The 102,500-nt window shown below is 40.0% G+C and carries 90 protein-coding genes, 3 tRNA genes, 3 rRNA genes, 1 pseudogene and 1 riboswitch (1 of these 98 running past the window's edge); of the genes and pseudogenes, 50 read left to right on the top strand and 47 right to left on the bottom strand.

The genetic code is table 11. The features are described 5' to 3' along the window. The 5 genes from MKL36_RS06165 to rrf form a co-directional block, all read left to right on the top strand. A 16S ribosomal RNA gene (locus MKL36_RS06165) occupies positions 1 to 132 on the top strand (it extends 1,405 nt beyond the left edge of the window). A gap of 59 nt (positions 133 to 191) precedes the next feature. Then, positions 192 to 268, top strand: a tRNA-Ile gene (locus MKL36_RS06160). A 55-nt stretch (positions 269 to 323) separates the two neighbouring features. Next, positions 324 to 399: transfer RNA gene (locus MKL36_RS06155), tRNA-Ala, on the top strand. 340 nt (positions 400 to 739) lie between these two features. Then, positions 740 to 3,632, top strand: a 23S ribosomal RNA gene (locus MKL36_RS06150). A 184-nt stretch (positions 3,633 to 3,816) separates the two neighbouring features. Then, positions 3,817 to 3,931 (top strand): 5S ribosomal RNA (rrf, locus tag MKL36_RS06145). The 16S, 23S and 5S rRNA genes sit together here with 2 tRNA genes alongside, the layout of an rRNA operon. Positions 3,932 to 4,133: 202 nt before the next feature. Here rrf and MKL36_RS06140 read toward each other — a convergent pair. The 3 genes from MKL36_RS06140 to MKL36_RS06130 all read right to left on the bottom strand — a co-directional run bounded on the left by MKL36_RS06140 (position 4,134) and on the right by MKL36_RS06130 (position 7,480). Beyond that, positions 4,134 to 5,507 (bottom strand): dihydrolipoyl dehydrogenase, encoded by a 1,374-nt coding sequence (locus MKL36_RS06140; protein ID WP_021511260.1) that lies wholly within the window; start codon positions 5,505 to 5,507, stop codon positions 4,134 to 4,136. 86 nt (positions 5,508 to 5,593) lie between these two features. Beyond that, entirely contained in the window at positions 5,594 to 6,787 is a 1,194-nt protein-coding gene (locus tag MKL36_RS06135; protein WP_000779312.1) for a hypothetical protein, read from the bottom strand. Between the two features lie 357 nt (positions 6,788 to 7,144). Continuing rightward, a complete protein-coding gene (locus tag MKL36_RS06130) occupies positions 7,145 to 7,480 on the bottom strand; it encodes a TIGR01244 family sulfur transferase (RefSeq protein ID WP_001293924.1) in 336 nt (111 codons plus the stop codon). 192 nt (positions 7,481 to 7,672) lie between these two features. On the opposite strand from MKL36_RS06130, the pseudogene MKL36_RS06125 reads away from it, so the two are divergent. The 3 genes and pseudogenes from MKL36_RS06125 to MKL36_RS06115 all read left to right on the top strand — a co-directional run bounded on the left by MKL36_RS06125 (position 7,673) and on the right by MKL36_RS06115 (position 9,431). Continuing rightward, positions 7,673 to 8,569 (top strand): annotated as a pseudogene (locus MKL36_RS06125) (alpha/beta hydrolase). Beyond that, a complete protein-coding gene (trxC, locus tag MKL36_RS06120) occupies positions 8,570 to 9,007 on the top strand; it encodes a thioredoxin TrxC (protein ID WP_021511262.1) in 438 nt (145 codons plus the stop codon). 1 nt (position 9,008) lies between these two features. Continuing rightward, positions 9,009 to 9,431, top strand: a complete 423-nt coding sequence (locus MKL36_RS06115) for an acyl-CoA thioesterase (protein WP_001287657.1) — start codon at positions 9,009 to 9,011, stop codon at positions 9,429 to 9,431. Positions 9,432 to 9,470: 39 nt separating this feature from the next. On the opposite strand, the gene MKL36_RS06110 is transcribed toward MKL36_RS06115, so the two are convergent. After that, entirely contained in the window at positions 9,471 to 9,965 is a 495-nt protein-coding gene (locus tag MKL36_RS06110) for a DUF4442 domain-containing protein (protein WP_000083577.1), read from the bottom strand. A gap of 35 nt (positions 9,966 to 10,000) precedes the next feature. Further along, positions 10,001 to 10,489: a YajQ family cyclic di-GMP-binding protein gene (locus MKL36_RS06105; RefSeq protein WP_001138893.1), complete on the bottom strand. Its 489-nt coding sequence runs from the start codon at positions 10,487 to 10,489 to the stop codon at positions 10,001 to 10,003. A gap of 91 nt (positions 10,490 to 10,580) precedes the next feature. Between MKL36_RS06105 and MKL36_RS06100 the strand changes: the two genes are divergently transcribed. Then, entirely contained in the window at positions 10,581 to 10,895 is a 315-nt protein-coding gene (locus MKL36_RS06100; RefSeq protein WP_021511263.1) for a rhodanese-like domain-containing protein, read from the top strand. A gap of 51 nt (positions 10,896 to 10,946) precedes the next feature. Here MKL36_RS06100 and mnmC read toward each other — a convergent pair whose 3' ends face one another. The 4 genes from mnmC to MKL36_RS06080 are packed head-to-tail and all read right to left on the bottom strand — an operon-like array spanning position 10,947 to position 14,232. After that, complete coding sequence (gene mnmC, locus MKL36_RS06095) at positions 10,947 to 12,818, bottom strand: FAD-dependent 5-carboxymethylaminomethyl-2-thiouridine(34) oxidoreductase MnmC (protein ID WP_021511264.1); 1,872 nt, start codon at positions 12,816 to 12,818, stop codon at positions 10,947 to 10,949. A gap of 23 nt (positions 12,819 to 12,841) precedes the next feature. Beyond that, on the bottom strand, positions 12,842 to 13,276 hold the full coding sequence (locus MKL36_RS06090; RefSeq protein ID WP_021511265.1) for a hypothetical protein: 435 nt from the start codon (positions 13,274 to 13,276) through the stop codon (positions 12,842 to 12,844). 4 nt (positions 13,277 to 13,280) lie between these two features. Continuing rightward, entirely contained in the window at positions 13,281 to 13,583 is a 303-nt protein-coding gene (locus tag MKL36_RS06085; protein ID WP_001115787.1) for a YciI family protein, read from the bottom strand. 34 nt (positions 13,584 to 13,617) lie between these two features. Continuing rightward, on the bottom strand, positions 13,618 to 14,232 hold the full coding sequence (locus tag MKL36_RS06080; RefSeq protein ID WP_000645707.1) for a septation protein IspZ: 615 nt from the start codon (positions 14,230 to 14,232) through the stop codon (positions 13,618 to 13,620). 44 nt (positions 14,233 to 14,276) lie between these two features. On the opposite strand from MKL36_RS06080, the gene MKL36_RS06075 reads away from it, so the two are divergent. Further along, positions 14,277 to 15,128 (top strand): PHP domain-containing protein, encoded by an 852-nt coding sequence (locus MKL36_RS06075; protein WP_021511266.1) that lies wholly within the window; start codon positions 14,277 to 14,279, stop codon positions 15,126 to 15,128. A 7-nt stretch (positions 15,129 to 15,135) separates the two neighbouring features. On the opposite strand, the gene MKL36_RS06070 is transcribed toward MKL36_RS06075, so the two are convergent. Together MKL36_RS06070 and radC are read right to left on the bottom strand one after the other, a co-directional pair. Further along, positions 15,136 to 16,047, bottom strand: a complete 912-nt coding sequence (locus MKL36_RS06070) for a bestrophin family protein (protein ID WP_000637023.1) — start codon at positions 16,045 to 16,047, stop codon at positions 15,136 to 15,138. Positions 16,048 to 16,108: 61 nt separating this feature from the next. Further along, positions 16,109 to 16,828 carry a RadC family protein gene (gene radC, locus MKL36_RS06065; protein ID WP_085920667.1) on the bottom strand — a complete coding sequence of 240 codons (720 nt, stop codon included), beginning with the start codon at positions 16,826 to 16,828 and terminating at the stop codon, positions 16,109 to 16,111. Positions 16,829 to 16,928: 100 nt separating this feature from the next. Between radC and coaBC the strand changes: the two genes are divergently transcribed. Beyond that, complete coding sequence (coaBC, locus tag MKL36_RS06060) at positions 16,929 to 18,182, top strand: bifunctional phosphopantothenoylcysteine decarboxylase/phosphopantothenate--cysteine ligase CoaBC (RefSeq protein ID WP_000006958.1); 1,254 nt, start codon at positions 16,929 to 16,931, stop codon at positions 18,180 to 18,182. 62 nt (positions 18,183 to 18,244) lie between these two features. Here the strand turns inward: coaBC and secF are convergent, their stop codons facing one another. The 7 genes from secF to queA form a co-directional block, all read right to left on the bottom strand. After that, a complete protein-coding gene (secF, locus tag MKL36_RS06055; RefSeq protein WP_001984787.1) occupies positions 18,245 to 19,210 on the bottom strand; it encodes a protein translocase subunit SecF in 966 nt (321 codons plus the stop codon). Positions 19,211 to 19,218: 8 nt separating this feature from the next. Continuing rightward, positions 19,219 to 21,120, bottom strand: coding sequence for a protein translocase subunit SecD (gene secD / locus MKL36_RS06050; protein ID WP_001270222.1), 1,902 nt, complete (start codon positions 21,118 to 21,120; stop codon positions 19,219 to 19,221). Between the two features lie 51 nt (positions 21,121 to 21,171). Continuing rightward, positions 21,172 to 21,501, bottom strand: coding sequence for a preprotein translocase subunit YajC (gene yajC / locus MKL36_RS06045; protein WP_000051669.1), 330 nt, complete (start codon positions 21,499 to 21,501; stop codon positions 21,172 to 21,174). 98 nt (positions 21,502 to 21,599) lie between these two features. Continuing rightward, positions 21,600 to 22,733 (bottom strand): tRNA guanosine(34) transglycosylase Tgt, encoded by a 1,134-nt coding sequence (tgt, locus tag MKL36_RS06040; protein ID WP_000667229.1) that lies wholly within the window; start codon positions 22,731 to 22,733, stop codon positions 21,600 to 21,602. Positions 22,734 to 22,908: 175 nt separating this feature from the next. Further along, entirely contained in the window at positions 22,909 to 23,478 is a 570-nt protein-coding gene (locus MKL36_RS06035; RefSeq protein ID WP_000147151.1) for a LemA family protein, read from the bottom strand. Between the two features lie 85 nt (positions 23,479 to 23,563). Continuing rightward, positions 23,564 to 24,592 (bottom strand): hypothetical protein, encoded by a 1,029-nt coding sequence (locus MKL36_RS06030; protein ID WP_021511267.1) that lies wholly within the window; start codon positions 24,590 to 24,592, stop codon positions 23,564 to 23,566. Positions 24,593 to 24,745: 153 nt separating this feature from the next. Continuing rightward, positions 24,746 to 25,783 (bottom strand): tRNA preQ1(34) S-adenosylmethionine ribosyltransferase-isomerase QueA, encoded by a 1,038-nt coding sequence (gene queA / locus MKL36_RS06025; RefSeq protein ID WP_001177136.1) that lies wholly within the window; start codon positions 25,781 to 25,783, stop codon positions 24,746 to 24,748. Positions 25,784 to 25,965: 182 nt separating this feature from the next. Between queA and MKL36_RS06020 the strand changes: the two genes are divergently transcribed. The 12 genes from MKL36_RS06020 (at position 25,966) to rfbC (ending at position 38,971) form a co-directional block, all read left to right on the top strand. After that, positions 25,966 to 26,052, top strand: a tRNA-Leu gene (locus MKL36_RS06020). A 534-nt stretch (positions 26,053 to 26,586) separates the two neighbouring features. Next, positions 26,587 to 27,855, top strand: coding sequence for a sensor histidine kinase (locus MKL36_RS06015; RefSeq protein WP_000194110.1), 1,269 nt, complete (start codon positions 26,587 to 26,589; stop codon positions 27,853 to 27,855). A 68-nt stretch (positions 27,856 to 27,923) separates the two neighbouring features. After that, positions 27,924 to 30,674 (top strand): bifunctional [glutamate--ammonia ligase]-adenylyl-L-tyrosine phosphorylase/[glutamate--ammonia-ligase] adenylyltransferase, encoded by a 2,751-nt coding sequence (gene glnE / locus MKL36_RS06010; RefSeq protein WP_000990834.1) that lies wholly within the window; start codon positions 27,924 to 27,926, stop codon positions 30,672 to 30,674. 24 nt (positions 30,675 to 30,698) lie between these two features. Further along, positions 30,699 to 31,625: a branched-chain amino acid transaminase gene (locus MKL36_RS06005; RefSeq protein ID WP_001046506.1), complete on the top strand. Its 927-nt coding sequence runs from the start codon at positions 30,699 to 30,701 to the stop codon at positions 31,623 to 31,625. Positions 31,626 to 31,691: 66 nt separating this feature from the next. Next, a complete protein-coding gene (locus tag MKL36_RS06000; protein WP_000548415.1) occupies positions 31,692 to 32,579 on the top strand; it encodes a mitochondrial fission ELM1 family protein in 888 nt (295 codons plus the stop codon). A 13-nt stretch (positions 32,580 to 32,592) separates the two neighbouring features. Continuing rightward, positions 32,593 to 33,402, top strand: a complete 810-nt coding sequence (locus MKL36_RS05995; protein WP_000639362.1) for a polysaccharide deacetylase family protein — start codon at positions 32,593 to 32,595, stop codon at positions 33,400 to 33,402. A gap of 2 nt (positions 33,403 to 33,404) precedes the next feature. Beyond that, entirely contained in the window at positions 33,405 to 34,388 is a 984-nt protein-coding gene (locus MKL36_RS05990) for a glycosyltransferase (RefSeq protein ID WP_000705223.1), read from the top strand. Positions 34,389 to 34,400: 12 nt separating this feature from the next. Next, positions 34,401 to 35,444 carry an ELM1/GtrOC1 family putative glycosyltransferase gene (locus tag MKL36_RS05985; RefSeq protein ID WP_000193719.1) on the top strand — a complete coding sequence of 348 codons (1,044 nt, stop codon included), beginning with the start codon at positions 34,401 to 34,403 and terminating at the stop codon, positions 35,442 to 35,444. A 135-nt stretch (positions 35,445 to 35,579) separates the two neighbouring features. Further along, positions 35,580 to 36,647 (top strand): dTDP-glucose 4,6-dehydratase, encoded by a 1,068-nt coding sequence (gene rfbB / locus MKL36_RS05980; RefSeq protein WP_000670932.1) that lies wholly within the window; start codon positions 35,580 to 35,582, stop codon positions 36,645 to 36,647. 2 nt (positions 36,648 to 36,649) lie between these two features. Continuing rightward, positions 36,650 to 37,543, top strand: coding sequence for a dTDP-4-dehydrorhamnose reductase (rfbD, locus tag MKL36_RS05975; protein ID WP_000698332.1), 894 nt, complete (start codon positions 36,650 to 36,652; stop codon positions 37,541 to 37,543). Next, on the top strand, positions 37,540 to 38,430 hold the full coding sequence (rfbA, locus tag MKL36_RS05970) for a glucose-1-phosphate thymidylyltransferase RfbA (protein WP_000054001.1): 891 nt from the start codon (positions 37,540 to 37,542) through the stop codon (positions 38,428 to 38,430). The genes rfbD and rfbA overlap by 4 nt, the downstream gene beginning before the upstream one ends. Continuing rightward, the gene (gene rfbC, locus MKL36_RS05965; RefSeq protein ID WP_001195721.1) at positions 38,420 to 38,971 is read left to right on the top strand and encodes a dTDP-4-dehydrorhamnose 3,5-epimerase; all 552 of its coding nucleotides are present in this window, start codon (positions 38,420 to 38,422) and stop codon (positions 38,969 to 38,971) included. The genes rfbA and rfbC overlap by 11 nt, the downstream gene beginning before the upstream one ends. 27 nt (positions 38,972 to 38,998) lie before the next feature. Here the strand turns inward: rfbC and MKL36_RS05960 are convergent, their stop codons facing one another. The 5 genes from MKL36_RS05960 to MKL36_RS05940 form a co-directional block, all read right to left on the bottom strand. Beyond that, positions 38,999 to 40,018: a glycosyltransferase family 2 protein gene (locus MKL36_RS05960; RefSeq protein WP_000498151.1), complete on the bottom strand. Its 1,020-nt coding sequence runs from the start codon at positions 40,016 to 40,018 to the stop codon at positions 38,999 to 39,001. Positions 40,019 to 40,055: 37 nt separating this feature from the next. Next, the gene (locus tag MKL36_RS05955; protein ID WP_001170031.1) at positions 40,056 to 40,994 is read right to left on the bottom strand and encodes a CgeB family protein; all 939 of its coding nucleotides are present in this window, start codon (positions 40,992 to 40,994) and stop codon (positions 40,056 to 40,058) included. After that, positions 40,994 to 41,212 carry a hypothetical protein gene (locus MKL36_RS05950; protein WP_001251491.1) on the bottom strand — a complete coding sequence of 73 codons (219 nt, stop codon included), beginning with the start codon at positions 41,210 to 41,212 and terminating at the stop codon, positions 40,994 to 40,996. The genes MKL36_RS05955 and MKL36_RS05950 overlap by 1 nt, the downstream gene beginning before the upstream one ends. 138 nt (positions 41,213 to 41,350) lie before the next feature. Beyond that, the gene (gene aspS, locus MKL36_RS05945; RefSeq protein WP_000986448.1) at positions 41,351 to 43,129 is read right to left on the bottom strand and encodes an aspartate--tRNA ligase; all 1,779 of its coding nucleotides are present in this window, start codon (positions 43,127 to 43,129) and stop codon (positions 41,351 to 41,353) included. 170 nt (positions 43,130 to 43,299) lie between these two features. After that, positions 43,300 to 44,064: a DUF4184 family protein gene (locus MKL36_RS05940; RefSeq protein WP_001116952.1), complete on the bottom strand. Its 765-nt coding sequence runs from the start codon at positions 44,062 to 44,064 to the stop codon at positions 43,300 to 43,302. Between the two features lie 135 nt (positions 44,065 to 44,199). Between MKL36_RS05940 and znuD the strand changes: the two genes are divergently transcribed. The 3 genes from znuD (at position 44,200) to MKL36_RS05925 (ending at position 49,216) form a co-directional block, all read left to right on the top strand. Further along, positions 44,200 to 46,275 carry a zinc piracy TonB-dependent receptor ZnuD gene (gene znuD, locus MKL36_RS05935; protein ID WP_086374074.1) on the top strand — a complete coding sequence of 692 codons (2,076 nt, stop codon included), beginning with the start codon at positions 44,200 to 44,202 and terminating at the stop codon, positions 46,273 to 46,275. Between the two features lie 75 nt (positions 46,276 to 46,350). Beyond that, on the top strand, positions 46,351 to 47,814 hold the full coding sequence (locus MKL36_RS05930) for a phospholipase D family protein (RefSeq protein WP_021511276.1): 1,464 nt from the start codon (positions 46,351 to 46,353) through the stop codon (positions 47,812 to 47,814). A 37-nt stretch (positions 47,815 to 47,851) separates the two neighbouring features. After that, positions 47,852 to 49,216 (top strand): hypothetical protein, encoded by a 1,365-nt coding sequence (locus MKL36_RS05925; protein WP_021511277.1) that lies wholly within the window; start codon positions 47,852 to 47,854, stop codon positions 49,214 to 49,216. A 65-nt stretch (positions 49,217 to 49,281) separates the two neighbouring features. Here the strand turns inward: MKL36_RS05925 and MKL36_RS05920 are convergent, their stop codons facing one another. Continuing rightward, positions 49,282 to 49,728, bottom strand: coding sequence for a hypothetical protein (locus MKL36_RS05920; RefSeq protein WP_001290061.1), 447 nt, complete (start codon positions 49,726 to 49,728; stop codon positions 49,282 to 49,284). A 164-nt stretch (positions 49,729 to 49,892) separates the two neighbouring features. Between MKL36_RS05920 and MKL36_RS05915 the strand changes: the two genes are divergently transcribed. Beyond that, positions 49,893 to 50,276, top strand: a complete 384-nt coding sequence (locus tag MKL36_RS05915) for an RcnB family protein (protein ID WP_000743009.1) — start codon at positions 49,893 to 49,895, stop codon at positions 50,274 to 50,276. Positions 50,277 to 50,313: 37 nt separating this feature from the next. Here the strand turns inward: MKL36_RS05915 and MKL36_RS05910 are convergent, their stop codons facing one another. The 4 genes from MKL36_RS05910 to MKL36_RS05895 form a co-directional block, all read right to left on the bottom strand. Continuing rightward, a complete protein-coding gene (locus tag MKL36_RS05910) occupies positions 50,314 to 50,796 on the bottom strand; it encodes a phosphate-starvation-inducible protein PsiE (protein ID WP_001113297.1) in 483 nt (160 codons plus the stop codon). A 119-nt stretch (positions 50,797 to 50,915) separates the two neighbouring features. Beyond that, positions 50,916 to 52,697, bottom strand: a complete 1,782-nt coding sequence (locus MKL36_RS05905; protein WP_021511278.1) for an acyl-CoA dehydrogenase C-terminal domain-containing protein — start codon at positions 52,695 to 52,697, stop codon at positions 50,916 to 50,918. A 167-nt stretch (positions 52,698 to 52,864) separates the two neighbouring features. Further along, a complete protein-coding gene (locus MKL36_RS05900; protein WP_001136747.1) occupies positions 52,865 to 54,667 on the bottom strand; it encodes an acyl-CoA dehydrogenase C-terminal domain-containing protein in 1,803 nt (600 codons plus the stop codon). Positions 54,668 to 54,956: 289 nt separating this feature from the next. Next, positions 54,957 to 55,337: a hypothetical protein gene (locus tag MKL36_RS05895; protein ID WP_021511279.1), complete on the bottom strand. Its 381-nt coding sequence runs from the start codon at positions 55,335 to 55,337 to the stop codon at positions 54,957 to 54,959. A gap of 131 nt (positions 55,338 to 55,468) precedes the next feature. Between MKL36_RS05895 and baeS the strand changes: the two genes are divergently transcribed. Further along, positions 55,469 to 57,127, top strand: a complete 1,659-nt coding sequence (gene baeS / locus MKL36_RS05890; protein ID WP_005119692.1) for a sensor histidine kinase efflux regulator BaeS — start codon at positions 55,469 to 55,471, stop codon at positions 57,125 to 57,127. A 19-nt stretch (positions 57,128 to 57,146) separates the two neighbouring features. Further along, positions 57,147 to 57,833, top strand: coding sequence for a response regulator (locus MKL36_RS05885; RefSeq protein ID WP_000680577.1), 687 nt, complete (start codon positions 57,147 to 57,149; stop codon positions 57,831 to 57,833). Between the two features lie 63 nt (positions 57,834 to 57,896). Here the strand turns inward: MKL36_RS05885 and MKL36_RS05880 are convergent, their stop codons facing one another. Both MKL36_RS05880 and MKL36_RS05875 read right to left on the bottom strand, forming a co-directional pair. Then, positions 57,897 to 59,339 carry a protein adenylyltransferase SelO gene (locus MKL36_RS05880; RefSeq protein WP_001160208.1) on the bottom strand — a complete coding sequence of 481 codons (1,443 nt, stop codon included), beginning with the start codon at positions 59,337 to 59,339 and terminating at the stop codon, positions 57,897 to 57,899. A 113-nt stretch (positions 59,340 to 59,452) separates the two neighbouring features. Further along, complete coding sequence (locus MKL36_RS05875; protein WP_000199593.1) at positions 59,453 to 60,625, bottom strand: acyl-CoA desaturase; 1,173 nt, start codon at positions 60,623 to 60,625, stop codon at positions 59,453 to 59,455. Positions 60,626 to 60,833: 208 nt separating this feature from the next. On the opposite strand from MKL36_RS05875, the gene MKL36_RS05870 reads away from it, so the two are divergent. Continuing rightward, positions 60,834 to 61,364, top strand: a complete 531-nt coding sequence (locus MKL36_RS05870) for an META domain-containing protein (protein WP_021511280.1) — start codon at positions 60,834 to 60,836, stop codon at positions 61,362 to 61,364. 28 nt (positions 61,365 to 61,392) lie between these two features. Here the strand turns inward: MKL36_RS05870 and MKL36_RS05865 are convergent, their stop codons facing one another. The 3 genes from MKL36_RS05865 to MKL36_RS05855 form a co-directional block, all read right to left on the bottom strand. Beyond that, a complete protein-coding gene (locus MKL36_RS05865; RefSeq protein WP_021511281.1) occupies positions 61,393 to 62,106 on the bottom strand; it encodes a glycerophosphodiester phosphodiesterase in 714 nt (237 codons plus the stop codon). Positions 62,107 to 62,178: 72 nt separating this feature from the next. Continuing rightward, entirely contained in the window at positions 62,179 to 62,757 is a 579-nt protein-coding gene (locus MKL36_RS05860; protein WP_000509974.1) for a cob(I)yrinic acid a,c-diamide adenosyltransferase, read from the bottom strand. A 95-nt stretch (positions 62,758 to 62,852) separates the two neighbouring features. Beyond that, positions 62,853 to 64,703, bottom strand: a complete 1,851-nt coding sequence (locus MKL36_RS05855) for a TonB-dependent receptor plug domain-containing protein (RefSeq protein ID WP_079747766.1) — start codon at positions 64,701 to 64,703, stop codon at positions 62,853 to 62,855. 24 nt (positions 64,704 to 64,727) lie between these two features. Further along, a riboswitch (cobalamin riboswitch) is annotated at positions 64,728 to 64,934 on the bottom strand. Between the two features lie 126 nt (positions 64,935 to 65,060). On the opposite strand from MKL36_RS05855, the gene MKL36_RS05850 reads away from it, so the two are divergent. From MKL36_RS05850 to MKL36_RS05835, 4 genes are read left to right on the top strand one after another with little or no spacing between them, the layout of a single operon-like run. Beyond that, positions 65,061 to 65,720 carry a phosphoribosylanthranilate isomerase gene (locus tag MKL36_RS05850; RefSeq protein WP_000083554.1) on the top strand — a complete coding sequence of 220 codons (660 nt, stop codon included), beginning with the start codon at positions 65,061 to 65,063 and terminating at the stop codon, positions 65,718 to 65,720. Further along, a complete protein-coding gene (gene trpB, locus MKL36_RS05845) occupies positions 65,704 to 66,933 on the top strand; it encodes a tryptophan synthase subunit beta (RefSeq protein ID WP_000372737.1) in 1,230 nt (409 codons plus the stop codon). The genes MKL36_RS05850 and trpB overlap by 17 nt, the downstream gene beginning before the upstream one ends. A 9-nt stretch (positions 66,934 to 66,942) precedes the next feature. Then, positions 66,943 to 67,455: a DUF1543 domain-containing protein gene (locus MKL36_RS05840; RefSeq protein WP_001139544.1), complete on the top strand. Its 513-nt coding sequence runs from the start codon at positions 66,943 to 66,945 to the stop codon at positions 67,453 to 67,455. A 37-nt stretch (positions 67,456 to 67,492) separates the two neighbouring features. After that, positions 67,493 to 68,488, top strand: coding sequence for a DUF2804 domain-containing protein (locus MKL36_RS05835; RefSeq protein WP_021511283.1), 996 nt, complete (start codon positions 67,493 to 67,495; stop codon positions 68,486 to 68,488). A gap of 8 nt (positions 68,489 to 68,496) precedes the next feature. Here MKL36_RS05835 and MKL36_RS05830 read toward each other — a convergent pair whose 3' ends face one another. Then, positions 68,497 to 69,372 carry a metal-dependent hydrolase gene (locus tag MKL36_RS05830; RefSeq protein ID WP_021511284.1) on the bottom strand — a complete coding sequence of 292 codons (876 nt, stop codon included), beginning with the start codon at positions 69,370 to 69,372 and terminating at the stop codon, positions 68,497 to 68,499. Positions 69,373 to 69,492: 120 nt separating this feature from the next. Here MKL36_RS05830 and MKL36_RS05825 point away from each other — a divergent pair, with 120 nt between their 5' ends. From MKL36_RS05825 to MKL36_RS05805, 5 genes are all read left to right on the top strand, one after another. Then, entirely contained in the window at positions 69,493 to 70,542 is a 1,050-nt protein-coding gene (locus MKL36_RS05825) for an AraC family transcriptional regulator (RefSeq protein WP_021511285.1), read from the top strand. A 244-nt stretch (positions 70,543 to 70,786) separates the two neighbouring features. Further along, positions 70,787 to 71,590: a tryptophan synthase subunit alpha gene (trpA, locus tag MKL36_RS05820; RefSeq protein ID WP_000088559.1), complete on the top strand. Its 804-nt coding sequence runs from the start codon at positions 70,787 to 70,789 to the stop codon at positions 71,588 to 71,590. Next, on the top strand, positions 71,587 to 72,483 hold the full coding sequence (gene accD / locus MKL36_RS05815) for an acetyl-CoA carboxylase, carboxyltransferase subunit beta (protein ID WP_001071168.1): 897 nt from the start codon (positions 71,587 to 71,589) through the stop codon (positions 72,481 to 72,483). The genes trpA and accD overlap by 4 nt, the downstream gene beginning before the upstream one ends. After that, a complete protein-coding gene (folC, locus tag MKL36_RS05810; protein ID WP_000813093.1) occupies positions 72,480 to 73,766 on the top strand; it encodes a bifunctional tetrahydrofolate synthase/dihydrofolate synthase in 1,287 nt (428 codons plus the stop codon). Before accD ends, folC begins: the two co-directional genes overlap by 4 nt. Beyond that, the gene (locus tag MKL36_RS05805; RefSeq protein WP_021511286.1) at positions 73,757 to 74,827 is read left to right on the top strand and encodes an SPOR domain-containing protein; all 1,071 of its coding nucleotides are present in this window, start codon (positions 73,757 to 73,759) and stop codon (positions 74,825 to 74,827) included. Before folC ends, MKL36_RS05805 begins: the two co-directional genes overlap by 10 nt. Positions 74,828 to 74,846: 19 nt before the next feature. Here MKL36_RS05805 and MKL36_RS05800 read toward each other — a convergent pair whose 3' ends face one another. From MKL36_RS05800 to MKL36_RS05790, 3 genes are all read right to left on the bottom strand, one after another. After that, a complete protein-coding gene (locus MKL36_RS05800; protein ID WP_000714606.1) occupies positions 74,847 to 75,425 on the bottom strand; it encodes a dual specificity protein phosphatase family protein in 579 nt (192 codons plus the stop codon). Further along, positions 75,422 to 76,234, bottom strand: coding sequence for an MBL fold metallo-hydrolase (locus MKL36_RS05795; protein ID WP_199942043.1), 813 nt, complete (start codon positions 76,232 to 76,234; stop codon positions 75,422 to 75,424). Before MKL36_RS05795 ends, MKL36_RS05800 begins: the two co-directional genes overlap by 4 nt. 259 nt (positions 76,235 to 76,493) lie before the next feature. After that, complete coding sequence (locus MKL36_RS05790) at positions 76,494 to 77,135, bottom strand: peroxiredoxin (RefSeq protein WP_000175334.1); 642 nt, start codon at positions 77,133 to 77,135, stop codon at positions 76,494 to 76,496. A 407-nt stretch (positions 77,136 to 77,542) separates the two neighbouring features. On the opposite strand from MKL36_RS05790, the gene secA reads away from it, so the two are divergent. Beyond that, a complete protein-coding gene (secA, locus tag MKL36_RS05785) occupies positions 77,543 to 80,266 on the top strand; it encodes a preprotein translocase subunit SecA (RefSeq protein WP_000881347.1) in 2,724 nt (907 codons plus the stop codon). 131 nt (positions 80,267 to 80,397) lie between these two features. Next, positions 80,398 to 80,841 carry a hypothetical protein gene (locus MKL36_RS05780; protein WP_000757175.1) on the top strand — a complete coding sequence of 148 codons (444 nt, stop codon included), beginning with the start codon at positions 80,398 to 80,400 and terminating at the stop codon, positions 80,839 to 80,841. A 66-nt stretch (positions 80,842 to 80,907) separates the two neighbouring features. Here MKL36_RS05780 and MKL36_RS05775 read toward each other — a convergent pair whose 3' ends face one another. Both MKL36_RS05775 and trhA read right to left on the bottom strand, forming a co-directional pair. Then, positions 80,908 to 82,218: an MFS transporter gene (locus MKL36_RS05775; protein ID WP_000446412.1), complete on the bottom strand. Its 1,311-nt coding sequence runs from the start codon at positions 82,216 to 82,218 to the stop codon at positions 80,908 to 80,910. A 134-nt stretch (positions 82,219 to 82,352) separates the two neighbouring features. Continuing rightward, on the bottom strand, positions 82,353 to 82,994 hold the full coding sequence (trhA, locus tag MKL36_RS05770; RefSeq protein ID WP_001984806.1) for a PAQR family membrane homeostasis protein TrhA: 642 nt from the start codon (positions 82,992 to 82,994) through the stop codon (positions 82,353 to 82,355). 127 nt (positions 82,995 to 83,121) lie between these two features. Between trhA and MKL36_RS05765 the strand changes: the two genes are divergently transcribed. Continuing rightward, a complete protein-coding gene (locus MKL36_RS05765) occupies positions 83,122 to 84,333 on the top strand; it encodes a class I SAM-dependent methyltransferase (RefSeq protein ID WP_021511289.1) in 1,212 nt (403 codons plus the stop codon). A 12-nt stretch (positions 84,334 to 84,345) separates the two neighbouring features. Next, positions 84,346 to 84,765 carry a GNAT family N-acetyltransferase gene (locus MKL36_RS05760; RefSeq protein ID WP_000278733.1) on the top strand — a complete coding sequence of 140 codons (420 nt, stop codon included), beginning with the start codon at positions 84,346 to 84,348 and terminating at the stop codon, positions 84,763 to 84,765. A 29-nt stretch (positions 84,766 to 84,794) separates the two neighbouring features. Here MKL36_RS05760 and MKL36_RS05755 read toward each other — a convergent pair whose 3' ends face one another. From MKL36_RS05755 to MKL36_RS05735, 5 genes are all read right to left on the bottom strand, one after another. Continuing rightward, positions 84,795 to 85,655, bottom strand: coding sequence for a patatin-like phospholipase family protein (locus MKL36_RS05755; protein WP_021511290.1), 861 nt, complete (start codon positions 85,653 to 85,655; stop codon positions 84,795 to 84,797). A 15-nt stretch (positions 85,656 to 85,670) separates the two neighbouring features. Continuing rightward, complete coding sequence (locus tag MKL36_RS05750; RefSeq protein WP_001280986.1) at positions 85,671 to 85,925, bottom strand: hypothetical protein; 255 nt, start codon at positions 85,923 to 85,925, stop codon at positions 85,671 to 85,673. Between the two features lie 164 nt (positions 85,926 to 86,089). Then, positions 86,090 to 88,225, bottom strand: a complete 2,136-nt coding sequence (locus tag MKL36_RS05745; protein ID WP_021511291.1) for a 3-hydroxyacyl-CoA dehydrogenase NAD-binding domain-containing protein — start codon at positions 88,223 to 88,225, stop codon at positions 86,090 to 86,092. Positions 88,226 to 88,245: 20 nt separating this feature from the next. Beyond that, positions 88,246 to 89,451 carry an acetyl-CoA C-acetyltransferase gene (locus MKL36_RS05740; RefSeq protein ID WP_001287646.1) on the bottom strand — a complete coding sequence of 402 codons (1,206 nt, stop codon included), beginning with the start codon at positions 89,449 to 89,451 and terminating at the stop codon, positions 88,246 to 88,248. A 170-nt stretch (positions 89,452 to 89,621) separates the two neighbouring features. Continuing rightward, on the bottom strand, positions 89,622 to 90,632 hold the full coding sequence (locus MKL36_RS05735) for an AraC family transcriptional regulator (protein WP_000085721.1): 1,011 nt from the start codon (positions 90,630 to 90,632) through the stop codon (positions 89,622 to 89,624). 210 nt (positions 90,633 to 90,842) lie between these two features. Here MKL36_RS05735 and MKL36_RS05730 point away from each other — a divergent pair, with 210 nt between their 5' ends. The 6 genes from MKL36_RS05730 to MKL36_RS05705 all read left to right on the top strand — a co-directional run bounded on the left by MKL36_RS05730 (position 90,843) and on the right by MKL36_RS05705 (position 98,651). Beyond that, the gene (locus MKL36_RS05730; RefSeq protein ID WP_000205324.1) at positions 90,843 to 91,961 is read left to right on the top strand and encodes a CaiB/BaiF CoA transferase family protein; all 1,119 of its coding nucleotides are present in this window, start codon (positions 90,843 to 90,845) and stop codon (positions 91,959 to 91,961) included. A gap of 155 nt (positions 91,962 to 92,116) precedes the next feature. Then, entirely contained in the window at positions 92,117 to 93,349 is a 1,233-nt protein-coding gene (locus tag MKL36_RS05725; RefSeq protein WP_079377343.1) for a carbohydrate porin, read from the top strand. A gap of 173 nt (positions 93,350 to 93,522) precedes the next feature. Continuing rightward, on the top strand, positions 93,523 to 95,928 hold the full coding sequence (locus MKL36_RS05720) for a glucose/quinate/shikimate family membrane-bound PQQ-dependent dehydrogenase (RefSeq protein WP_001075596.1): 2,406 nt from the start codon (positions 93,523 to 93,525) through the stop codon (positions 95,926 to 95,928). Between the two features lie 166 nt (positions 95,929 to 96,094). Continuing rightward, positions 96,095 to 97,738 (top strand): nitrite/sulfite reductase, encoded by a 1,644-nt coding sequence (locus MKL36_RS05715; RefSeq protein ID WP_000281766.1) that lies wholly within the window; start codon positions 96,095 to 96,097, stop codon positions 97,736 to 97,738. After that, on the top strand, positions 97,731 to 98,216 hold the full coding sequence (locus MKL36_RS05710) for a DUF934 domain-containing protein (protein ID WP_000935252.1): 486 nt from the start codon (positions 97,731 to 97,733) through the stop codon (positions 98,214 to 98,216). The genes MKL36_RS05715 and MKL36_RS05710 overlap by 8 nt, the downstream gene beginning before the upstream one ends. A gap of 81 nt (positions 98,217 to 98,297) precedes the next feature. Beyond that, a complete protein-coding gene (locus MKL36_RS05705) occupies positions 98,298 to 98,651 on the top strand; it encodes a DMT family transporter (RefSeq protein ID WP_000457779.1) in 354 nt (117 codons plus the stop codon). A gap of 42 nt (positions 98,652 to 98,693) precedes the next feature. Here MKL36_RS05705 and MKL36_RS05700 read toward each other — a convergent pair whose 3' ends face one another. The 3 genes from MKL36_RS05700 to MKL36_RS05690 form a co-directional block, all read right to left on the bottom strand. Then, positions 98,694 to 99,137, bottom strand: a complete 444-nt coding sequence (locus tag MKL36_RS05700; RefSeq protein WP_001176580.1) for a VOC family protein — start codon at positions 99,135 to 99,137, stop codon at positions 98,694 to 98,696. Positions 99,138 to 99,262: 125 nt separating this feature from the next. After that, positions 99,263 to 100,438 carry a thiolase family protein gene (locus tag MKL36_RS05695; protein ID WP_000129968.1) on the bottom strand — a complete coding sequence of 392 codons (1,176 nt, stop codon included), beginning with the start codon at positions 100,436 to 100,438 and terminating at the stop codon, positions 99,263 to 99,265. A gap of 108 nt (positions 100,439 to 100,546) precedes the next feature. Then, positions 100,547 to 101,062, bottom strand: a complete 516-nt coding sequence (locus MKL36_RS05690; RefSeq protein ID WP_000477151.1) for a GspH/FimT family pseudopilin — start codon at positions 101,060 to 101,062, stop codon at positions 100,547 to 100,549. Between the two features lie 380 nt (positions 101,063 to 101,442). Here MKL36_RS05690 and omp38 point away from each other — a divergent pair, with 380 nt between their 5' ends. After that, on the top strand, positions 101,443 to 102,471 hold the full coding sequence (gene omp38 / locus MKL36_RS05685; RefSeq protein ID WP_000777889.1) for an outer membrane protein Omp38: 1,029 nt from the start codon (positions 101,443 to 101,445) through the stop codon (positions 102,469 to 102,471). The last annotated feature ends 29 nt before the right edge of the window (positions 102,472 to 102,500 follow it).

Here is a 102,500-nt window from a genome sequence, read left to right as displayed (position 1 = left end):
CCATGGGAGTTTGTTGCACCAGAAGTAGCTAGCCTAACTGCAAAGAGGGCGGTTACCACGGTGTGGCCGATGACTGGGGTGAAGTCGTAACAAGGTAGCCGTAGGGGAACCTGCGGCTGGATCACCTCCTTAACGAAAGATTGACGATTGGTAAGAATCCACAACAAGTTGTTCTTCATAGATGTATCTGAGGGTCTGTAGCTCAGTTGGTTAGAGCACACGCTTGATAAGCGTGGGGTCACAAGTTCAAGTCTTGTCAGACCCACCATGACTTTGACTGGTTGAAGTTATAGATAAAAGATACATGATTGATGATGTAAGCTGGGGACTTAGCTTAGTTGGTAGAGCGCCTGCTTTGCACGCAGGAGGTCAGGAGTTCGACTCTCCTAGTCTCCACCAGAACTTAAGATAAGTTCGGATTACAGAAATTAGTAAATAAAGATTGAGATCTTGGTTTATTAACTTCTGTGATTTCATTATCACGGTAATTAGTGTGATCTGACGAAGACACATTAACTCATTAACAGATTGGCAAAATTGAGTCTGAAATAAATTGTTCACTCAAGAGTTTAGGTTAAGCAATTAATCTAGATGAATTGAGAACTAGCAAATTAACTGAATCAAGCGTTTTGGTATGTGAATTTAGATTGAAGCTGTACGGTGCTTAAGTGCACAGTGCTCTAAACTGAAATGTTGAAGTTACTAACTTGTAGGTAACATCGACTGTTTGGGGTTGTATAGTCAAGTAATTAAGTGCATGTGGTGGATGCCTTGGCAGTCAGAGGCGATGAAAGACGTGATAGCCTGCGAAAAGCTCCGGGGAGGCGGCAAATATCCTTTGATCCGGAGATGTCTGAATGGGGGAACCCACCTACTTTAAGGTAGGTATTGCAACATGAATACATAGTGTTGCAAGGCGAACGAGGGGAAGTGAAACATCTCAGTACCCTTAGGAAAAGAAATCAATTGAGATTCCCTCAGTAGCGGCGAGCGAACGGGGATCAGCCCATTAAGTTATGTGTGTTTTAGTGGAACGCTCTGGGAAGTGCGAACGTAGAGGGTGATATTCCCGTACACGAAAGGGCACACATAATGATGACGAGTAGGGCGAGGCACGTGAAACCTTGTCTGAATATGGGGGGACCATCCTCCAAGGCTAAATACTCCTGACTGACCGATAGTGAACCAGTACCGTGAGGGAAAGGCGAAAAGAACCCCTGTGAGGGGAGTGAAATAGATCCTGAAACCGCATGCATACAAGCAGTGGGAGCACCTTCGTGGTGTGACTGCGTACCTTTTGTATAATGGGTCAGCGACTTATATTCAGTAGCGAGGTTAACCGTATAGGGGAGCCGTAGAGAAATCGAGTCTTAATAGGGCGTTTAGTTGCTGGGTATAGACCCGAAACCAGGCGATCTATCCATGAGCAGGTTGAAGGTTGGGTAACACTAACTGGAGGACCGAACCCACTGTCGTTGAAAAGCCAGGGGATGACTTGTGGATAGGGGTGAAAGGCTAATCAAGCCTGGTGATAGCTGGTTCTCCCCGAAAGCTATTTAGGTAGCGCCTCGGACGAATACCATAGGGGGTAGAGCACTGTTTCGGCTAGGGGGTCATCCCGACTTACCAAACCGATGCAAACTCCGAATACCTATGAGTACTATCCGGGAGACAGACTGCGGGTGCTAACGTCCGTAGTCAAGAGGAAAACAATCCAGACCGCCAGCTAAGGCCCCAAAATCATAGTTAAGTGGGAAACGATGTGGGAAGGCATAGACAGCTAGGAGGTTGGCTTAGAAGCAGCCACCCTTTAAAGAAAGCGTAATAGCTCACTAGTCGAGTCGGCCTGCGCGGAAGATGTAACGGGGCTAAAACTATGTGCCGAAGCTGCGGATGTATACTTTGTATACGTGGTAGGGGAGCGTTCTGTAAGCCGATGAAGGTGTGTTGAGAAGCATGCTGGAGGTATCAGAAGTGCGAATGCTGACGTGAGTAACGACAAAACGGGTGAAAAACCCGTTCGCCGAAAGACCAAGGGTTCCAGTCCAACGTTAATCGGGGCTGGGTGAGTCGACCCCTAAGGCGAGGCCGAAAGGCGTAGTCGATGGGAAAATGGTTAATATTCCATTACTTCTGTGTAATGCGATGAGAGGACGGAGAAGGCTAAATCAGCCTGGCGTTGGTTGTCCAGGTGAAAGGATGTAGGCATGTATCTTAGGCAAATCCGGGGTACTCTATGCTGAGATCTGATAGCAAGCTGTACTTGTACAGCGAAGTGGTTGATGCCATGCTTCCAGGAAAAGTCTCTAAGCTTCAGTTACACAGGAATCGTACCCGAAACCGACACAGGTGGTCAGGTCGAGTAGACCAAGGCGCTTGAGAGAACTCTGCTGAAGGAACTAGGCAAAATGGTACCGTAACTTCGGGAGAAGGTACGCTGTTGTTGGTGATGGAACTCGCTTCCTGAGCTGACGACAGCCGCAGAAACCAGGCCGCTGCAACTGTTTATTAAAAACATAGCACTCTGCAAACACGAAAGTGGACGTATAGGGTGTGATGCCTGCCCGGTGCTGGAAGGTTAATTGATGGGGTTAGCGTAAGCGAAGCTCTTGATCGAAGCCCCAGTAAACGGCGGCCGTAACTATAACGGTCCTAAGGTAGCGAAATTCCTTGTCGGGTAAGTTCCGACCTGCACGAATGGCATAATGATGGCGGCGCTGTCTCCAGCAGAGGCTCAGTGAAATCGAAATCGCTGTGAAGATGCAGTGTACCCGCGGCTAGACGGAAAGACCCCGTGAACCTTTACTGCAGCTTGACACTGAACTTTGACCTTACTTGTGTAGGATAGGTGGGAGGCTTTGAAGCTGGAACGCTAGTTCCAGTGGAGCCGTCCTTGAAATACCACCCTGGTAATGTTGAGGTTCTAACTCTGTCCCGTGATCCGGGACGAGGACCGTGTCTGGTGGGTAGTTTGACTGGGGCGGTCTCCTCCTAAAGAGTAACGGAGGAGTACGAAGGTGCGCTCAGCGTGGTCGGAAATCACGCGTAGAGTATAAAGGCAAAAGCGCGCTTAACTGCGAGACCCACAAGTCGAGCAGGTACGAAAGTAGGTCTTAGTGATCCGGTGGTTCTGTATGGAAGGGCCATCGCTCAACGGATAAAAGGTACTCTGGGGATAACAGGCTGATACCGCCCAAGAGTTCATATCGACGGCGGTGTTTGGCACCTCGATGTCGGCTCATCTCATCCTGGGGCTGAAGCAGGTCCCAAGGGTATGGCTGTTCGCCATTTAAAGAGGTACGCGAGCTGGGTTTAGAACGTCGTGAGACAGTTCGGTCCCTATCTACCGTGGGCGCTGGAAATTTGAGAGGATCTGCTCCTAGTACGAGAGGACCAGAGTGGACGAACCTCTGGTGTACCGGTTGTGACGCCAGTCGCATCGCCGGGTAGCTATGTTCGGAAGGGATAACCGCTGAAAGCATCTAAGCGGGAAGCCTACCTCAAGATAAGATTTCCCTAGGACTTTATGTCCTCTAAAGAGCCGTTCGAGACTAGGACGTTGATAGGTTGGATGTGGAAGCATAGTGATATGTGAAGCTGACCAATACTAATTGCTCGTGAGGCTTGACTATACAACACCCAAGCAGTTGTATATGAAGCATCAATCGATTCTTAAATATGCAAGACAACTTGATTTAGTTATACCTCTAGCTAAAATGAACAAGTAAAGTAAGATTCAATCAGCCCAGTCTGTTACAGATTTGGAAAACGCTTCGGCATCAAATAAGACCCAAGCAAGTATCCATAAACAGTTGTGCTGGCGACCATAGCAAGAGTGAACCACCTGATCCCTTCCCGAACTCAGAAGTGAAACCTCTTAGCGCTGATGGTAGTGTGGGATTACCCATGTGAGAGTAAGTCATCGCCAGCTCATTATTCCAAACACCCCAATCTCAAAAGAGGTTGGGGTGTTTTTTTTGGGGGGGTAAAAAGTGGTTAGGGAATAAAAATAAACTGTGTATTATCTAGCTGAACAAATTTAGCCTCAATCAAGCAAAAATGTAGCACTCAACATAAGAAGGCTTCTTGAAGTATAAAGAGCTAACTTTGCAAGAGAGCTCTTTTAATAATAATTATTTCAATTGTCTGCGAGCATGTTTAAGAGCAGTACGCAGGCCTTCTTCTAGTGTTGGATGATAAAAAGGTTTCTCTAAAATATCATTTAAAGTTAGTTCTTCTCCAATAATCCAGCTTAATAGATGAGCCATATGTTCTGAAGCTTCGGTAAATAACTCTGCACCAAGCAATTTCTGGTTTTCTCGCTCTATATAAATTTCAATAGCACCCTTATTTTTCCCGAGTACGATAGCTCTACCTTGTCTTTCATAAGATGCTTCGCCTGTGACAAAATCAACTCCACCATCTTTAAGTTGTTTATAACTTTGTCCCACAATTGCCATTTCTGGATGACTAAATACAATTCCTAATGGAGTAAGTGTTTTAACTGCGTTTACCTGTGGATAATTCAAACAGTTATGAACAACTTTTTTACCTTCATGGGCAGCTTCATGTTGTAAAGGGGTAGAAGTGTATGCATCACCAGCAATAAAAATTGGATAGTTATCTAGTTGTTTAGTTTTTGCATTTACAGGTAGTAATTTAATATCTTTAAAAGACTTATCAATATTTTCTAACTTTAGCGTGTCAAGTAAGCTCGAACGACCTGTTGCAGATAACACGTACTCAGTCTGGATAGACTCCTCTTTTTCATTAATTTTATAATTCAATATAACACCATCAGAAGTAGATTTAACCTCATGAGGCAATGTCTCAAATAAAAAATTTAACTCTTTACTCAGTTCTTCTTGAGCGAGTTGTTGTAGCTTAGGACTAGTAAATATCCCAATTCTTTTACTACGAGCAAATATAGTGGTTTCTACACCCAAACGATGCATGGCTTGGGCAATTTCTAGGGCAATTACTCCACTTCCAATAATAGCGATAGACTTGGGTAGGGTGTTTAATTCAAATATTTGATCTGTAGTAATAAGACGATCATCTAATTCTTGTTTCCAAGTTTGATCATAATTAGGTGTAGAGCCTACTGCTAAAATAAAACTTTTTGACTGATACCGTTTACCATTTACTTCAATAGTTTTTGCATCAATAAAATGAGCTTTACCCGAAATTTTATGTTCAGTGGGCCATTGTTCGACATCTTTTACTGTGGCCTTAGTAAAACGATCACGTAAGGTTCTCACATGCTCCATAACCTGATCAGTACTAATATCTGCTGAAGCACTCAGCCCAACCTCTTGAGCATTTTGTATATCATACATACGGTTTGCAGTAGAGATTAAGACTTTACTTGGCATACACCCTACACGTGCGCAAGTGGTATCCCAAGGGCCATCATTTATAATTAAAAGATTATTAGTGTATTTTACTGCTTCTTTATAAGCGCTAATACCAGCCGTACCCGCGCCAATGATAATAAGATCGAACATTCTTAATGGGCTGTTTTTTAGAGATAGACATATAGAATATATAGAAAAACCCTCCTAAACAGAGGGTTTGTTTTGCTTATTTTGACTTAAAATGTAAATTTTTGCGCGAATGGTGATTTTAAGGTAGTTGAAACAACTCCATTTTGATTAGTAGATTGACCTTCAATACTTACGCCATTAATTACATGTTTAAAGTCTAAAGTACTTCCATTCAAATCTTGTTTAAAAGTAAAAATATTTTGTCCTTCTAAATAAATACTACCATTAAACTTCTGTATATTCGTCGTTGGAGCCTCATTCTCAACTCTACTTCCTTCAATACCAGTAATATTTGGTAAGCTTAATACTTGATTCTTACCTAATCTCACTCTATATGTTGCGTTATTCGTATTGCCAGGAGTTGAGTTTACAACAAATGATATTGGTTCTGCGAAAGGAACATTAGGATTATCATTGATAAGTACATTGAAACCAGAACCACCTTGGATTACATAGAGATCACCATCAGTTGAGGTATTATCTTTATATACGCTCATTGCGCCTGTGGTAACTTCTTTTTCAGTTGGCTGGCCTGTCTGTGGATCTTGGACCATGGTAGTTGTAGTAATTTTATAATCGCTTGTGGTTGAGTTAATTAAGACAAATCTTTTTTGTTTAGTTTGTTGAAGTCCCCATGACTGTTGGAATGGATATGCAAAGGCTCCAGTAATAGTCACATCCTGGAAGTTTTTATCCTTATTTTCATTCTCAAAAATATAAATTCTGGTATTAGATTGATATTCCTGTAAATTTGGAGAAATATTATCAGAAGCAAGCTTAATATTCTTTAAATCATCTGCTGTAATATCAAAATCCCAATCATTATAACCTGTAAGTAAGGATTTAATTTCTTCACCTTTAAATACGTAGCAAGCGCGATAATCTGTAGTACTATTAATAAAACATTTTTCACGATAATGATCAGTATATTTAGTAAGGTCCACTTTTCTAATATCTAAAGTTAACTTGAGCGGGCCTTGTGCAAAAGTATCTAATGCATGATCGATATAACCTTTTGATAAGCTTTCATTATTAAGATCATATGCACCAAATAAATATTTTCCTTCTTGCTTTACACTATTTAAAACAGAATTGGCAAGTTCTTGATCGGTTGAAGGTGTAGTTGGTGTTGTCGTTGAACCCGAGTCTGAGTTTTGATTATAGTAGCCATCACCACCTCCACCACAAGCTGATAAAAAAACAGCTAAAGTAAGCCCACATACCCCTTGAGTAAGTTTCATCATTATCCCCATTAAAACGATAAGTTATTTAAAATAATTTTTAGTTTTACAAAATAACATATATTTCATGAGCTTGCTCAGGATATTTACATCAAGAAAATTTAATTAAATGCTTGTTCCCATACTTACCCCGACAGTAGGGCGTACTTGCATAGATGAACACGCGCTGAGAATAAGGCAGCTTATTAATAACAAAATCAATTTATTCATAAAATAACTAAGTAAATAAAAAGTGATTTCACAACTTTAGCTGAAGATTGTCTGTATATCTGTTGAATTGATGCAGTTGTATATTTTTTTTTATTAAAAAAGCTCTATCTTTAAATAAAAATAGAGCTTATGAATTTATTTATTCATTTAATCATCTAACAAATCCATTTGTTTGGCTAATTGATAAAGATTGTTTGAACGGTTTCCAGTACGACAGAACATGAGAACCGGTTTCGGAAGTTCATTATAGTGATTTGCAAAAGTACGAACATCAAGTTCAGTAATTTGGCCAGCTACAACAGGCTGATAAACATAATCTAGGCCAGCTTGGCGTGCTGCTTCTTCAATTTGAGCACTGGTAGGTTGTTCCGGACCACCTTCCATGTCAGGACGGTTATTAATAATAGATTTAAAGCCTTTTTCTACAACTTGACCCACATGTTCTGGGCCAATTTGACCTGCGAAACCAACATTCTCTGACATTTCGTCACTCCAAAATTTAATAAAACCTCTTATGCTGTATCATAGCATTAAGCTTAACCTGAGATACAAGACACTAAAACGTTGTTCCTACATAGATAAAATTTATGTAAAAGAACAGCTCTAGATTTTTAAAAGGCGATCAGGATGTTTTTTGTAAATTCATTACTTCGACCATAATGCCACGGAGCACATATGCACGCTTATACGGTTGAGCCTTTATATGTTCCATGTGATCAGGAAATGATCGCAGCTGACTTTTATATTCCAAAAACAAATAATAAATCTGCGGTAATTCTCATGGCACATGGTTTTGCCGGATTGCGTCAATTCAAACTCATCCAATATGCCCAGCGTTTTGCTCAAGCTGGCTATGCGGTTATTTTATTTGATTACCGATATTGGGGTGGAAGTACAGGTAAGCCCCGAGAGATGATTTCTATCAACTCTTAACTAGAAGATTGGAAGACCATGATTCAATATGCTTCCACGTGTAAATTTATAGATAACCGAAGAATTGTATTGTGGGGAACCTCCTTAAGTGGGGGATATGCTTTAAGCCTAGCTTCTGAATTAAAGAATATTCAAGCCATTATGGTACAAATTCCATATGTTGATGGCGCGGAAACAGCAAAATTATATCCACTACAGCGTTATCCCCAAGCTTTAAAGTTGTCGAGCCAAGATTATATGGGTTCAAAAATGGGCCTTAACCCTAAAAGGTTGCCTGTGGTAGATCAATATAAATTGTGCTTTATGCCAACAGCAGATAGCTATTATGGTTATTTATCGATTGTGAATCCGGATTATTACTGGAGTGGAGAAGTCCCGGCACGCGTGTTTTTTAATTTGATGCGTTATCGCCCAATTCAACTTGTACGTCAAATTAATATTCCAGTTTTATTTATTGCGGCTCAGCATGATTCTTTGATTCCAATTGAGTCTAGTCGTGAAGCTGCGACTAATATTGCTCCTTTTGTGAGTTATCATGAATGGGATATGAAACATTTTGATATCTATCACGGTTCATGGTTTGAAAAAGCAGTGACGACCCAATTAGAATTTTTACATCAGCATATAGGAGTGATGTAAATGATTATTATATGTGCATCGTGCGGTGCAAAAAATAGAGTACCAGAGGAAAAACTTACCGCTCAACCGAGTTGTGGACAATGTCATCAGCCATTACTCCCGCTTGCGCCAATTGAGTTAAATGAACAAAACTTTAGCAACTACATCACAAATAGTGATCTGCCTATTTTGATAGATTTATGGGCAGAATGGTGTGGACCTTGTAAAATGATGGCGCCACATTTTGCACAAGTTGCAAAACAAAATCCACGTGTCATTTTTGCCAAGATTAATACCGAAGAGTCTCCTCGCTTAAGCCAAGCATTTAATGTGAGAAGTATTCCTACCCTTGTATTAATGAATAAAACCACAGAAGTTGCTCGAATGAGCGGCGCATTACGCGCGCCTGAATTGCAACAGTGGCTAGATCAACAACTTCAAACGAATTTCGGGAGCTAAGGTGTCAGAAGCTTATACCAAACCAGAAGGAATTTTATCCTTACAAACGATTGCCATGCCAGCAGATACTAACTGGAGTGGTGATGTGTTTGGTGGGTGGATCGTGTCACAAATGGACTTGGCTGGAGCAATTCACGCGGAGCGTTTTAGTCGTGGTCGCTGTGCTACGATTTCCATTAATCAGATGACCTTTTTGGTTCCGGTAAAAGTAGGCTTTGTCATTAGCTGCTATACCAAAATCCTAAAAGTGGGTAATACCTCTATTCAAATGCAAATTGAAGTTTGGGATAGCCATGATGACTCTCGTGCCCCAATTCGTATTACTGAAGGGGTCTTTACCTTTGTTGCAGTAGATGTAAAAGGCAACAAACGTCAGATTCCTGAGGAAGCGAAACAGAAATTTCTTGCCTCTCAAGAATCGTAATAAAAAAGCCCAAATTTGAATTTGGGCTTTTTTATATCTTTATTTCTTACGTTTAGGTAACCATGCCCATAACATTTGGCATTGAATCGGTTCATTACCTGCATCATCAATGACCGTAACTGGAATAACAAGTTCACCTTTCTCATGATCAGCAATATATTTTTGCTGTTCGGTAGAGAGAGTCGCTGTTGCTGTTAAACCACCTTCAACCACTTTTAAATAATCAACATGTAATGATTTGATTAATAAAATACGGTTATCTGGAATATGTAAACCCGTTAGAAAACCTGTTGCAGTTTCTGCTAAAAGTGCCATAGCCGCAGCATGGACTCCTTTAATATGGTTCTGCATATTTTTTTGATTTTCTAAACGAACCGTCACATGGTTTACATCTACTTCCTGATAGCGAATGTTTGCTGTACCCACCATTGGCACAATGCGGCCAAATGCCTTACTCCAAAGCGTACTCCGAATACCTTTAGGGAATTTTGAAGTTGCTTTTACCAGTTTTAATAGACGATTGGATTGAGACATGGGATTACCTTAATTGGGAATGTCATGCTAAGACATTAATCTTTAAAGTTATTAAATTGTAATGGCAGACCAAATTGTTGTTCACGTAAAAAAGCCATCACTTGTTGTAAAGTGTCACGCTTTTTATCAGTTACACGGATTTTGTCGCCTTGAATAGATGATTGCACTTTGATGCCACTTTCTTTAATGGCTTTATTAATTTTTTTTGCTGTATCAGAGTCAAGGCCATCTTTTAGTTTAATCACTTGTACAAAATTTTTGCCTGATGCTGTTGCTTTCTGTGGGTCAAGCGCTTGCACATCAATTTTACGTTTATAAAAGTGATTTTCTAACATGTTATAAACTTGTTCACACTGGAAATCACTTTCTGTACTGATTTTTATCTCTTTATTTTTTTCATTTAATTCGATAGAAACATCATGACCACGGAAGTCAAAACGTGTTGCAATCTCTTTTTGGGTGTTTTGTACAGCGTGATTAACTTCAAATAACTCTAATTCAGAAACAATATCGAAAGAAGGCATAGTTTAGACCTTTACAAAGTGAAAGAATATTTGAGATGCTAAGAGGGTTTTCTTCATTTGCCAAGTGTTGTTTACATCAAAGGAGTGCACAATGATCCGTAAACAAGAAATTACAACATTTGAGTTCCCAGAAAATGCTGTTATCTGGGATGTCCGTGATTCAAGTGCTTATGCAGAAGGGCATGTTAAAGGTGCGGTAAGCCGCCCAATTAATGATTTAAATGCTGATATTTTGAACCAGGTCGCTGCGGATCAGCCGATTTATATTTTATGTGGTGGTGGTAGCAAAGCTCCTCGTGCAGCTGAGAAACTAGAAGGCATAGATGCCTCGCGTGAATATGTCGTGCTGATGGGAGGGACGCGTGCAGCTCGTGACGCAGGTTTACCTCTAGAGCAGGGCGCATAAAAAAAGCACCTTCGGGTGCTTTTTTATTGGGACCAAATTTTCTCAAGTGCACTATTGAGATTTAAAATAAGGTTTCTTAGGTTTAACTTTCTTTTGAAAACGTTGGGCATCTAATTTCTGTAATAGGCTTTTGGGAACAGGACAAGCTTCTCCTAAAATTTGAGCTACTAAAACTTCACTACAAAGCGGCGCAAATAAAAAGCCCTTTGAGCCTAAACCTGCAAAAGTAGAAATACGGCTTTCTTTCTGCATTTTTCCCACAACTGGAAAATAATCTGGACTTTGAGCGCGAACTGATGCTCGTCCTTGCCATTGTTCGACTGGCGGTAATTGTTTTGCATAATGAGGGAAAACGCTGTGGATTAATTCAAAGTTATGCACATGGTCATCAAGCAGTACTTCTTGATCGTCTCTGTTTGGGTAGAAAGAAGCCCCTAGAATAAGTTCAGACGTATTCAGTTGCATACAATAACCGCCATAGCTATAGGCTTCGTTTAAAGGTAAGGTTGCAAAAGAATTATCAACCCAGCTCACCTGTCCACGTATAGGTTTTAATAGCGGATAATTTTCAAATAAAGCAGCACTTTCTCTGGCGCAGCACACCACGACATGATCAGCCTCTAAAGTAGTTTCATTACCACTTTTTAATTGAACTTTATTTTCAAAAGAAACAAATGTCGTGATATTGGCAATTTTCAGTTCAATACCTGGATGTTGCAAAATTTCATCACGTAATTGGTGCGGAGAAACTGCTCCAGCTTCGGTCAACAAAATATGTGGATAGTCTGATTCAAGTGAGCTTGTTTGCTGCGTGACAATATCAGCAGGATATTGATCAGCAAGATCGAGAAGATCTTGTGCATTCTTTAAAGCCATTTGCTGTATTTGAAACGGGCGAAAGGCTTGAAAATTTTTATAGAAATTTAATGCATGTTGCCAGCTTAAAGTCATGAGATGCTCATGGCTTTGTTCAATTGGGCATAGTTTCGGATTAAGCAATGCCAATGGATTGCCAGAAGCACCTGATAACGGCGCTGTACGCTCAAATAGAGTGACCTGATGCCCACGTTGAGCAAATGCCCAAGCTGTGCTTAAACCTGCAATCCCAGCGCCAATTACGGCGATACGCTGCTGAGTGAAATGGAAAGTATCGCTAACTGGTTCTAATAAAATTTCTTCACTTACAGGTGCTTTCCAAACGGCTTTAAGCATTTCCCTTTTATGACCAAAACCGCGAGGACGAGAAATATCGATTCCGTGAGTCTTTAGCCCACGTTTGAGGACACCAGCTACACTAAATGAGGCAAAGGTAGTGCCATAGTCGGAAAGCCGAACAATATTATTTAAAACATTTTGTTCCCACATGTCCGGATTACAAGAAGGCGCAAAACCATCTAGAAACCAAGCATTCACTGCCTTCGTTTTTACCATACTTGGAAAAATATCTTGTGCATCTCCTAACCATAGGTCGATGCTGAAGCGCTCTTCTGGAAAACTTAAACGATGGCAGCCTGCAAGAGGTAAGGGATATTGCTCAATAAGTTGTTGGGAAAGCGGTTTAAGTTCATCCCATACACTTAAAGCACGAATGAGATCAGCTTTGCTTAAAGGAAACTTTTCGACGCTAATTGCATGTAAATGACTGTGGTTATTTGGACGAACTTGTTGCCATAGTTGCCAGAGCGCAAGAATATTTAAACCAGTGCCGAACCCGGTTTCTCCTACACTGAAATATTCAAAATCTTGTAAATTGGCTAATCGTTCTGATAGGTCATTGCCATTTAAAAATACATGCCGTGTTTCAAGCAGACCATTATCTTTAGAAAAATAGACATCACCAAATTGTTTGGAAATGGGAACTTCAATACCATCAATAGATTCCCAATCCAGCTCAGCAGTTTGTATACGATTTGATTTGTTCATTCGGTTTAATAAGTCGCTCAGGATTACCACTGACGTCGACGTTTGGTGTAAACATAACTCGCAATAAAGAAGCCAAGCAGTACGCCACCTGCAAGAGTTACTGCGCCATATAAGAACATTTGAGCACTACGTTCACTTTGTAAAACTTGTACCTGAACAGACAAGTTATCGTTCTTTAGCTGCAATTCTTGGTTTTGTGCTAGCGCTTCAAGGTTTGCATGTTCTAGCTGTTTTAGACGAGATGCTTGATCTTGAACTAAAGCCTTAATTTTTGCATCTTGCTGTTGCTTGTTCTTTGCGATTTGTTCTGCTGTAAGCGGTTGTGTTGAGGTTGGTGCTGTTGTAGTCACGGGTTTAGCTACAGTTGGAGGCGTTGCTGGTGTCGCAGCAGGTTCAACTGCTCCGGCAGTTGAACATATCAAACACAAGCCAAGAAAGCTTTTGGTTGCAAGCTGCATGCGTTTACCCTTTTGGAAATGCTTTATTAAATGGTTTGACATCAACATGACTATAGATGCCTTCTTTCAAAAATGGTTCTTCTTTTAACCATTCATCTAAGGCTTCACGTGTATCAAACTCTACAATCATGGTGCTGCCATAAAAACCAGCTTGCGGATCATTAGGGTCTTTTGGCATCGCTCCAGCAGCAACTAGACGACCTTCATCATCAAGTTTTTGCAAACGTTCGATATGTTGAGGACGTACTGCTAAACGTTTCTCTAGAGTTCCTTCGTTATCGGTACAGCTTAGAACAAAAAAAGGCATGTCATCGTATCTCTATAATCAATCCGAAACCACATTAAGCATCTGGTGACTTAAAATGTTTACGTAAAATAATGAACTGAATAATGATAAATGAAAACATGACAATCATGTCACCAAATGCAGTAAATTCGCCCCAATATTTTCCGCCGTGGAATAAAAACGCAAAGAAAACATGTAAACCAGACATCACGACAAACATAGCTGCCCAAGCAAAGTTTAAATTTTTCCAACCTTTTTCGCTTAAGGCTAAAATCGGATCAAATAAACGTTGAATAAGAGGCTTACGGTCTTTACCAAACCAAGGTGAAACTAAGAAAGCACCTGCAAAAACTAGATTCAAAATAGCGGCTTTTAAGCGGATGTAAAAATCATCGCTCAACATAAGGGTAATACCACCAAAAATGACTGTCATGAACAGCACAATCCATTGCTGTTTATCTAGACGGAACTTTTGCATGATGAACAACGCACCATACACTACCAGCATTGAAATAATTAAACCGGTAGTAGCGACAAGAATATTATTATTATCAACACCGCCAGCAGACCCGATCAGTTTGAGTAAAGGATGCTGTGTATCGGCTGGATCAACTGTCTTATATAAATAAAAGAAAATAATTAATGGAACAAAGTCCAGTAGTGCTTTCATGTTAGAGTATCTGATCAGGTTTGGTGAATGGCATAGTATAAAAGATGCAAGGCATAGATTTACATACACATAGCAATTTTTCTGATGGAACTTTGTCTCCGGAATTGCTAGTGCAAGCTGCTGTCGATGTGAAGTTGCATACTTTAGCGTTAACCGATCACGATACGATGGATGGATTGCAGCGTGCAAGAAATGCTGCACAACCCCATGATTTGCAAATTATTTCTGGTGTGGAGATTTCAAGCCAGTGGTCACGACCAAGCACGAAAAAAAGCTATGGCGTGCATATTGTGGCTTTAAATATGCAAGATGAAGCCCCAATTTTAGAAGCATTAGAACAACAAAAAAGAATTAGGGCACAAAGAGCAGAAGTTATTTGTGAACTATTAAAAAAGTGTATTGGCTTTGATATTTATCAAGATGTCCTCGATAAAGTTGAAAATCAACCAGACCGGATTACCAGAACCCATATTGCTAAAACCTTAGTTGAAAAGAATGTAGTAAGTCGTCCTCAACAAGCTTTTGATCGTTTTTTAAAAGAAGGGAAGCGTGCTTTTGTAAAGTTTGAAGGATTGGGTTTGAAAGAGACCATTGAGGTTATTCATAACAGTAAAGGCTTGGCAATTTTAGCTCATCCAACCCGTTATGATTTATCGGCTACAAATACCCGGTATTTGATTGAGATATTTGCAAGTTATGGTGGAGATGCGGTGGAGCTGCCGCCTCCTGTAGATCCTTTATCTACTCGCCAAATGATTGATCGTATGATTGACCAGCATCATTTGGCTATTTCAATTGGTAGTGATTTTCATGGTGAAAATATGCCGTGGATTAAATTAGGGAACACTCCTAAACCAACGAGTAACCAGCAAGGCATTTGGGAGCGTTTTATCTAATTGCATTTTAGAGCAAGTTGTTATCTTGAGCTTGAATTGGAGGAGGTGTGGGCTTACCAAGTGTCCCCAAAAGCTCAATTTCGATACTACGTACCATTGCATCTAAAGGTAAATCATTACTTTGCGTGCCAAATGGTTCTTCAATTTCGGTACTTAAAGCATCAAGTCCTAAAAATGTATAAGCCAGAATTCCAACCAGTAAAGGCGTTGCTAAACCAAGCAAAGATCCTAAGCTAAACGGCAACATAAAACAGAAAAAATAAACGGTACGGTTAAGCAAAACTGAATAAGCAAACGGAATAGGAGTATTTGCAATACGGTCACAGCCAGTTTGTACGACACTTAGATCTGCAACATTCTTATTCATTTGAGCATAAATAATATCTGAAATTTCCCCTTCTTTAAGCGCTTGTAATAATTCCCATTGAATAAGGCTAAGCGTATATTGAGGTGCGTTATTTTGTTGGTAAAGTTGGGTAAGTGCTTGTTGGCTCATGCCACTGGTTTGTATTAGCTCGGTGGGGTTGGCTGTTTGACGACGTAAACGGTCACGTAACACATTGGCGAATACAATAACGTGCTGAATGACACGTTCACGGCGGGCTTGAGTTAAAATCCGGCAGTCACGGTCGAAATGTCGCGAAGTCGCAATCAGGACCCCCCATAATTTTCGGGCTTCCCACCAGCGGTCATAACATGCAGTATTCTTAAAACCTAAAAAAATAGAAAGTACGACACCAATTAAAGTAAAGCCAACTAAAGGAATTTCTGGAAAACGATAGAGGTTAATATATTCAACCCCACCAATGATTGCCGAAATCAGCATTACTACCCCTAAAGAGGGCAAAATTTTAGGTAATATCGTCCCTCGCCAAGAGAATAAAACTTTAAAAATACTGGGCTGTTCACGAACAATCATTTTATTTTAAACGTCGCTATTTTTGTTTTGATATTCTAAGCTTAGTGAAGCTTTGTCAATATCATTGAACGGCTATTGAGGTAGGGTTGAGCAGTTGTTGTTCAGCAAATGAAAAGCTACCTTCGGGCGAGATAATAAAATGGTCCAGCAGACGAATTTCGACAAGCTGACAGGCCTGTTCAAGTTGCTGTGTGAGTTTAATATCTTCAGGAGAGGGCTGTGGGGAACCAAATGGGTGGTTATGTGCTATTACTAATTGGCAAGCGTGCTGTTGTAAGGCATAACGTAAGGTTTGATTCACTGAAACAGCGCAGTGTTGAACTGAACCAAAAAATAACTTTTTAAAATGTAGTTTTCTCAACTCGGCATCTAAGCAAAGTACGGCAAAGACTTCTTGTTTTTCACCTTTTAATTCGTAACGCAAATAATCTAGAACTAAATGAGAAGAATGAAGGCTTAGCTCAGTCTGACTAAAATGATAGTCGAGATAACGCCGTCCAAGCTCTTTTACGGCCAGTAATTGGGAATACTTGGTAGCTCCAATACCATTAAATTGAGCTAATTCATTGTAAGATGCATCGAAAACAGCGTTTAGACTACCAAACTGTTGAATCAGTAAACGTGCGAGCTCTACTGCTGAATGTTGACGTGAACCTGAGCGAAGAAAGATCGCGAGTAGTTCAGAGTCAGAGAGACTTTGAGGGCCTTGTTGTAATAACCGTTCTCTTGGCCGTTCTTGTTCTGGCCAATTTTTAATAGAAGTATTCATATTCCCCAGCAATATTCTGCTTAAAAATTTATTTTGTTTGCCCAATCAATCTTGGGTCTGCGCGTATTTAATGCTATTGTGAGCGCCACTGCAACAGAAAGGTATCCTGTTCGTGAGCTTTGATTTAAGTGTTATTCCTCATAAAAACATTGTTTTAGCTGTTACAGGTGGGATTGCTGCCTATAAGAGTGCCATTTTGGTCCGTCGTCTTAAAGATTATGGTTTTGACGTTCGGGTTGTGATGACACACGGGGCTCAAGCATTTATTACACCTCTAACCTTTCAGGCTCTTTCAGGAAATCCTGTACATACCGAGCTTTTAGACCCTGAGGCTGAAGCTGGAATGGGCCATATTGAATTGGCTCGTTGGGCTGATTTATTACTGGTTGCTCCAGCAAGCTGTGACACATTAGCTAAGTTTGCTAATGGTTTGGCAGATGACTTACTCAGTACTTTATTTTTAGCAACTAAAGCGCCTGTGTGGGTCGCTCCTGCGATGAACCAGCAAATGTGGGCTGCAAAAGCAACTCAGCGTAATTTACAAACTCTGGTTGAAGATGGCGTACATGTGATTATGCCAGATGCAGGGGAGCAGGCGTGTGGTGATGTAGGCTTAGGCCGTATGCCGGAACCGGAAGAAATTGCAAGGCAAGTGGCGGGTTATTTCCATCAAGCCCAACGTGCAATTGCTGAAAAATTTGGGTTGTTGGCAGGTAAGCGAGTTGTAATTACTGCCGGACCAACCCGTGAGGCGATTGACCCTGTCCGTTATATCTCAAATCATAGTACTGGTAAAATGGGCTTTGCTTTAGCTGCGGCATGTTATGCAGCAGGTGCAAAAGTCACGTTAATTGCTGGTCCCGTAAGTTTAGATACTCCAAACGGTGTTCAACGTGTAAATGTTGCTTCGGCTCGACAAATGTTAGATGTCAGTATGGAGTCGCTTGAGACTGGCTGTGACATCTTTATTGCGACGGCGGCTGTAGCTGATTATCGCGTCGCTGAAGTGGCAGAGCATAAAATTAAGAAAGCAGGGGATGAGCTGAATGTTTCCCTTGTAAAAAATCCGGATATTGTGGCAACCATTGCAGCTCAGGAAAAACGTCCATTTATGGTGGGCTTTGCTGCCGAAACGCAGAATGTTGAAGAATATGCAGCAGGGAAACTCGTTGCTAAAAAGCTAGATATGATTGCATGTAACGATGTTTCTCGCGCCGATATTGGCTTTGCTTCTGATGAAAATGCGATGACAGTATTTTTTGCTGAAAGTTACCATATGAAAAAACGTGAGTTAGAAAAAGCATCTAAGCAAGAAATTTCTCAACAGCTAGTTGAAGCTATTTCAGATGCGTTACGCCGTAAATAATTTTTGAACCAAATAAAAAACCGCGAATAAATCGCGGTTTTTTTATAGTCTCATTTAGACAATCAAGGGATTTCATCTTCAAATTCAGGTTTGACCTGAACAATGAAGTCTTGACGGTTAAGACCACGCCATAAGGCAAATGCTGTACCGATATAAATCGAAGAGTAAGTACCGACAAAGACACCGACAAACATTGCAACAGAGAACCAGTGTAAGCCATCACCACCCAAGAACATCATTGCAAGTACTACAAGCAATAATGTCATTGAGGTATGGATGGTACGACGTAAAGTCTCAGTTAACGCAATATCAACGATTTCACGTGGAGTCGCGCCGCGAATTTTACGGAAATTTTCACGGATACGGTCTGAAACAACGATGTTATCGTTAAGCGAGAAACCAATCACCGCAAGTACCGCAGCTAAAACTGTCAGGTCAAATGGCCATTGGAATAAAGCAAATGCACCAATAATGATGATGATGTCATGGAATAAAGACATCACGGCACCCATTGCGAGTTTGAACTCAAAGCGAATGGTGACATAGATCAACATTAAAATCAGCGCAAGTGCAACAGCACCAGCCGAACGAACATAAAGCTCGTTACCTACCTGACCACCTACAGAGTCCACTTTATGAACTTCTGCTGCGTTGTTTGGCAATTGCACAGCTTTGGTAATCGCATTATTAAGATCTTCAACCTTAATATCTTGTACTGGCATGCGAACAAGTAAGTCTTTATTACTACCCAAAGTTTGTACTACAGCATCTTTAAAACCAGCTTTGTCGAGAGCCTGAATAACTTCTGCCTGATTTGCTGGCTGAGCATAGTTAAGCTCAGCTGAAACACCACCTGTAAAATCCAAACCTAAGTTAAGACCTTTGGTCGCAATAAAGAAAATGCTCGCTAAAGTAATAAGGATCGAGAAGATTGCTGCAGGTTTAGCAATCTTCATGAACGGGATGATTTTTGCATCATCTGGACGACCATATTGTTTTGAAGGCTGTTGAGTCACTTTAGTCATCATAGATCTCCTTAAATGCTCAACTTTTTCAAGTTACGGCGTTTACCATAAATGATTTGTACAATCGCACGCGTTACTGTAATTGCAGTAAACATTGAGCAAATAATACCGATCATTAATGTCACGGCGAAACCTTTAATCGGGCCAGTACCGATTGCAAACAGAATGAATGCAACAAGGAACGTTGTTAAGTTCGAGTCGAAAATGGTGTTATAGGCTCGATCATAACCTGCCACAATAGCCTGTTTAGGTGAGGCCCCCCAGAGCATTTCTTCTCGAATACGTTCACATATCAGTACGTTGGCGTCGACGGCCATACCAATGGTAATGACGATACCCGCAATACCCGGTAAGGTGAGGGAAGCACCTATCCAAGACATAATGGTTAAAATCATTGCCAGGTTAAATACAAGTGCAAAGTTTGCGATTAAACCAAATAGACGGAAGAATACGACCATCCAGATTGCAACGAGCAAGAAGCCGATTTGCGTTGATAGTACACCTTTATCAATGTTTTCTTGACCAAGGCTTGGACCAACAACACGCTCTTCAACGAAGTACATTGGCGCAGCTAAAGCACCGGCACGAAGCATTAACGCAAGTTCAGATGCTTCTTGAGGTGAACTTAAACCAGTAATACGGAAAGTTGAACCTAAAACGGCTTGAACAGTTGCGGCGTTAATCACGACAGACTCGGTATATGGTGTACGAACTTCTGTTTGAGCACCAGTTTTTGGATCTGTAACGTAGCTAATCTTTTGTTTATTTTCGATGAACAATACCGCCATGCGTTTTCCAACTGCATTACGGGTTGCATCTGACATCAGCTTACCGCCAGCACTATCGAGCGTAATATTTACTTCGGCACCACCAGAGTCTTGGCTAAAGCCAGAACTTGCATTTTGAACGCGTTCACCAGTCAAGATACGGTTACGTTGCAACAACAGTTGGCGACCACTATCTAAAGACTGATAAGCAAAAACTTCCGTACCCGGAGGTAACGGTTGACCATTATATTTACCCGTATATGGATCAATATATTGATCATTTAAGTCAGATACCAAACGGAATTCGAGGTTAGCAGTACGGCCTAAAACACGTTTAGCTTCTGCTGTATCTTGAACACCCGGCAATTCAACGACAATACGGTTGCTACCCTGACTTTGTACTAAAGCTTCTGCAACACCAAGTTCGTTAATACGGTTACGTAGTGTTGTTAAGTTCTGATTAACTGCATAAGCCTGAATTTCTTGACGACGTACATCAGTATAAGTGAGTTTTAAGATTGAACCTGTCGTGCTCGCTAATGCCTGTTGGGTATATTCATTACCATTACGGCGTAAAAAATCCATTGCTGCATCACGATCCGCATTGTCAGCAAACTGAACAGTGATCACATTATTATTTAACGCAAGATTGTTAAATTTAATTTTGTTTTCACGGAACTGACGACGCAAATCAGTGGCAGAGGTTTCCATACGTTGGGAAATGGCTTTGTCCATATCTACTTCAAGCAAGAAGTGGACACCACCACGTAAGTCCAAACCAAGTTTCATTGGTTTCGCCCCAATTTTTTGCAACCATTCTGGAGTTGTTGGTGCAAGGTTTAGGGCTACAACATATTGATCACCTAAGTCACGGCGTAATACTTCTTTTGCTTTCAATTGCGCTTCAGAAGAGCTGACACGCAAGAGAGCAGCATTATTTGTAAAAGTATTATCGTGGCTTGCAATATTTGCTGTTTTTAAAATTTGCTCTGCTTTTTGCACCACACTTTGATCAATTTGGGTACCAGCTTTGGCACCGGAAATTTGAACGGCGGGCTCATCCGGATATAGACTAGGCAGTGCGTATAATGTACTGACTACCAGAACAACCAGAATCAGTAAATATTTCCATGCAGGGTAACGCATTCGCTTTCTTCTTAAATGAAAAAGCCGTGCTAAAGCACGACTGTTTTATGATTAAAGGTTATTTAGAGTGCCTTCTGGTAATACAGAAATTACGCTGGCACGCTGAATTTTTACTTCTACACCACGGTTAAGTTCAACAACCGCATAGTCACCTTCAAGTTTAGTTACTTTGCCCATTAAACCGCCAGCAAAGACAACTTCGCTACCAACACCCAAGCTTTCGATTAAAGAACGGTGTTCTTTTGCACGTTTTGCTTGAGGACGCCAAATTAAGAAATAGAAGATTGCAACGAATACAACAATCATCAAAATGTTTGGTAAAAGGCCAGGGCTTTGGGCTGCTGCTGGAGCTGCATGTGCAGTAGAAATGAACAAGCTCATTTTAATTTCCTAAAGTTAAAAAATATGAGTCAGATACCTGACATAATCCTAATTCGTTTTGCAATTTACCTTGTCTTGAGGTTGAGCGCAAATCTCGCTTATTCATCGACAGGGCATGGTGGAACTTCTAATCCGCGGCGGGCATAAAAGTCCTGAACAAATTCATCAAAAGTGCCATTGTCTAATGCATCACGCATACCTTCAGTTAAACGTTGGTAATAACGTAAGTTATGAATGGTACCAAGCATAGACGCCAACATCTCTCCACACTTCTCAAGGTGGAACAGGTAAGCACGAGTAAAGTTCTTACAGGTATAGCAATCGCAGTGTGGGTCAAGTGGTCCTTGGTCATGACGATATTTACTATTACGAATACGTACCAGACCATCAGTGACAAAATAATGACCATTACGTGCATTACGTGTTGGCATTACACAGTCAAACATATCGACACCACGGCGCACCGCTTCAACGATATCTTCAGGTTTACCTACACCCATCAGGTAACGTGGTTTGTCATGCGGCATCTTGTTTGGAAGATAATCTAAAACCTTGATCATCTCTTCTTTTGGTTCACCAACTGACAAACCGCCAATTGCGTAACCGTCAAAGCCGATTTCAAGTAAGCCATTTAAAGACTCATCACGTAAGTCTTCATACATGCCGCCTTGAATAATGCCAAATAACGCATTTTTATTTTTAAGTTCATCGTGGTGATGAGCCTTACAGCGTTTTGCCCAGCGCAAAGAAAGCTGTAATGATTTTTGTGCTTCTTCATGTGTCGCAGGATAAGGCGTACATTCATCAAAAATCATGACAATGTCAGAGTTCAATACATGCTGAATTTCCATTGAAATTTCAGGCGATAAAAAGACTTTTGAACCATCAATCGGAGAACGGAAAGTAACACCTTCTTCCTTAATTTTACGCATAGCGCCAAGACTAAATACTTGGAAGCCGCCAGAGTCAGTCAAAATTGGCTTATTCCATTTAATAAAGTCGTGCAAGCCGCCGTGTTGCTTGATCACTTCAAGGCCCGGACGCAAATATAAATGGAAGGTATTACCTAAAATAATTTGTGCCTGAATATCTTCAATATCACGTGGCAGCATGCCTTTGACTGTACCGTAAGTCCCCACCGGCATAAAAACAGGGGTTTCAACAACACCATGTTCTAAAGTTAAACGACCACGACGGGCACGACCCGACTGACCTAATTTTTCAAACTTCATTTAAAAATCCTGAACAATAGCAAGCAATGCCTTAGGGCAGTGCAAGGGCGAAAAAACAGTTCGCTGCTAAAAAGAGGGCTATTTTCCTTGATTCTGCGACGTAGTTCTACTACTAAATGTAGCTGACTATAAAATCGGTCAAATTTCCGGTTGACCGATTGCTTTTTTACCTCGACTAAAAGTTCGGTTTATAGTCAAAATTGTCAGTAGCCAAATTATCTCGAAAAGGACGAATTGTTTTTTTAGATAAAGTCATCGTATTGATAATATTATTTGGGAACACTTCAATCTGATTATTAAATACTTCGACGTTTCGGTTAAAAATGCTGATTGCCGCGCCGACATTTTCGTTTTGTTCCTGAATATCATCCATCATTTTGCCATAGAGCGTATCTGCTTTTAGTTCAGGATAGTTTTCAACCACCACATTTAGGCTACGGATTAGCTCTTTACTCATTTTTTCAATCTGTTGTAATTGAGCAATATCAGTATGATCGACATTCAAACTTAGAATTTGCTGACGTAAAGCAGTTACTTGTTCTAAAGTTGACTTCTCGAACTGAGTATATTGATTGAGTGTGATTTCTAATGCTTCAAGTGTTTTTACTTTTTGGCGTTCGAAATTTGCAACCTCAGCCCAAGCGCGTTTGGTCGCATTGAAATAACGCACAATGTTATTGCGAATGTGGATGCCCCAAGCAATCAGTACAACGAAAATCCCCAAGAAAATAAATAAGCCTGTCATTTTTACTCCTCTTATTTTTATTCCCTCGTTGAGCCTTTTAACTTCTTATTTTTTAATAAGTTGCCAGTTCAGAAGTACGAGAGATTTATTTAATTAAATTAAGCATGAATTGCTGAAATTTTTCATATTGCGGCATAGTCATGGTACGTAAGTGACCACGTAATGCGGGAATATCATGAATTTCACTACGTTTACTGATGGTTTGAAAAAGATCTTGCTCACCGAGATAACATAATATTTGCTCTTCATGATGATAAATTAAATCCCCGCTAAAATGTTGAAAAAAATCATGAAGTTTTAAAGTTAGACTTGGACTCATTTCTTTAGCTAACTGGTGCTGGTCGGTTCCGAAAATACTCAGTTCTTGGTTAATGAGAATGTCGCTACTTTGCCATTCGCTTAAGTATGGTTCAAAAAAGCGAGAACGTTGATTACTTACAGCAATACCTAAAGCTGGTATTTGAAAAATAAAAGCGCCCCATAAGTCTTTATGAATCTCTTTTACTATTTTTTTATCGCTGTTCTGGTCTTGAAGAATAGGTAAATTATTTACATAGTGGTATTTAAATAGCAGGACTTGATGATCTGTAATGCCGTCATTCCATGTTACTGAAGCAAACTCGGTAATTTCATTCGCTTCATTGCCTCGGTTAAAAAGTGGAAAGTGTTGTTTTAATTTGCTTAAGACTAAAATGGGTTGGGCTTGTATTGGAAGATAAGCTGGTAACTGCTGAAACTTTAGGCCATAACGTAAAGCAGTCATACGCTGTTCTAAATAATGAATAACTTCAGTTAAAGGTTTTTGCGGTTCATAGAGCAAATAGGCGAGGAAACCAGTTAAAAATGCCCATAATAGACTCCAAATATATTGAATATGAGGATGAAAAAAATATCCAAACATTAGCGTCGTAATACTACAAATACTTAATAAATACGACAGGGTATTCACAAAACGAAGGTTATGATCTTCACGCCATGGATGTAACGCGTTTAAGAGTTCTTGATCTGTTTGTGACTTTTGTCCAGCATCCCAAAGTCGGGCAATATTACGAAAGACTTGTGTATTTTTTTTACGTCTTATATGAAGTGCTTGTTGTATGGTATCAATCGGCATGAAAGTAATGAGTTGATTATCATAAAGTGCTAACTCTAGATTATCTTTTAAATTGAAAGAGATAAATAGAAATACTAAGACTATTTTTATTTTAATTATAGATGCTGGGTTAAACCTCGAATTAACTTATAAGATTTAACCCAGCTTTAATCTTTAAACTTCTAATTTATCAATCAGCATAGCATCGCCATAACTAAAGAAGCGATAGCGATCTTTAACGGCATGTTCATAAGCAGCCAAAATATTTTCTCTATTTGACAATGCTGAAACTAACATGAGCAGGGTAGACTCAGGTAAATGGAAGTTAGTAATTAAACGGTCTACGATGCAGAACTCATAACCTGGATAAATAAAGATTTGCGTATCACCAGTCCATGCTGCGATTTTTCCGCCATGCGCTTGAGCTGCACTTTCTAAAGCACGTGTTGCAGTTGTACCGACAGCAATCACTTTATTACCGCGTGCTTTAGTTGCCAAAATTAAATCAATAGTTTCTTGAGGAACATCACACCATTCACTGTGCATGACATGATTCGTAATGTCATCAGTACGTACAGGCATAAAAGTACCTGCACCGACGTGAAGAGTCACAAAGGTTTTCTTAACGCCTTTTTGATCTAACTCTGCTAACAACTCTTCGTCAAAATGCAAGCTTGCTGTTGGGGCAGCCACACTGGCAATTTTTTCTGGATTATGGAAAACCGTTTGATAGCGTTCAGTGTCAATTTCTTCTGCTTCACGATTGAAGTAAGGCGGAATAGGTAACTGACCATATTGCTCAAGTACTGGCAAAATTGGTTGGGAAAACTCAACGACAAATAAGTTTTCGTGACGGCCACGCACAATCACGGGAATATTGTCCGCACCAACAAAAAGCTCAGCCCCTGCTTTAGGTGAATTGCTCGCTTTAATATGGCAATACGCTGTGGTGTGGTTCAGCATACGCTCAACCAAAATTTCAATAGCACCACCTGTAGCACGTTTCCCTTTAAGTCGAGCTTTCATGACTTTGGTATCGTTGAGTACCAATAAATCGCCTTCTTCGAACAGATCAATAATATCTGTGAACATATGATCGTGATATTGGCCCTTAGCATCTAAATGCAATAAACGCGAAGCACTACGTGTTTCGAGTGGGTAACGGGCAATAAGTTCATCGGGTAGTTCAAAGGAAAAGTCAGACAGTTGCATATTTGAGAAAAAACACCGCAAAAATTGCGCCTAGTATAAACTTTTTCGCTTTTTAATGGCTGTGCTTCTGGCCTAAATCATGAAAAATGTTTAAATGATCTAAAAGTGAACGATAATATTCACTTAGGGTTTGACAAGTTTTGCAAACGCGCTAATATACGCAACACAAACATACTTCCTCTCCCGAGGTGGTGAAATTGGTAGACGCGGCGGACTCAAAATCCGCTGTCAGAGATGACGTGTCGGTTCGAGTCCGACCCTCGGGACCAAGATTCAGAATCTTATGATTCTACGAAAACCCCTAAACTGACGGTTTAGGGGTTTTTTGTTGGATATAAAAAAGTTCCTAGACTTTAAGAAATTATGAGCTACTTGCTTTGGTTCCGAGGGTCGGGATCAAATCGCTTATAAATTTAGAGCTATTAAAAGTCTTTTAATTTTTCAATTTAAGAAAACTTTATTTAAATATGAAATGCATTTGATAAAAGCAAAATTTGAGTCGAAGTTAAGGTTTCATATTTATAAGATGATTTAAGCTAATTTTTATCTCTTTTTTAGCTAATTTTGACTTCCTATTTCTTATTACTTACAACTCTTTCTTCCAAAAAAATTGTTGTATTTTTCTAAAACATACCCACTTTATGTATCTGAAAACCTTTAATTGAAACTTCACATTTCTATTTCGAAAAGAAAGTTGCTCTTTTAATGTACTGTGTTAAAGTTTGTAGTAGATCATAATGATTACAAGTACATTCTTCAAAAGAGCGGTTCCGACCAACAATGACAAAATCTGTGAGGCGGGCATGACACAGCGATTAGAACTACATCAGGTAGAGCAGTTAACAGCTTGTAAGATATCACTATTACTTGGATTAAATGCCGAGCAGAATTATATTGAGCAATTTTTCCGGTTTAGTCTTCGCCTGTTGAAGTGTCAAAAAGCTTTGCTTACTTTTAATCAGGAACCTTATTTTTGGCATCATTGCCCAGATGGCATGACTGCAATTTCCTTTAAACCTTCAAGACACCTAAAACAATGTTTTGCTAAACAACAGGTGATTCATCACAATCATCCTTCTTATCAAAATTTAATCAACTATTTAAAAGAGCTAAATATTGAATGTGGGCGTGCCTTAGCTGTCCATTTGGTGCAGCCTGACCAGACATCTATGGGATTTGCAGTTTTCTTCGATGACGATGAAAATTGTTTTGAAGATGATCAAATTCAGTTGCTTCTCGATTACTGTTCTAGTTTTATGCAACAAGTCGAGTTGAAGTTTAATTATGAAGAATTAAATGAACTCTATGAGCAGCAAGTCGCGCTGAACTCGAGTAAAACAAAGTTCTTTTCCATTATTTCGCATGACTTGCGGGCACCATTTCATGGCTTGTTAGGTTTCTCCGAAGTGTTAGCTAAAGAACGTGAAACGCTGGATGAGTCGAGTATTCAAAACATTGCCGATTATTTATACGACACTTCTCAATCGACCTATAACTTACTTGAAAGTTTGCTGACATGGGCAATGGCCGAAGGTGGTCGCTTTGTTTATCACCCAATTAATTTTAAGCTTAGACAAGTGAGCAATATTGTTTGTGATGTGCTGCATACTTTGGCTTTAAAGAAAAATATTGAATTGGTAAATGCGGTTTCCGAAGATTTAAAAATCTATGCCGATATCAATATGATGACTTCCGTGATCCAAAACTTGGTGTCAAATGCATTGAAATTTACCGATGTTGACGGCTCTGGGAAAGTGTTCATTGAAGCAAAGCAGGTGGGTACAAATGTCGAAATCACTGTGCGTGATACAGGGCTTGGCATGACTGAACAGCAAATGGCAAATTTATTCCATCCGCGTATTACAGCAAGCTTTAAAGGCACCGCTGGGGAAAAAGGTGCGGGTTTAGGTTTGAGCTTATGTAAGCGTTTTGTCGAGATTAATCAGGGGAAAATTAGTGTAACCTCCCAAAAAGGAGTGGGAACGTCATTTAAAGTTTTATTACCTTCTGCTCAAGAAGTCCCTGAACATCATGTAGAACAACAAAATACATCTGAAGCAAAATTGGTTTAATCCCTTTTCCTACTACTACTTGAACTGCTATAACTAAAAAGAGAGTCTGAGGAAAAGAGCTTTTTTATATGAATGCGGAGCAGTTACAAAAAACATTGCGTGCCAGCCAATATGCTGAACAAGTTTTAGGATTACATCAGGCTGTTTTAGAACAAGATTATCAAATAGATCAATTTGCTGCACCGCTCTCAACAGAACAAATTTACCAACTTGTAGACACCACCCTTGACGGAATTGGCGATGAAATAACGTGGATGCGTGCGCTTCGTATACTGCGCAGTCGTTTAATGTTTCGCTGGATCTGGCAAGATGCCAATCAACTGACGGATGTCGTTACACTTACTCGTGAACTTTCAGACTTTGCCGATGCAAGTATTTGTGCCGCAAAGGCTTTTGCTCGTGTTGCATTGGTTGCTAAACATGGCGAACCATTAAGTTATTCAGGCAAAGTTCAAGATTTGATTGTGGTTGCCATGGGTAAGCTTGGGGCACAGGAATTAAATCTATCAAGTGATATCGACCTGATTTTTGCCTTTGATGAGCAAGGCGAAACCAACGGTCGTAAATGTATTGATGTACAGCAGTTCTGTATTTTGTGGGGACAAAAACTTATTTATTTACTTGAACATATCACCGCAGATGGTTTTGTGTTTCGAGTAGACATGCGTTTACGGCCTTGGGGAGATGGCTCAGCATTAGCGATTAGTCATGCAGCTTTAGAAAAATATTTAAGTCAGCATGGCCGTGAATGGGAACGTTACGCATGGATTAAGGCACGCGTTGTCACGGGGGGTAAAGAAGGGCAAGACTTATTAGAAATGACACGTCCTTTTGTATTCCGCCGTTATGTCGATTACACCGCTTTTGCTGCCATGCGCGATATGAAAGCGATGATTGAGCGCGAAGTATTACGTCGGCATATTGAAGATGACATTAAACTCGGGGCAGGCGGTATACGCGAAATTGAGTTTATTGTTCAGGTGTTCCAGCTTATTTACGGCGGTTCTAAACGTGAGCTGCAAGACCGTCAATGTTTAGTCAGTCTTGAACATATCGGTGAGGCAGGCTTGTTAGAAAAACAGGCCGTACTAGAGCTTGAAGATGCTTACCTATTCTTACGCCGTGTTGAACATGCAATTCAAGCCTTGAATGATCAGCAAACGCAACTATTACCAGAAGAAGCAGATTTACGACAACGCATTATAGATACTTTGGGTTTTACGAGTTGGAATGAATTTATTGATGTTCTTAACGAGAAACGCCAAAAAGTAAAAGTTCAGTTTAAGCAGCTCATTGAAGACACAAGTTCCAATGCAGCTACCGAGAACTTTGGACAGTTAGAGCAGCAGCTAGATGAAGTGTTAGATGATAATGCAAAAAATCTGATTCATGAGTTCTGGCATGGTCATGCACTTAAAAAACTTCCTTCCAATGCCGTGCAGCGTTTAAAAACATTTTGGCCCCATTTAATTGAAGCCATTTTACAGTCTGAACAACCACAAACTGCATTATTACGTTTAATGCCACTGATTGAATCAGTCATGCGTCGAACCGTCTATTTGGTAATGCTGATTGAAAGTAAAGGGGCATTACAACGCTTAGTAAAAATGGCGACAGTGAGCCCGTGGATTTGTGAAGAGTTAACCCAATATCCGGTATTGCTGGATGAGTTCTTGTCGATGGACTTTGAGTTACCAAAGCGTAAGGACTTGGAAGACTCATTACGTCAGCAATTACTTCGTATCGAAATTGATCAGGTCGAAGATCAAATGCGGGTACTTCGCCTGTTTAAAAAGAGTAATGTGTTAACGGTCGCTGCAAGTGATGTGTTAGCTGAAAGCCCTCTTATGAAGGTCTCTGATGCTTTGACAGATATTGCAGAAGTCAGTGTTAATGCAACTCTTAATTTAGCTTATCAGACCGTAGCAAAACGTCATGGTTACCCAAAAGATGTCGAAGGAAAACGTTGTTCACTCGATTATAAAGCCTTTGCCGTTATTGGTTATGGCAAGGTGGGGGGTATTGAACTGGGCTATGGTTCGGACTTAGATCTGGTCTTTATTCACTATCTAGATGAACAGGCCGACACGGATGGTACTAAGTCAATTACAGGCTTTGAGTTTGCCATGCGTGTCGCTCAAAAGTTTATGTCTTTAATGACCACTCAAACGCTTGATGGCCGTGTTTATGAAATTGATACACGTTTAAGACCTTCAGGTGAGGCTGGTTTATTGGTGACAAGTCTGAAAGCCTATGAGCATTATCAGTTGAAAAGTGCATGGCTTTGGGAGCATCAGGCATTAGTTCGTGCACGTTCTATTGCAGGTGATGAAGCGCTTTGCCAAAAATTTGAAATATTTCGCCGCGAGATATTGACTCAATCTAGAGATGAGGCTTATGTTCGTGAGGAAGTGCTGAAAATGCGTCAGAAAATGAAAGACCACTTAGGTTCATCTTCTGAACAAAAAAAACATGGTATTTTTCATTTAAAACAGGACGCAGGTGGTATCGTAGATATCGAATTTATGGCACAGTATGCTGTACTTGCATGGAGCGGGACGAAACCCGATCTCGCCCATTATTCTGATAATGTAAGAATATTAGAAGATGCTGCTAAAGCAGACTGCTTATCCAGTGAAGATGCCACAGCATTAATTCGAGCCTATCTTAGTGAACGTGCCGAAAGCCACCGCTTAGCCCTTGCGAATCAATCCATGCAAGTAAGCGCAGCGGACTGGCGTAGTACCCGTGCGGTCGTTTGCAATTTATGGCAAAGATTAATAGACCCAACCGCCTCGGTTGAGTTGGATAGTGAATGATTTTATAACAATTTGGAGTGTTCCATGAATTTGGCTGATCGTGATGGTTTTATTTGGCAAGATGGACAATTAATTGATTGGCGTGATGCAAAGATTCACGTTTTAACCCATACTTTACACTACAGTATGGGTGTATTTGAGGGTGTTCGTGCTTATGAAACTCCTAAAGGTACTGCAATTTTCCGTCTTCAAGACCACACAAAACGTTTGTTAAATTCAGCAAAAATTTATCAAATGAAAGTGCCGTATGATCAAGCAGCGCTTGAACAAGCACAAATCGATGTTGTTCGTGAAAATAAATTAGCTTCTTGCTATTTACGTCCACTGATCTGGATCGGTTCAGAGAAACTTGGTATTGCAGCAACAAATAACACCATTCATGCCGCTGTTGCAGCATGGGCATGGGGTGCATATCTTGGTGATGAAGCAATGGCGAAAGGTATTCGCGTTAAAACTTCATCATTTACTCACCACCATCCAAACGTGACCATGTGTAAAGCAAAAGCATCTGGTAACTACACGTTGTCAATTCTTGCTCACCAAGAAGTTGCACATTCTGGTTACGATGAAGCAATGCTTATGGACCCACAAGGTTATGTGTGCCAAGGTTCTGGTGAAAACGTATTCTTGATTAAAGATGGCGTTTTACACACTCCAGATATTGCGGGTGGTGCACTTGACGGTATTACACGCCAAACCGTGATGACGATTGCTAAAGATCTTGGTTATGAAGTTGTTGAGCGTCGTATTACGCGTGACGAATTCTATATTGCCGATGAAGCATTCTTCACAGGTACTGCTGCTGAAGTAACACCAATTCGTGAATACGATGACCGTCAAATCGGTGCGGGTTGCCGTGGCCCAATTACCACTGAAATCCAAAAGACTTTCTTTGATGCAGTTCAAGGTAAAAATCCAAAATATGAACACTGGTTAACTTACGTAAAATAAGTTAATCCGTTAACATGAAAAGGCGAACGTTGGTTTCGCCTTTTTATTTTTGGTTAGGGAGCTTTTATGCATATTGTCTATGTCTCTGATGGTAAAGCAGGGCATCGCTCACAAGCTTTAGGCTTGTTTCAGGCGATGCAAAGACAGCAGGCAAATGCAACTTTTGAAGAAGTCTCTATTAATGACTTGCCTATTCTTTCTCTAATCAAAACGCTTTTTTCTTCAAAAAAATCTCTATTTCAACAGGCACCCGATTTTATATTTGGTGTTGGAAGTCATACACATTTTCGTGTCTGGTTGCTCGGTAAAATTTTCAAAAAGGCTAAGACCATTATTTTAATGAAGCCAAATTTACCGACGGTTTGGTTTAATTATGCTGTGATTCCAGAGCACGACGGTATTCCTGCGAATAATCGAGTGATTGTTACGCGTGGGGCATTAAATCCCATTCGTAATGAAAAACGCCATCAAGCTTCTAGAATTTTAATTGCATTAGGTGGTTCGTCAAAACGGCATCAATGGAACCAAGAAAAAGTATTATTAAGCGTGCAAAAGATTGTTGAGAATAATCCGGATGCCGAAATCATTCTAACGACTTCACGTCGAACACCAGCAGAGTTTATTGATATTTTAAGACAACAAAGTTTTGCCCAGCATTTACAAATATTTCCGGTTGAGCAAACACCTCAAGGCTGGATTTTTGAAGAGATGCAAAAAGCAGAAGCTGTATGGGTAACAGAAGATAGCGTTTCTATGGTTTTTGAAGCACTTACTGCGGGTTGTCGCGTAGGGGTCATAGCAATCGATCGGTTGAAAGACGATAGAATTACGCACTCGATTGATCAAATGATAGAATCACAACTAATCTCACAGAATACTTGTGTCGTACAGTTACCACAACCTTATGCTTTTAAAGAAGCAGACCGTGTGGCAACATATCTTTTAGCGAAATAATGAGTTTGGCATTGTGATTTATATCCTGATTTTACTGGTTTTGCTTACCGTGTTATTTAGCTATAAGTATGCGTGGTGGAAGCCAGCAGTGGATTGGAATCGACCACGTGTATTGATGTATCACATGGTACGAGACCATATTAATGGTGCCAAATTTAATAAGCTTCGGGTCAAGCCCGCTGAGTTTGAAAAGCAAGTTGCTTGGATGAAAGCGCAAGGCTTCCATTTTGTAACGATGCACGAATTGCAAGAGAACTGGGGAAATCACCCAGCCAAAACAGTTGCCATTACCTTTGATGATGGTTATTTAGACAACTTACAAAATGCTTATCCGATTTTAGAAAAATATCAGGCCAAGGCAACCATATATGTGGTGGTTGATCGTCATGATCGTGATTGGTCAACCTATAAAAAAGAACATCATAATAGTGGTGAACTCATGCGTGAAGCTAAGTTGAATGATGCTCAAGTCAAGCAACTGGCAGATAGCGAACTGATCGAAATTGGTTCACATACGTTAACGCATGCTAATTTAAACAAACTGGATGATACGGATTGTTTAAAAGAACTAACTGATTCAAAGCAGTGGCTTGAACAACTGATAGAAAAGCCAGTAACCAGTTTTGCTTACCCATTTGGTATTTACTCAGACCGAGATGTTAAACTGGCAAAACAGTCAGGGTATAGCAATGCAGTGACCACAATCGAAGGCATTGATGATGAACAGCCGGACTTTATGCAACTACAACGTATTAAGATCAGCGGAAAAGATTCATTATTTGCCGTCAAGCTTCGTTTAAAACTTGGTACGCGTGAGGGCTAATCATGAAAATTACGCTTGTGATGGCAAGTGATGAGGAAGGTGGCCTAGAAAAGCATGTACTTGAGCTGGCTGCTGGTTTATCACAAGCACATGAAGTTTCTTTAATTGCACATCAGAAATATCAAAGTCGGGTAGAAAGTTCGGTGAACTTTGTTGCTTTTGATATGAGTGGCAGTCGTTATAACCCGTGGACGAAATATCTGCTTAAAAAAACAATATTGGGGACAGAACCACAAGTGCTACATGCTCATGCTTCTAAAACGGCCAAACTGTTGCAAGGCATGATTGCAGGTTTTAATTTCCCTTGTGTGGTGACTATCCATGGTGCAAAGAAAAAGATTGATTCTTACTTGGCATTTGATCATATCATTTGTGTGAGTAAGCGACTCGCGCAGATTGTGGGGCAGCCGGAAAAACTCAGTGTGGTCTATAATGGTATTTCTTTGAATATGCCTGCTCAATCATTTGTAAAAAATAGAAAATTTATTGCCATTGGACGTTTAAATGAAGTGAAAGGTTTTGATCTTTTACTGGCTGCTTGGCGGAACATTTCACACCAATTAACTATTGTTGGTGATGGTGAAGAACGAAAGAAGTTAGAGCAATTGATTCAAGAGTACCAATTAGCTGATCGGGTTCACTTGTATGGGTATAGCGACAATATTCACCCATTGATTATAGACCATGAGGCTTTGATTGTGTCTTCCTTGCGTGAAGGGGGCCCGTATACACTTGCTGAAAGTTTATTGCTTCAACGTCCTGTGTTAGGGACTGATGTCGGAATGATGGCTGAGTTTATTCCTGTTGAGTTTCTATGTGAACCAAATAATATTGAAGCATTGCAACAAGTGATTCAAAACTATTTGGATGTGGTAGCCCCTGAAGCAAGTTTTAAACAGGCTTATGTCTTGGCACAAGAACAATTGACTTTTACAAAAATGATCGATAATACGGTCAAAGTCTATCAATCATTGCTTTCAGCATAGGATGATGGATTGATGACACAACAAAAACCTTTCATCCTAGCGTTGACCGATGGTAAAGCAGGCCATGAAACTCAAACACAAGGAATAGTTCAGCTACTGAATCAACAACAAGATTATCAGGTGGAATGGGTTCAATTAAATCTACCTAAAAAATGGTTGTATCGTGTTCTCAAGTTATTGATCAAGTTTTCAATAAATACAGAGTGGTTACGTTATTTTCTTGACTCCCAAACCCTAAGTGCATTAGAGCAGAAACAGGTTGCTTATATTGTATCGGCAGGGGGAAACACTCTACTTGCCAATCTACTGCTCAAACAACATTTGCTCAAAGATCAGCCTGTAAAAAATCTGGTCGCAAGTTCATTACGGGGGATTCGTGCTGACTTGTTTGATGTGGTATTTACCATTCATGAGCAACAAGCCGTATTGCCTCATTATTTTTATTATCCAATTGCACCGAATAAAATGAGTGCTTTACCTCTAACACGTGAGCGGGCGCGGGAACATTTGGGTATTCAAAATGCTGAGCAAACGATTGCAATTTTGATTGGTGCTGACACTAAAACAGTAAAAATTGGTGAAGCGGCACAATGGGCAACTGTTTTACAGCAGGTTCGAAAGCAATATCCTACAGCGAGATTGCTACTGACAACATCACGAAGAACACCGATTACTTTTGAAAAAGAATTACAGCAGCTTGCTGAGCAGTACGGCATTTTTCAGCCTCATGACCAGTTAACATGGGTAGCACAAGGCCAAAGCTGTGATATCAAAGATTATATTAAAGCAGCTGACTGGATTCTAACGAGTCCGGACTCGACTTCGATGGTGGCAGAAGTGGTCATGTCAGGAAGTAAGTTGCTGGTACTTTATGATGAGCAGTCCATGCAGGATGAACAGATTAAGCACCAATTAAAGTTTTTAGCACAGCAACATTGGCTATATTTATTAACTGTTTCAGATTCTTATCAAATCTCTCAGGTTGTTCAAGAGTTAGAGATGCAAGATCATACCAGCGAAATAACTCGGAAGTTAAATCGGGTTTTGGACAAATAAGTTTAGCTAAGTATTTATATTTTATTTTTTGTAATAATGGTCAAACTGCGTAGGGCTTTCTGAGGTTAACGCTAAATTAAATAGGAAATAGGTGATAAAATCCGTGACTAAGAAAATGGAGTTACATGATTTATTATGAAGTTCTTGGTTACTGGTGGTGCAGGTTTTATTGGTTCGGCGGTGGTTCGTCATATTGTTCAAAATACTGAACATGAAGTATTAAATGTCGATAAGCTCACTTATGCGGGAAATCTAGAGTCTTTAAGCTCTGTTGCCGATCACCCACGTTATCAGTTTTCTCAGACCGATATTTGTGACCGTACAGCTTTAGATGAATTATTTAAAAGTTTTCAACCTGATGTAGTGATGCATCTTGCTGCTGAATCGCACGTAGATCGTTCAATTTCAGGACCTTATGCTTTTATTGAGACCAACATTATTGGTACATACCAAATGTTGGAAGCAAGCCGTACTTATTGGTTAACCCTTGATGGTTCAAAAAAGGAAACATTCCGCTTCCATCATATTTCAACCGATGAAGTCTATGGTGATTTAGAAGGTACAACCGACCTATTTACCGAAACAACATCGTATTCACCAAGTTCACCATATTCTGCAAGCAAAGCCAGCTCAGACCATTTAGTCCGTGCATGGAACCGTACTTATGGTTTACCGGTGTTGGTGACCAACTGTTCAAATAACTATGGGCCATTTCATTTCCCGGAAAAATTGATTCCGCTTATGATTTTAAATGCTTTGCAAGCCAAGCCACTCCCTGTATATGGCAATGGTCAGCAAATTCGTGACTGGTTATTTGTAGAAGACCATGCACGAGCACTCTTTACTGTTGCAACGCAAGGTGTGGTTGGGGAAACTTATAATATTGGCGGTCACAATGAAAAAGCCAATATCGAAGTTGTTCATGCGATTTGCACATTACTTGAAGAATTGGCACCGAATAAGCCGGAAGGTGTAGCACAGTACAAAGATTTAATTACCTATGTCAAAGATCGCCCAGGTCACGATGTGCGCTATGCAATTGATGCGACAAAAATTAAAAATGACTTAGGCTGGGTTCCGCAAGAATCGTTTGAGACGGGCCTGCGTAAAACCGTTGAATGGTATTTAAGTAATACTGAATGGGTTGCACACGTTCAAAGTGGCGAATATCAGTCTTGGTTAAACAAGCAATATCAAGGATAACTATGAAGATCTTATTGCTTGGAAAAAATGGACAAGTTGGGTGGGAGCTACAGCGAGCGCTTGCTCCTTTGGGCGAGGTAGTTGCATTAGACCGTCATGGTTTAAATGGTCTATCTGGCGATATGACTCAACCATCGGCAATTTTTGACACGATTGTGGCGCTAAAACCCGATGTAGTCGTTAATGCTTCTGCTTATACAGCTGTTGATTTGGCTGAAACTGAGCAGGATTCGGCTGATCTTGTGAATCATCAAACTGTAAAGGCTATAGCCGATGCATGTTTGCAAATTAAAGCTTTATTTGTGCATTACTCTACCGATTATGTTTTTGACGGGGCAGGTGAAACAGCTTTTGTTGAAACAGATGCAATTGCACCATTAAATGTCTATGGTAAAACCAAGGCATTAGGCGAACAGGCAATTGTTGAGAGTGGCTGTCAGCATCTAATTTTCAGAACATCATGGGTCTATGCAAGTAAAGGAAAAAACTTCTTGAAAACGATGTTGAACTTGGCTCAGCAACGTGAAGAGTTGTCGATTATTGATGATCAGATTGGTGCTCCAACTTCTGCTGAGCTAATTGCTGATATTACCGCACATGCTATTCCTCAAGTCGTAGCCGATGTGAGTAAAGCTGGTGTCTATCATTTGGTGGCGAGTGGTGAAACATCATGGTTTGGCTACGCAAGTTATGTATTTGAGCAAGCACGGTCATTAGGACAGGCGCTGATTGTACAAAAGGTTAATCCAATTCCAACAAAGGCTTACCCAACACCAGCAACCAGACCACACAATTCAAGATTGAACAACCAAAAAATACAGCATGTTTTTAAACTCTGTCTACCTAACTGGCAAGATGGTGTAAAGCGAACCATAGTGGAGCTATTAAATAAATGAGTCTCAAACGTAAAGGTATTATTTTAGCGGGTGGTTCAGGTACACGCTTACATCCAATTACCAAAGGTGTATCGAAACAGCTTTTGCCAATTTACGATAAACCAATGGTTTACTATCCATTGTCTGTATTGATGCTTGCCGGTATTCGTGAAGTCTTATTGATTTCGACACCAGAAGATTTACCCCAATATGAAAAACTGCTCGGTGATGGTTCTCAATTTGGTATTGAACTTACTTATAAAGTACAACCTTCTCCAGATGGTTTGGCACAGGCATTTTTAATTGGTGAAGAGTTTATTGGTCAAGATAATGTTTGTTTGATCTTGGGTGACAATATTTACTATGGTCAAAGTTTTGGCAAACAATTAGAAGCTGCGAGTAATCGAGAGCATGGTGCAACAGTATTTGGTTACCATGTGACAGACCCAGAGCGTTTTGGTGTTGTCGAGTTTGACCCAACTGGAAAAGTTCTCAGCATTGAAGAAAAACCATTAAAGCCAAAATCACCTTATGCCGTGACGGGTTTGTACTTCTATGACAATCGTGTTGTAGAGTTTGCTAAACAAGTGAAGCCATCTGCACGTGGCGAACTTGAAATTACTGACATCAATAATGCATATCTGAAAGATGGTTCATTGAATGTGGAGCTTTTAGGGCGAGGGTTTGCATGGTTGGATACGGGCACGCATGAATCGCTTTTAGAAGCAGGTCACTTTATCTATACTGTAGAAAAGCGTCAGTCATTAAAAGTCGCATGTTTAGAGGAAATTGGTTTCAATCAAGGTTGGATTAGCAAAGAGAAACTTTTAGAAAGTGCTGAAGCTTTGAAAAAAACAGAATATGGTCAATATTTGAAAAAAATCTGGGAAGAGTCAAATGCAGGTTGAAACGACTAAAATAGAAGGGCTTTTGATTCTACATCCAAATGTATTTGGTGATGATCGCGGCTGGTTTATGGAAAGCTTTAATCAGCAACGTTTTGCACAAGCACTTGAACAATTAAACTTGCCTGTTCCAACTTTTGTACAAGATAACCATTCATTGTCTCAAAAGAGTGTGTTACGTGGGTTGCATTATCAAAATGCACCTTATGCGCAAGGAAAACTGGTACGTGTTGTACAAGGTCGTGTTTGGGATGTTGCGGTAGATATTCGACCTGACTCAAAAACTTATGGTGAATGGGTTGGTGTTGAACTGAGTGCAGAAAATAAAACCATGTTTTGGATACCGGAAGGTTTTGCTCATGGCTTTATCGCACTTGAAGACAATACCCAGTTTTTGTACAAAACCACCAATTACTACAATAAAGAAAGTGAAGGCGCTATTATTTGGAATGATCCAACACTAGCGATTAACTGGCCTCTTGATGAGGTTGGTGAGGTGTTGGTGAGTGATAAAGATCAGATTGCAGATGCATTTAAAGCATAAAAAAAGAGGAGTTTATCTCCTCTTTTTTTATCGAGGCTGTTTCAATATTATTTTATATGGTGCGACTAAACAGGTTGATAAAATGAACTGAATAAGTAATTTGAGTATGTAAAAAGGGACAACATAAAAAGGTAGAGTCTGTAGTGCAGTGATACTCGTTGGAATAATTCGATCATAATAGCGACGACGAATTGCCAAAGAAGCATTTTTTCTCAATTCTTTAGATAAGCTCTGCTGGTTAATACAGTAAGCCTTTTTGGCTTCTGGATGTGTCTTGGAATAGTCTTTTAAGAATTGAGACATGCTTTGGCGGAGCAAAATCACTTGCCGTCTTACTTCAAAATGATCTTTTTTCTTTTTGGCTTGGGCAATAACACTGGTGTCATGGTAGCGGAAATAATTTAAACACTCATGCGTAAAGAAGATGTCACCTTGCGATACGATTTTTGCCCAAATTTCCCAATCACCAATAAAGCGTAGACTTGGATTAGCTCCACCTACATCGAAATAAGTCTGTTTTTTAAAAATGACACCACTGGCATTTGGAATGGTGTTTTGAGCATTTAAAAATCTTTCGATATATTCGAGACCATTCATTTCAAAATCATTTTCAAATAATTTTGAATCAACTTGATCAGTAAAATCTTTCCATGAACCCGTGACTTCACCTTGTGCATTCATTCGATGAGATTGGCTGTAGGCAAGAACAAGCTTAGGATTTTTTTCAAAATGAGGGACTAATTTTTCCAAAAATTGTAAGTCGGCAACATCATCAGACTCTGCAATCCAGATCAGATCGCCTTTTGCTAGATGCATGCCTTTGTTCCATTGGCAAAATGTTGAGCCTGAATTTTGTTCATTGATGATGCAATGTGAAACTTTCGGATGGCTTTTGTATTTCGCTAAAATTTCGGCACTATGATCGGGTGATAGATCATCTAAAAGAATCACTTCAAATTGCGAATAGCTTTGGTTAAGAATACTCTCAATTCTGTCTTCTAAATATTGGTCATGGTTATAACTTGGAACAATAACACTAACAAACACGTGAGGGTGGCCTATACAAAATTAAAAAAGCTAAAACTTAAGCTTGAAGCAATAAGTCAACGACGGTCTCTATCCTATTTTTATAAGTATGACTCTGTTGAACTTTATACATGGCTGCTTCAGCGCTGATTATTGGATCTTTTAACTTCAATTGCAATTCTTGCGGATTCTCAAATGAAATAATTTCATTTTTGATATCAAAAGCATAGTTTAGATCTTCAACATACTCGCTTACCAAAATACAACCACAAGCCGGAGCTTCGAAACAACGCATATTCATACCTTGACGAATATTTTTCTTGTTAATGACATTCAAGATGTAACGATGCGTTCTGTAGAGTTCGGCAACTTCAGTCAAAGGAATATTGTGAGGGTGAACAATACTGTTTGATTTGCTGAGTTTATCCCATCCTTTCCCATAGACAGTGAGGGGAAGGGGAATCTGTTCAATGAGCTCTTGTCGATCAGGCGACCATGCGCCTACAAATAAAAGACGATCATCTTTTTGTTCATTGCTAGAAAAGAAGACATTTGGATTATAAGCAAGAGGCAGATAAATGGCATGATTTAGTCCCATTGCTCTCGCATCTTCGATAAAGCTAGAATCGGTAAAGCAATATAAATCAATGACGTCTTTAGATTTTAATAAGCGTTCATCAAAAAAGTCACCAATCCAATGTGCTTTTTTGCATGGAAAGTCTGCCAAAACTTGCAGTAAATGATCATTAAAATAAAAAAGATCGGCAATGAGAATCAAATCTGGCTGAAACGTTTGCAGTTTCTTTTTGAGTAAATTTGCCGTATATATATCTTTGTTTGGTAATAGCTTTTTCAGAAACCGATCGGTGGTATTGTTATGATTTAAGGCAAAGCCTTGGATTTCATAATCAGGGCTTTGATGGGCAGCAGCAAGAATATTTTCGTACCACTGCAAAATACCGCTGCGTTTACCAATGATGAGCAGTTTCTTTTGCATTACTTTTTATCCGCATTACCTTTGAGCACCATATAAATCAGTGCAACAAAGATAAGTAATGCACCGACTAAACTGCTTACACAGAAATAAAGAATACGTTGGTTCGTCGTGAGGTTAAATAATTCATTCGCAAGGATGTAGCGCATGAAAAACCATTGTGCGAGGGAGAATACAATCACGACTAAAGCATGTCGTCGTACATCTGGGCGCATAGCCATAAAGCTGACCTCTAAATTAAAAGCTCCTTATTATGCCACTGACCAGCTTATTCGCAAAGCATAGCTTAGGTAAGTCGAATATATATCTTATTTCTAATAAAAAACCCTGCAATTGCAGGGTTTTTTATTAAAGAGCAATTAAGCTTCTTTCTTTTGTTGTTCACGTAAGCGGATGCCCAAGTCACGAAGCTGGTTTGCTTCAACAGGAGCCGGTGCTTGAGTAAGTGGACATTCAGCAGTTTTCGTTTTAGGGAACGCAATAACATCACGAATTGAAGTCGCGCCAGTCATAAGCATTACTAAACGGTCAAGACCAAATGCCAAACCACCGTGAGGAGGTGCACCGTAACGAAGTGCATTGAGTAAGAAGCTGAATTTTTCTTCTGCTTCTTCATCGGAAATACCAAGCGCTTCAAAAATCGCTTTTTGCATTTCTAATGTGTAAATACGAAGTGAACCACCACCAACTTCAGTACCGTTCAATACCATGTCGTAAGCAACAGAAAGTGCTTCGCCTGGGTTGCTCTTCACGTCTTCTACGCTAGATTTAGGTAATGTGAATGGATGGTGTACAGAAGTCCATTTGCCATCGTCAGTTTCTTCAAACATTGGGAAGTCAACAACCCAAAGTGGAGCCCACTCACAAGTCGCAAGGTTCAAGTCATGACCGATCTTGACACGAAGTGCACCCATTGCATCATTTACAATTTTAGCTTTGTCCGCACCAAAGAATACGATATCGCCATTTTCAGCACCAACACGTTCAAGCAATTGCATTACGATTGGTTCGATGAATTTAACGATAGGAGATTGAAGACCTTCAATTCCTTTTTCGATTTCATTGACTTTAATGTACGCTAAGCCTTTCGCACCGTAGATACCGACAAATTTAGTGTATTCGTCAATCTGACTACGTGTTAATGAACCTGCGCCCGGTACACGAAGTGCTGCAATACGGCCTTTAGGGTCTTTAGCTGGACCTGCAAATACTTTGAACTCAACTTCTTGCATTAAATCTGCAACATCAACGAGTTTTAACGGAATACGCAAGTCTGGTTTGTCAGATGCATAATCACGCATTGCTTCGCTGTATGGCATACGGCGGAATTTTTCAAATTTTACGCCAAGCAAGTCGTTAAATAATTTAATAGTCATGCCTTCCATCAAATCCATAATGTCATCGTCGTTTAAGAACGATGTTTCAATGTCGATTTGAGTAAATTCAGGCTGACGGTCAGCACGTAAGTCTTCATCACGGAAACATTTCGCGATTTGGTAGTAGCGATCAATACCACCAACCATCAACAATTGTTTGAATAATTGTGGTGATTGTGGAAGTGCATAGAAGCTACCATTTTGTACACGGCTTGGTACTAAATAGTCACGCGCACCTTCAGGGGTTGCACGAGTTAAAATCGGAGTTTCAACGTCTAAGAAACCATGATCGTCTAAATAGTTACGAATCAAGTTGGTTACTTTAGAACGGAAGCGTAAACGCTCTAACATTTCTGGACGACGGATGTCCAAGAAACGATATTTTAAACGGTGTTCTTCTGACACGTTAATAGTGTCATCATTTAATGGGAATGGTGGAGTTTCAGATGCAGCAAGAACTTCGATTTCTTTGCCTAAAACTTCGATTTGACCACTCACCATATTTGGGTTTTCAGTACCTTCATAACGGCGACGAACACGACCTGTAATTTTTAATACATATTCAGAACGTGCTTTATCTGCAGTTGCAAATGCTTCTGGAGTATCTGGGTCAATAACCACTTGAACGAGACCATCACGGTCACGCATATCAAGGAAAATAACACCGCCATGGTCACGGCGACGATGTACCCAACCGCATAATGTAACGGTCTGGTCGATTTGGGCTTCAGTTAAAGAGCCACAGTAATGAGTTCGCATCATGATGAAGATTATCCAAACTATATTGGCTGAAAAGACGGATGCGTAAACCGCGCACCGTCAAAAAAATAAGTTTTCGATTATGCCCTGTTGAATGGCATGCCACAAGAACTAGATCAAAAAACAGCTATAATTTAGCTAAAAATGAGCAATTTGGCAGCAAGTTTAGCTATTTAGCCCATTCTTTGTTGTCGATCTAAAAATAAGAATAATAGACATCCTAAACTAAACGTACTTAACCAACCTTGCATAAACTCATTAATAGAGCGGCCAGTAAAATAATAGGTATCAGAATGCCAAACCTCATGGGGAATATAACGGGCATAGTCCCAAAATGAAAATAAGCCTAAAAGTGTAGATAAAGCAAATAAACACCAAGCAAAAATTTTAATTTTATAATTTACTTTCCAATGCTGTTTATGGCGCTGATAGTAATGAATACTCATCCAGCCTAAAAAAGGTAATGCCAGAGCAGAAGAACCGAGTTGAAGAAGGCGATGCAATGGATAAGGGCGGCCAAACAAGTGAACAGTTTGCGATAAAAAGTCTTGAAATATAAAAGTTCTAAAGTCTGAGTGGGTAAGCCCATCCCAAATGAGATGTGTTGCTATACCAATGAGTAGAGCAATTATGATTCCAATAAAAAAGCTAAAAAAATGTCTAAAAGAATCTAGTTTTAAATCGTGTTGGATACCAAAAAAACGGTAAACCACAGGTCGGTAAAGTAAATACCAAATGGCAGAGAATAATAGCCCTAATGCAAGGTTAGGGTAGAAAAGCCCCTGCCATTGATGAGTCAGCATACCTGATTGCATTGTAAATAAGCGGTAAAGATCGGGCGTCATACTGCCAATTGCTAAGGCGGCAATGGGTAACGTGTTTCGGCTCAATTTAGCAAGTGGAGGGGCGATAACTGCATGGGAGATTGTAAAAGGCATTAGAAAAGAAAGCTTCTCACATCATCAAAAACTTGAGTCTATCGAAACATGTCATTAGCGAATGTTTTTTATTGCAAAACAATTGAAATGTTATAATATAACAAAACAAAAGGCGTACGATTAGAGACTCACCTCATGTTGTTCTATAAAAATATTTTGACCTTATCCATTTTGGCTGCCATATCCATACCTGTATTTGCAGCAGAAAATGAAAATGTTGAGAAGTTAGAAACTATCCGCATTAAGGCGCACCCCCTTGAGCAAACTTCAAAAGATTTTGCAGTCGCTGATACTGTAGTTGACCAAAAGCATTTGACTGAAGGGGCCGCCACTATTGGGGATGCGCTCAATAGTGAGGTGGGGATTTATGCGAATCAGTTTGGGGCTGGTTCAAGTCGTCCGGTGATTCGTGGCCAAGATGGACCACGTGTTAAAGTTCTTCAAAATTCATCTGAAAATGTGGATGTCTCAACTTTGTCTCCTGATCATGCTGTAACAGTAGATCCAGTTCTCGCAAAACAAGTTGAAGTAATTCGTGGACCCTCTACTTTATTGTTTGGTGCGGGAACTGTTGGTGGTTTAGTCAACGTTATTGATAACAAGCTCCCTACACAAATGCCTGAAAATGGTTATGAAGGACAAGTTGGTTTACGTTACAACACTGGAAGTGATGAAAAGCTGGCGAGTGCTGGTGTAACTGTAGGGTTGGGAAGCCAAGTTGCATTACGTGTTGAGGGGTTAACACGTGATGCGAATAACTATATTGCACCAAACTATATTCATGAAGGTGAAAAAGAGCGCCGTGTAGACAATACCTTTGCACAAGGTGATTCAGTGAATGTGGGGTTGTCTTGGATTTATGATCGCGGTTATACGGGTATTTCGTATAGTAACCGTCGAGACCAGTATGGTTTACCGGGGCATAGCCATGAATATGAAACCTGTAGCGCTCATTTAACAGGTAGACCACATTTACATTGTGATGCTCATGAGCATGATCATGAAGAGGGTGAAGAGGCTCATGCCCATGAAGAACATGAGCATGAACATGGCGGTCCATGGATTGACTTAAAGTCTGAGCGTTATGATTTTAAAACCGAGTTAAACGATCCATTTGCAGGCTTCCAAAAGTTACGTGCCCAAGCGAGCTATACAGATTATCAGCATGATGAGATTGAAGAAGGGGCAATCGCAACTCGATTCCAAAACAAAGGTTATGATGGGCGTATTGAGTTAGTCCATAACCCTATTGCTGATTGGGAAGGGGTAATTGGTACCCAGTTAGGCCAACAAAAACTAAATTTAACTGGTGAAGAAGCATTTATGGCACCAACCACTACCAAAAAGTGGAGTGTTTTTGCTTTAGAACATAAACAATGGAAAGATGTTCATTTTGAACTTTCTGCTCGTGCAGATCAGCAAGAAATCGATGTAGATGATAACTCTAAACAAGATTTTGACGGTTCTGCTTTTTCCTATGCAGGTGCTGCCAACTGGGAGTTTGCGCCAAATTATAAGCTTTCATTTGTAGCATCACACCAAGAGCGTCTGCCTCTTGCTCAAGAGTTATATGCAAATGGTGCCCATTTTGCGACGAATACTTATGAGTTAGGAAATGATCAACTCAGTAAGGAAAAATCAAATAATGTTGAGTTAGGTTTGCATTTTGATAATGAAAAACTCGATTATCATCTTCATGTTTACCATAACTGGTTTGATGACTACATCTATGCGCAAACCCTTGACCGTTATAAAGACTTCCGTTTAGTTCAATATACTCAAGATAAAGCACGTTTCTATGGTGCTGAGGGTGAAATTGGTTATCAAATTACGCCAATGTACAAGATCAGTGCTTTTGGCGATTACGTGCGCGGTAAGATTGATGCCGAGGGCAATGCTCCACGTATTCCGGCTGGGCGTTTAGGTACTAAAGTTGATGCAGATTTTGGTGACGGTTTTAGTGGTTCTGCTGAGTACTATCATGTCTTTAATCAAAATAAGATTGCGGCTTATGAAACCGAAACAGAAGGCTACAACATGCTCAATTTAGGGGTAGCATACTCTGGACAATATGGTGCAAAAACAGATTATCGCGTTTATTTAAAAGCGAATAACTTGTTAGATGACACGGTTTATCAACATGCATCGTTCTTATCAAATATCCCGCAAGTTGGACGTAACTTTACCGTTGGTGTAGATTTTAGTTTCTAAGGCTTCAACACGAAACTAAACTTGAAAAATCAAGCCAAAAGACCTAATTTGAAACTATCAAGTTAGGTCTTTTTTATGCGTATTTTTCAGCGAATTCATCAAAAGTTAAATTGGTCAGGACGTCGTTATATGGCGGTCATACTTTGCGTTGTTGCTATTGCATATCTTGCATCGGCAATTTATCACACAGTGAAACCATTGCCGCAAGGAATTAACTTTAGTGGCAAGCTCAGACATGCCGATGTTAAATTTTTAGCCGATAAAACGTATATTGATGCGAATGGGCAACAACAGGTTGATCAGCACATCTTTGATGAAATCTTGAAAATGATTGATGAGGCAAAAACCACAATTGTGGTGGATATGTTCTTATTTAATTCAGAAGTAGGCGATTCAAAACTAAAGCAAAGACCATTGATGCAAGAGCTCACTGATGCATTAGTGAGTAAAAAAAGACAAAACCCTCAAATTCAGGTTGTTATGATTACCGACCCGATTAATTCGGTATATGGGGGACTAAGCCCTGAACACTACCGTCAATTACGCCAAGCTGGTGTTGATGTCATCGAAACGAATCTGGCACCTTTACGTGCTTCAAACCCATTCTGGTCGGGGTTTTGGTACATCTGTTGCCAAAATATTGGCAATAATCCAGAGAAAGGCTGGTTACCCAACCCATTTGGCGATGAAAAAATTACGCTACGTAGTTATTTGAACTTATTTAACTTTAAAGCAAACCATCGTAAAACTGTTGTCGTTGATACCGATGTGGGTTGGAAGTCATTAGTAACTTCAGCAAATCCGCATGATGGTAGTTCGCGCCATTCTAATGTGGCATTGGTGGTAAATGGAGCCACAGCTGCTGATGTACTCCAAACCGAAGCTGCTGTTGCGCAAATGTCAGGAAGTAGTTCACCATCACTTATTTTAGGCGATTTTGAAAAAGACGTTAGCAAGCCTCAAGTTCAGGTGTTAACTGAAGGGGCAATCTATGAAGCTGTATTAAAATTAATTAATACGGCTAAACCTAAAGAACATCTTGATTTAAGTATGTTCTATTTATCTGAACGTAAGATTATTAAAGCTCTAAAAAGTGCCCAAGAACGTGGTGTTATTGTTCGTGTTTTACTCGACCCAAATAAAGATGCGTTTGGTAGACAAAAGAATGGTATTCCAAACCGTCAGGTAGCTTCAGAGTTGCATGCTGCTGGCATTCCAATTCGTTGGTGTGATACCCATGGTGAGCAGAACCATAGCAAAATGATCTTAAAATATAACGCCCAACACGCTGAGTTGATCGTAGGATCTGCCAACTTTACGGCCCGTAATTTAAAAAATTATAACCTTGAAACGGATATGTTGGTTATTGGTAAAGTTCAAGATCAAGTCTTTAAAGACGCTCAGAATTACTTCAATATCTCTTGGTCAAACCTACAAGGTAGACAGATGAGCGTGGACTATGCGAAGTATGCCGATGAGTCTAAAGTGAAGTATTGGATTTATCGTTTTATGGAATGGTCAGGTTTATCGACTTTTTAATTGAATACAGTATTTTGATAAAAACGGAAAATGATTAATGGTTGAAACCTTAGAATATGCTTTGGCATTGAGTTATGGTAACCAGAATATTTTGATTGATTCAATTCGGGCAATTGAATCATTAAAAGTATTAGCTACTCAAGAAAACCCACAAGCACTGTTTGAACTTGCTCTGTTTTATGATCACGAGAGGGGGGATTGCATACTGCCTCGTAATATATATTTTCGTGACCAATATCTACTTCATGCGGCACATTTGGGCCATGCTCAAGCCATTATCACATTATTTGATTTATTAAAAAGAAAAAATACGATTTTCGATATAGGGTATTACGACGAAAATTATACTGATCAAATCTTTGGTGAATTACATCAGATTACAGATCAATTAATTGCGCAGGGAAATACTCAAGCGTTACTTATCAAAGCTAAGCATGGAGTTGCTTATCCAGACACTGAAAGTATGCAGTATCTGTATCAGGCCTGGAATCAGGGTGAAAAGCTGAGTGCCAGTTTGTATTTGTCAAGATATGATGATGAAGAATTGAAGCAGCTTGGATTATTTGATGCCACGGCATGGAACGATTATTTTGAGCATGCGCAGCAAGACCTAATGCAGTATCTGGAACACGCTTTTCAACGAGGCCATATCCAGAAAATTATTGAATTTCTTCGAACTGATGAAGCCAGTTATATATCAGAACAAAACCGAGAACAGTTGTGGCAGTGGCAACAGCAGTTTTATCAACAGCAAGCGACTTTAGGTAGTGCAGATGCATGGCTGCAATTGTCAAGGCTGACAGAAAATTCGTTAAACTATTTAAAAAATGCAGCAGAGTTGAATCATCCAGTCGCAATGTATGCCTATGCCTATGAGTTAGATCAAAAGCCTGATCTCGGTAATGATGAGTTAGATGAAATTGAAAAATATTTTACTATTGCTGCGGAACATAAACATGCACAAGCATTATATGAAAAAGGACGTTATTACATTGAGGATGATCCAGAGCTTGCTAGACAATATTTTCAGCAAGCCAGCGAATTAGGCTGTCTGGACGCGGTTGAATGGATGGTTGCTTTAACTGAGCAGTGTGAACAGGCGCAGTGGGCAGAACTGGCTTTTAAATATGGTAGCATTGACAATAAAGTTGCAGAGGTCTTAATTGTGGCATTGAGAGGTGGTTTTGGAATTCAGGAAAATCATCGACTGGCAGATGAACTGAAATTACGTTTGGAGGCGACCAGTTATTGGGATCAGGTCTTTTCGTTTGCTTTACCTGCTGCTCAACAACACTATGAGAAACAGATACAACCGCAAATGGAAGGGCTTTTTGATGAAATTGCAGAACAGCCTGATTTTAGAAGCAGGATAGCATCACATATAAAAAACTGGTTTAAATAGATGGGCTTCTCTTTAACTTTTGAAGAAAAATTCTGTGAAGTTAAAGAGAAGAATTATTTACTTTATTAAGGCGTAGGCGGAATCAACTGATCTAAAGCCTTATCATCTAACTTTTCTATTTCACTCAAATCCGTCTTAATTTTCCACTGCGACTCATCATCTACAGGATTCGGCAAACGCGCTTCAAGCCAATCACAAACCACATCTGGAGAAAACTCAGGGTGATTACACTGAATAACCCATGATAAAAAATCTTTTGCTTCACCATTCATGTAAGGTGGTGGAGATACAGGAAAGAATAAAGTAGGTAAACGCTCATTCGTCGACAAGTAATTTAAAACATGCCCGAGTTCTTGAACGGTTTGCCATGCGAGAGGGTGTTCTACATCAATACTGAACTTAAACCACCAAGCGTGTTCGCCATCTGCTCCATGAGCCATGATGCGGGCTTCTTGTACACTTGGAACTTTGCAGAAAAATTGATGAAGACGTTCAAAACTGATTTCAGACACAGCAATTGACCTAGCTTGAAAAATGCTAATGGTAGCACAGATACAGATTCTTCATATTTTCTTTATAGTCATTACAAACAATATCAATCAAAGCCATTTTATTCATGGTTTCTCCTTGACTCTCTCTTAATCTAGCTTCAGATCAAGATAAAAAGGAATACTCCATGAAAAAGCCTATTGTTCTCGTACTTTCAACATTAATGTTGGGTATGTCGGCAACTGCGATGGCCGATTCAAATCATCGTTGGGATAACTATCACGGTAAAGACCATAATCGCTATGAACAGCGTCATGATTATCGTTATGACCACCGCAATGATCATAGAGCTCCTGTTTGGTCACACTCTGAGCGTGGCAACCATTATGGCCGATATGTAGCCTTTAAGCGCGGTGATCGTATTCCTGTGGAATACCGTAATAGCCGTTATTATGTCTCAGACTGGCGTGCACATCGCTTATATGCACCACCACGTGGATACCACTGGGTGAAGACTCCTAACCAATACTTATTGGTTGACTCGAAACATCACATTTATCGAGTTCGTTAAACGTAAAATAAAAAATGGCCCGCTTAGGGCCATTTTTTTATGCCAACTCGTCATCTTGCGGTTGGGGCGTTTTTAACGAAGTAGGTGTTTTTGAATGTTTTTCTTTCATAACAGATGGGTAGTGCCAAGAAGCAAAACGGACAACTAAAATAGAGAGAGCTAAAATAAGAATTGAGCCTGTAATAATGACTTGATCAAGGTCGGCTTTATGATCATGTTGGATATCAGAAATCAGTAAACGTGTTAGGGCTGTAATGGCGACATAAATAAGAAAACGTACAGGCATATGATTAGTTTTAAAGTAAATTCCAACCATTGCTCCAAGTTCTAAGTAAATAAATAATAATAAAATATCATCAATTGAAGCATACTTTTTGACGGTCAGAATTTCAAAAACCGTATTGGCTGCCGACCATGCCACCATACACCCGATAATAAATAAGGCTAAATAATGGAAGGCTTCTACGGCGTAATGTCCGAAACGGTCAAGTATTCGTTCGTATTTTTTAGGATCAGGCATAATAAGATCTTTTGTTTATTTCGTAATGTTTAGAAATTAAACAAATTTTGTGCCAATGGAAATAGTAAATACAAAATAAAAAACGCCTGATTATTCAAGCGTTTTTATAAAGAACTTAATTAAGCTTGATTTGTAAAGTAATCTTCACTAAAGCCCATAATTAAATCTGAACCCGCTTTGATTTTAGCAATACGCGCATCAATATCCGGCAAGATACGTTCAACAAAGTATTGAGCCAATGCAAGTTTGTTTTGGTAGAAATCACCAGACTTATCTTTAGCAGCGGCAGCAATTTTTGCAAACATATAAGAGAAGCTGAGTAGACCCACTGCATGTAAGTAATCAACAGCAGCAGAGTTCGGGAACTCTACGTTCTCTGCAGCTTGCTCAATAATAAACTGAGTGATTGCTTCGATTTCAGTTGCAGCATCTAAAGTTGCATCTTTAATGAAGTTCAAATCAGTGTCTAAGTCATTTGCAAAGTCACGAATTTCAGTGATGTATTCAGCAATGAAAGCGCCGCCACACTTAATGGTTTTACGACCAATTAAATCTTGAGACTGAACGCCGTTGGTTCCTTCGTAGATTTGAGCAATACGAAGGTCACGAATACATTGTTCCATACCCCATTCACGGATGTAACCGTGACCACCAAAAACCATTTGAGCATCTAATGTCGCTTGGAATGCTGTATCTGTGAGGTAAGCTTTTGCAATTGGAGTTAAAAGCGCAACACGGTCATTGGCTTTTTTCACTGCTGCTGCATCAGTTGAGAATTTAGTGATATCGAGTTGCTGGCCTACATAGACTGCAAATGCACGAGAAGCTTCGTTGTTTGCACGTACATTTAACAACATACGACGTACATCGCCGTGGACTAAAATGCTGTCAGCAGGTTTATTTGGCGATTGAACACCAACTGCACTGCGGCCTTGTAAACGGTCAGTCGCGTATTGAGCAGCATTTTGATAAGCAAATTCAGAAGCGCCTAAACCTTGAATACCCATTGATAAACGTTCGTAGTTCATCATCACGAACATGGCAGCAAGGCCTTCGTTTTCTTTACCAACGAGGTAACCTTTCGCACCGTCAAAGTTCATCACACAAGTTGCAGATGCTTTGATCCCCATCTTATGTTCAATAGAACCTGGGCCAACATGGTTGCGGTCACCTAAAGAACCGTCTTCGTTTACAAGGTATTTCGGTACAATAAATAGCGAGATACCACGTGAACCAGCAGGAGCATCTGGAGTTTTAGCAAGTACCAAGTGAATGATGTTTTCTGCTAAATCGTTGTCACCGCCAGTGATGAAGATTTTAGTACCTGTAATGTTATAAGTACCATCTTCATTGCGCTCGGCTTTAGTTTTGATAATACCTAAGTCAGTACCGGCATGTGGTTCAGTCAAACACATGGTACCTGACCATTCACCTGAATAAATCTTAGGTAAATACGTTTCTTTTTGCTCTTGAGATGCATAGCTACTTAAAGCCATACCTGCGCCTACTGAAAGAAGTGGGTAGAGCATGAAAGATGGGTTTGTCGCGAATAACATTTCATCCGCAAGAACGGTAAGCATTTTTGGCATGCCTTGACCGCCCCATTCTTCATCTGCGCCTAAGCCAATCCAACCACCTTCTGCATATTGACGAAATGCATCTTTAAAGCCAGCAGGAGTAAAGACTTCACCGTTTTCGTAGCGAGCGCCTTCTTCATCACCAGTACGGTTTAATGGATGAGTCACGTTCTGCGCAAATTTAGCCATTTCTTCTAAAATTGCTTCAGCTGTTGCAGCATCTACATGAGCGAGTTTCTCATTAGCCTGCCAAAATTGTTCTGCTTTAAATACATCATTTAAGATGAATTTCATATCAGCTAAAGGAGCATTGTAAATTGGCATAATCGTTCACCTTTTTTGTGCACATCGGCCTGTGCTAGATATCCTGTAAAACGAAATGGATATTGAATTTAAAATCTAAATTTATCATTGATTTTATAAAAAAAGGACCGTCAAAACTGAGCAGTCCTTTTTTGGTTTTTAACATTGCATATCGCAACTAACTATGATTAGAAAGCGAAATGTTCAGCATCTAATGCCATCAATGGGTCTAAACCACCTGCGATAACGTCTACATGAGAGCGTACACGCGGTAAAATTTTCTTGAAGTAGAAGCGAGCAGTAGTTACTTTCGCATTGTAGAAATCAACATCGGTTGTACCCGCAGCTAATTTCTCTTGTGCTACAAGTGCCATACGAGCCCATAGATAAGCTAAAGTAACGTAACCAGAGAAGTAGAGGTAATCTACAGCCGCTGCACCTACTTCATCCGGATTTTGCATTGCACGCATACCGATTTGCATAGTGAGGTCGCCCCATTCTTTGTTCAGCGCAGCAAGTGGCTCAACAAATTCTTTCATGGCAGGATTGTCTTTATTTGCTTCTACAAACTTGTGAACAATCTTAGTGAAATCACGAAGCATTGCACCTTGAGTTTGTAAAACTTTACGGCCTAACAAGTCCAGTGCTTGAATTTCAGTTGTACCTTCATACAAGCAAGCAATACGTGTATCACGTACGATTTGCTCCATGCCATGCTCAGAAATGAAGCCATGACCACCGAACACTTGAACACCGTGCTTAGCAGATTCAGAACCTGTTTCAGTTAAGAATGCTTTTGCAATTGGAGTCAATAAAGACAAGATGTTGTCAGCAAACTTACGCTCTTCTTCAGTTTCGCCTTTTTCAACGATATCTGCATATTGAGCAAGTAAGTACACAAGTGCACGACCACCTTCAGCAAACGCTTTTTGAGTTAAAAGCATGTTACGAACGGCAGGGTGAACGATAATTGGATCTGCTTCTTTTTCTGGAGCTTTAGGACCAGAAAGTGAACGCATAGCTAAACGTTCTTTCGCGTAAGTTAAAGCACCTTGGAAAGAAGACTCAGATGCAGATAAACCTTGAACCGCAGTACCAATACGTGCTGTGTTCATGAAGGTGAACATACAGTTCAAACCACGGTTTTCAGGGCCAATTAAATAACCTTTTGCTTGGTCAAAGTTAATGACACAAGTCGCGTTACCGTGAATACCCATTTTGTGTTCGATTGAACCACAACGTACGGCATTACGTTCGCCTAGAGTTCCGTCTGCATTGACATTGAACTTAGGAACTATGAATAACGAAATCCCTTTAGTCCCTTTTGGTGCGCCTGGTAGACGAGCAAGAACGATATGGATAATGTTTTCAGCCATGTCGTGTTCACCAGCAGAGATAAAGATTTTCTCGCCAGAGATTGCATAGCTACCATCTGCATTTGGTTCTGCTTTAGTACGGATAATACCTAAGTCTGAACCTGCATGAGATTCAGTTAAACACATGGTACCTGTCCAAACACCTGAAACAAGGTTTGGTAAGTAAGTATTTTTTTGCTCTTCAGAACCGTGATGTTCTAATGTACGTACTGCACCGTGAGACAAACCAGGGTACATACCCCATGCCCAGTTAGAGCTACCTACCATTTCTGAAATTGCGATACCTAAAGAGTTAGGTAAGCCTTGACCACCGTATTGTTCTTCTGCTGATAAAGACGGGAAGCCAAGTTCGATGTATTTTTGATAAGCTTCTTTAAAGCCTGTTGGTGTAGTTACAACACCATCATTCCAAGTACAACCTTCACGGTCGCCAACTTGGTTTAAAGGAGAAAGTTCATTTTCACAGAAGTCTGCCGCAGCTTCTAAATATTGATCAACCAATTCACGGCTTACGTTACCTTGAAAGTCAGGTAATTTTGCATAGTGTTCTTCAGCATTTAATAATTCATGCAAAACGAATTGCATATCACGTAAGGGCGCTTTGTATTGTGGCATATCGGGTTCCTCAATACTGGTGAAACCAGAGTTATAATCCTAATCTACGATAATGTGCCATAAGGCACCTTGAACTATTACATCGTGCAACAACTTGCATAACTGTACAAGCACCTCGGGGCCTTTACTTTGTGACTGCAAAGTCAAGAAAAAAATACTTGAACTATGTAAGTGCTTTGAGTGTAAACACTTTTGATGAAGTTTAGATGAGACAAATAGTCAAAATCGTAAATAGTTATGTATAAACAAAAGGCGCCTTCTGGCGCCTTTTGTTTTATTATTTTTAGAATTATTTTGCTTGAGATGCTACTGGAGCAGGTGCATTGACTGGTGGTTGAGGACGTTTTGGCTCAAAGCGGAGGTTACATGTACCTTCAAGTGTTTTATCTCCAACTTGAACATTGACAGTTTGTCCAACAGCTTTACCTTCACATGCTTTTTGAATTTGCTCAAAACGAGCTTTACGCTCTGCACGGTGTTGTTCCCATGCTGCTTTTTGTTCAGGCGTAAATTCACGGTGTTTCATACGATGGTGGTGACCATCACGTGGGCCATCTTGCATCATGCCATGTTCTGGCTTAGGTGGTTGAGTTGTTGATTGACAAGCAGCCAAACTACCCATAGTTACAATTGCTGCACTGAATAATGTAATTTTAGCCGTCATTTTCATGGTTAAAACCCTTTAATGTTTGTTTTAAGATGACTTAAAGATTAGATAATAAAGATGAAGAAACAATGGAGAGTTTTTCTTTTCGTTGTTGGTTACAATGCAAAATATAGAGTAAAAATGAGAGAGTGCTTTTGAACGTTCTACGTGTTCCCATAGCCTTGCGGTTATTTTTAACGGTTTTGCTTACCACGCTGTTAATTGCAACTGCGAGTTTGAGTGTTCTGCACTGGACGATGCAAAAGAACTTTGCCAAATATGTAGCCGATGTTGAAATGCAAAAGCTAGATCGGCTTATTACTAATCTGGGAAATGTATATACCGTTTATCATGATTGGGGGAATGCGATTCAGGCGCAAATCTTACAAATTGAAGGAACGGCAGCACCAGATGATTATGACCGTCTTTCCCAGTGGTGGTTACGCCGCCAATATGATATTGCCATTCAGCAGCATTCTTTCGATGAACACACTCTCATTAATATTTCTCCAGATGCGGGAACGGTAAATAAGAACTCTATTTTTAGTGATGAAGAACTACGTACGCTTGAGCAAAACTTACCTTCGGAATATCAACCGTTTGAAGGTTTAAGATTCCCGCTAAGTGCAAACCAGTTTCGTCCAAGCGATGATAAAAACAAATCAAAAAAAGGAAGCCTCAAAGACATTGAGACGCAAAATGGTAAGAAACGTTTTATTGCTTTACCAGACCGGCTGGGCTTAAGTTCTCGTTTATCTTTATATGATGCCAAACACCAGTTCGTAGTGGGTGAACCGCCGTCTTCGGATCAGATGTCTTATCGCCCGATTATGGTCAATAGTCAGGTCGTAGGTTATTTAGGTCTAAAACCAGTTTTAGATAAAGAAGATGCATTAAGTATTAATTTCTTCAGTAATCAAAAGCGCTATTTACTTTTAATTTATGCCTTAACATTACTGTCGAGTTTAGTTGCAGCACTTTTAATGGCAACTTATTTTAAAAAGCCAATTCAGCGTCTATTAAATGCAACAAATGAGTTAACAAAAGGTAATTATCAACACCAAGTTGTGATTAAACGAAATGATGAGTTAGGTGATTTATCTACTCAATTAAATCATTTAGCTGAAATTTTACATCAGCATGAAGAATCACGACGTCAATGGGTTGCAGATACCTCTCATGAATTGAAAACTCCATTGGCTGTTTTGCAAGCGCAGATTGAAGCGATGCAAGACGGTATCCGAAAGGCAACACCTGAACATCTTGATGCCATGATGCGACAAGTTTCGAGTTTAAAGAAATTGACACAAGATTTGGCAGACTTGGCTCAGGCTGATGCTCAACAACTTAAATGTTATTTGAGTTCGGTTAATCCTTGGGAAGTTATACTGCAAGAAGTCGAAAATTTCAGACCTAAACTCGAACAAGCAGGGTTAGAAATTGAGGTGGAAGGTGAAGGTGCTTCTTTATTGTTAGACCGCGATCGATTTAAACAAATTATTGTTAATTTGATTGGTAATAGTATTCGCTATACCGAAACAGGTGGAAAGATTCATATTCATACAAGTCAAACGCCTCAGGAGTGGACTTTATATGTTGATGACAGTCCATTTGGTTTAAGTGATGAGCAATTATCACGTTTAGGTGAACGTTTTTATCGTGTCGATGATTCGCGTACGCGTAGTACAGGTGGAACAGGACTAGGCTTAGCTTTATCTTGTAAAATTGCGCAGGCGCTTGGTGGTACACTCAGTTTTGAACACTCACCATTAGGTGGTTTACGTTGTGTACTGACCTTTAAAAAGCAGAGTTAAATAAAAGGAAAAATGGCCCATGAAACATATTATGTTGGTTGAGGATGAAGTCGAGTTAGCGCATCTGGTGCGTGATTATCTTGAGGCTGCTGGATTCGAAGTAAGCATGTTTCATGATGGTCAGGATGCTTACACGAGCTTTCAACAACGTAAACCTAATTTAATGATTCTGGACTTAATGGTTCCAAGAATGGATGGTTTAACGATTTGCCGTAAGGTACGTGAACAGTCAGATTTACCGATTATTATGGTGACGGCACGTACCGAAGAAATTGATCGTGTCTTGGGCCTAAACATGGGGGCAGATGATTATGTGTGCAAACCTTTTAGTCCAAAAGAACTGGTTGCTCGTGTGCAGGCCGTTTTACGTCGTTTAGAACGTAAGGCTGAGCCAGAGCAAAATGATTCTTTCCGTATTGATAAAGCACAGCAAAGAATTTGGTATCAACAAAAATCTTTAAGTTTAACGCCAACAGAATTTCGCCTACTTGAGTTATTTTTAGAACATGTGGGGCAAGTTTATTCACGTGCACAATTATTAGATCATATTAATCCGGACAGCTTTGATGTTGCCGACCGAGTTATTGATAGCCATATTAAAAACTTGCGTCGAAAAATCACGGAAGTGGCCGAAACTGGTAACCGTCATGAGTGGATTCAAGCTGTTTATGGAGTAGGTTATCGCTTCGAATATCCAGAAGAATAATTGCTTAGAAAAGTTATGCTGTGGATAACCACAATGTTATCCACAGAAAATGTGGATAAAAAATTAAGAAGAACAGCTCACCGCGACATCAGGTACATCGCTTGGTAACGGACCTAAATCTTCCGGTTTTTCCAAATCTGATTGCTTTGTATAGGGATGGTTGAGTAGCTTAAATAAGCGGTCAACCTCACTAAAATCATCTCGCTCCGCTGCTTCAATAGCTCGCTGTGCCATATGGTTACGTAAGATATAAATTGGATTTACCTGCTGCATGTTTGCGTCAAGCTCATCAATATCTTGATATTCACGGATGTTTTGATACTGCGTAAGGAATGCATCAAATTGTCGAATATCAAGGCAGTCATCACGTAAAGCTTTGTATTCTTTATTTTGAAGGCGAATGAAGCTTTGGGTGTAATCGAGCTGCTCCGCTTGCAGAATACGCAAAAAGCTTAAGCCGCATTCAGTACTGTCTTTATGAAAATGAGGAAGCCCCATTTTTTGACACAACCCAGTGGTGTAATGCTCAATAAAAGTCGGCTCAAATTCTTCTAGGCAAGCGGCCAACGCTTCTTTGAACTGCTCTTTATGCTCAGGTTCGGCAAGTGGAATGAGATTATTTAACCAAGTCCATAAGTTCCAGTGCGCAATACTCGGTTGGTTCTGATAGGTGTAACGCCCTTGGTAATCGGAATGGTTGTTAATCCAATTTGGTCGGAAACGTTCCATAAAACCGTATGGACCAAAATCGAGTGTAGAACCCGTAATATTTAAGTTATCGGTATTCATCACACCATGAGCAAAACCGACCAACTGCCATTTGGCGATCATAATGGCTGTATTTCTAATCACAGCTTTAGCAAAAGCTAAAATAGGTTGCTCTTCTTGTTGGCATTCTGGATAGTGCCATTCAATGCATTTTTGAGTGAACTCGGCCAATAGCTCAGGTGCATATTGATTGATCCATTCAAAATGGCCTAAACGGATATGACATTCAGATGTTCTAAGTAACATTGCGCCAGGTTCTAGCTTTTCACGCTGTACACCTTGAGTGGAGCTTGTAAAACCTACTGCGTGACTAGAAGCAACCCCTAAAGCATTTAAAGCATGTCCTGCTAAATATTCACGAATAACAGAGCGTAAAACTGCTCGCCCATCTCCCATACGCGAATAGGGCGTGGGGCCTGCACCTTTTAAATGTAAATCTATGGTTTGGCCTTTTTTATTAAGAATCTGCGCAATGAGTAAGCCGCGTCCGTCGCCTAGTTGACCGGCCCATTGCCCAAACTGATGGCCTGCATACACCATAGCCAAAGGCGGGAATTCCGAGAAGGTACGCTGACCACTGCAAATTTCAACCCAAGCCTGTTTTTCTTCATCTGTCCATTGTAACTCTTCGGCTAAAGCTAAATTAAAGTGTCCAGCCTTTGCACCACGAAGCGGAGAAGGTTGCTGGATATGAAAAAGCTTAGGATTGAGCGATGAATAAAGCGGATTAAATTGCATAGGCTGGACTAAATATTTGAGGCAAAATTCACTATACCATAGTTAAAAACAAGCCAAAAAAATAGCACCTGCAAAGTATGGCTCTACAGGTGCTATTTCGGGATAAAGACGTATTAGTCTGGTACGACGTTTGTGTTCTTTTTAATGTTACGCATTAAAGTTTCTAAACACTCACGGTGATGACTCAAACGATGTTCAAGCAATTGGAAATCAACTTTTAACTTATGATCCATTTTGTGAATCTTTTCAGCCATTGCTGCTTTCTTTGCTTGTAACTCTTGTTCTTTGAGTTTCGCCCAGTCATTTAAAGTATGTGTAAATGCTTCATACTCTTGAGCAATACGTTGCTTCATTTGACTAATGTCGGCATTTACATCATGACCATAAATAGCCAAGTCTTGTTCAGCATATTTAAACTTCATTGCCAATTCTGCTTTTTTAATATTAAAGCTTGGAATACGACGTAGGTTCTTTGCTAAACCGATCTTAGAGCATGTCCAAATGAGCCATTTTGTTGGATCATATTGCCACCATTTCACACCATTACGATAATCGTACTGGAAAATATGGTGATAGTTGTGGTAACCCTCCCCCCAAGTTGCAATCGCTAACCAGAAGTTATCGCGTGCTGAGTTTTCATCGGTATAAGGACGTTTACCGAACATGTGGCAAAGTGAGTTGATGAAGAATGTAACTTGATGACTAATGATTAAACGTAATAGACCACCAAGAAGTACAACACCCCATAAATCGCCAGTTGCCCAGCCAACCAAACCTAAAATACCAACGTGAACTGCTACGACCATCAAGGCATAGTATTTATGTTGGAACATCACCAGCTTGTCATTGAGTAAGTCTGGTGCATTTTTAAAATCTGGTTCAGATGGAGAATGATCGCGGATCATCCAACCCATATGGGCATACCAAAAGCCACGTTCAATTGAATATGGGTCTTCATCTACATCGTCGACATGACGATGATGGGTACGGTGACCAGATGCCCAAAACAAAATACTGTTTTGTACAGCAAATGTGCCGCCAATCATTAAAAGAATTTTAAGTGGTAACGACGCTTCATAAGCACGGTGTGCCCAAAGACGATGGTAACCAGCAGTAATCCCCATGCTACTTAAAGCTAAAAGAAAAAATAAGCTTACCCATGCGCTTACACTAAAATCATAATAATACGCATAAATCGGGATTATGATTGCAGCAAGAATTGGTAAACCAATTAAGGTAATGCTAGCGGTCCAGTTAATTGGGGCCTTGAGTGGGGCGGAAGTCATATCCGGCAGCGCTCCTAGAAACCTTGTCATACAAGGTAAAAAGACAAATCGACATAGCAAAACCAATCTTCAAGATATATTGCTATTTTGCACATCATATTAGCACGTGCTTAGTGAGAATCACTAGCATTATTGTACAGATGTATTGAAAGAACCGTAACAGAATTAAACCATGCCTGACAACATTTCAGATAGGAGAAGTTGTGTAATGAAAATACAGCGATTGAGAAAAAAGAATAGCATTGATATTGCAAGGAAATTGCCATTGAAATGTCTTTTCATCGCAATCAGCCTTGTATTGGCAGCATGTCAAAGCACGCCGCAACCAAATAATCACAAAGGCCAAGTAAAACCAACACAACGTGTACAAACGCCAGTCGTGAAAAAGAAAGTGAGTCCAGATGGTGTTCAAGATATAGATTGGCAAATTACCAATATAAATGGTCATAAGGCAAAATTCTTTAACCAGTGGCCGACTCTTTCATTGAACTCTACAGTCAAAACAGTAACAGGTCATACAGGATGTAATCGTGTTTTTGGGCGATACACTTTTGATTTCAGCCAAAAGAAACTTGATATGGAAGTTAACGCAGGTCATTCGAGTTGTGATGGCGCGTTGGCTCAAGAAGCAGAATTGGTCGATTCTTTACAACGTATTAAACGCTTCCAGTTGGTAGGTAATACCTTATATCTACTTGATCAAAGCGGTCAGCGTTTGATTCAGGCCGAGAAAAAATAAAAGGTGGTCAGTACCACCTTTTTTATATTTAAAGAGTTTCAAGCATTGTGGTTGGAATATCTGTAATTAAGCCCTGAATATCTAAATCCCGTAGTCTCTTTGCTCTTTCTACATCGTTCACTGTCCAGACACTAATGTTCAAACCAGCTTGATGAGACAATTGAATCATTTCATCTGTTGCAAGTTGATCATGCCAGCCAATATGACAGCACCCATATTGATGAGCAAGTTCAATCGCCGTTGCTCCAACCGGAAGTTCAACTAACAATCCGCGTTTAAATTGAGAGTTAATATCACGTAAAGCGGTTAGAATTTGAAGATCAAAACTTGTGATGGTCACGACTTTCTCGAAACCTTGTAACTCAGTCTCAAGCTTTTGAATTAACTTTTCTGCTAATGCCATATCTCTTACAGCTTTAACTTCAACTTCAATATGATCAAAGTTATCAAGTAAATTTAAAACGCCTGTAAGAGTAGGGGTTGGTTCAGAGGTTGGCCAGTTAGGCCAATTTTGACGATGATCAAATGATAATGCTTGAGCCAAAGTTGATAGCTCTACAATTTGGTCGACACCTGCCGTGCGCAAAAAATTATCATCATGAATGACGACCAACTCTTGATCTTGCAGCTGACGAATATCAAATTCGACACCACGAATACCTAAATTTTTAATGTGCTGAAAACCACCTAATGTATTTTCAGGAGCTTCTCGGCGTGCACCACGATGACCAATAATGCGCATAGATTTCTATTGTCCGTTCTTTTTGATAATGATCTCTTTAAACGTAGAGATCATTCTTAACTTAATCTATTTTTAAATCATCTCATTAATATTTTTTTGCCAAAGGACTTCTTGTCCACCTTCAGCACGCTGTAAAGCACGCGATGCGACAAATAACCAGTCAGATAGACGATTTAAAAGTTGAAGGGCAGTGGCTTGAATATTTTGATCGCGAGTTTGTACTGACATGAGCGATCGCTCTGCACGACGACAAACGGCACGGGCTTGATGGGCATAACTGCAAGATAAAGAACCAGATGGCAGAATAAATTCTTTTAGCATAGGCAAATCTTCATTCATACGGTCAATTTCTTTTTCAAGAAATTCAATACAAACGGGCTGAAGCAAATTGTAATTTGGAATACAAACTTCGCCGCCTAAGTCAAAAAGCCAGTGTTGAATCAGACTCAAGCTTTTGTCCCAATCAGCTTTATTAGCCACTTGGCTGGCTGTAATTTGTGCACGGAGCACACCAATAATGGCGTTTAGTTCATCGACATCACCAAGTGCCGCAATTCTTAGATCATCTTTAGCAACACGAGAGCCATCGCCTAAACCTGTGGTACCTGAATCGCCTGTGCGTGTATAGATTTTGCTTAAACGGTGTCCCATGATAGATATCCTGAACATAAAAAAGGGGATAATGTCGGTCAGAACATTACCCCGAAACTGGAGTTAAGAAAATATTTTTATAATAAAGTTTTCGCTTAGTAGCTTAAGGTCACACCAGCTGATGCAAGGCGGCCGCTGGCAATATAGTATGAACCAACCTCTTTATTCCATGCAGTCTTATAGTCTGTATCATATAGGTTTTGAATATTAGTAAAGATTTTAACATTTGGGCTCATTTGCCAATAAGCGTTAAAATCAAGAGTAGTGTAGCCTGGAACATCTTGTATATCTTTTGCTTTGCCTTTTGCAACGAAAGCAGTGTTGAAGCCATATACACCATTATCCCATCCAATATTCATATTGAAGTTTTGACGTGGGCGATTTGGCGCATCTTGATCAGTTTCATCATTTTTAGGTTGAATATAAGCATATTCCGCATTGATAAACCAATTATCTAGTGACCACTTTAAACCTAATTCAGCACCAGTTAAGGTTGCTTTATCAATATTATAAAATACGAAATTTGTTGCAGCAGAAGATACCATCAAGTTATCAACTTTAGTTTGATAAACTGAACCATATACAGTGAAGCCGTGGTTTAGTTTTTGATCAAATCCAAGTTCATATGACACGCTTTCTTCTGGTTTTAAATCTGGATTACCTCCCCACCAAGCTGGCTCTGTAATAATTTGACCTACAACTGGTGCACGGAAAGCTGTACCAATATTTGCATATACGCTAGTTGTTGGTGTAACAAGGAAACGACCAGCAAGTTGTCCAACTGTATGTGTACCAAATTGGTCATTATCTTCTACACGAATGCCTGCTTGGGTATTAATACCATCATGTTGATATTGATGTTGTAAATAATAGCCAGTCGTCTTATTAGAATTATCGAATCCTGTGTCACCATTATAAGCAACTACTTTCTCTGCAGTTGTTTTATTATGCTCTACACCAAATAAAATATTTTGGCTTGGTGTAAATTGCCATTTAATATTTGAATCTACCTCTTGTTGCTTGGTATTTACAATTGAAGGATACGCTGCTTTTATTAAATTATATTGATCTTCAAATTGAGAAAGACGAGTATTCCAAATAATATTGTTAGTTAAATTAAGGCGAGCGTTAACATTATATAAGCGGTTAGTAAAATCATACGCTTGCGCTGCGCCATAAGAAAAAAAGTCACCAGTACCTTTATTTTCTTTGATTTCAGCTGATAAAGCATATTGCTCTTTATCAACACCAACTTTAGCTGAATACCCTTTTTGATCAAATCCAGCTTTGCGATCGTCATTGCTAATGATTTGATCACCATCTGTTTCAAAACGTTGACCACGAATTTGAGCGTAATAACCATCTTGGGCTAAATCTATACCTAAAATAGATTTATAAGTATTCTTTTCACCAGCTTCGATCGTCGTAAAGATTTTATTTTGTGTAGGAGTTTTTGAAATTAATTGAATTACACCGCCAATAGCATCAGTACCATACTGAACTGAAGCAGGGCCTCGTAATATTTCAATTTGCTTAATATCTGTTGTATCAAATAAGTGAATATTTTGACCAGCTACAGTCGCAGTATTTGAACGCATACCGTCTTGTAAAAATAGAGTGTGTCCAGCACTAGCTCCTCGGATAAATACGGAGGCTGTTTGGCCATAACCACCTGTTTGATGAATAGTTAAGCCAGCTTCTTTTCTTAATAGCGAGGGCAAATCTGCAATTGGATTCTGTTCTATTGTTTTTTCATCAATCACTGAGATACGCGCTGGAACTTCACTTGCTTTTTCAGCACTTTTTGAAGCAGTCACTACAATTGGATCAAGCTGAGTTACATTCGTTGTATCTTCAGCAAAAATAAAAGGTGAAAACCCCATCGCAATAGCGATAGCCCCTACCAGACGAGTAGGTTGAAAAGATTTAGACATAACATGCTCCATACATTCACCCCACGTGAATGATCGGGTAGATAGATGAAACAAGTAGGTCTCCGGACTTCAGCGCCATAATTCATTTATGGACATATTCACCTTCCCACACTACTGCAGTGGTGTAAGTCGATTTCGACTTAAAAAATATGCTTTACATTGTTACCGTTGCGGGGGCAGTGCCGGACTTTCACCAGCTTCCCTAAAGCATGAATTGCTTACACTTGCTTCCATTTGAACGCAGTATAAAGTGCCGAATTACTTCGTACAATGTCATTTAAAGCAATTCCCTGAGAACTTTTACGCAAGGGGCAAAAATTGCATTACAATGGCGCTTATTTTAAGAAATGGTTGTAGTTTAAGCAGCTCATGAGCCAATCAAACCAAAAACGTACACGAGCAAAAATCTGTGGAATTACTCGCAAGCAAGATGTTCAGGCAGTAGTTGCAGCGGGAGCAGATGCGATAGGCTTTGTTTTTTTTCCGCCGAGTCCAAGAAATGTAACAGTTGAACAGGCAGAAGAATTAGCAAAACTCGTTCCGCCTTATGTACAAATGGTGGGTTTGTTTGTAAACGCGAGTGTTACTGAAATTCAGGATGTACTTGATTGTGTTCCCCTAGATGTATTACAACTACATGGCGATGAAACTCCAGAACAATGTCAGGAAATAGCGCGTCATTGTAAACGTCGCTGGTATAAAGCGATTCAGGTTAAACCTGATCTGGATGTAATTGCTGAAATTCAAAAATATCAGGCAGCTGGTGCCAGTGCTGTATTGCTCGATGCATGGCATCCTGAGCTTAAAGGGGGCACAGGACATCAGTTTGACTGGTCTAAATTCCCGAAACTTGATATTCCATTAATCTTGGCAGGTGGTTTAACCCCTGACAATGTCATTGACGCTATTCATACTACCGGTGCTTTTGCAGTAGATGTGAGCGGAGGCGTAGAGTCCGCAAAAGGTATAAAAGACCAACAACTCATTGAACGATTTATGCAAGGAGTCCAACGTGGATCAGCAAAATAATGTGATTGACTATACCCAATTCCCAGATGCAAATGGGCATTTCGGTATCCATGGCGGACGTTTTGTGTCAGAAACTTTAATGGCGGCATTAGAAGATTTGGAAAATCTCTATTCCCGCATGAAAAATGATGAACAGTTTTTGGCAGAATTCGACCGTGACCTCGCCTACTATGTAGGTCGTCCTAGTCCACTTTATTATGCTGAGCGATGGTCAAAAGAGTTAGGTGGTGCGCAAATTTACCTTAAACGTGAAGACTTGAACCATACAGGTTCACACAAGGTAAACAACACGATTGGTCAGGCACTACTTGCAAAGCTTTCTGGTAAAAAACGTATTATTGCCGAAACTGGTGCAGGGCAGCATGGTGTAGCAACAGCAACCATTGCAGCACGTTTAGGTCTTGAATGTGTTGTTTATATGGGTGCTGAAGACGTTAAGCGTCAAGCGATGAACGTTTACCGTATGCGTTTGTTGGGTGCAACAGTTGTGCCTGTGCAAAGTGGCTCTAAAACATTAAAAGATGCCATGAACGAAGCGATGCGTGACTGGGTAACCAACGTTGATACGACTTACTATGTCATTGGTACAGTTGCAGGTCCGCATCCTTATCCTCAACTTGTTCGTGACTTCCAATCAATTATTGGTCGTGAAGCGCGTAAACAGATTTTGGAACAAGCAGGTCGCTTACCAGATGCATTAGTTGCTTGTGTAGGTGGTGGTTCAAATGCAATGGGCTTGTTTTATCCGTTCTTAAACGATGCCAGTGTAAAAATGTATGGGGTTGAAGCTGCTGGTTTTGGTATTGAAACTGGTAAACACTCTGCGCCTTTAAATGCGGGTCATGTGGGTGTATTACATGGTAACCGTACTTATTTAATGAGTGATGAACAGGGCCAGATTATTGAGACACACAGTATCTCGGCGGGCCTTGATTATCCGGGTGTTGGTCCTGAACATAGTTTCTTGAAAGATATGAAGCGTGTAGAGTACGTGCCGATTAATGATACAGAGGCTCTTCAAGGTTTTCGTGACTTAACCAAAATCGAAGGGATTATTCCTGCGCTTGAAAGCTCGCACGCGATGGCCTATGTGTCTAAGCTTGCACCGACGATGTCTAAAGATCAGATTATTATTGCGACTGTTTCAGGCCGTGGCGATAAAGACTTAATGACAGTTGCACGCATTGATGGCGTAGAAATGGTCGAGATGTAAGAGGATACAATGCCAAGCTTGTTTATGGTGATGTTGGGCGGGCGTCATGCACGTGCTAATACAGAAGTTCATGATGTGGTCATGGCTGTAGGAGATACTTTGGAAGAAGTTTATCCTCAACTTAAACAAGCTTGGTTTGGTGAGGCTCAAGGATTACATATTGATGCTTGGGCTAAGCTCTCAGGAGTTAGTTCTCAAGGACAGAACTATCAAATTCATTTTACAGATGCTGCTCCACAACCAGATGATTTAAAGTTATATTTAATTAATCTAGGTGGATATAATGCAAGTGAATTCGGTGAACTTCATCGTTATGAGTTTGTGGTGGCACCCAACACGGTAGTTGCCAAACAATTAGGTAAACAATTTATAGATCGGCAGTGGCAAAAAGCACATACAGACCGGGTCATTGATATTGATGACTGTTTAGCGATAGATTGCGTGGCAGGCCGTTATATTCATTTAATAAAAGGCGATTTTGCTGCAACAATTTGGGAAAATACATATTTGACTGTGGGATAGGTCATTTGAAATCTAATATTCATATGGAAGTGGGTAAATGGATTTAATTCAAGAAAATGGACAGCCTCGTTATGGGCGTTTTGAATCTGTACCGTCCACCATTCATGTCCAACGTTATATTTATAAAACTCCTTATGGCAAAGACCTAAAGGGCTGGCGCAAACAATTAAAATATAAGAAATTTAAATTTTGTGGCATTCAACATAAACATTATAGTATTGGTCTGGCAATTGCAGATATTGGCTGGGTCGGACACGGTTTTTTCTATATCTATGACCATGAAACAGGGCAAGTCATTGAGTGGAATGCTATTCAGCCGTTAGGTCACAAGACGTATCTTGATGAACAGCCTTTGTTTAATCAAAGTTATTTTTCTAAATCGCCTTATCAGTTTGATATTCAGCATGCCAATGGTGTGCGATACATTCGGGTAACTAAATATGGGGAAATTTGTCTGAGCGCCCGTATTTTCTGCGCCGGAACAGATATTTTAAGCTTGTGTACACCAACAGGTATCAATGGTTGGACCTATACCCAAAAGCAGACCACTTTGGCTGTAGAGGGAATGTTCATTAATAAGCAAAATCAAGTTGTACAATTTGATGAAAAGACATTTGCTTCACTTGATGATACTTGCGGATTTTTACGTCCTGAAACAGCTTGGTTCTGGCTCTCATGTAACTTCTGGGATGAACAGGGGCGTCGTATTGGGTTAAATCTGGCCTCGGGTGTTAATGAAAGTTTTGGTAATGAAAACTGCCTATGGATTAACGGAGTTTTATTTCCGCTCACAGACGTTTTATTTGAAAAAGTAAATGATGAACTTTGGCAAATTAGTTCTCTAGATCAAAAACTTAATCTACAAGTGCATATTGGGTGGTGCCGATATGAAAATATAAACTTAAGAATGATTGGCAGTCAGTTCAATCAATGGCAAGCTAAAATTAGCGGCACGATTGAGCATGAGACAACCGATATAATCAATTGCAAAGAACAATACGGTTTACTAGAGCAACATTATGCAAAATGGTAACAAGCAGGTTATAAACCTGCTTGCCAAAATGCTTCACCCGCTGCAATAGGGTCATTTGTCTTTTCGAGTGTTTCAATCCAAACAGGATACTGACGAATAACAGGATGCTGGCTTGGATGAAAATCTTTTTTAAACCAATCCATATATTGTTTTTTCATAGCTGTTAATGTGCCATTTTTGCCAAAGAACCAAGGTAAACCTTTAAGATTCATCAAGAGCCTTTCTCTTGGACTAAAGCCATCACATTTCAACATGATATTCGTGCGGTAGAGTGTAAAGCCAAACATAAGTACTGTTGTAAGAACCAATACAAAGCGACGTGTTGACTCTGGAACTTCTCCTACCTGTCTCATCACATCAAAAGCTACATCGCGGTGTTCCATCTCTTCAATCGCATGCCATGCAAACAAAGCTCGAACATAAGGATGAGCGTTTTCTAAAGTTTTTTTATGGCTATAAAAGGTTTCTGCCATTAATGCTGTTAAATGTTCAGCGGCAGCGGTCATGGCAATATTATATTGTGGTGAACGTTTTGTTAGTTCAAAGCGGAAAATCTTTTTAAGGGTGGTTGTGAACTGGTCAACAGGCATGCCTTGCTCTTTCATGAGCTGATTCATTTTGTCATGTGCAATACCGTGTTGAGCTTCTTGTTTAATAAAATCCGCAACTCGTTTTTTTAGTTCAGGGTCATCAATTTTATCGCGGAACATACGTACACATTCAATGAAGTAACGCTCTCCATCTGGAAAGGTTAAGCTGAGTGCATCAAACATACGAGTTAAAAAAGGGTCATTGTTAAACCAAAAGCGAGGTGCTTCATTTAAATGAAAATCGAGATTTTTACGAACTACCGGTTCGACCTGATAAGAAACATGTGCGTTCATCTTTTATTTCTCGCAACTATAACCTTTTCATTAGTATGTCGCGAGTGGTCGGCTTTGTTTTGACAGTTATCGCCAATTTTTATACAGTTTGCGACAAAATGGCAGTAAAAAGGACGCGCCATGCAAGAATTTACTATCTCAAATGGTTACTTCTACCTTTGGAATACGTATTTAAAAGAAAAGGGAATAGATTGGCAGACACTTAATTTAAGTGAAATTCAAACACGTCAAGTCCAAAATATTTTATCTGCTTCTATAGATGCTCAATCTTCTTTAGACCTTTTTATTGAACTTTTAGAGATAACTGAAACGCGATTACATGTGACTAATTTGGCTTTAGAGATGGCAGCCTGTATTACCCCTGCCAACTTTGGGGTCTTGGGTTATATGGCGTCCAGAAGTGATACCTTAGGTCAAGTGGTGGAGTATATTGCAAAGTTTCATCGTTTGGTCATTGATGGTGCACAGGTTGTCCCTATACAAATTGAACAGGATGCCTCCAAAATTCGCCTATATTGGCCTTTGGTCGATGACAGTAATATTCTACTAAGTGAGCTGACCTTGGCCGCAATGGTACAGCTTGCTAAACAGATCGCCCCTTTACATGAGTTTCTTTTACAGCATGTAGAGTTCGTACACCGAGCGCGTGGGGCAGTGGTTCACTATCAACGTTTCTTTCAGTGCAAATTGTCATTTGAGCGGCCTTACTATGCATTAACTTTTGCAAGTGAAAGTTTAAATATTCGCCCTCAACATGCAGACCCAACTTTGGTGCAACTTTTGGTGAAACAAGCTGAAGAAGCTTTAGTTCAGCGGAAAATACATGCCGATTTAGTTCAGCAAATACATTGGATCGTACAGGAATACTTTAAGCATAAGCAGCAAGCGCCCAAAATAGAAGATATTGCCATCGAGCTGAATGTTTCTGTTAGAAGCTTGCAGCGCCAATTACAGGCATTAAACACTTCATTTAAATTAATTTTAGATGCTGAGCGTATGAAACGCTGCGAGATATTGTTAAGTCAAAATGAAAGTCTGACTGCAATTGCCGACCAGTTAGGTTATTCGGATCAGTCTGCACTAGCAAGAGCATATAAAAATTTAACAGGGCAAACATTATTAACTCGAAAAAAGCAATTACAACTCATCCAGAAAAATGCAACGAAATAGAATTTTAGATGCTTTTTTGCTCAATTTGTAAATCAATAATGGCCCAAAAATAGGAAGCTTTGATCATTGAGAAAAGTTTCAAAATATTGATAAATGTACGCCATGGGTTGTATGAATCATACAATCGAATATCGCCATAACGTTAGACCTGTTCAATGAACAAAAAATAGCGTTAAAATGCGGTGTTCTTGTATTTCTACAAACAACTCCTCAATTTTAAATAATTCAAGGAAAGCACAACCCTATGTCACGTCTTGCCACCCGTTTTGAAAAGCTGCAGTCCCAACAACGTAAAGCGCTTGTATCTTATGTCATGGCGGGTGATCCACAGCCACAAGTAACGGTGCCGTTACTTCATAAAATGGTTGCGGCAGGAGTAGACGTCATTGAGCTTGGTTTACCATTTTCAGACCCGATGGCTGATGGTCCGGTAATTGCACTTGCTGCTGAACGCGCACTTGCGGCTGGGACGAACACCTTAGATGCGCTGAACATGGTAAAAGAGTTTCGTGAGCAGGATCAGGAAACACCTGTAGTTTTAATGGGTTATCTTAATCCTGTTGAAGTGATTGGTTACGAGAAGTTTGTTTCTTATGCGAAACAATGTGGTGTAGATGGCTTATTACTTGTGGACTTACCACCGGAAGAGTCAAAAGAATTTGGTGCAATCTTGAAACAACATGATATGGATCAGATTTTCTTACTTGCACCAACTTCAACTGATCAACGTATTCAACACGTAGCGAATCAGGCAAGCGGGTTTATCTACTATGTTTCACTCAAAGGTGTAACAGGTGCAGCGACTTTGGATACTTCTGAAGCGGCTGCACGTATTGAAAAAATCAAAGGTATGACTAACGTTCCAGTTGGCGTTGGTTTCGGAATTAGTGATGCTGCTTCAGCGAAAGCGATGGGTAGTGTTGCAGATGCCGTGATTGTAGGTAGTGCTTTCGTTAAATCTTTTGCAACGTTGGCAGCTGATGAAGCTGTTGAACAGACGGTGAATAAAGTCAAGGAGCTTCGAGCAGCGCTCGATGAGTTAGTATGAATCAAGAAGTGAAATCAGGGAAAGTTCTTAGCCCTTCGACGCCATGGACACAGCGTCCAGTTCCAGGTATTGAAGTTGCAGATGAGCAACAGACTCTCAAAGCAACATTTACTGAGCCAACTATTGAGTGCCCTGAATGTCATGCTTTAGTGACACGTACAGCAATATCTTTTAATGCGTATGTATGTCCACAGTGTGACGAACACTTACGAATGAAAGCTCGCGATCGCTTAAACTGGTTCTTCGACAATGTTGTGGCTGAATTAGGTCAAGAGTTTAGCGCGAAAGACCCATTAAAGTTTGTTGATAGCAAACCGTATCCAGACCGTATGCGTGAAGCACAAACTAAAACTGGTGAAACGGAAGCTTTAATCGCCATGCAAGGTAACTTAAATGGCGTAGATATGATTGCATGTGCTTTTGAGTTTGACTTTATGGGCGGCTCAATGGGTACTGTAGTAGGTGACCGTTTTGTTAAGGCAGCTGAACTTGCAATTGAAAAACGTCAGCCATTAATCTGCTTTGCAGCTTCTGGTGGTGCACGTATGCAAGAAGGTATGTTGTCACTTATGCAAATGGCGCGTACTTCTGCTGCAATCCAAAAATTAAAAGATGCAGGCTTACCTTATATCGTGGTGTTAACACATCCGGTATATGGCGGTGTAACAGCTTCTTTAGCAATGTTGGGTGATATCCATATTGCAGAACCTAAAGCAATGATTGGCTTTGCCGGTAAGCGTGTGATTGAACAAACTGTGCGTGAAACACTAGAAGAGCCGTTCCAGCGTGCAGAATATCTGCTTGATCATGGTGTGGTCGATCAGATTGTTCATCGTCATGCTTTACGTGATACTGTATCTCGTCTTGTATCAAAATTGATGAACTTACCTTGAAACAACAAGCTCCACTTTCAACAGACTCTTTAGATACATGGCTCAATTATTGGAGCCATGTTCACGTTACAGGGATCGATCTTGGTCTGGAACGTGTTATTCCCGTAGCAGAAAAATTAGGCGTGACTAAACCCAACGCCAAAGTTTTTACTGTTGCTGGAACAAACGGGAAAGGTTCAACCACAACAACGCTTGCGTCTATATTAAAAGCACAAGGGTACAAAGTTGGGTTGTATCAATCACCGCATATCTATCGTTTTAACGAGCGAGTCAAATTAGGTGGAGTTGAAGTTGATGACCAAAGCCTGATTGATGCTTTTGTACAAGTTGATCAGGCTCGTCGCGAGTGTGATTTAAGCCTATCTTTTTTTGAAGCAACCACTTTGGCTGCTTTTGTTATTTTTAAACAGCAACAATGCGATGTATGGGTTCTTGAAGTCGGTTTAGGTGGGCGTCTTGATGTTGTCAACGTCATTGACCCTGATATCGCCGTGATTACCAATATTGGCCTCGACCATACAGATTGGTTAGGCGATACCATCGAAAAAATTGCTTTTGAAAAAGCAGGTATTATCCGACCTCATATTCCTGTCATTTTTGCAGGTGAGCAATCTTTGCCTCAAGCGATTCAAGATAAGGCAAATAGCTCACAAGCCACGCTATACGCGATTAATAGAGATTATTTTTATAAACTCGCCGATGATGGAAAACATTGGTATTTTGCAAGTGAAGGAACCACTTTAAGGTTGCCGCTAGGTACACTTGCAATCGAGAATATTGCAGGAGCAGTTGCGGCCGTATTAAATAGCGGACTTGAAATCTCGCAACTAGCGCTAGAGGAGGGCATTACAAATGCCCGCTTGGCTGGACGCTTCGAAGTGCGCCAAGTTAATGGAAAAACCATTATTTTTGATGCCGGACATAATCCTCATGGTGTTGAATTTTTGTTAAAGCAATTGCGAAATTTCTTAGAATACAATAAACAGTACACAGAAGTTGTCGCAGTATTTTCAATGCTGGCAGATAAAGATATAAAATCAGTAGTCGATTTGTTGAAACCTACTGTTTTACATTGGAAAATTGCTGAGTTGAATGTGCCGCGTGCTGCACCGATTCAGCAATTGAATGACGCCCTGCAAGGCCAGACAATACAACAATTTGGCAATATCAAAGAGGCTTTTAAATCAGCGCTTGAGCAAACAAATAACAATCAGCTGATTTTAGCCTGTGGTTCGTTTCATACTTTAGAAGCGATTTGGGAGTATTTGGAAGAATGTCAATGAATAACAAACAACGCTGGATGGGTGGCGTTGTTTTATTAGGTGGTGGTGTTTTATTGGCAGCATTACTTCTAAAAGGAAATGAAGAAATAAAACAGGTAGATGTTCAACCCCAAACTTCAACATCACCGAAATTACAAGCTAAACCAAAGCAATCAGCACAAGAAGGGCAGATGGTACAGCTACAGCCACTTGCAGTTGATGTTGAAACAGAAAAACGTCTTCTTGAAGAACAGCGCCGTTCTCGTGAAAAAGCTGTAGCAGAACAAGAAGCTCGTGCTGCCGAATTCTTGGCAATGCAACAACAGGCAGAAGCGGATGCAGCTCGTAAAGCTGCTGCTGAATATGCCGCGATTAATGCTCGCCGAGCTGCTGCACAAGAAAGTTCCGATAATATTCCTCCTGAAGTCGCGGGTAGTGAGAATAAGGCAAAAGGACAGCAAACTGATACAAAAAAGTCAGTAGATCCGGCTAAAGCGGATGCAGATAAAAAAGCTGCTGAAGCGAAACGCTTAGCTGAGACGGATAAGAAAGCGGCTGAGGCAAAACGTCAGGCAGAAGCAGACAAGAAAGCAGCAGAGGCTAAACGCCAAGCAGAAGCAGATAAGAAAGCAGCTGAGGCAAAACGTCAGGCAGAAGCGGATAAGAAAGCAGCAGAGGCGAAGCGCCAAGCAGAAGCGGACAAAAAGGCTGCTGAAGCTAAACGTCAAGCAGAAGCAGATAAGAAAGCAGCTGAAGCGAAACGTAAGGCAGAGGCCGAGAAAAAAGCTGAAGCAGAGAAAGCACGTGAGTTGCTTGAAAATGGTGATAAAAAATGGATGGTACAGGTTGCATTGGCTGCTAACCAAGCAAATGCAGATGCTGTAGTCTCTAAATTACGTGCAAAAGGCTATAAGGTCACGACGAGTCCAACCAGTAAAGGTATCCGTATTATGGTTGGTCCTGCAAAAGATAGAGATACGGCAGATACTACACGTAAGAAAATTACTTCTGACGCCAGTTTAAATATGAAGTCAGCTTGGGTGATTGACTGGGTGCCTTTAGATCAGCGTAAGTCAGATTAAATTTTATTCTGAAATCTAATTAAGATGGATTCGACAGTTGCTGTTGAATCCATTTTACATTTTCAGGGGTAAATAAACGGTCAATATTCTTCCAAATAATATGATAACCATAACCCCCTTGTTTCATTTCTTTCACTGCATCATCAATTGCCCAGTTTTCAAAAATAATTCGATACATGGCGACGCTGGCCCCTGTACGGTCTGAACCATGATAGCAATGTAGTAAAACACGTTGATTATTTTGCTTGGCAAGTTGGATTTGCTGCATAACTTCTAATAAATCTTGTCGATCAATTGCCCATGTATTAATCGGAATATGAACAAGATTAAAGTTTTCATTTTTAAAGACTAAATCATCTGATGCTTTGGCTCTTAAGTTAATAATAGTCCCAATTTGATGGTGTTTTAATTCGGGAATCATTGCTGCATCGGGCTGTTCACTCCGGAAAACATCATTGCTAATTTGATAAAAATTATGAGTTTGAGAAACTAAGGTTCCCCAATCGTGAGGTCTGTGCTCATGGGCAATACTTTCGTGTTGCATACACCCTTGAAGGCTTAAACAGACCGCAAATGCAATGAGCGAAAATTTTTTCATGTTTGGTACCGCCGAAGCTCATGGGGGTCATGTGCACAAATGATCTCAATCGTTGGCTCATGTTGAGCCAGATACTGTAATTTTTTTAGGTTAATAAGACGCTTTTCATTGTCTTCTGCAAATGTCTTTTCTAGAAGGCTAAGAGATCTTAATTTATTTGCTGGATTTAGCTCTAGGTGTGAGTAGTAAGCATCTCCACAAAATAATAACCATTGATTTTGTTGTTTTATCGCAATACCACAATGTCCGGCAGAATGGCCCAATAATGGCACCATTAAAATTTCATCTTGAAATAGGGGGAAACCTTTTACTTTTTCAAGGTTAAACCATTTTTCACCTTGTTGATACTCAACAAAGTTCCAGTACCGATGTTGTTTATATTGATTAGTTCTATAACGAAGCTTGCCTTTAAAATTAGGTAGTTGTGCAGCATTATATTCATTGGCTAACACATGGACAGTGGCGTGGGGGAAGTCTGAAATTCCGCCTGCATGGTCAAAGTCGAGGTGAGTCACAAAAATGTGCTGCACATCTTTAGGATGGAAACCCAGTTTCTGAATTTGTTGAATAGCACTGAACTCAAGATTCGGTTCAATTTTCCCCAACCGTTTGACTAAAGAGCCAAGGCGCTGTTGCATGTGTAGATAATCTTGTAGGCCAAATCCGGTATCAATCAGTACAAGGCCTCGATCAGTTTCTACCAAAAGACAATGACAAACAATTTCAGCTTTCCAGCCTCTCTGCCCAAATAAAGGTGCACATACAGGGCACATACTGCCGCATTTTAAATGATGAATTTTATGGATCATGATTTTTGTTTTTTGCACAAACCCTTGGGAAGTTATAACTGATCTCAACAGTAAAAACCATGTATATTCATTAATGTAAAAAAAGCCATCGGGTGAGATGGCTTTTAAGATGGAAATATTTGCTCAGTTACGTGAACTGGCTGATTTAGAATTTTTTAATATTTGCCTACGCACTTTGCTTGTCTTGCAGGGGACCTTTCAGACGCTTGCCTACGCACTGCGTTTGTCTTGCGCTTCGATTAAAGCCTTGTTAAAGGCTTTAATCTTGCTCAGGCTGTGGTGTGAGGCGTAAATAAGGTTTCACCGCAGTATAACCTTTAGGGAAGCGTTGTTTAATTTCCTCTTCATCTTTTAAAGAAGGGACAATGACAACATCTTCCCCTTGTTGCCAGTTCGCTGGTGTAGCCACTTTATGCTTATCGGTTAATTGTAATGAATCAACAACACGTAAGACTTCATTAAAGTTACGACCAGTCGAAGCAGGGTAGGTGATGATTAGACGAACTTTTTTATTTGGGTCAATAATCACTAAAGAACGAACAGTAAGTGTTTCACTGGCATTCGGATGAATAAAACCGTATAGCTCAGATACTTTGCGGTCTTTGTCAGCAATAATTGGAAAATTGACTGTTGTATTTTGAGTTTCATTAATGTCATTAATCCAGCCTTTGTGGGACTCAACATCATCTACAGATAAAGCAATTGCTTTAACATTACGTTTTTCAAATTCATCTTTTAATTTTGCTGTATAACCCAATTCAGTTGTACATACTGGCGTATAGTCGGCCGGGTGTGAAAATAAAATGCCCCAACTATCACCTAGAAAATCATAAAAATTAATAGTGCCTTCGCTTGATTCTTGTTGAAAATCAGGGGCTGTATCGCCTAATCGTAATGTCATGATAAATCCTCAATTGCTTAAAATTTGTTATATGTTGAAATGACTATGCCGCAATTTATTTATTATTAAAATTATTGTTTTTATATTTTATTATGAACTTTTTATATAAGTGTAAATATATATGACCAAAACATATGAATTTATGGGCTGAATCAATGTAACTTTAAGATAAATTTGCTAAATTAGATTTCTCGGAAGTTGTGCTCAATAGATGAGCATTAATGTCGAGTTTTTAGGTGCCAGATGCTTTAAAGGGGCTTAGAAAATGGGTAAAACCATTTGTCTAATGATCAGATTTTTTTTATGGGTTTTGTGCAAACCCCTTGTACTTCAAATTTCTGACACCATAATAAACGACTGAGAAAAAATTTATTCATTTGACCAAGCAAGATTTAGAGAGTTTATCCATGTTGGCAAGTCTGATCGGAGGTATCTTCGGTACAAAAAATGAGCGTGAACTCAAACGCATGCGCAAAATTGTTGAGCAAATCAATGCGCTCGAGCCGACGATATCAGCTTTAAGCGATGCAGACTTATCTGCAAAAACTCCAGAATTCAAACAACGTTATAACAATGGCGAAAGTTTAGATAAGTTACTCCCTGAGGCGTTTGCAGTTTGTCGTGAGGCAGCAAAACGTGTAATGGGCATGCGCCACTACGATGTCCAGTTAATTGGTGGTATTACCTTACATGAAGGCAAAATTGCCGAAATGCGTACCGGTGAAGGTAAAACCCTTATGGGTACTTTAGCGTGTTACTTAAATGCATTAAGTGGTGAAGGCGTTCATGTCATTACTGTAAACGATTATTTGGCACAACGTGATGCTGAGTTAAACCGCCCTTTATTTGAATTTTTAGGTCTAAGCATTGGTACAATTTATTCAATGCAAGAACCAGCAGAAAAAGCAGCTGCTTATCTAGCTGATATTACCTATGGTACCAATAACGAATTTGGTTTTGACTACTTGCGTGACAACATGGTGTTTTCTTTAGCAGAAAAGAAACAACGTGGTTTGCACTATGCCATTATCGATGAAGTCGACTCAATCTTGATTGATGAGGCGCGTACGCCATTAATTATTTCTGGTCAAAGTGAAGATTCTTCACACCTCTATACTGCAATCAATACGATTCCACCAAAATTACGCCCGCAAAAAGAAGAAAAAGTTGCCGATGGCGGACATTTCTGGATTGATGAAAAGCAGCGTTCAGTTGAAATGACTGAAATTGGTTATGAAACTGTAGAACAAGAACTTATTCAAATGGGTTTGTTAGCGGAAGGCGAAAGCTTATATTCAGCTACAAATCTAAATCTCGTTCACCATGTTTCTGCGGCTATTCGTGCGCACTTCCTATTCCAACGCGACGTTCACTATATTATTCATGACGGTGAAGTCATTATTGTTGATGAGCATACTGGCCGTACCATGCCGGGCCGTCGTTGGTCAGAAGGCTTACACCAAGCAGTTGAAGCGAAAGAAGGTTTGACTATTCAACCTGAAAACCAGACTTTAGCAACAACTACTTTCCAGAACTATTTCCGTCTTTATAAAAAGCTTTCAGGTATGACAGGTACTGCCGATACTGAAGCTGCGGAAATGAAAGAAATTTATGGTCTGGACGTCGTTATTATTCCGACACACCGACCTATGATTCGTAATGACCAGAACGATTTAATCTATTTAAACCGTAATGGTAAATATAACGCGATTATTCAAGAAATTATGAATATTCGTCAGCAGGGTGTTGCACCGATTCTTATTGGTACGGCAACGATTGAAGCCAGTGAAATTCTATCGTCTAAATTGAAGCAAGCTGGTATTCATCATGAAGTTTTGAACGCAAAACAACATGAGCGTGAAGCAGACATTATTGCTCAGGCAGGTAGCCCGAATGCAGTAACAATCGCAACAAACATGGCCGGTCGTGGTACAGATATTATCCTTGGGGGTAACTGGAAAGCGAAACTTGCCAAACTTGAAAATCCTACCCCTGAAGATGAAGCGCGTCTAAAAGCGCAATGGGAACAGGACCATGAAGATGTATTGCAAGCAGGTGGCTTGCACATTATTGGTTCTGAACGCCATGAATCACGCCGTATTGACAACCAGTTACGTGGTCGTGCGGGCCGTCAGGGTGACCCTGGTGTTTCTCGTTTCTATTTATCTCTTGAAGATGACCTCATGCGTATTTTCGCAGGTGACCGTGTCGTTGCCATGATGCGTGCAATGGGGCTTAAAGAAGATGAAGCGATTGAACACAAAATGGTAAGCCGTTCTATCGAAAATGCGCAGCGTAAAGTTGAAGCACGTAACTTCGATATTCGTAAAAACTTACTTAAATATGATGATGTGAATAATGAACAACGTAAGATCATTTATTCACAACGCGACGAAATCTTAGCTGAAAATACTTTACAAGAATACGTTGAAGAAATGCATCGTGAAGTAATGCAGGCGATGATTGCTAACTTTATTCCACCAGAGTCAATCCATGACCAATGGGATGTGGAGGGCTTAGAAAATGCATTACGTATTGATTTGGGTATTGAGCTACCAGTTCAAGAATGGCTAGAACAAGATCGACGTCTTGATGAAGAAGGCTTGGTTGAACGCATCAGTGATGAAGTAATTGCGCGTTATCGTCAGCGCCGTGCACAAATGGGTGATGAATCGGCAGCAATGCTTGAGCGTCATTTCGTTTTAAATTCTCTTGATCGCCATTGGAAAGATCATTTGGCTGCAATGGATTATTTACGTCAAGGTATCCACTTACGTGGCTATGCGCAAAAAAATCCTGAGCAGGAATATAAAAAAGAAGCATTTAACTTGTTCGTGAACATGCTGGGTGTAATTAAAACTGATGTTGTAACTGATCTGTCTCGCGTACATATCCCAACACCAGAAGAGCTTGCAGAAATGGAAGCTCAACAGCAGCAACAAGCAGAAGCAATGAAGCTTTCTTTTGAACATGATGATGTGGATGGATTAACAGGTGAAGTGACCGCTTCTCAAGAAGCACTTAATGAGTCGGCTACTGAACAACAAACGTTCCCTGTACCTGAAAGTCGTAATGCTCCATGTCCATGTGGTTCTGGTTTGAAATATAAACAGTGTCACGGCAAAATTTAATTTGTGTTATAAAAAAAGCAGAACGATTGTTCTGCTTTTTTTTTCGTTTGTAGTAAGCCTGTGAATAATGTTTGCAGTTTTAAGCATTAAATGCTATTTACTTCTCATCCAGAGTGTATGTTGGAAAGACAATGAAAAAAGTATTACAACCTTTATTTTTAACTGTTCTTGCTGTGCCAAGTTTTGTTTTCGCAGCAGAAACAGCTTCAGCCCCTCAAACCACAACGGTTGATAAAGTACTTGCGGCAAAAGGCCCAACTTCGGCTCAGGCTGTAGTGAAACAAGAAAATACGACGGTGATTAGCCCTCGTACAGGTATTCGTTACACATTGGGTAATACGGGTAATCGCCCAATCATTTTACAAACTGCTGCGATCGCTCCAGCAAACTCTGCAAATATTAACCGTATTGTTGCAAGTAACCCAGCTCTATCTCCAAAGAGCCAAGAAAAAGCAAAAGTTGCATTAATTGGTGAAGCTGCTGTTGCTGGCGCGGCAGCAGTTGCAGCGAATAATGTAACTGCCCCAGCTGTACCAAACAGTGTTACACCTGCAAATCCTGCATCATTGAACTAAGTTCTATATATAAAAAAGCCGGTCAATTTTGAACCGGCTTTTTTATATCAGGGTGTTTGAAAATATTTAAATCTGATTATTTACATCTACATTTTTTGTTTCGCGTATTAATAAAAACGCGATTAATGATAAAAGTGATGCTGCTGTAAGATAATAACCAACTGCATATAAACCATATGTTTCAGCAAGTTTAGTTGCAATAAGCGGTGCAAAAGAAGCACCAAAAATACCAGCCAAGTTAAACGTTAAAGCTGAACCCGTATAACGTACTGAGGTTGGGAAAATTTCTGAAAGGACAGTACCAATTGGACCATAGGTCAAACCCATAATTGATAAGCCAGTACACAAGAACAAAAATACAATGAGTGTGTTTCCAGACTCTAACATACTAGAGAAAAACAGTCCGAAAATTGCAGCAGCAATACATACACCAATAGAAGTAGCTTTACGGCCAAATTTTTCTGCAAAAATGGCAGAAAGAGGGATAAAGGCTGCAAAGCAAAGGGTTGCAAACAGTTGAAGTTCTAAGAACTCACCACGCGCATAGCCTAGTTTGGTTGTTCCCCAGTTAAGTGCGAATACTGTAGTTAAATAAAACACAACGAAGGTACAGATTGCTGCAATTGTACCGAGAATAAGTTTGCCCGTGTGTTTTGTCACCACTTCTTTAAATGGAATATTGACTTCTTTTTGTTTATCTAAAACCTTCTGGAAAGCAGGGGTCTCATGAAGTTTTAAACGAATGTATAAGCCGACAATAACCAAGACAGCACTTGCAATAAAAGGAATACGCCAGCCCCATTGCATGAATGCTTGCTCAGGAATAGCAGCACTTAGAAGTAAAAAAGAACCAGTTGCTAAAATAAAACCGATAGGTGCGCCAAGTTGAGGGAACATGCCATACCATGCACGTTTGCCTTCAGGCGCATTTTCTGTAGCAAGTAAAACAGCACCACTCCATTCACCACCTAAGCCTAAGCCTTGTCCTAAACGACATAAGGCGAGCAATAAAGGCGCGACAATTCCAATCTGAGCATAGGTTGGTAATAAGCCAATACATACGGTTGAGATACCCATAGTGAGCAATGCTGCCACCAATGTTGCTTTACGACCTATACGATCTCCTAAATGCCCAAATAGTGCTGCACCGATAGGACGGGCAATAAAGGCGATTGCAAAAGTTGCAAGTGATTGTAAGACTGCGGCACTACCACTACTGGCAGGGAAAAATAGATGTGGAAAAATGATAACGGCAGCAGTTGCATAGATATAAAAGTCGAAGAACTCAATGGTTGTACCGACTAAACTTGCAAACAAAACCCGTGTTTTCGAATTGGTGGCTACTACAGGAGCAGCAGTCGCAGAGGTTGACTCCATATAAGTCCTTATATCAGTTAAAATTTATTTTTAATTTACTATTCTCTTTAAAGGCATATTTTTCTTAAAAGAATAGCGTGAAAGAACATCATCCATGACTCTTTCAGGATCACTGAATATGAGTGAAAAATGGACTAAACAACGTACCAATAGATAGCAAGAAAGTGTGCACCTGCACCTAAAAGCACAAAAATATGCCATATCGCATGGGTATATCTTACCTTTTTTAACGCGTAAAACAATGCTCCAACGGTGTAAGCTAAACCTCCAGTAATCAATAACATCAAAGTATCTTTGCTTAAATAGGTTCGCATATCATCCATTACAAAAACGGCAAGCCAACCCATCAGAACATAAGCAAGTAGCGAAATTTTCTGAAAACGGTGAATAAAAACTAACTTGAAAAGTGTACCAATTGCAGCAATGCTCCAGAGCGCAATAAGTAAAATATGAGCTTTTTGTGTAGGTATAGCAATACTTAAGAACGGGGTATATGTTCCAGCAATTAAATAATAAATAGCCGTGTGATCGAGTTTTTTATACCAGTAACGTAAATTTTGTGTTTGTGCAAAATGATAGAGAGTCGAACTAGTAAACACGAGAATTAAGCTAAAAGCATATACCCATAAACCTATCCACTGGGCAGTGGAAAGATAAGATCCTTTTATAATTAAAAAGACAGAGGCAATTACTGCCATAACCACACCAGCGCCATGGCTGTAGGCATTAAAAAGTTCTTCTTTTGGGTCGTAGGTTTCTAACACCGATTTACTCATAAGTTTATTTTTTTGATTAAAAATACAAATGTATAGAAATACAAAACAGTCGTAAAGTTATTTTATTTTTAATCCTATACCCTTTAAACTTTCACTTTATATGAGTCACCATTTTTTAGGTATATCAGTGTCGGTTTTCTCCTTTGAGCAAGAACAGCAATTCTTTCATGAAATCAAACAAATGCTTGATCAGCAGACTTTTGAACGTTTGATTTTGAGCCAATATAAAGGAGAGTTGACACAGCTGGAAAAAATTACTTTCCGTGTTGTGGAGCTACATGGAAAAAAACAACTTTCCGCGCTATATCATCATACTACCCAAGATGTGACTAAAAATTATTCATTCGAAGATGGCTTAGAACAGATTGCAGCACTGATTACGCAATGCAAGCAAGCGAATTTATTTTCCACTCATCAAGAAATCCAGCTTAAAAAAAATAAGAAAAAAGCCATGCTTAATATGGGTAAAAAACACAGCGTGACTACCGTTCCAACTGTACAAGCTCATGATCGTGAGAAACAACGTTATGTACAGCAGGGTAGTGCATTTTTAAAAGAGCTTGGCATTACCGATGAGAAAGCTCAAATCATTCCAAGCATGGCTCGTAAATGGAAGCAGATTAATAAATTTATCGAAATTTTTGCGAGCGCATATGAGCAGATTGATGCTGAGCAGAAAGAGTTAAATATTGTCGATTTTGGTTCAGGAAAAGGGTATTTAACTTTTGCTTTGTATGATTATTTACAAGAACAACAAAAGGTTCCGCTCATTACGGGTGTAGAGCTGCGCCGTAATTTAGTGGAATTTTGCCAGAACGTTGCAGACAAAGTACATTTTAATCATTTAGACTTTTTTGAAGGTGACGTTCGTAGTTATCAGCCGGAAAAGCTGGACGTTATGATTGCTTTACATGCTTGTGATATTGCGACTGACTTTGCTATCCATACTGGAATTCGCTTAAATGCTTCGATGATTATGTGCGCACCATGCTGTCACAAAGAATTGCGTCCACAACTACATAGTCCTGAAGTTTTACAACCCATGCTACAGTTTGGTATTCATGCGGGACAACAAGCCGAGATGTTGACCGATACCTTACGTGCGTTACTTTTAAAAGCATATGGTTATGAAACTAAAGTTTTTGAGTTTGTATCGCTTGAACATACCAGCAAAAATAAAATGATTTTGGCGACTAAACGCAAAAACGTGACACAACCTGATGCCAAGATTATGGCTCAAATTCAAGCATTGAAAGAAATGTATGGAATTAAAAAACAGACTTTGGAATTGTTATTACAAGACCAGTTGCCGATCGAAAATATTGGCTGCAAATGCTAGGAAGGTGAGTGGATGTATAAAGTTATAGCGGGTGATTGGGAACAGCTTGAGAAAGGTGCTAAATACATCCGTGAACAAGTCTTTATTCAAGAGCAAGGCATTGCACCCGAAGATGAATGGGATGATTTTGACAGCATCGCTATGCACTTTATGGTGTATGACGAAGGGCAGCCTATCGCTACAGCACGTTTGTTGCCGCAGCATAGCGTAGGGCGTGTTGCTGTTTTAATGCCTTATCGAAAGCAGGGTATAGGTAAAATTCTAATGCAGCATATTATTGAATATGCGCGCCAACATAAATTGCCTTATTTAAAGCTTTCCGCGCAAACCTATGTGACGGCTTTTTACGAAGCTTTAGGTTTCAAAGTGCAGGGTGAAGTTTACCAAGACTGTGGTATTCCACATATTGATATGACTTTAGCGTTAAGTTGAGATTCCTTTTTAGAAATCTCAACTTTGAATTACTTCATCGCATTCCAGTTTTCGATGGCTTGTAAGCCTGTTTCCAAACCAACTTCATAACTGTAACGAAGCTTTTTCGGATTTGTCGTTAAACGCCCTGCCATATTTTTAAGAGGCGGTGGACATACCTCTAAAATTTGCTGTTCAGGGTTACTGCTACGAACAAATTCAACTGAAGCATTATAACGGGCACAGCGGTTACGCAAACTATTTGCAAAACCGTAATGGTGTTTAAAAGCATATTTCGCAAGGAATTGGTCGCCTCGACTACTTGCTTTAAAGTAGTTTTTCGGACGAGTGCGTAAAACTAATAGCTTTTTGACACCACTTTGCTGGGCTGTCCAGCGGACAGGTAGGGCATCTGCAACGCCACCATCAAAATAGGGTTCACCCATAATATCGACCGGATGACGGGTTAAAACCGGAATTGAGCTAGACGCACGAAGTGCATTTAACAGGTTGTCTTTGCCGGCACGGAGATATTCGGCTTGCCCTGTTTTAGCATGCGTCAATACCATATAAAAATCTGGATTTTTGGCAAAAAGGCTCTGTTGATCGAGAGGATGTTCTTGCTCGCCAATTTCCCACATCCATTTTAAATCGAGTAAATCACCACCTTTAAAGAAGCGTTTGTAATCGATAAATTCAGGACGTAGTGAATGATCAATATAGAAGGTTAACGTGCGACCTTGTTGGCCTGCCAAGTAGTTAGCTACATTGGTCGAACCAGAAGATACGCCCACATATAAATCAAAAGGGTTGAACTGCTGTTGTAGAAAAGCATCAAGTACACCACTGGTAAAGGCACCACGCATGCCTCCACCTTCTACAACCAGTGCATTGCGAGAAAAATCTGTCATTTGAAAAATATCTGATTACTGATGTGAATGCTGATGTTCTTGCATGTCCATTTCAGGCATATTGTCATGCTGAGTTTGCTGATCTGTTGATTTCTCAGCTTTTTGCTGCATTTCATGCTGTTGAGCTTTGCGCTGTGCTCCTGGCATATAGTCAGGCTCATTACTCATTGCTAAATAGAAAAAGCCAAGGAAGATCGCACTTAAAACACCGACGATTAGAACAAATTTCCAGCCTAAAATTGCTGATTCGGAAGAATTTTTATCGGACATAAGGATATCTCGAATGTGCTGTAGAAGCACAGAAATGAAGTCTATTTATAGCATATTTAGGTATAAGGCTGAAATCTTAAAGGACATAAAGAAAAACCCATATAAATAAAATATATTTATATGGGTAAGGTTTATGCAATTCTTAAATATTCAAGAGCTCTAACTTATTGAATATTTTGCTTCTGCTCGGCTTTAGTTTTTAGCAATGTTGGGGGCGTGAAGCGCTCACCATATTTGGCAGCCAACTCTTCGGCACGTTTTTTTGCTTTATCAATACCATATTGATTTAAGAATTGAATCGCTCCTCCCGTCCACGGGGCATAACCAATTCCAAAAATAGAACCGACATTGGCATCAATCACTGACTCTAATACCCCTTCTTCGTAACAACGTAGGGTATCTAAGGCTTGTACAAACAAAATACGGTCAATCATATCTTGCTCGGAGATATCATGATCTTTTTGCCAACGGTTTAAGCCTTCCCATAGGTGCTTTTTACCATTTTCAGGATAATCATAAAAACCTGCGCCAGCAGCTTTACCTTTACGGTTTAATTCATGAATCATGGTATGAATCACTTCATCTACCGGTGTTTTCGGTAACTCTTTGCCTTCAGCTTGTAGTGCCTTACGCGTTTCACTTGCAACATGCTCGGTTAAAGTTAAAGACACTTCATCTTGAATCGCAAGTGGTCCTACCGGCATGCCAGCTTTCAGTGCTGCCATTTCAATACGCGCTGGATGGACGCCTTCTGCAAGTAAGCGCATACCTTCTTGAATAAAAGTACCAAACACACGACTGGTAAAGAAGCCACGGCTGTCATTGACAACGATTGGTGTTTTTCCAATTTGCTGTACAAAGTCATAGGCTTTGGCAAGTGTCTCTGCGGAGGTGTTTTTACCTTTAATAATCTCAACCAATTGCATTTTGTCGACAGGGCTAAAGAAATGCAGACCGATAAACGCTTTATCATTCTTGCTTGCTTGCGCTAAACCTGTAATCGGTAGAGTTGATGTATTTGATGCCATTACACCATTAGGCGCTAAGTAGTGTTCAGCTTCTTGAGTGACTTTCGCTTTGAGCTCTTGGTTTTCAAATACGGCTTCAATAATCAGGTCACAACCTTGTAAGTCTTCAGCAGAAGCTGTAGCCGTAATGAGCGATAAAATCTGATCACGTTTTTCTGCCGTCATGCGGCCTTGTGAAACACGTTTATCTAGCAATTTCTGAGAATAAGCTTTGCCTTTTTCAGCATTTTCAACAGATACATCTTTAAGGATAACAGGAATGCCTTTAATTGCAGTGGCGTAGGCAATACCCGCACCCATCATGCCCGCACCCAACACGCCCACTTTAGTGGCTTGCCATTTTGCAATATCAGCAGGACGGCTAGCACCCGACTTAATTGCATTTAGGCCGTGCCAGAAAGTACCAATCATATTTTTAGAAATTTGGCCTGTTGCTAGTTGAGTAAAGTAGCGAGACTCGATGCGCAAGGCGGTATCGACATCAACTTGAGCACCTTCAACTGCAGCAGCTATAATCGCTTCAGGAGCAGGATAGCAGCCCTTGGTTTTGTCTTTTAACATGGCTGGTGCAATAGCGAGAACTTGTGCAACTGCCGGAGTTTTTGGATCGCCACCCGGAATTTTATAACCCTTCACATCAAAAGGCTGTTGAGATTTTGGATTGGCTTTGATCCAAGCAATCGCTTTATCTAAAAGTTCTTGTTCATTTTCAGCTGTGTCATGAATTAAGCCTAAAGATTTTGCTTTATCGACACCGAACTGCTTACCTTCCATTAAAAATGGGAATGCATTTTGAAGACCAAGCAGACGGACCATACGTACAATACCACCGCCGCCTGGTAGTAAACCTAAGGTAACTTCTGGTAGGCCAAATTTGCTTTTCGGGTCATTGATTGCAATACGGTGATGGCAACTTAATGCGATTTCCCATCCTCCGCCCAGTGCCGTGCCATTTAATGCTGCAACAACTGGAACTCCTAGTGTTTCAATCGTTCTTAGATGACCTTTTAACTTCTCAACCATATTGAAAAAGTCAGTTGCATGCTCAGGTTGAACTTGAATCAGTTCATCTAAATCACCACCAGCAAAGAAAGTTTTTTTTGCTGAGCGAAAAATAACACCTGAAAGTTCTGTTTCTGCTTTAAGTTTCTGGGTGACCTCATCAAGTGAGTCACGAAATTCTGCATTCATGGTATTTGCAGACTGACCAGTTGAATCAAGTGTCAAGATGACAATATTGTCGGCATTTTTTTCGTATTGAATTGCACTCATCTTTATATATCCCTAAATTTTTATACACGTTCAATAATGGTGGCAATACCCATACCACCGCCGACACAGAGCGTTGCTAAACCGCGTTTTTTATTTTGACGTTCAAGCTCATCAAGTAATGTACCCAAAATCATGGCACCAGTTGCCCCTAAGGGATGACCTAAAGCAATCGCACCGCCATTTACGTTGACTTTTTCAGCAGGCACATTGAGTTCATTTATAAAACGCATTACGACAGCTGCAAATGCTTCGTTAACTTCAAATAGGTCAATATCATCAATTGTTAAACCAGCTTTTTCCAAGGCTTTGCGTGCAGCAGGCGCAGGACCAGTTAACATGATGGTTGGGTCGGTACCAACTAGGGCAGTCGCCAAAACTTTAGCGCGTGGTTTTAAGTTTTGTTCTTTCACTGCTTTTTCTGAAGCCAGTAAAACAAGAGCTGCTCCATCGACAATACCTGATGAGTTACCAGCATGATGAACATGATTTACTTTTTGTGCTTCTGGATATTTTTGCAGGGCAACAGCATCAAAGCCCATTTGCCCCATCATTTCAAAACTTGGGTTGAGCTTTGCGAGGCCCTCAAGTGTGGTATTGCCTTTAATAAATTCATCTTTTTCTAAAATCACAACACCTGCGTGATCTTTGACTGGTACAACTGATTGATCGAAATAACCATTTGCTTGAGCTGCCGCTGCTTTTTGTTGTGACTTTACGGCAAAATTATCAACATCTTCTCGGCTATAACCATCTAAGGTTGCAATGAGGTCAGCGCCGACACCTTGTGGAACAAAAGATGATTTAAGGTTGGTTTCCGGATCTAAGGCCCATGGTCCGCCATCAGAACCCATTGGGATACGTGACATTGATTCAACGCCACCAGCAACAACTAAATCTTCCCAACCAGAACGAACTTTCATGGCTGCCATGTTGACCGCTTCTAAACCTGAAGCACAAAAGCGGTTAATTTGCACACCTGCAACATCATCATTCCAGCCCGCTGCAATCGCTGCTGTTTTGGCAATATCACCGCCCTGATCACCAATTGGTGTTACGCAGCCCAGAACAATATCATCTACTTTAGATGTATCGAGTTGATGGCGTTGCTGTAATTCGTTTAATAGAGTGGTGAGTAATGTGATTGGTTTTACTTCGTAAAGAGAGCCGTCTTTTTTTCCTTTTCCGCGTGGTGTGCGAATGGCGTCAATAATATAAGCCTCGCTCATAACAGTTCCTTTTTTTATTACTTAAACTTTGTCGTGTTTTGAGTGTACTGTTTTTAAGAGGGAGTGCAATGACGATAAGCGCACCAGTCAGGTGATGATTTTTGCCAATGGCGATACAAAAAAGCCCAAGTTGAACTTGGGCTAAATGTGAAACTAAAGAGATTTAAGAATTAATGGTAACCATGGAGCTGGCGATATAGACCTGGAGTAACGCCAGTCCATTTTTTAAATGCGCGGTGGAATGTACTGGTTTCACTAAAACCGACTTGCTGAGCAACATCTTCAAGTGTTAATTCAGGATTGAGTAATAAATGAATCGCAGCATCTCGGCGTAAAGCATCTTTCACGCCCTGATAGCTTTTTCCTTCGGCAGCTAGGCGGCGGCGTAAAGTTTGCGGAGATAAATACAACATGGATGCAACGTCATTGAGCGTTGGCATTTCTTCACCAATCTGGCTTTTGAGTACTTCACGAATACGTGAAGTCAACGAATTGGTGTTTTTGAATTTTACTAAAAGCTGAGCAGGGGCTGCTTTTAAGAATTCTTCTAATGTTTTTTCATCTTGGCGAATTGGCAAATCAAGATAATCAGCCGCAAAGGTTATTTCGGTACGCGGTGCGTCAAATTGCATAACCGGCGCAAAGAATAAAGCGTCATATTCATCTGCATGTGCAGGACGTGGATAGCTAAAATGAACACGTTCTAATGGTAAGCGACGTTCAATCAGCCATGATGCCAATCCATGCCAGATCATGAGCATACTTTCAGTAATGAAATGATCCGGATCTAATGTTTTTGGAATGAGAGGTACTAAACGTGCTTCGTGTTTGTCACGCTCCAGCGTTACTGACCATTCATCACCAAATAATTTGTAAAATTGAGATGAAAGTTCAAGGGCTTGGCCCAAGGTTTTTGCATGAATAATCAACTGACACATAATGGCAAAAGTGCCCAAACGACGCGGTTGTACATCGAAACCAACGTGTTCGTCTTGTGTGACCATCCATAACATTTTTATAAAACGGGTATATTGTTCTGGTGAGATTCGAGCTTTAGGTTGACGTAATAGTTCCGCTTCGATACCCACATGTGAAAGTAACGTCTCGACATCCATGCCAAGGCGCTTTACGCCTGTCAAAGCCGCATTCACGAAGTGGATGCTAATCGTATCGCGACTCATATTGAATCCTTCAGTCTCTTTGATGTTCACTTTAAATTGACCTAAATGACCGTCTAAAAAAATAAATTGGCGATTTACAACAGTGTAAAAGCACTTTTTACATGTTAAATTGCCGAAATGATCAAGGTAAATGGCTGAACATGACATTGTTTTAGAATATTTGCTTAACTAATATAAAAGAAAATTCGAATAATAGTGGTTAAAAAAACGATGACGACTGCATTAAATGGACTTAAAGTTCTCGATTTCTCGACGCTCTTACCTGGACCTTTCGCCACAATGTATTTAGCCGATATGGGGGCAGAAGTCATCCATATTGAATCTCCATCACGTCCAGACCTCATTCGGATTATGCCGCCCTATGCAAATGGACAGGCGACTGCACATAGTTATCTAAATCGAAATAAGCAGTCGATTGTTCTCGACTTAAAAGATGCTGCAAGTATTGATCTGATTAAAGCCAAGATCTCTGAGTTTGATATTGTGATTGAGCAGTTTCGGCCAGATGTCATGCGCCGTTTAGGGCTGGACTATGCCACCCTTGCAGAAATTAACCCGCGTTTAATTTATTGTTCAATTACAGGTTATGGCCAAACTGGAAGTTATAAAGATCGGGCTGGGCACGACATTAATTATTTAGCTTTAGCTGGTATTGCTGGGTATAGCGGCCGACAAGATAGCGGTCCGCCACCGCTTGGTATTCAGGTTGCCGATATTGCTGGTGGTTCATTACATGCAGTTATTGCGATCTTGGCTGCTGTAGTTGAACGCAGCCGTAGCGGTATAGGTCAATATATTGATATTTCCATGACGGACTGTGTTGCAAGTCTAAATAGTATGGCAGCTTCAGCCACGCTTGCCGCACAAGTTGAACAGGCGCCCGAGCAGGGGATGCTCAATGGAGGGATTTTCTATGACTATTATATGACGCAAGATGGTCGTTATCTTTCTATCGGTAGCCTTGAACCACAATTTATGGCAGGTTTGTCTGCGGCATTAGACTTACCTGTGTTATTACAAAAAGGTGCGTCATTAGATGAGCAAGATCGACAGGAAGTTAAGCAAGCCATTCAAGAAAAAATTAAAGCCAAAACATTCAAAGAATGGCATGAAATTTTTGCAAATCTCGATGTTTGTGTAGAACCCGTATTGAGTTTAAGTGAGGCTTTAAATTCACCGTTAGCACAACAACGTGGATGGATTGTGAATGTTCCTTTGCAAAATAATACGCCAGATACAGAACCACAAATTGCATGCCCAATTAAGTTTTCACGTTCGCAAATGAGATATTCCTTTGTAGGTCAAAAACTTGGCGAAGGGCATTGGTGAGGTTGAGGGGCTATTTCTTATACAGTATGTATTGAAATTATTATCTGAATAATCAATTGATTAACATTTTGAATAATTTCTTTACATAAAATTAGCGTAACCTTTATAAACAAAGACATAAAAGGTTCGTAAACATGAAAACGCATAAATCTTTGATGGTTTCCTGTTTATCCGTTTTATCAATTACTCTTTTTGTTCAGCATGCACAAGCTGCTGCTGCATTTGACCCAAATGGTTCTTGGATGTTGGGTGATTGGAACGGGCAACGTACAGCGTTGCAAGCACAAGGTTATGATTTTTCTTTTGGATATACCGGTGAATATGCCGGTATTTTAGATTCCAAACAAACATCTACACACGGTAGTGCTTATACAGGGCAACTTGCTTTAGGTTCTCATTTGGACCTAGGTAAAATTTTAGGGTGGCAAGATACAGAAGCTCAAATCACATTAACTTATCGTGATGGGCAATCGCTTTCTGAACATTCTCCAGCATTGGCTGGGCACCAAAGTTCTGTTCAAGAAGTGTGGGGCCGTGAACAAACTTGGCGTTTAACAGATTTATGGATCAAGAAAAAATTCCTTGATCAGAAGTTAGATGTTAAAGTGGGCCGTTTTGGTGAGGGTGAAGACTTTAATAGTTTTGACTGTGATTTCCAGAACTTGGCACTTTGTGGTTCACAAGTGGGTAACTGGGTAGGCGATCAGTGGTATAACTGGCCAGTTAGCCAATGGGCAATGCGTGTCAAATATAACTTGCAACCTGATTTATATACACAAGTGGGTGTATATGAATATAACCCTGAAAACTTGGAACGTGGCAAAGGCTTCAACCTAAGTACAGATGGTTCTCACGGTGCAATTATTCCAGCAGAAGTAGTTTGGTCACCTAAATTAGGTGTGCAAAGCATGCCTGGTGAATACCGTTTAGGTTATTACTATAGTACTGCCGATGCCAAAGAAATTGCAGATTCAACTAAAACATCTCATAAGCAAGGTGTTTGGGTAACTGCAAAACAGAAATTATTCCAGCCAGCTGATCAAACTGACCGTGGTTTAACAGGGTTTGTGAACCTAACTTTCCACGACTCAGATACCAACAAAGTTGATAACATGCAAAATATAGGCTTAGTCTATAAAGGTTTGCTGAATCAACGCCCTCAAGATGAGTTGGCACTTGGTGTTGCTCGTATCCATATCAATGATGATTGGAGCGATGTTCAAGCCAAAGAATACGACACCGAATATAATACCGAGCTTTACTATGGTATTCATGCCACTAACTGGCTAACTATTCGTCCAAATGTGCAATATGTTCGTCATGTTGGTGCATTAAAAAATGGTGATAACACTTGGGTAGGCGGTATTAAGTTCTCAACTGCATTCTAAGTAATTATTCCGAAAACGGATTGTCGAGGGTTAAATCATTGATTGAAGTATCCTGACCTTCCGTTTTTTTCTTTATGCCTGAATTTTGTTTTAGACGTATTGGTGATGTCATTTTTCTATAAGTTTTTTGGCACATCTTTCCGATAAAAATGATGATTGATAAGAGGTGGTTTATGAATCAACCTTCTTCAAGATCAGGTTTAACGACTTTTACCGTAATTATTATTGGGTTATTGGCGTTATTCCTGCTAATTGGAGGTATTTGGCTCGCTACACTAGGCGGTTCAATTTACTATATTGTAGCTGGAGTCTTACTTCTCATTGTTGCATGGCAACTCTACAAGCGCGCTTCTGCTGCTTTGTGGGTTTATGCCGCATTAATGCTAGGTACTATTATCTGGAGTGTATGGGAAGTTGGAACAGACTTTTGGGCGCTTGCACCACGTTTAGATATTTTAGGTATTCTTGGTTTATGGTTATTGGTTCCGGCTGTAACTCGTGGAATCAACAACCTTGGATCAAGTAAAGTTGCCTTATCTTCAACTTTAGCAATTGCAATCGTGTTGATGGTTTATTCTATCTTCAATGATCCGCAAGAAATTAATGGTGAAATCAAGACACCTCAACCAGAAACTGCTCAAGCCGTTCCAGGCGTTGCAGAGAGCGACTGGCCTGCTTATGGTCGTACTCAAGCTGGTGAACGTTATTCGCCATTGAAACAGATTAATGACCAGAACGTAAAAGATTTGAAAGTTGCCTGGACATTCCGTACTGGTGATTTCAAAACAGATAATGACTCTGGCGAAACAACCAATCAGGTTACACCAATTAAAATTGGTAATAACATGTTTATCTGTACGGCTCACCAGCAATTAATTGCGATTGACCCAGCTACAGGTAAAGAAAAATGGCGTTTTGATCCGAAGCTTAAAACGGATAAATCGTTCCAGCATTTAACTTGTCGTGGTGTAATGTATTACGATGCAAACAACACAACTGAATTTGCGACAAGCTTACAAACTAAAAAGTCGACTTCAACTCAATGTCCACGTAAAGTCTTTGTTCCAGTCAATGACGGACGTTTAGTTGCTGTAAATGCTGACACAGGTAAAGCATGTACTGACTTTGGTCAAAATGGTGAAGTGAATTTACAAGAATTCATGCCATATGCTTATCCAGGTGGTTATAACCCAACATCTCCAGGTGTTGTTACTGGTTCAACAGTGGTTATTGCCGGTTCAGTTACCGACAACTATTCAAATAAAGAGCCATCAGGTGTTATCCGTGGATATGACGTAAACACTGGTAAGCTTCTTTGGGTATTTGATACTGGTGCAGCAGATCCAAATGCAATGCCAGGTGAAGGTACAACCTTTGTTCATAACTCACCAAATGCTTGGGCACCTTTAGCATACGATGCCAAACTTGATATCGTTTATGTTCCAACAGGTGTAGGTACTCCAGATATCTGGGGTGGTGACCGTACTGAGTTGAAAGAACGTTATGCAAACTCTATGTTAGCGATTAACGCTTCAACAGGTAAATTGATTTGGAACTTCCAGACAACCCATCACGATTTATGGGATATGGACGTACCGTCACAACCATCTTTGGCAGATATTAAAGACAAATCTGGTAAAACTGTTCCAGCAATTTATGTCTTGACCAAAACAGGTAATGCCTTTGTTCTTGATCGTCGTAATGGTCAGCCAATTGTTCCTGTAACTGAGAAACCAGTTCCACAAACAGTTAAACGCGGACCACAGACTAAAGGCGAGCATTATTCAAAAACTCAGCCATTCTCTGATTTGAACTTGGCACCACAAGATAAATTAACTGATAAAGATATGTGGGGTGCCACTATGCTTGATCAGCTTATGTGTCGTGTGTCTTTCAAACGCCTCAATTACGATGGTATTTATACGCCACCATCTGAAAACGGTACTTTAGTTTTCCCTGGTAACTTGGGTGTGTTTGAATGGGGCGGTATGTCAGTTAACCCTGACCGTCAAGTTGCTGTAATGAACCCGATTGGTTTGCCATTCGTGAGTCGTTTAATTCCTGCTGATCCAAACCGTGCGCAAACTGCAAAAGGTGCGGGAACTGAGCAGGGTGTACAGCCAATGTATGGCGTACCTTATGGTGTTGAAATCAGCGCATTCTTATCTCCACTTGGTTTACCTTGTAAACAACCTGCTTGGGGATATGTTGCTGGCGTAGATTTGAAAACTCATGAAGTCGTTTGGAAAAAACGTATTGGTACAATTCGTGACAGTTTACCGAACTTGTTCCAGTTACCAGCTGTAAAAATTGGTGTTCCTGGTTTAGGTGGCTCTATTTCTACCGCAGGTAATGTCATGTTTGTTGGTGCAACTCAAGATAACTACATCCGTGCGTTTAACGTAACGAATGGTGAGAAACTTTGGGAAGCGCGTTTACCAGCAGGTGGACAAGCAACACCAATGACTTATGAAATTAATGGTAAACAATATGTTGTAATTATGGCCGGTGGTCATGGTTCATTTGGTACAAAAATGGGCGACTATTTAGTGGCTTATGCATTACCAGATAACAAATAAAAGTTTGCTATCAAAAAAGCCCGGATTTATCTGGGCTTTTTTTATGTCAATTTAGATTAAAGCTTATCAATAAAACCGTTATTAAATATGCAAAAAAAGCATTTTATTGATGAATAAAAGCTCGCTATGCTATCCGCCTTAATAATGAATCTACTAGCCATACGCCATGTATTTATATACCGATTTCGATCAGCAGCTGATTAATCAACGAGTTGCTCAGTTCCGCGATCAGACAGAGCGCTATTTAGCGGGCAAACTTTCTGAAGATGAATACCGCCCATTACGTTTGCAAAATGGTTTATATGTGCAACGTTATGCACCAATGCTACGTATTGCTGTGCCGTATGGCTTAATGAACTCAAAACAATTACGTAAAATTGCTGAAGTATCAACTCAATATGACCGTGGCTATGCACACGTATCTACGCGTCAAAATATTCAGCTAAACTGGCCTGCACTTGAAGATGTGCCAGAAATTTTAGCTGAACTCGCAACTGTACAAATGCATGCCATTCAAACCAGTGGTAACTGTATTCGTAACACGACTACTGACCAGTATGCAGGTGTAGTTGCTGGTGAAATTGCTGATCCACGCCCAACATGTGAATTGATTCGTCAGTGGAGTACATTCCACCCGGAATTTGCATTCTTACCACGTAAATTTAAAATTGCCGTTTCTGCACTTGAAGAAAAAGACCGTGCAGCAACAGCATTCCATGATATTGGTGTGTATATCGTGCGTAATGAAGCAGGCGAGATGGGCTATAAAATCATGGTGGGTGGTGGTTTAGGCCGTACTCCGATTATTGGTAGTGTCATTCGTGAGTTTTTACCACGTGAAGATTTAATTGCTTATTTAGAAGCAGTTTTACGTGTTTATAACTTACATGGCCGTCGTGATAACAAGTATAAGGCGCGTATCAAAATCTTGGTTAAAGCATTAACGCCTGAAGTATTTGCACAGAAAGTTGAAGCTGAATTTGAACACACACGTGAAACATTAAAAATTCAGCCAGAAATCTTGAAAAAATTAGACGAAGAGTTCACGCCGTTTGATTATCAAGATTTAGAAGATGAAGACTTTACAGCTTTATTTGCTGAGCATCCAAAATTCAAACAATGGTTCAATATCAATACGCATGCACATAAAGTAAAGGGCTATCGTATTGTTACGATTTCTTTAAAACGTGCAGGCATCGCACCGGGCGATATGACCACTGAAGAAATGAACTTCATTGCAGATCTCGCTGATAAATATACGTTTGGTGAACTTCGTACGACTCACGAACAAAACATTGCTTTAGCAGATGTACCTCAAAAAGATTTGTTCGATGTATGGCAAGCGCTTGAACAACACAATATGGCTCGTGCGCATATCGGCTTTATTACCGATATTATTAGCTGCCCGGGTGGTGATTTCTGTTCACTTGCAAATGCGAAATCAATTCCTATTGCTGAAGCGATTACACGCCGTTTTGAAGATTTAGATAAAGTTTATGATCTTGGCCATTTAGACTTAAATATTTCTGGCTGTATGAATGCTTGTGGCCACCACCACGTGGGTAACATCGGTATTTTAGGTGTAGATAAAAAAGGCGCTGAGTTCTATCAAATTACATTAGGTGGTAATTCAGACCATGATGCTTCAATTGGTGACATCTTAGGACCATCATTTGCAGCAGAAGCCGTGCCTGATGTCATTGAAGAAGTATTAAATACGTATCTTGATTTACGTACTGAAGGTGAGCGTTTCGTTGATACATATCGCCGTGTAGGAATTCAACCATTTAAGGAGCGTGCATATGCTTAATACAGCTCTACCTGTGCTTTATAAAGATGGCACGATTGCAGATAATACTTATCAAATCATTGCTGAAGATGGTGTGATTCCTCAAGGTGATGTTGTTGTAACAACAGCTCAACTCGATCAATTAGCTAACATTCAAGGTAAAAAAGCTTTGTATGTGACTGTGAACGATTCACCAGAAGATCATACATTTCCATTAAGTGAACTTGATGCAATCTTCATTGAGTTCGCAGGTTTCGGAGATGGGCGAGGTTATTCATTTGCTGCATTATTACGTCGCCAAGGTTTCCAAGGTGAACTACGTGCAACAGGTGATGTATTTAAGGATGTCTTAAATTATTTAAAACGTTCAGGTTTTGATAGTTTTGTTATCAAAGAAGGTAAAGATGTGCAAGAAGCTGCTGCTGGTTTGCAAGACTTTACTCATCCTTATCAAGCTTCAACAGCTGTGCCAAAAGCAAGTTATCAAACTGGTGCTTAAATAGCTTCTAAGTGAAAAGGCTGAACTCAGGTTCAGCTTTTTTTATAAATAATTTTTTAATAACTGAATTGAAGAATAAGAATGTTCGCTTTAATTTCAAAAATAAATCCTGGTGCTTTGTGGTTAATATTCGCTATTGTGACGGATGTACTTTCAACCTTTTATTCGGCTAAAGGCAATGGATTAGTTAATAAAACTGCTCAGGGGATTGCTCTAGTTTTGTATATTATCTCTTTTGCATGTGCTGCTATTGCTTTGAAATATATGCAAGCTGGAATTTTATATGTGTTGTGGTCTGGGGTGGGGGTATTGGCGACCGCTTTTCTCGCAAAGATTTTTCTTGGGCAAAACATTGATGTCGCAGGATGGATTGGGATTGGTTTTATTACAGTCGGCTTAATGATTATTGCGCAATACTCTAATATCGATGTTTAAAGCTCTTATAGAAACACTGAGATCTCTATAAGGGCTAAAGACTTAAGTATCTAACTGGCAGTTAACCATCCATTTGACACCAAATTGATCAGTAAAAGCACCGTATAAAGCGCCCCAGAACGTTTTTTCTAGTGGCATTTCAATTTTGCCATTTACAGATAAGGCATCAAAAAGTTGCTTTGCCTTTTCTTGCTCATCTTTTTCAAGGTTAATTGCAATGTAATGATTATTGCCCTGAGTAAATACACTATTTGGTGTACAGAATTGATCGATGACATCTGATGCCATGAGTACAGTGTATTCGTTAATCGGCAGGGAAACATGAAGCACTAAATTTTTTTGAGCTTCCGATAACGTGACACCGTCATGAGGCGGCATATCGCTATAGCGGCTCAGCATGGCAAATTCACCGCCGAATACTGATTTATAAAAATTAAAAGCTTGCTCTGCCTGGCCTTGAAAATTGAGATAGTGATTGAGTTGCATTGTTATTGTCCATTGTTGTTTTCATTTAGAAGAATAAGTTAAAACGGAAAAGAGATTTTGTGGGTCATTTTTTGTAGTTTTTTCATAAAAAATCCCACCGAAGTGGGATTTTAAAAAGGCTTTAGTTAAAGAATTTCGATGGCAACAGCTGTTGCTTCTCCACCGCCGATGCAAAGAGCAGCGACACCCTTTTTACCACCAGTACGTTTAAGCGCATGAATAAGCGTAAGAATAATACGAGAACCTGTCGATCCTACAGGGTGACCAAGTGCACATGCTCCACCATGAATATTGACTTTTTCTGGATCAAGTTTGAAATCATCAATTGGACACATCGTTACCATAGCAAAAGCTTCATTAATTTCCCAAAGGTCAACGTCCTGAGCATTCCAACCTGCTTTTTTAAGTACTTTTTCAATAGCGCCAACAGGAGCAATTGTAAATTCTGAAGGATGTTGAGAATTTGACGCAGTGGCTATGATTTTTGCAAGTGGTTGTAAGCCGCGCTGTGCTGCAACTTCACTCGATGTTAAAACTAGTGCAGAAGCACCATCAGAAATTGAACTCGCGTTTGCAGCAGTAATTGTACCGTCTTTTGCAAAAGCTGGTTTAAGTGATGGGATTTTATCAATCTTGGCATTTAAAGGTTGTTCATCCTGATCGACAATGACATCACCTTTACGGGTAGAAACAGTAACAGGTACAATTTCATCTTTGAAGTAGCCTTCAGTAATCGCAGTTTGAGCACGTTTTAAAGAGCGAATTGCAAAGTCATCCATTTGCTCACGAGTATAACCACGTGTATTTGCCATATCTTGAGCAAATGAACCCATTAAACGACCAGTTTCAGCATCTTCTAAACCATCAAAGAACATATGGTCTTTAATTTCACCATGGCCCATACGGTATCCTGCACGTGCTTTGGGTAAGACATAAGGTGCATTGGTCATCGACTCCATACCACCGGCAACTACAATTTCAGCACTTCCTGCTTTAATCATATCAGCCGCTTGCATTACCGCCTTCATACCTGAACCACAAAGCTTATTAATTGTCACAGCTCCTGTTGAATCAGGTAAACCTGCTTTACGCATGGCTTGACGAGCAGGGCCTTGCTTTAAACCCGCTGGTAGTACGCAACCCATAATGACTTCTTCGACATCTGTAGGCTGTAAACCTGCTCGTGCGATTGCTTCTTTAATTGTTACTGCTCCTAATTCAGGAGCAGTTAGTCCTGATAGTGATCCTTGAAAACCACCCATAGCAGTACGAGCACCATTAACAATTACGATGTCAGTCATTGTTGTAATCTCCGATTGTTCTTAATCTCAAAATAAGAAATGTTTAAAACCTAAGCAGTATATTGCAAAATGAAGAACGGGTTAGCTTCTGCATTAGACTGTAGAGTTCTAACAATTTTTAAGCTCTTCTAAGCGCACATGGCCCATTTTGCTAAGAATTAATTTAAAGTTTTTAAGCTGGTCATAAGAACAATAGATAAAACTGCCATTCGACTCGATGGGTAGTCCAGAACTACCTTGAAAAATAATACTATTTTGTTTTTTTCCAAAACGTTGTAATTTCATAGAACCGTAGTGATGGTTAAGATCTATAGAGGTCAATAATTCTTCATTTAAATCATGCTGTAGATTACGGTTATTATCTACAAAGCTGATTACGCGGTTATCCCAATTCGTATTGCAGACCAATTGATCAGAACTTGGACAAAGAACAACATTCTTATGCCTAATAATTGCGTCATATTTGGCTTTTTGTATATGAATTGTGAGTATGCGCGGCGTATTTTTTAGTTCTACAGATGCCATAAATTGATGGTATAAAGGAATGGCTATAACTGACATAATCACAAGAATTACGAGTGTTATAGTGAGCTCAACTATAGTAAAACCAGGAGATTTAAACATTAAAAAACCTTAATATATGTATAAATAGAGCAATTTTATGTTTTCTGACAATGATTTATATTATTTTTTATAATGAGGAAACACAAAATTAAATAAGGGTTATCAGTCGGCTAGAATACTGGTAAAATCACGGTAAGCGAAACAAAGAAGTTGTTCATATTTGCTAGTTGGGTAAAAAATTACCGAATTACAACGGAAATTGTAAGTAATTTTGTCAATAATTTACTTGATTAAAATTATCAAGCACTTGGAAAGTCTATCAAGTGTTTGTATGATTCAAATGTGAATAGCTTAAAAATAATACTGGGGTAAAAAATATCTCAGGGGCCAATAAATTTAGGCTGAGCTTGAACAACAATTGTTATCTCTGGAGGATATCCATGAAATTGAGTCGTATTGCACTTGCTACTATGCTTGTTGCTGCTCCATTAGCTGCTGCTAATGCTGGCGTAACAGTTACTCCATTATTGCTTGGTTATACTTGGCAAGACAGCGAGCACAACAACAATAAATTAACTGATCATGCTGAATTGCAAGATGATTTATTTGTTGGTGCTGGTCTGGGTGTTGAGTTAACACCTTGGTTAGGTTTTGAAGCTGAATATAATCAAGTAAAAGGTGATCTTGATGGTACTGGCGTTCAAGGCGCTGAGTACAAACAGAAGACTATTGCTGGTAACTTCTATGCAACTTCTGATTTAATCACTAAAAACTATGACAGCAAATTTAAGCCATACGTATTGTTAGGTGCGGGTCAAACTAAAACTGAGTTTGATGGTATCTATGAAGACAAGAAAGATACTATCGGTAATGCCGGTGTAGGTGCTTTCTATCGCTTGAACGATGCTTTGTCTCTTCGTACAGAAGCTCGCGGTACGTATGATTTTGATGAAAAATACTGGCGCTACACTGCTCTTGCTGGCTTAAACGTAGTTCTAGGTGGTCACTTGAAGCCTGCTGCTCCTGTAGTAGAAGTTGCTCCAGTTGAACCAACTCCAGTTGCTCCACAACCACAAGAGTTAACTGAAGACCTTAACATGGAACTTCGTGTGTTCTTTGATACTAACAAATCAAACATCAAAGACCAGTACAAGCCAGAAATCGCTAAAGTTGCTGAAAAATTATCTGAATACCCTAACGCTACTGCACGTATCGAAGGTCACACAGATAACACTGGTCCACGTAAGTTAAACGAACGTTTATCTTTAGCTCGTGCTAACTCTGTTAAATCAGCTCTTGTAAACGAATACAACGTTGACGCTTCTCGTTTGTCTACTCAAGGTTTCGCTTGGGATCAACCGATTGCTGACAACAAAACTAAAGAAGGTCGTGCTATGAACCGTCGTGTATTCGCGACAATCACTGGTAGCCGTACTGTAGTAGTTCAACCTGGTCAACAAGCTCAATAATTTGAGTTCTTGAACAGTAAAAAAGCGAC

The sequence above is a fragment of the Acinetobacter sp. AOR12_HL genome, assembly GCF_027855275.1.
Taxonomy (GTDB): domain Bacteria; phylum Pseudomonadota; class Gammaproteobacteria; order Pseudomonadales; family Moraxellaceae; genus Acinetobacter; species Acinetobacter baumannii.
The sequence above is the reverse complement of the archived record's forward strand: the minus strand, read 5'-3'. Positions and strand labels throughout refer to the sequence as shown.

Coding starts and splice junctions, on each gene's coding strand:
- MKL36_RS06140 (WP_021511260.1), bottom strand. CDS start 5,507: ATGTTCGATCTTATTATCATTGGCGCGGGTACGGCTGGTATTAGCGCT.
- MKL36_RS06135 (WP_000779312.1), bottom strand. CDS start 6,787: ATGAAACTTACTCAAGGGGTATGTGGGCTTACTTTAGCTGTTTTTTTA.
- MKL36_RS06130 (WP_001293924.1), bottom strand. CDS start 7,480: ATGTCAGAGAATGTTGGTTTCGCAGGTCAAATTGGCCCAGAACATGTG.
- trxC (WP_021511262.1), top strand. CDS start 8,570: ATGATTATTATATGTGCATCGTGCGGTGCAAAAAATAGAGTACCAGAG.
- MKL36_RS06110 (WP_000083577.1), bottom strand. CDS start 9,965: ATGTCTCAATCCAATCGTCTATTAAAACTGGTAAAAGCAACTTCAAAA.
- MKL36_RS06105 (WP_001138893.1), bottom strand. CDS start 10,489: ATGCCTTCTTTCGATATTGTTTCTGAATTAGAGTTATTTGAAGTTAAT.
- MKL36_RS06100 (WP_021511263.1), top strand. CDS start 10,581: ATGATCCGTAAACAAGAAATTACAACATTTGAGTTCCCAGAAAATGCT.
- mnmC (WP_021511264.1), bottom strand. CDS start 12,818: ATGAACAAATCAAATCGTATACAAACTGCTGAGCTGGATTGGGAATCT.
- MKL36_RS06090 (WP_021511265.1), bottom strand. CDS start 13,276: ATGCAGCTTGCAACCAAAAGCTTTCTTGGCTTGTGTTTGATATGTTCA.
- MKL36_RS06085 (WP_001115787.1), bottom strand. CDS start 13,583: ATGCCTTTTTTTGTTCTAAGCTGTACCGATAACGAAGGAACTCTAGAG.
- MKL36_RS06080 (WP_000645707.1), bottom strand. CDS start 14,232: ATGAAAGCACTACTGGACTTTGTTCCATTAATTATTTTCTTTTATTTA.
- MKL36_RS06075 (WP_021511266.1), top strand. CDS start 14,277: ATGCAAGGCATAGATTTACATACACATAGCAATTTTTCTGATGGAACT.
- MKL36_RS06070 (WP_000637023.1), bottom strand. CDS start 16,047: ATGATTGTTCGTGAACAGCCCAGTATTTTTAAAGTTTTATTCTCTTGG.
- secF (WP_001984787.1), bottom strand. CDS start 19,210: ATGATGACTAAAGTGACTCAACAGCCTTCAAAACAATATGGTCGTCCA.
- secD (WP_001270222.1), bottom strand. CDS start 21,120: ATGCGTTACCCTGCATGGAAATATTTACTGATTCTGGTTGTTCTGGTA.
- yajC (WP_000051669.1), bottom strand. CDS start 21,501: ATGAGCTTGTTCATTTCTACTGCACATGCAGCTCCAGCAGCAGCCCAA.
- tgt (WP_000667229.1), bottom strand. CDS start 22,733: ATGAAGTTTGAAAAATTAGGTCAGTCGGGTCGTGCCCGTCGTGGTCGT.
- MKL36_RS06035 (WP_000147151.1), bottom strand. CDS start 23,478: ATGACAGGCTTATTTATTTTCTTGGGGATTTTCGTTGTACTGATTGCT.
- MKL36_RS06030 (WP_021511267.1), bottom strand. CDS start 24,592: ATGCCGATTGATACCATACAACAAGCACTTCATATAAGACGTAAAAAA.
- queA (WP_001177136.1), bottom strand. CDS start 25,783: ATGCAACTGTCTGACTTTTCCTTTGAACTACCCGATGAACTTATTGCC.
- MKL36_RS06015 (WP_000194110.1), top strand. CDS start 26,587: ATGACACAGCGATTAGAACTACATCAGGTAGAGCAGTTAACAGCTTGT.
- glnE (WP_000990834.1), top strand. CDS start 27,924: ATGAATGCGGAGCAGTTACAAAAAACATTGCGTGCCAGCCAATATGCT.
- MKL36_RS06005 (WP_001046506.1), top strand. CDS start 30,699: ATGAATTTGGCTGATCGTGATGGTTTTATTTGGCAAGATGGACAATTA.
- MKL36_RS06000 (WP_000548415.1), top strand. CDS start 31,692: ATGCATATTGTCTATGTCTCTGATGGTAAAGCAGGGCATCGCTCACAA.
- MKL36_RS05990 (WP_000705223.1), top strand. CDS start 33,405: ATGAAAATTACGCTTGTGATGGCAAGTGATGAGGAAGGTGGCCTAGAA.
- MKL36_RS05985 (WP_000193719.1), top strand. CDS start 34,401: ATGACACAACAAAAACCTTTCATCCTAGCGTTGACCGATGGTAAAGCA.
- rfbB (WP_000670932.1), top strand. CDS start 35,580: ATGAAGTTCTTGGTTACTGGTGGTGCAGGTTTTATTGGTTCGGCGGTG.
- rfbD (WP_000698332.1), top strand. CDS start 36,650: ATGAAGATCTTATTGCTTGGAAAAAATGGACAAGTTGGGTGGGAGCTA.
- rfbA (WP_000054001.1), top strand. CDS start 37,540: ATGAGTCTCAAACGTAAAGGTATTATTTTAGCGGGTGGTTCAGGTACA.
- rfbC (WP_001195721.1), top strand. CDS start 38,420: ATGCAGGTTGAAACGACTAAAATAGAAGGGCTTTTGATTCTACATCCA.
- MKL36_RS05955 (WP_001170031.1), bottom strand. CDS start 40,994: ATGCAAAAGAAACTGCTCATCATTGGTAAACGCAGCGGTATTTTGCAG.
- MKL36_RS05950 (WP_001251491.1), bottom strand. CDS start 41,212: ATGGCTATGCGCCCAGATGTACGACGACATGCTTTAGTCGTGATTGTA.
- aspS (WP_000986448.1), bottom strand. CDS start 43,129: ATGATGCGAACTCATTACTGTGGCTCTTTAACTGAAGCCCAAATCGAC.
- MKL36_RS05940 (WP_001116952.1), bottom strand. CDS start 44,064: ATGCCTTTTACAATCTCCCATGCAGTTATCGCCCCTCCACTTGCTAAA.
- znuD (WP_086374074.1), top strand. CDS start 44,200: ATGTTGTTCTATAAAAATATTTTGACCTTATCCATTTTGGCTGCCATA.
- MKL36_RS05930 (WP_021511276.1), top strand. CDS start 46,351: ATGCGTATTTTTCAGCGAATTCATCAAAAGTTAAATTGGTCAGGACGT.
- MKL36_RS05925 (WP_021511277.1), top strand. CDS start 47,852: ATGGTTGAAACCTTAGAATATGCTTTGGCATTGAGTTATGGTAACCAG.
- MKL36_RS05915 (WP_000743009.1), top strand. CDS start 49,893: ATGAAAAAGCCTATTGTTCTCGTACTTTCAACATTAATGTTGGGTATG.
- MKL36_RS05910 (WP_001113297.1), bottom strand. CDS start 50,796: ATGCCTGATCCTAAAAAATACGAACGAATACTTGACCGTTTCGGACAT.
- MKL36_RS05905 (WP_021511278.1), bottom strand. CDS start 52,697: ATGCCAATTTACAATGCTCCTTTAGCTGATATGAAATTCATCTTAAAT.
- MKL36_RS05900 (WP_001136747.1), bottom strand. CDS start 54,667: ATGCCACAATACAAAGCGCCCTTACGTGATATGCAATTCGTTTTGCAT.
- MKL36_RS05895 (WP_021511279.1), bottom strand. CDS start 55,337: ATGAAAATGACGGCTAAAATTACATTATTCAGTGCAGCAATTGTAACT.
- MKL36_RS05885 (WP_000680577.1), top strand. CDS start 57,147: ATGAAACATATTATGTTGGTTGAGGATGAAGTCGAGTTAGCGCATCTG.
- MKL36_RS05880 (WP_001160208.1), bottom strand. CDS start 59,339: ATGCAATTTAATCCGCTTTATTCATCGCTCAATCCTAAGCTTTTTCAT.
- MKL36_RS05875 (WP_000199593.1), bottom strand. CDS start 60,625: ATGACTTCCGCCCCACTCAAGGCCCCAATTAACTGGACCGCTAGCATT.
- MKL36_RS05870 (WP_021511280.1), top strand. CDS start 60,834: ATGAAAATACAGCGATTGAGAAAAAAGAATAGCATTGATATTGCAAGG.
- MKL36_RS05865 (WP_021511281.1), bottom strand. CDS start 62,106: ATGCGCATTATTGGTCATCGTGGTGCACGCCGAGAAGCTCCTGAAAAT.
- MKL36_RS05860 (WP_000509974.1), bottom strand. CDS start 62,757: ATGGGACACCGTTTAAGCAAAATCTATACACGCACAGGCGATTCAGGT.
- MKL36_RS05855 (WP_079747766.1), bottom strand. CDS start 64,703: ATGGAGCATGTTATGTCTAAATCTTTTCAACCTACTCGTCTGGTAGGG.
- MKL36_RS05850 (WP_000083554.1), top strand. CDS start 65,061: ATGAGCCAATCAAACCAAAAACGTACACGAGCAAAAATCTGTGGAATT.
- MKL36_RS05840 (WP_001139544.1), top strand. CDS start 66,943: ATGCCAAGCTTGTTTATGGTGATGTTGGGCGGGCGTCATGCACGTGCT.
- MKL36_RS05835 (WP_021511283.1), top strand. CDS start 67,493: ATGGATTTAATTCAAGAAAATGGACAGCCTCGTTATGGGCGTTTTGAA.
- MKL36_RS05830 (WP_021511284.1), bottom strand. CDS start 69,372: ATGAACGCACATGTTTCTTATCAGGTCGAACCGGTAGTTCGTAAAAAT.
- MKL36_RS05825 (WP_021511285.1), top strand. CDS start 69,493: ATGCAAGAATTTACTATCTCAAATGGTTACTTCTACCTTTGGAATACG.
- trpA (WP_000088559.1), top strand. CDS start 70,787: ATGTCACGTCTTGCCACCCGTTTTGAAAAGCTGCAGTCCCAACAACGT.
- accD (WP_001071168.1), top strand. CDS start 71,587: ATGAATCAAGAAGTGAAATCAGGGAAAGTTCTTAGCCCTTCGACGCCA.
- MKL36_RS05805 (WP_021511286.1), top strand. CDS start 73,757: ATGTCAATGAATAACAAACAACGCTGGATGGGTGGCGTTGTTTTATTA.
- MKL36_RS05800 (WP_000714606.1), bottom strand. CDS start 75,425: ATGAAAAAATTTTCGCTCATTGCATTTGCGGTCTGTTTAAGCCTTCAA.
- MKL36_RS05795 (WP_199942043.1), bottom strand. CDS start 76,234: ATGATCCATAAAATTCATCATTTAAAATGCGGCAGTATGTGCCCTGTA.
- MKL36_RS05790 (WP_000175334.1), bottom strand. CDS start 77,135: ATGACATTACGATTAGGCGATACAGCCCCTGATTTTCAACAAGAATCA.
- secA (WP_000881347.1), top strand. CDS start 77,543: ATGTTGGCAAGTCTGATCGGAGGTATCTTCGGTACAAAAAATGAGCGT.
- MKL36_RS05780 (WP_000757175.1), top strand. CDS start 80,398: ATGAAAAAAGTATTACAACCTTTATTTTTAACTGTTCTTGCTGTGCCA.
- MKL36_RS05775 (WP_000446412.1), bottom strand. CDS start 82,218: ATGGAGTCAACCTCTGCGACTGCTGCTCCTGTAGTAGCCACCAATTCG.
- trhA (WP_001984806.1), bottom strand. CDS start 82,994: ATGAGTAAATCGGTGTTAGAAACCTACGACCCAAAAGAAGAACTTTTT.
- MKL36_RS05760 (WP_000278733.1), top strand. CDS start 84,346: ATGTATAAAGTTATAGCGGGTGATTGGGAACAGCTTGAGAAAGGTGCT.
- MKL36_RS05755 (WP_021511290.1), bottom strand. CDS start 85,655: ATGACAGATTTTTCTCGCAATGCACTGGTTGTAGAAGGTGGAGGCATG.
- MKL36_RS05750 (WP_001280986.1), bottom strand. CDS start 85,925: ATGTCCGATAAAAATTCTTCCGAATCAGCAATTTTAGGCTGGAAATTT.
- MKL36_RS05745 (WP_021511291.1), bottom strand. CDS start 88,225: ATGAGTGCAATTCAATACGAAAAAAATGCCGACAATATTGTCATCTTG.
- MKL36_RS05740 (WP_001287646.1), bottom strand. CDS start 89,451: ATGAGCGAGGCTTATATTATTGACGCCATTCGCACACCACGCGGAAAA.
- MKL36_RS05735 (WP_000085721.1), bottom strand. CDS start 90,632: ATGAGTCGCGATACGATTAGCATCCACTTCGTGAATGCGGCTTTGACA.
- MKL36_RS05730 (WP_000205324.1), top strand. CDS start 90,843: ATGACGACTGCATTAAATGGACTTAAAGTTCTCGATTTCTCGACGCTC.
- MKL36_RS05725 (WP_079377343.1), top strand. CDS start 92,117: ATGGTTTCCTGTTTATCCGTTTTATCAATTACTCTTTTTGTTCAGCAT.
- MKL36_RS05720 (WP_001075596.1), top strand. CDS start 93,523: ATGAATCAACCTTCTTCAAGATCAGGTTTAACGACTTTTACCGTAATT.
- MKL36_RS05715 (WP_000281766.1), top strand. CDS start 96,095: ATGTATTTATATACCGATTTCGATCAGCAGCTGATTAATCAACGAGTT.
- MKL36_RS05710 (WP_000935252.1), top strand. CDS start 97,731: ATGCTTAATACAGCTCTACCTGTGCTTTATAAAGATGGCACGATTGCA.
- MKL36_RS05705 (WP_000457779.1), top strand. CDS start 98,298: ATGTTCGCTTTAATTTCAAAAATAAATCCTGGTGCTTTGTGGTTAATA.
- MKL36_RS05700 (WP_001176580.1), bottom strand. CDS start 99,137: ATGCAACTCAATCACTATCTCAATTTTCAAGGCCAGGCAGAGCAAGCT.
- MKL36_RS05695 (WP_000129968.1), bottom strand. CDS start 100,438: ATGACTGACATCGTAATTGTTAATGGTGCTCGTACTGCTATGGGTGGT.
- MKL36_RS05690 (WP_000477151.1), bottom strand. CDS start 101,062: ATGTTTAAATCTCCTGGTTTTACTATAGTTGAGCTCACTATAACACTC.
- omp38 (WP_000777889.1), top strand. CDS start 101,443: ATGAAATTGAGTCGTATTGCACTTGCTACTATGCTTGTTGCTGCTCCA.